This window comes from Pseudomonas sp. TMW22090, assembly GCF_022496665.1.
Classification (GTDB): Bacteria; Pseudomonadota; Gammaproteobacteria; order Pseudomonadales; family Pseudomonadaceae; genus Aquipseudomonas; species Aquipseudomonas gregormendelii.
Genome location: NZ_SCFH01000006.1, coordinates 112,544 through 225,541 on the forward strand (window position 1 = coordinate 112,544; position 112,998 = coordinate 225,541).

Sequence of the window (112,998 nt, forward strand, 5' to 3'; positions counted from 1 at the left end):
GACTGTTTCTATAAGTAACGTGGCTGCGCTAACACTGCACTAATCTGTAACGCAGCCGCCATAAAACAGTGCAACCGTTCGATAATGAACAGTGCTTATAACAGTCGAAAACAATTGAACAGCGCTATCGTATAAGCCTGCACTAACACCTTCACTAACAGCTTCAGAACCAAGCAAACCGGGCCCCTCACAGGGGCTTGTTTTTTATTGGCCAGTTGGCGTAGAGTTTGTTCACTGTGTTTGCATGGGTCGCTTGGAATCGTGACCTGGGCAGTAGCCTACAAGTTAGCTACATCCCGTTCGACGTCTTCTTACTCTCCTGCAACCAGCCCCAGTACTCTTTCATGAGAAAGAGGCTGTCATTAATTTTTGCGTCAAAGGAAATAAGAAATGTCCCAACGTCAGAGCGGTACCGTCAAGTGGTTTAACGACGAGAAAGGTTTTGGTTTTATCACGCCAGAAAGCGGTCCGGATCTGTTCGTGCACTTCCGCGCTATTCAGGGCAACGGCTTCAAGAGCCTGAAAGAAGGCCAGAAAGTGACCTTCGTTGCTGTGCAGGGCCAAAAAGGCATGCAGGCTGACGAAGTTCAGGCCGAAGCTTAATCTTCTGTAACGAAAAAGCCCCTGATGCTGACATCAGGGGCTTTTTTGTGCGCGCAAATCCGTAAAATGAGTTCTTTTCCCGCCGAGACCCCTGCCATGTCGAAACACCTGCTGAAGCCCCAGGGCGATTTTCCCGCCGCTGGCCTGGGTCGTCGTCTGGCAGCGATGTTCTATGACTTCCTGCTATGCACCGCGTTGCTGATTGTCACCAGCGGAATCTACAAGATGATCCAGATGGCAATCATCGGCGAGGAGCGGATGCGCACGCTGACTGAAGCGGGAGCACTGGACGGTGATCCGCTGCTTTCAACCCTGCTGCTGTTCGTGCTGTTCGGTTTTTTTGCCAAGTTCTGGACCTGGTCGGGTCAGACCCTGGGCATGCAGGTGTGGGGCATTCGGGTGCAGAACGCCGACGGCTCATCCATCAGCCTGTGGCAGGCGCTGCTGCGCTTTGTGGTCTCCATCGCCTCACTGCTGTGCGTGGGTCTGGGTTTCATCTGGTCGCTGTTCGACAAGCAGAAGCGCAGCTGGCATGACATGTATTCCGAGACGCAGCTGGTGCGAATCCCGAAGAAACAGAGGTAAGCGCATAAAAAAGATCGCAGCCGTCGGCAGCTCCTACAAGGTTTGTGAGCACCTGTAGGAGCTGCCGAAGGCTGCGATCTCTTGGTCTTGCTTTAAGCGTTGCCAGCCAACTTCATCCGCGCCGCCTGGGTGAAATCGAGCATGCGCTTCAACGGCCGAATCGCCTGCGGAATCAACGCCGGATCAACAAAGATCTCATTGGTCCCTTCTTTAAGGCTCTTGAGCGTGCGCTCAAGCGTATTCATCGCCATCCACGGACAATGCGCGCAACTGCGGCACGCCGCGCCGTTACCCGCCGTAGGGGCTTCGATGAACACCTTGTCCGGGCACAGCTGCTGCATCTTGTAGAAGATGCCGCGGTCGGTAGCAACGATCAGGGTCTTGTTCGGCAGGCTCTGCGCTGCAGCAATCAGCTGGCTGGTGGAGCCTACGGCGTCCGCCAGTTCGATGACCGAAGTCGGCGACTCGGGGTGAACCAGAATGGCGGCATCGGGGTACAGGGCCTTCATGTCCTCGAGCTGCTTGGACTTGAACTCTTCGTGAACGATGCAGGCACCGTCCCACAGCAGCATGTCGGCGCCGGTCTTGCGCTGGATATAGGTGCCCAGGTGCTTGTCCGGCCCCCAGATGATGGTTTCGCCGTTGTCCATCAGGCTCTCGACGATTTCCAGCGCGCAGCTTGAAGTCACCACCCAGTCAGCCCGGGCTTTGACTGCTGCCGAGGTATTGGCGTACACCACCACGGTGCGCTCAGGATGCTGGTCACAGAACGCCGAGAACTCGTCCACGGGGCAACCCAGGTCCAGCGAGCAGGTCGCCTCCAGGGTCGGCATCAATACGCGTTTTTCGGGGTTGAGGATCTTCGCGGTTTCGCCCATGAACTTCACGCCGGCGACCACCACGGTCTTGGCTGGGTGGGCGTTGCCGAAGCGCGCCATTTCAAGGGAGTCGGAGACACAGCCACCGGTTTCTTCGGCCAGGGCCTGAATCACCGGATCGCAATAGAAGTGGGCAACCAGCACCGCGTCCTGAGCCTTGAGCTCGGCAGCAATGGCAGCGCGGTAAAAAGCCTCTTCTTCGACTGTCAGCGGCTTGGGCTGCTTGGCGTCGAGGTGAGCTTGAACCAGTAGGCGTTCGGAAATTTGCGTCATGATCGCAAGACCTGCGGGCGCTTTCGCGCGAAAGTCGAGTATACACCCGGCTCCGGACCCTATTGGGTACCGCCGGGAGAGTGAGTAGTCATCAGGCACAGCGTTGAAGCTGGGCAAGGCTACAGAATATCCCGTGGATGCAAAAGATGAATCTGACCTGCGCCATGCGGTGCAGCCCCGAAGTTGAGCCCGCTCAAATCGAAGACAAAAAAATCCGGAAATCCTCACGTTCGTGGGCCTTGCGGATTTTCTCAACGGTTAAAAACAGTCCAGGATCACTTCGATCGGTGCTGATCGACTTCCAAGGCGCTCGCTCGGCGATGCTGGAAATGGCTGCACTAGCCCGCCCCGTCGCCGATCCGTCAGCGCCGGGTAGTGCCCACGCGCCTCCGTCGGTCGTGAATCGGCTACTTTCATCGCACCGCCAGGCCTAGCGGACGACCCTATCAAATATGCCTTGGAGCGATCCGCCTCCGGCGTCAAGCCGATGGCCCATACCAGGGTGGCTGCCTGCCACGACGCAATGGCATGGACCCGATCTCAAATGAGCGAAAAAGGGTAGAAACCCAGGCAGTTGCACCGGGACAATCATTCAATCGAATGGAGATACCACCATGCTAGAGCGCAGTGATGCAGCCACTGAAGCACCAAAACCTGTCAGTTTGCCCCTAACAGTCTACTGAAGCCAGCGACACACCGATAAGCAGCAACTTTCTGCAGGTGGGGAACACCCCGAACAGTCTGGATAGTTTATGCACCGAGCGCAAAGTGGACATGCCGGAGGTGCTCAAACAGGAGCTGAAGTACGAGATCAACCGTCTGGGGGAGAGGCTGCAAATAACCCTGAAACATAACCAAACAAACGAGACCGCTAAGCACCATTTTTTTACCCGGCTTTTTTTGAACCTCAATACTGAGTCCTCATCATGGCAAGCGTTCAGGCTGCCCTCCCCCGAAGCTTATCGCCCGCTGCTGAAATTGTTCGCAAAAGTCGAACAGGAATTAAGAGGCGAGACTTATGCCTGCCCTGACGGCCCGGCCCTGCAAAGCACCAAGACACTCGTTGAGGCCATATACACCCATGCGGCATCTCATGGTCGGAAAACTGCCACCACTGTAAACGCTGAAGCGATCCTTGAAGCGCTCAAGGACGATACTCTGCCTGCTGAACTACGACAGATAGCAGCCGCCTTTTTTATCGACTGCGTCGATTATCTGCCACCGAATTTTACTCAGAATCCGAAATGCAAGCTTCTTCGGTCAATTGTTAAATCCATGCCACCTAAAGTGGCTGCGACCTATCTGGTGAACATGGCTGACGGCATGCGTACGATTTTGTTGGGCAACGTTTTCGGTATGGACGCGGATGACAAGCAAATGTTCAACACGCTTCTGGACATCGCGGACCAACACCCCAATGACCGGGGACGTGCCAGTCTCTTGGTGCAGTTGGTTCGTGTGATCAAATTGCAATACGTTTGGCCGGATCCGGTGGAGCTCCAGCACAAGAAACTGGAGGTCTTCGCGCATCTACCGGACAAGGGTGAAGGCTGCCTGAGCCTGACTCAGGCTGTTGACTGCTTGAATGCCTTGTGGCGCGCCACCGATCCGCGCATGCGTGACGACGTGCAGGCTGCCGCAAAGCGCATCGTCGAATCCACCGAACCGCTACCTGCGAATGAGGCTGACGCAATTCAAGCCCATATTCGATCGACACTTTCGCATATGACAAACGTTGAGGAACTAGCCTGCCTCGTGCCGCGCCAAGAGGCGCAATGACCCAAAGGCTTTTGTTCAGGTCATGCGTTAACGGCGCGGCGCATGCTTGCGCCCGTTAGCGTCAGGCCTCACTGGGGAGTCCCTGACAGTGCGGTAGTTCAGCCGTGAGCCTTGGCCGCAACAAGTGATTCGTGGTCTGGCAGGTACAATCTCGACCGGGCACCAGGTGACTCACAGGCACCGCGTCAGGCCAGGATCGCTTCCTGCAATGTTGCCGCCTTGAGATCAATCGACAGGCTTCAACCTGACGTCGGACAACCTCGGACATCAAATCCGCCTTGCAACGCCCCCCCCCTCCAGCATCAAGCCGATGGCCCATACTAGGGTGGCTGCCCACCACGACGCGCAATGGCTTAGACCCGAGTTCAGATGAGCGAAAAAGGGTAGGAGCAATCATTCAATTCAATAGTTTGCCGAGGCGTGGCTAAGATGGAAAAAATGAAAGACCCCAGTACAAGTATTCATCCGCTCGACCAGGATCGTGACCCGATCAGCACAGCCCTTGTTTGGAGCTTGGCCGCTAAGGTGGCGGCTCAACATGGTGGCGAACTCGCGCGAATGCAGCGAGCCAATGGGTACTCGAACGCGACGTGGGTCGGTAACGGCATCGCCGTGCGTATCGCGCATACACCCGTCGACATGGCACGCGAGGTTGCGCTCATTCAGGCTCTTGCGCGAGAGGTCGGGCACCCAGAGATCCTTGGAGAGGGTACTACCGAGGGCCACGGCTGGATCGTGAGCGTAGAGATTCCCGGCCAGAACCTCCAGGAGGCGTGGCCGACGCTGACGCCTGCGGAGCGGGAAGCTGCGGTCCGCCAGCTTTGGGCTCGGGCCCAGATCGTGCACGACTCGACCCCGTCTCTGAGGACGCTTGTCGCCTCTCACGGGGGGTTCGTACCGGCTTCGCTCGAAGCTGCCACCGCGGCGGCTAACCGCGCCAAAGTCAAGCTGGGACTGTCCAGCGCACAGCAGTCGCGGCTCCATGGAATCATCGAGGGTTACTTCCGGGCTGCACCCTTGGTTGCACAGACCGTCAACCATGGCGACCTCGCGCTGATGAATGCTTTATGGGACGGAGAGGTCGTCGCCCTGCTGGACTTTGAGTTCGCCGTGCTCGGTCCGGTCGAGATCGACCTGTGCCGGTTGGTATGCGAGGCCCGCGTATCCGAAGAAGGCCATCGTATTGATTCGGAGGCCGGCAACGCTGCGGTTGAGATCGCCGCTCGACATATGGACCCGATTCATGGTCGTGCGCTTATCCAAGGCGCCGCGATTCTCGACCAGCTCCGTGACCTTGACATCTGGACGGCTGCTGAGCGTGTCGAGGACTGTCGACCGTGCCGCCTGCTCGCTGACTTGCTCGACGTCGACGGCGGCTATCTCGCCCCTCTGCTCAGGTGACCGGCGCTATCACGATACGATGAACGTCATCGATTTGATCGTGGTGCGCCAAGTCCAGTACCTCAACACCATCATCGAACAGGACCATCGCGCCATCGAGCTGGTAACAAGCCGATGTTCAACTCAAAGCGTTCCGGTCGGCCGGCTCCGTGCGGGCCGGCGTTCATGCACATGAAAAAGGCTGCGACCTTATTGGATAAGCTGCCTGACGGCATACACACCATCATCCGCGACAACAACGTGCTGGCTGCCGCCAAGCGCATCGTCGAATCCACCGAACCGCTACCTGCGAATGAGGCTGAGAGAATGCGCAGATGGATTCGATCTCACCTTCGGCAGCTGACAGGCGCTGAGGAAGTTGCCCGCCTCGTGCCGTGCCAAGCGGTGCAATGACCAAATTCCAGGCAAAAAAAAACCCGGAAATCCTCACTTTCGTGGGCCTTCCGGATTTTCTAAACTGCTACAAAAATGGTGGGTCGTGTGGGATTCGAACCTACGACCAATTGGTTAAAAGCCAACTGCTCTACCAACTGAGCTAACGACCCGCTGTGTGGTGGCGCGTATAATACTGATTTTTAAGGACTATTCAACACCTAATTTGAAATAAATCAAAAATAAGGCGTTGGGTCACTGATTCCGGCCGCCGCGAAGCCTTCTGCACGGAGTCGGCAGCTGTCGCATTTGCCGCACGCCCGGCCGTGATCGTCGGCCTGGTAGCAGGAAACCGTCAGGCCGTAATCCACACCCAGCTTGACGCCAGCCTGGACGATCTGCGCCTTGCTCAGATTCTGCAGGGGCGCCTGAATGCGGAAGCCGTTACCTTCCACGCCTGCCTTGGTGGCGAGGTTGGCCATGCGCTCGAAGGATTCGATGAACTCGGGACGGCAATCCGGGTAACCGGAGTAATCGACGGCATTGACGCCAATGAAGATGTCACGCGCTCCGAGCACTTCGGCCCAGCCCAACGCGAGGGACAGGAACACGGTATTGCGTGCAGGAACGTAGGTGACCGGAATGCCTTCACCGGCCTCCTCCGGAATATCGATACTGCTGTCGGTCAATGCCGAGCCACCCATGCCGTTGAGGTTCAACCCGATGACCTTATGCTCAACCACGCCAAGATCACGGGCGACGCGTGCGGCAGCGTGCAGCTCGGCATGGGAGCGCTGGCCGTAGTCGAAGCTCATGGTGTAGCAGCTGTAGCCATCGGCTCGTGCCATGGCCACGACAGTGGCCGAGTCCAGGCCACCAGACAGGAGGATGACCGCACGTTTTTCTGCAGCGTTCAGTTGTTCAGTCATTTCAGCGCCCCGGCTCGTCATTCCATAGATATTTATGCAGCTGCAGTTGCAGGCGCACTGGCAGGTTGTCCGCCACGACCCAATCCGCCAGGTCCCGGGCATTCAGGTCATGGTGGCTGGGAGAAAACAGGACCTCACCGGCGCGGCGATCCAGACCGTACTGAATCAACTTGGACACGGCCCAGTCGTAGTCTTCCCGGGAACAGATGACAAACTTCACCTGATCGTTGCGCGTCAGCAGCTCGATGTTTTCGTAGCGATTGCGATGCGCTTCCTTCGAACCCGGAGTTTTCAGGTCGACCACGCGACTTACCCGCGAATCGACTGCCGAGATGTCCAGGGCTCCACTGGTTTCCAGTGACACTTCGTAACCGGCATCACACAGGCGCTTGAGCAATGGAATCGCGTTGGGCTGGGCGAGGGGCTCGCCGCCGGTGACACACACATAACGCGGACGAAAGCCGGCCACTTGTTCGATGATGTCATCCAGCGGGCGAACCGTGCCGCCTGTGAAGGCGTAGGCGCTGTCGCAGTACTGGCAACGCAATGGACAACCGGTCAGGCGCACAAAAACAGTGGGCAGCCCGGCCGTCCGCGTTTCACCCTGCAACGAGTAAAATACTTCGGTAATTCTCAATGTGTCTTGCATAGTCGCCACGGGCGTAACAGCTAAACAGGCTGTCCGCCTCCGTCAGGCACTTTAAGGAACCCCGCCATCGCGCGAATCCCAAAAAGCGGTGTTTCAGAAAAAGGGCGTGAATTCTAACGAAAAAACCCGCAGCAAGTGCGGGTTTCTTCAAAACGGTTCTGGCAAGCTTACATTTTCTGCAAGTCGCGCTGGGCCAACTGCGCGGCGGACGTGCCCGGATATTGGGACACGACCTGCTGCAGAATACCTTTGACCTTGTCGGGATGACCAAGGCGGCGCTCTACATCTGCCAGCTTGTACAGCGAGTCAGGCACTTTGTTGTGCTTGGGGTACAGCTGGGACACCTTGGCAAACGCCTGACCGGCACCTTGCAGGTCGCCTTTGGCCAGGTTCACTTCGCCTAACCAATATTGGGCATTGCCCGCGTACTGGCTGTTGGGGTACTTGCGCAGGAAAGCGGCAAAAGCCTGGCTGGCCTTGTCGAAATCCTTGGCTTTGATCAGGTCGAAGGCTGCATCGTAATACAGTTTTTCCTTCGCCGGGTCAGCCGGCTCGGTACCCGCGGCCGGTGCCTGAGCGGCAGCCGCTCCAGCACCTGCTGCTGCACCGGGGGCGTTCAAATCGCCACCGGTGGAAGAATTCTCAGGAGTTGCGGCTGGTGCAACGCCGGTTCCAATGCGCCGATCAAGATCCTGGTATCGCTCCAGGCTTTCCTGCTTCATGCGCGCTACATCATTTTGCAGAACTTCGATGATGCCTTGTTGGCGCGAGATCTGCTCCTGCATGGATTGCAGTTGGTTGAACAGCTCGCCCTGTGCCGAGACAGGGGCCGAAACCCCTCCCCCGGCATAGGCGCCGTTCGTACCGTAACCCGCGGGCGGATAACTACTTCCACTATTGCCGGAGTTGTTGTTATCGACCACAGGAACCGCAGCCCACACCGCAAGCGGTGCGAGGCTGAGAGCCAGAATAGTTACAGCACGACGGCACGTTCGCATGACGAATTACTTACGCAGTTCGACGCGACGGTTTTGAGCCCAGGACTGCTCGTCGTTGCCGGTAGCAACTGGACGCTCTTCGCCGTAGGAAACCAGTTCCAGCTGAGCTGGGGAAACGCCTTGCAGTACCAGGTAGCGCTGAACGGCTTTCGCACGACGCTCGCCCAGTGCCATGTTGTACTCACGAGTACCACGTTCGTCGGTGTTACCTTCCAGAACAACGCGAGCGCCGTTAGCTTTCAGGTCCTTGGCGTGAACGTCCAGAGCGCGCATGGCTTCTGGCTTCAGGTCCGAACTGTCGTATTCGAAGTAGAAAGTGGTGATCGCGCGCAGAGCAGCTTCTTCGCTCAGGGAGCCGTCAACTGCACCAGTGTTAGCGCCGTAACCAGCGTTTGGATCAACAGCAGCGCCTTCACCGGCATTGTCGCCGCCTTTGGACGAGCAACCTACAGCTACAGCCATGGCCAGAGCCAGCGCAGCAAATTTACCAAACTTCAGCATTTCCATCGTGAAACTCCTAATGAACCCCAGTGTGTTAAGTAAAACGTAAAGCGCCGCGTCAGTTCAGGTAAGGGGACCAGGAAGGTTCTCTGACTTCGCCTTGTGCGGTAGGAAGCGGGAGCCTTACGCGTCCATTAATGGACACGAGCATCAAGACTCCCCGGCCCTGCTGGCGGGTGGCGTAGATTACCATGGTGCCGTTGGGCGCAACAGTAGGCGACTCGTCCAGAGTGCTATCAGTGAGGATCTTTACACTACCTCGTTGCAAATCCTGGGCCGCCACCTTGAAATTGGTGAAGCCTTCCTGGCGATGAATCATGACCAGGGTCTTTTCGTCAGCCGACAACTTAGGGTTGGCGTTGTAGTTACCGATGAAGGTCACACGCTCTGCACCACCGCCGCCTGCGCTGGTTTTGTAGATCTGCGGCTTGCCGCCACGGTCGGAGGTGAAGTAGATGGTCGAACCATCTTTACCCCAGAACGGTTCGGTGTTGATGCCGGGACCATTGGTGACGCGGGTGATCTGGCGCGAGCCCAGGTTCATCACATAGATGTCCGGGTTGCCGTCCTTGGACAGCACGAACGCCAGGCGATTGCCGTCCGGCGACCAGGCTGGTGCACCATTGAGGCCTTCGAAGTTGGTGATTTGCTCACGGCGACCGGTGTCGATGTTCTGCATGAAGATGCGCGGACGCTTCTGCTCGAACGAGACATAAGCGATGCGCTTGCCATCCGGTGCGAAACGCGGCGACAGGATCGGCTCGCGCGATTGCAGCAGGGTAACGGCACGCGCACCGTCGTAGTCCGAACGTTGCAGGGTGTAGCGAGTGTTTTTCTCGGAAAAGCGCTCGGCAGTCACGTACAGCAGGCGAGTCGAGAAAGCACCTTTGATACCGGTGAGTTTTTCAAACGACTGGTCAGCAATGTAGTGCGACATGTCACGCAGCTGGTCAACGCTGCCCGACACGCTGCCGGTCAGCACTTGCTGCTCGGTGGCGACGTTGAACAAGGCGTATTGCACCTGCAGGCGACCGCCCGCCGGAGCGATGCTGCCGACCATGACGTACTGGGCACCCAGCGCCTTGAAGTCACGGTAGATGATTTCGCTGGCCTGGCTTGGCTGGCTGATCATGTTCTGTTTCGGGATCGGCGAGTAGTAACCCGAGTTGCGCAGGTCATTACCGATGATCTCGGCCATATCGTCCGGCAGCACGCTGCCGCCCTGGTTGGCGAACGGAACGACGGCAATCGGGGTAGCCCGATCGCTGCCGCTGGTTACCAGAATGTTTTTCTCATCGGCTACCGCCATCCCTGCCAGGCAGCAGATGGCGACAAGCATTCCTCGAAGAAGGTTTCTCACAAGGCTAGATCCTCAGGTGTGAATGTCATCTTGAATGAACGATACGGAGCAAAATCGCTCGGCTTCATTCCCTGCATTTCTGTCAAACGTCCAATATTCTTGACCGCCGCCACTGCCGAAGCATCGAACGGACCATCTCCGCTTGATCTGCCGACGGTAACCGAGGTCACTGTTCCATCCGGCAACATGCCGATTTGCAGCACGACCGTCATGCCTTTGCGTGCCGAAGGGGGACGAGCCCAGCCTTCTGCTGCACGTGCACGAATCAGGTCATCGAAACTGCCAGCGACTTCGTCACCCTGCTCGTCCGCCAAGGCCTGCTGACGTTGCGGCGTGTCGGAAAGCAGATCTGCCAAGGCCTGGGCCTTTTTGTCTTCGGCGGATTTACGTGCCGCTTCCTGCGATTTCTTCTTCGCAGCATCGGCAGCAGCTTTCTTCTTCGCGTCTTCGGCGACTTTCTTTTTCGCCTCTTCAGCGTCAGATTTCTTCTTGGCGTCTTCTGCGGCTTTCTTCTTCGCGTCTTCGACGATCTTTTTCTTGGCTTCTTCAGCGGCGGCTTTCTTGGCCTCTTCTTCAGCTGCCTTCTTGGCTTCTTCTTCAGATTTCTTCTTGGCTATATCAGCCAATTGTTTCTCTTCAGCCTTTTTGGCTTCCGCGGTCTTTTTGGCTTCGTCGGCTTTCTTGGCTTCATCCGCCTTTTTCGCCTCTTCCGCTTTCTTGGTCTCGTCGGCCTTCTTGGATTCTTCGGCTTTTTGAGCCGTATCTTCCTTCTTTTGTTCCGCAGCCTTGATGGCTTCCTGCTCGATCTTCTTCTGCTCCATCTGCTCGACTTCGGTCTGGCGCGCGGCGGATTTCTTCGCCTCACCCGCAATCTTCTGATTGGTCTGGGTGGTCGCCTGACTTTTCGATTTCAGCTGGTACAGGGTCGCCTGGACGATCGGCCTGGCCGGCGGCAGCTCCGGGGTCATGGCAAAACTGACAAACAACATGCCGAACACCAGCACGTGCAAGCCAATTGCCCAGACGCTAGGCCAGAAGTAGCTTTCCGAGGCTGTCGGCTCTCGTTGTTGCTGCATCAGGGCGCCTCGGTAATCAAGCCAACATTACCGACCCCGGCTTTCTGGAGACCGCCCATGGCACCCATGACCGATCCATAATCGACGGTCTTGTCGCCTCGAATGAAGACCTGGGTCTGCTTGCCGCCTTCGGTGCCGGCGCGAATGATCTTGGTCACCGCGTCGGTCATCTGCGGCAAGGTCATGGCCTTGTCCTGCTGTTTCTGGGTATCGACTTCGCTGCCAAGGTTCCAGTAGTAGGTCTTGTCAGCCTTGATCGAAATGGTCAGGACCTGCGTATTGTTGTCCTGCGGCAAGGCTTCGCTGGAAACCTTGGGCAGATCAACTTTCACGCCCTGATTGAGCATCGGCGCGGTCACCATGAAGATGACCAGCAGCACCAGCATCACGTCGATGTAGGGCACTACGTTCATCTCGGCGACCGGCTTGCGCTTTTTGCGAGCTCGAGCGATTAAAGCCATTGGAAATTACCTGCTTATTCTTCGCTGGTGTGCACTTTGCGGTGCAGGATCGCCTGGAATTCATCGGCGAAGGTGTAGTAGCGGCTGATCAGCGTTTCGCTGCGGGCAGCAAACCGGTTGTAGGCGATGACAGCTGGAATCGCGGCGAACAGGCCGATCGCGGTGGCGATCAGGGCTTCGGCGATACCCGGAGCCACGGTGGCCAGGGTTGCTTGCTGCGCAGTGGCCAGGCCACGGAAGGAGTTCATGATGCCCCAGACCGTACCGAACAGGCCGATATACGGGCTCACGGAACCTACGGTCGCGAGGAACGGCAGGCTCTGCTCGAGCTTTTCTTCTTCGCGGGAAATAGCGACGCGCATGGCCCGGGCCACGCCTTCCATGACCGCTTCAGGATCAACCCCTGGCTGCTGGCGCAGACGGGAAAACTCCTTGAAGCCGGCGCGGAAGATTTGCTCGACGCCCGAATCCGGATCAGGGTTGCTGCCGGCCTGACGATAGAGTTTGGACAGGTCGATACCCGACCAGAAGCGCTCCTCGAAGCTCTCCAGGGCACGTCGACCGGCGCGCAGCAGATTGCTGCGCTGAAAGATCATGATCCATGAGGTGACCGATGCGGCTACCAGGATCAGCATTACCAGTTGCACCACAATACTGGCATTGCTGACCAGGCTCCACATGGAGGAATGGTCGACGACGTTAGCTTCCACGCTTTATCTCCTGCTTTGAGTGAGTACCCGCGCCGCTCACGTCGGCAAAGGCCGCACGTAGAGCTTCGGGAATGGCCCGGGGTTTTAAACTTTCAGTGCGCACACAGGCCACCAGAAACTGCCCTTCGCAGAGCAGCGCATTATCCGTTGCCCGCCTGACCTGCTGCTTGAAACGCAGGCTGGCACGGTTCAATTCGCTTACTTCAGCGCTTACCAGCAGTTCGTCATCCAGTCGCGCCGGCGCGTGGTAACGCGCTTCGCTGGAATGCACGACGAATAACAGGTCCTCCCCTGCCAGCTGGGATTGGGCAAAGCCCAGCTCCCGGAGCCGCTCGGTTCGAGCCCGTTCCATAAACTTGAGGTAATTAACGTAATACACGATGCCACCCGCATCGGTGTCTTCGTAATAAACGCGACAACGATGTGCGAAAGGCCCAAGCCCGTTTTGCGCGCGCATACTCTAGTGCTTACTCCTCAGGTTGCCAATCCGGCCAGGCAACTGTTTTTCATTGTTCTGCGGCTTTATCGCGAAAGCACCGTCCTCAGACAGCACAAACCCGGAATTGATCAGCCCGCAACGTGATTAATCGTCAACTGCATCGAGGGATTCGTCTACCACGGGCATCTCACCCAATCGTGACGGGATGTTTAAACCGAAGTGCAGGTAGGCATGCCGGGTCACCACCCGCCCCCGGGGTGTGCGCATGATGTAGCCCTGCTGGATCAGGTACGGCTCCAGGACATCCTCAATGGTATGCCGCTCTTCACTGATAGCTGCAGCCAGGCTGTCGACACCCACCGGGCCGCCGTCGAACTTCTCGATCATGGTCAGCAGCAGGCGCCGGTCTTGATGGTCGAAGCCACGCTCGTCGACATCCAGCAGGTTCAAGGCCAGGTCGGCGATTGGCTTGGTGATGTGCCCCTTGGCGCGAACTTCGGCAAAGTCGCGCACCCGCCGCAACAGGCGGTTGGCGATCCGCGGCGTACCCCGGGCACGGCGGGCGATTTCGAAGGCGCCTTCCGGGTCGAGCGGCAGGCCGAGGATGTTCGCCGAACGACCGACAATCGTTGCCAGGTCCGCCGTGTTGTAGAACTCCAGGCGCTGCACGATACCAAAGCGGTCACGCAACGGATTGGTCAGCATGCCGGCTCGCGTCGTGGCGCCCACCAGGGTAAATGGCGGCAGGTCGAGCTTGATCGAGCGCGCGGCCGGGCCTTCGCCAATCATGATGTCCAGCTGGAAATCTTCCATGGCGGGGTACAGCACTTCTTCGACAATCGGCGACAGGCGATGGATTTCGTCGATGAACAGCACATCGTGGGGCTCAAGATTGGTCAACAGCGCGGCCAGGTCGCCCGGACGCTCGAGCACGGGGCCCGACGTGCTCTTGATCGAAACCCCCATTTCCTGGGCGATGATGTTGGCCAGGGTGGTTTTACCCAGACCCGGAGGACCAAAAATCAACGTGTGGTCCAAGGATTCATTGCGTCCGCGAGCGGCCTGGATGAACAGCTCCATCTGCTCGCGGACGGTCGGCTGGCCAATGTAATCGGCCAGGCTGACCGGACGGATAGCCCGGTCCTGGACCTCTTCACGGTCCCGTGGGCCGGGTGCAGCTGTAATCAGACGATCCGCTTCAATCACTTAGATCATTCCCTTAAGGGCACGACGTATCAGGTCTTCACTGCTCAAACCTTTCTCCTTGATCGCAGAAATCGCCTTGCTGGCCTCCTGAGGTTTATAGCCCAGGGAAATCAGCGCGCTCACCGCGTCAGTTTCGGCACTGGCCACCGGAGCCACATCCGGGCCACCTGGCTGGTTCGGTACCAGGGCAAACATCGCCGGCACCGTTTCCCAAGCCTTGAAGCGATCCTTGAGCTCAACCAGCAGGCGCTCGGCAGTCTTCTTGCCCACGCCCGGCACCTTGGTCAACGCCGAGGTGTCCTGGGACTGCACGCAGCGCACCAGTTCGTCGACTTCCAGGCTCGACATCAAGGCCAGCGCCAGTTTTGGCCCCACACCATTGAGACGGATCAACTCACGAAAAAAGTCTCGCTCACGCTTGCTGGCGAAGCCATAGAGTAACTGCGCGTCTTCACGTACGACCAAATGGGTGTGCAGCGTCAGCGGTTCGCCGACCGACGGCAGGCGATACAACGTGGTCATGGGTACTTCCAACTCATACCCCAGTCCATTTACATCCAGAATCAGGTGCGGCGGCTGTTTCTCAGCCAGTGTGCCGCGCAAGCGTCCAATCACGTTTCAGATCCTTGAGCGTTGGCCAGTACAGGGCTGGCGACTGACAGGCCGAGGGCTTCACGCCGGCAACACAGGCGCAGGACCCCTGGTCCTGGAAAAGATGTGCTGATGCTATCAGAGACGCAGGCGCCCGCCACGACTGCGTGCCGTTCCCAGACCATGGGGCAGCAGGCTGGAGCGGGTGTGAGCATGGCAAATTGCAATGGCCAGGGCATCCGACGCATCGATTTGCGGCTTGCTGGTCAGTTTGAGCATGTGCATCACCATCATTTGCACCTGTTCCTTGTTTGCCGCGCCAGTACCGGTGACGGCCTGCTTGACCTGGGTCGCGGTGTATTCGGCAATCTCCAGGTTTTCCTCGGCACCGGCAACGATCGCTGCACCGCGGGCCTGACCCAGCTTCAAGGCTGAGTCGGCGTTACGTGCCATGAACACTTTTTCGATGCCCATGGTGATCGGGCCGTACGTCTGGATGACTTCGCGCACGCCGCGATAGACGATTTGCAGGCGCTCGTGCAATTCACCGGAGCCGGTGCGAATGCAGCCCGAGGCCACGTAGACGCAGCCGCGCCCGGTATCAGATACCACGCCGTACCCGGTAATGCGCGAACCGGGGTCGATACCAAGAATTAGAGTCATAACGCCTGCGCAAGGAGATCGCGGTACCTCAGGATATCCCCGTAGGAGCGGCCGAAGGCTGCGATCTTTTGATTTTCGATCTTAAAGTCAAAAGATCGCAGCCTTCGGCAGCTCCTACAGGTTTAGCGTAGGGCTTTGCAAAGACAGCGATCTTTTGTATGGACATCAACCCAGCTGTGCGGCAACCGATTCCGGGATATCCGCGTTGGAATAGACGTTCTGCACGTCATCCAGGTCTTCCAGCATGTCGAGCAGCTTGAGCACCTTCTCGGCACCCTCCAGGTCCAGCTCGGCACTGGTGGTTGGCAACATCACGATTTCTGCGTCATCACCTTTGAAGCCGGCCGCTTCCAGCGCGTTGCGTACGGAGTAGAACCCTGCGAACGAGGTGAACACGTCAATTGAACCGTCTTCGTTGGTGACCACGTCATCAGCGTCGGCTTCCATCGCCGCTTCGATCAACGAGTCTTCATCGACGCCCGGCGCAAAGGAGATCTGGCCCTTGCGCTCGAACAGGTAGGCCACCGAGCCATCGGTGCCCAGGTTGCCCCCGCACTTGCTGAACGCATGGCGAACAGCGGCGGCGGTGCGATTGCGGTTGTCGGTCATGCACTCGACCATCACTGCCACGCCACCTGGGCCATAACCTTCGTAAGTCAGTTCGACCATGTCGTCGGTGTCGGCAGCACCCGCGCCGCGCGCTACGGCGCGATCGATGATGTCGCGACTCATGTTCGCGCCCAGGGCCTTGTCCAGCGCCAGGCGCAAGCGCGGGTTGGAACCCGGGTCAGCGCCGCCCTGGCGGGCAGCAACCGTCAGCTCACGGATCCACTTGGTGAAGATCTTGCCTTTCTTGGCATCCTGACGTTCTTTGCGGTGCTTGATGTTCGCCCACTTGGAATGACCCGCCATAACTCGCTCCGAATTCACTTTGAAACGTTGCCCGCCACGCGAACTGCGCCAGCCAGCAACCAAAAATCTCGACCTAAAGAAAAGGCGCACCCCATAAGGATGCGCCTTGACGACCCGCTTTACTCGGCTTTTGGCGTTTCGCGCAGACGAATGTGCAATTCGCGCAAGGCCTTGGCATCGACTGCACCCGGAGCCTGAGTCATGACATCGGCCGCGCTCTGGGTTTTCGGGAATGCAATCACTTCACGGATCGACTGGGCGCCGGTCATCAGCATGACCAGGCGGTCCAGGCCGAAGGCCAGGCCACCGTGGGGCGGTGCGCCGTACTTCAGGGCGTCAAGCAGGAAGCCGAATTTCTCTTCCTGTTCCGCTTCGTCGATGCCGAGCAGGCGGAACACCGTCTGCTGCATTTCCTTGCGGTGGATACGGATCGAACCGCCACCCAGTTCGGTGCCGTTGAGGACCATGTCGTAGGCACGGGACAGCGCGGTCGCCGGGCTGGCTTCGAGCTCTTGTGGCGTGCACTTGGGCGCGGTGAACGGGTGATGCAAGGCACTGAAGCTGCCGTCGTCGTTCTCTTCGAACATCGGGAAGTCGACGACCCACATCGGCGCCCACTCGCAGGTCAGCAGGTTCAGGTCGTTGCCGACCTTGATCCGCAGCGCGCCCAGGGCTTCGCTGACGATCTTGGCTTTGTCGGCACCGAAGAACACGATGTCGCCGTCGACCGCGCCAACACGATCGAGGATCACATTGAGGTTGGCCTCAGGGATATTCTTGACGATAGGCGACTGCAGGCCTTCGACGCCTTTGGCGCGCTCGTTGACCTTGATGTACGCCAGGCCCTTGGCACCGTAGATGCCGACGAACTTGGTGTAGTCGTCGATCTTGCTGCGCGGCATGCTCGCCCCGCCCGGTACGCGCAAAGCGGCGATACGGCTTTTCGGGTCATTGGCCGGGCCGCTGAACACCTTGAAGTCGACTTCCTTGAGCTGGTCGGCAACGTCAACCAGTTCCAGCGGGTTACGCAGGTCCGGCTTGTCGGAACCGTAACGACGCATGGCCTCTTCGAAGGTCATGTGCGGGAAGTCGCCGAACTCCAGATCCAGCACTTCCTTGAACAGGTTGCGGATCATCTGCTCGGTGATGCCCATGATCTCTTTTTCATCGAGGAAGCTGGTCTCGATGTCGATCTGGGTGAATTCCGGCTGGCGGTCAGCCCGCAGGTCTTCGTCACGGAAGCATTTGGCGATCTGGTAGTAACGGTCGAAGCCGGCAACCATCAGCAATTGCTTGAACAGCTGTGGCGATTGCGGCAAGGCGAAGAACGAACCGGCGTGGGTGCGGCTCGGCACCAGGTAGTCTCGCGCACCTTCAGGCGTGGCGCGGGTCAGAATCGGCGTCTCGACGTCGAGGAAGCCGTTCTCGTCCAGGAAGCGACGGATGCTGGTGGTCATGCGCGAACGCAGACGCAGCTTCTCGAGCATTTCCGGGCGACGCAGGTCGAGGAAGCGATAACGCAGGCGGGTTTCTTCGCCAACGTCGGAGAACTCGTTCAGCGGGAACGGCGGAGTTTCCGACTCGTTCAGCACTTCAAGTTCGTAGCCCAGCACTTCGATCATGCCCGACGCCATGTTGGCGTTGGTGGCACCGGCCGGACGCAGGCGCACCTTGCCGGTGACCTTGACCACATATTCGCTGCGCACACGGTCGGCGACGGCGAAGGTTTCAGCGCGGTCCGGGTCGAACACCACTTGGGCCAGACCGTCACGATCACGGATATCGAGGAAAATCACCCCACCGTGGTCACGGCGACGGTGGACCCATCCGCAAAGGGTAATTTCCTGGCCGTCCAGGCTTTCGTTCAGTTGGCCGCAATAATGGCTGCGCATCATGGTAATGGTTTCACTTCTCGTAATTCGAAATTCGGTAGGAGGTCTTGCCCATCTCAGGAGCTGGATGATGCAGGAGCTCGCACGTGTCGTTCAACTCGGACCTGGAATCTAGTCAGCTTTGTCGCCGCCGGCCAGGTTCTTCTTGGAGCCGGTCTTGAAATCGGTTTCGTACCAGCCGGTGCCGCTGAGGCGGAAGCCCGGCATGGACAGCATCTTCTTCAGCTCTGGTGCCTGGCACGCAGGGCAGTCGACCAGCGCCGCAGCGCTGATCTTTTGAATGGCTTCCAACTGATGACCACAGGAAGCACATTGATAGTCGTACATCGGCATGGGGGTTGTCTCGGCGATCAGATTGCTACCGCAGACCCGGGGTTTTGCGGCAAAGAGCGGGATTATATCCATTAAATGCAGCCAGTGCAGCCGTAAGACTGCACAGACCGACACTCTGCAACTTTCGCCCTGCCGCCCCGGTCAACGGGGCGCTCGACGAGCAAGCCCGTGCCTGTGCAAGCGCAGGAAAAACGGGATATCCAGATGACTTTTTAACCACCCTCGCAGGATTTTGCTGCAACTGCAGGGAGATCATGGATGACGGCCCTGCTCTGGACGGTTTCCTGCAACGCCCGGTGCAAAATCGTTCGAGGTGAAGGGTGCCGGACTACGCACGGGTGACACCCAAGGATGCCAGCCGTGCGCATGCGCCTTATTGATCCAGCAAGGAACGCAGCATCCACGCGGTTTTTTCGTGAACCTGCATGCGCTGGGTCAACAGGTCGGCAGTCGGTTCGTCACTGACCTTGTCGAGCAGTGGGAAGATACCCCGAGCGGTGCGGGTGACGGCTTCCTGACCGGCAACCAGTTGCCGGATCATGTCCTCGGCATTCGGCACACCCTCTTCTTCCTTTATGGAAGACAGGCGCGCATAGATGGAATAGGCACCCGGTGCCGGAAACCCGAGGGCGCGAATGCGCTCGGCGATCGAATCCACGGCCAGGGCCAACTCGTTGTATTGCTCTTCGAACATCAGGTGCAGGGTCCGAAACATCGGCCCCGTGACGTTCCAATGGAAGTTGTGGGTTTTCAGATAAAGCACATAAGTGTCCGACAGCAGGCGCGACAGTCCGTCAACGATGGACTTGCGGTCTTCTTCACTGATACCAATATCAATTGCCATGCGGTTCCCCTAAAGGTGATTGATTCCATCCAACAGGTGCAGGGACCACTCTAGCAAGGCTGTCGCCACACCGCAGCACTGGATGGCCAGTCCCTGTGCGACAAATTGCCCGCATGACGCCGCTGGACTCCCTGATTTGAGTAGCCACAAGCTTTGCTGTTAAATAGGCAGTGTGTCGCCAGCGTCTATTTTTCCGGACGCTGCGCATAGGCTGACTTCGGGTACGTGCCCAACGCCTCTTATTGTTCTGAAGCGAACCGTGCTCCGTCAGCTCTTCCTTGTGATCCGTCTTAACGTGAGTTAATCAAAATGTTGAAAATCGTCCACCTGCTAATGGGCGCAGCAGCCTTGCTGCTGTCCTTCATCCCTAGCCTGCGATCCGAAGCTGTTCCTTACCTGCAACAACCCGATGCACTGTACCTGGCCTTTTTCGGCCTGCTCAACCTTACCCTCGCGCCTGTCATTCCCTACTGGAACAAAGGCCCGCGTCATCAACTGCAGAACCTGGTCAGCGCCTTGCTGGTCCTGGCTGTCGTATTGCAGACGCTGACGCTTCTTGCGGAGATTGCGTTTGTCTCCGGTCAACCCAACGTGCTGTTCAGCCTGGCTGCTGCCGTCATTGCCGTCCTCCTGCACCTGGCGATCAGCTTCTACAAATCTTCACCGGCCGCCGCTTCGCCCAGCTACGATATGACCAACCGCGATACCGGCACCGTCAAGTGGTTCAACACTTCCAAGGGTTTTGGCTTTATTTCCCGTGACTCCGGCGATGATATCTTTGTGCATTTCCGGGCCATTCGTGGCGAAGGTCACCGCGTCCTGGTCGAAGGCCAGCGCGTGGAGTTCTCCGTGATGAATCGCGACAAGGGCCTGCAGGCCGAAGACGTGATCGCGGCTCTGCCGCGCCGCTGATTCCCGGCTGAAAAAAAACCGCGAACAGCCCGGCTGTTCGCGGTTTTTTTATGCCCACCCTTTAGTAATGGGGCGGCGGGGCTTCTTCTTCGGAAGACTCGAACTGCCCGACCATTTCCTCCTGACGTCGAATCAGGGCCGCCATCTGCAGCTGCAGCCGCTCGACGACGGCCTGCTGCGCCACCAGCACATCGTTGAGTGTATTAATGGTGTCATCCTGAAATGCCAAGCGGCTTTCCAGGTCATTGATGCGTTCCTCAAGACTCATGATTCAACCCTCCAGAAACGTGAAGCCTTCAGTTAACACCCGCTGCAGCTGTTCGCGGATAGCTGCCACCTGCTCGGCACTGTACGGCATTGCCGGATGTTTGCCCCAGACCGGGGCCGGCCAGGCAGCGTCTTCGCGTTTGCGCACGATGACATGCATGTGCAACTGGCTGACCACATTACCCAGCGCTGCAATGTTCAGCTTGTCGGCATCGAACGAGTCCTTCAGCGTCTGCGCCAACGCTGTAGTCTCCTGCCACAGCTGCAGCTGATCAGCGACATCCAACTGAAATATCTCGCTGATATCCTCGCGGCGTGGCACTAGGATGAACCAGGGGTAATTCGAATCGTTGGACAAGAGCAGCCGACACAGCGGGAAATCCCCTATCGGCAGGGTGTCTTGTTGAAGTCGTGAATCCAAGGCAAACACAGTGCGCACTCCAGCAGATGATCATTTACAACCTGGCCACATCTTCAACGACGCTTCACCAGGCGACAGATGAGCAGCATACCTGCGAACGTCGCTCGCTTCACGACCATCGACGACGGCAGGCAGCACGCTCCGAGATGGGCCTTTTCTGTGCAAGATGCACCATTTCAGCACCAACCAGGAGGGCGAAAGCGCTGAAGTGACTGATTATCAAGGCGAGGTTCCAAACCGCATCATGGCCGCGCTGTGTGAATTGAGCACAGTGCTGCAAATTTTTTGCACCAAAACCGCACACTGCGTCTACGCTGATGGGTCGGGGATCCGCCTTTTACTCACTTGCGGGGTGAACCGGTAACATTTTGACTTGTCGCGCTGACAGCCAGAAAGGTGAAACACGATGCCGATCCTGGCGTCAAGCTCCAACCTCGGGGCACGAACCCCCCGGTTTTATGGGGCCTTTACGGCTTTTGGCGATATTGCAGAAAAAAAACAGACAGTTTTCCATTTTGAGCACACTTGTTGCATTCACACCCACATCGCCTTTTGCGCCTCCGCTGGAAGTGGAAGCCACCAGGCCAATAAAAACAGTGGCAAGGTAGCCCGATGGAGATTCACTCGTTTCACCAGGGACTCTTTTTACCGATGCTCAGGCCCTGGAAAACAACGAACAAGTTGTCAGTCCTCTTGCATTGGGGCTGTAAATTTGCGACATCTACCCAGCTGTTTGCGACAGGGTCGTAAAGATGCTGAAAGGTTAGATGCGCAAGTATCGCCAACATGGTCGGCGTGATATAAGTTTGCGCCGACACAAAAAGAAAGAGCCGCCCAGATAATAAAACAGGTGGGACGGCAGTACTCTTCTAAAACCAAAGGAGCAAATCACGATGCGCGTGATGAAGTGGAGCATGATCGCACTGGCAGTTGCAGCAGCAGCCAGCACTCAAATGGCTACGGCCGCACCTTTCGTAGGCGACCAGGCCGAAGCCAAAGGTTTTGTTGAAGACAGCACTTTCAACGTGCTGCTCCGCAACTACTACTTCAACCGTAACAAGAAAGACGGCGCAGTCGATGACAAAGACTGGACCCAGGGTTTCCACGGTGTATTCAACTCTGGCTACACCCAGGGCACCGTGGGTGTTGGTATTGACGCTTTCGGTTACCTCGCCATCAAACTGGACGGTTCCGACAAGTACTCGGGTTCGGGTAACCTGAGCACCAACGCTGCTGGCGAAAACAATGACAGCCAGGGCAAAGCAGGCGCTGCACTTAAAGTTCGCATCTCCAAGACCGAACTGAAAGCGGGCGACATGCAGCCTAGCACCGCACCAGTATTTGCTGTTGGCGGTTCCCGTATCCTTCCGCAAACTGCCAGCGGTTTCCAACTGCAAAGCAGCGAGATCAAAGACCTTGACCTCGAAGCCGGTCACTTCTACTCGGCGACCAGCCAGGACAAAAACGGCCGTGACGGCGGTCTGTGGGCCAACTACGCTGGCGTCGAAGCTGACACCATCAACTACGGTGGTGCCAAATACGGCATCAACGAAAACTTCAGCGTATCGCTGTACGGCGCTCAGCTCGAAGACATCTGGAACCAGTACTACGCCAACGCCAACTACACCATCCCTATGGGTGGCGATCAGTCGGTGAACCTGGACGGTAACATCTACCGCACAGACGATTCCGGTAGCGCTGAAGCAGGCGACATCAGCAACACCGCGTTCTCCCTGGCAGCTGCTTTCTCGTTCCTGAAAGCGCACACCCTGACCGTTGGCTTCCAGAAAATCAACGGCGACACTCCGTTCGACTACGTCGGCGTGGGTAAAAACAACCGTGGCGGCGACTCGATCTTCCTCGCCAACTCCATCCAGTACTCTGACTTCAACGGTCCTGGCGAGAAGTCGGCCCAAGTACGCTACGACCTGAAAATGGCCGAGTACGGCGTTCCTGGTCTGAGCTTCATGACCCGTTACGTGAAAGGTTGGGACATCGACGGCTCCAACGCTCCGGTGAATGGCGCTTACGCTGGCCTGTACGGCGAAGATGGCAAACACCACGAAACCAACGTTGAAGCCAAGTACGTAGTACAAAACGGCCCGGCTAAAGACCTGTCGTTCCGCATTCGTCAAGCATGGCACCGCGCCAACGCTGACCAAGGCGAAGGCAGCATCGACGAGTTCCGTCTGATCGTTGACTACCCGCTGTCGATCTTGTAATCGAAAGCTGTTAGTTAGCTCTAAATAAAAAAAGGCCCATCTTCGGATGGGCCTTTTTTATTGTTTGCAGCTTATGCCTGTTACTGCACGGCCCCTTCCTGAACCACTCGAATCACCCGTTGCGGAAACGGAATATCGATACCAGCGGTTTTAAGACGATCCCGGGATTGCTCGTTGAACATGAACATCACGTCCCAGTAATCAGCAGTCTTGACCCAAACGCGCAGGGAAACAGTAATCGAACTGTCGCCCAGGGTGGAAATGACCGCTTGTGGCGCCGGCTCCGCCAATACGCGTTCGTCCTTGGCCAGGTCGAGCAACACTTCACGGGCTTTTTGCAAGTCCGCTTCGTAATCCACGCCCACATCGAACACAACTTTGCGGGTTGGCTGACGGTTGGTGTTGGTAATGATGCCGTTGGACAAGTTGCCATTGGGTACGATGATGGTCTTGTTATCACCGGTACGCAGCACAGTATGGAAAATCTGGATACTGTCCACGGTACCCGAAACACCCTGCGCTTCAATCCAGTCACCGATCCGGAACGGACGGAACAGCAAAATCAACACCCCACCGGCAAAGTTCGCCAGGCTGCCCTGCAATGCCAGGCCGATGGCCAGGCCTGCCGCACCGATCGCCGCGACAAAGGAGGTGGTTTCCACGCCAATCATCGACGCGACGCTGACGATCAGCAACACTTTCAGGATGATGTTCGCCAGGCTGCTGATGAAGCCCTGCAACGCCAGGTCGGCGTTACGCAGTGCAAGCAGGCCGCCGAGTTTCTGCGTGACCTTGTTGATCAGCCACCAGCCGATGGCCAGGGTAATGATGGCGAGCAGCACGCGGCTGCCGTATTCCATGATCATTGGAATCCAGGCTTGGGACGCCCTGACCAGGTTGTCCACTTCAGCATTCAAATCCATTGTTGCTCTCCTTCGAAATCAATCGCGGAAGTTGTTGAACTGCAGCGGCATGTCGAAGGTTTTGGCGCGTAGTGCGGCTATGGCCTCCTGCAGATCGTCACGCTTTTTGCCGGTAATGCGCACTTGCTCACCCTGAATGGCGGCCTGCACCTTGAGCTTGGCATCCTTGACGTGGGCGACGATCTTCTTCGCCAGCTCCTTGTCGATGCCTTCCTTCAGTACGGCTTCCTGCTTCATCAGCTTGCCCGATGCATAGGCGTCCTTGACCTCGAGGCACTGCACATCGATTTTGCGCTTGACCAGTGCCAGCTTGAGGATCTCAATCATGGCTTCAAGCTGAAAATCGGCTTCTGCGGTCAGGTTGACGGTCAGGTCTTTTTCCTTGAATTCGAAGGTGCCCTTGCCTTTCAGGTCATAGCGGCGATCGAGTTCCTTGACGGCGTTTTCGACCGCGTTGGTGACTTCGTGTTTGTCCAGTTCGGATACCACGTCGAACGACGGCATGTAATCTCTCCAGTAAAAGGGGTGCCCATGGAGCACGCCTGGCTTGCGGTTAAAATCCGCGCTGATTATAACGGGTCTTTCCGATCATTCACTGCGAGCCTCCGATGCGCGTCATAAACAGAGCAAAAAGCTGATGTCGACCACCTGGCACATCCTCGGTGCGGGCAGCCTCGGCACCCTATGGGCCACTCGTCTGGCTCGGGCCGGGGTGCCGGTCACGCTGATTGTGCGAGATCAGGCGCGACTGCAGGCCTACGAGGCGCAAGGCGCGCTGACCCTGGTCGAACATGGCGAGGCGCGCAGCTACCCGATCCCGGCGCAGACACCGGACAGCGCCGAGCCAATCAGGCGCCTGCTGGTCGCCTGCAAGGCCTATGACGCCGAGAGCGCCGTGGCCCAACTGGCGCCGCGCCTGGCACCCGACGCCGAGTTGATCCTGCTGCAAAATGGGTTGGGCAGCCAGGACGCCGTTGCCGCACGGGTTCCCCACGCTCGCTGCCTATACGCTTCAAGCACCGAAGGGGCGTTTCGCGACGGCGACTGGCGAGTGGTCTTCGCCGGCCACGGCTATACCTGGCTGGGGGACGCCAGCCACCCGGTGCCGCCGATCTGGCTGGATGATCTGACGGCCGCCGGCATTCCCCATGAATGGAGCACCGACATCCTGACCCGGCTGTGGCGCAAACTGGCGCTCAACTGTGCGATCAATCCGCTCACCGTCCTGTACCAGTGCCGCAATGGCGGGCTTGAAGCGCATCATTGCGAAGTCGCCACACTCTGCGGTGAACTGAGCGAGCTGCTCCAACGCTGCGGCCAGCCGGCTGCGGCCGAGGATTTGCAGCAGGAAGTAGAGCGCGTGATCCACGCCACTGCGGCGAATTACTCGTCCATGTACCAGGATGTCGACAGCCAGCGGCGCACCGAGATCAGCTACCTGCTGGGTTACGCCTGTAAAGCCGCGCGCCGGCACTCGTTGCACCTGCCACACCTGGAGCAGCTCGAGTCGCGCCTGATCGCCCATCTGCACAGCCTTGGATTGCCCAGCGACTAAGCAGCGGCTACGCTGGCCACTTGTTCCTTTGCAGCGACGAACCTGATGCCATTGCGCCAGCGCCTTGAAAACCTACCGGTCGGTCAGAAATTGCTGGCCGCCCTGTTGGTGCTGTTGACCACTGTTCTGCTGGTCGCCAACCTGACCTTTATCAGCGCCGCTTATTATATTTCCCAGGAAAGCATGGCGCCCCAGGCCTTGCAGACCATTGGCCGCCTGGTGTCCAACCCCAGCCTCATCTCCGACGCCTTGCAGTCACCACAAAGCGCCGAACGCCTGCTCAACGAGCTCAACAGCTATTCGCCTCTGCGGGCAGCCGCCCTCTACGATGGCAAAGGCCAGCGCCTGGCACAGTTGCAACAGGGGGAAAAGCTCAAGTTGCCGGAGCACTACCGGCACATCGAGTCCTGGCAAGCCACCGAATTTCGCAGCAACCAGGTGATCACCCTGCCCCGCCCCGGCACGGCGCCCGGTCACTTGCTGCTGGTTGCCAGCAGCGAGCTGCCGATGGCGTTCTACACCGGTACGCTGACGGCAAGCCTGGGGATCCTGATCTTCAGCATCCTGTTGTGGCTGGTGATCGCCCGGCAGATCAAGCGCCTGATTACCCGGCCGATCCATCAGTTGGAAGAGTTGTCTCGGCAAGTCACAAGGGAAGAGAACTACGCCCTGCGCGCCTCTCGCGGCAACCATGACGAAATCGGCAGCCTTGCCGAGGCGTTCAATACCATGCTGTCGCGGATCGAGGCACGGGAACAGCAGCTCAAGCGCGCCCGGGACGACTCCCAGGCCGCCTACGACCAGGCTCAGGGGCTGGCGGAAGAAACCCGCCATACCAATCGCAAGCTGGAGCTGGAAGTGCAGGTGCGCAGCAAGATCGAGAAAAAGCTCACGGGTTTCCAGAATTACCTCAACAGCATCATCGACTCGATGCCCTCGGCGTTGATTGCCCTGGATGAACAGCTCTACGTCACCCAATGGAATCAGGAGGCCAGCGCGCTGTCCGGGACTCGCCTGGACGAGGCCCTGAACCAGCCGATCTTCCTCGCCTTCGAACCGCTAAAGCCGTATTTGCCGCAGCTCAAGCAAACGGTCGAACAGCACACGGTCGCCAAGATCGAGCGGGTAACCTGGGTCAAGGATGATGAAGCCAGGCATTACGCCCTGACGTTTTATCCACTGATGGGCGGCGCGGGTCGTGGCGTGGTCATCCGTATCGACGACATCACCCAGCGTCTCTCGCTGGAAGAAATGATGGTGCAGTCAGAGAAAATGCTCTCAGTCGGCGGCCTCGCGGCGGGTATGGCGCATGAGATCAACAACCCCTTGGGCGCCATCCTGCACAACGTGCAAAACATCCGCCGGCGCCTGTCCCCGGAGTTGCCGAAGAACCTTGAACAGGCCGAGCACATCGGCATCGAACTGGAAACCGTGAACCAGTACCTGGTGGCCCGTGAAGTGCCGCAACTGCTCGACGGTATCCAGCAGGCTGGCGCCCGCGCGGCGAAGATCGTGACGCACATGCTCAGTTTCAGCCGGCGCAGCACCCGGCAAATGGCGCCCTGCGACCTGCCGGCGCTGATCGATCAGGCGGTGGAAATCGCAGGCAACGACTTCGACCTGGCGATCGGTTTCGACTTCAAGGGGCAGGCGATCATTCGTCAGTTCGACCCGCAACTCGGCCCGGTCCCCGGCACCGCCAACGAGCTGGAGCAGGTGCTGCTCAACCTGCTGAAAAATGCCGCCCAGGCCATTCATCAGCGCGAGGATGACCGTGAACCGGGGCGGATCATCTTGCGCACCCGCCTGAACCCGCCCTGGGCGGAGATCCAGGTCGAGGACAACGGCATCGGCATGAGCGAGAGCGTGCGCAAGCGTACTTTCGAACCGTTCTTCACCACCAAGGAAATCGGCCAGGGGACCGGGCTCGGTTTATCGGTGTCGTACTTCATCATCACCAACAACCACAAGGGCCAGATGGAAGTGCAATCGACCCTCGGCCAGGGCACCTGCTTCACCCTGCGCCTGCCCTTGGCGAGCACTGCGCTGGTCTCTCAGGAACTCAATCAGCTATAGAGGTAACCCATGGGCTTTCGCTTGTCGAAAATCTACACCCGCACTGGCGACAAAGGCGAAACAGGCCTTGGCGATGGCCGCCGAGTGCCCAAGGACCATCCACGAATTGAAGCAATTGGTGAGGTTGACACGCTAAACAGTCAGGTTGGTGTGCTGCTGGCGGGATTGGCGCAGGAAAGTGCTGCGTATCCTGGGCTTAATGAAGTGGTCGAGGTGTTAGCGCCTTGCCAGCACCGCTTGTTCGACCTCGGCGGCGAGCTGGCAATGCCTGAGTATCAGGCTCTGAACGTGGCAGAGATCGAGCGCCTGGAGGCGGCGATCGATGTATGGAACGAAGAATTGGGGCCGTTGGAGAATTTCATTTTGCCCGGCGGTTCGGCGCTGATTGCCCAGGCGCACGTGTGCCGCAGCCTGGCGCGCAGTGCGGAGCGGCGCTGTCAGCATTTGAATGCGACTGAGCCGCTGGCCGGGGTCGGGTTGGCTTACATCAATCGGTTGTCGGATTTGCTGTTTGTGATGGCAAGGGTAATTGCCAGGCGCCAGGGGGTTGCGGAAATCTTGTGGCAGCCGGCGGTGAAGCCCACAGAAGTGTAGCGCCTGTTCGGGCGCCATCGCTGGCAAGCCAGCTCCCACAAGTTTCGTCGTGCACACAACATGTGTGAACGACACCAAACCCTGTGGGAGCTGGCTTGCCAGCGATGAGGCCAGCAGCCTCAATACACGATCAAGCCTCAGGCCAGAACGCGCGGATCCCCGCCACCCCCTGCGCCCCAGCTTCCCAAGCCTGCTGCCGCTCAGCCGGGCCCACGCCACCCAGCAGGAACACCGGTTTGCTGAAGCCTTCGATCAAGCTTGCCGCCTGCTGCCAACCCAGCGGCTGGGCATCCGGGTGGGTCTGGGTCGGCTGCACCGGAGACAGGGTGACAAAGTCCACGCCCATCTGCTCGGCCAACGCCAGCTCCTCTGCGTTATGGCAGGACGCCGCCAGCCAGCGCGACGCCGGCAGCGGTCGACCCGCTGCCGCGTATTTGCGCAGTTGGGCGGCCGTGATATGCCACCCGGCCGAGGGGAAATCACCCAGCCATTCGAACGGCCCCTTGATCATCAACTGCGCCTTGCCCGCACACAGTCCCGCCGCATCCACCGCCAGATCCCGGTATTTGGGGTCGTATCCGTTTGGCGCGCGCAGCTGGATAAGCTTGATGCCGCCGGCGATGGCTTTCTGGATACCGCGCAATAGTGCCGGGGTCTCCAGATCTCCAGGGGTGATCAGGTATTCGGCCGGCAAGCGCGCCGCCGCGACGATCGGCTGGTTGGCCGCCGGAAACTCGTAGTCCAGCAGGTCCCGCGGAGCCACCCAGGCCAGCGGCTGGCCTTCGGCCCCATGCGGCTCGCCGGTAAACGCCGAGACTTCCCAGACATCCAGCAATACTTGCTTGTCAGGATAATCGTGGCGGACCTTGATCAGCGGGCGCGCTGCGCCGACCACAATTCCCAGCTCTTCATGAAGCTCGCGAGCCAAGGCGGTTTCGACGGACTCGTCAGCCTCGACCTTGCCACCCGGGAATTCCCACAGACCGCCCTGGTGCTGGGTATCGGCGCGCCGGGCGATCAGTATCTTGCCACTGCTGTCACGAATAACCGCAGCCGCTACATGTACGCGTTTCACTGCCCAACCTCCTTCAGACCTGCTTTCTGCCAGGCCTTGAAAGCTGGCCATTGGTAGATCGTATCGATGTAGGCCTCATCCTCGGCCGGTACTTTCACCTGATAGGTGCGCAGTCGCACAGCAATCGGGGCGAAGAAAGCATCGGCCAGACTAACCTTGCCAAACAGGAACGGACCGGCGTCGGACGCAGCGGCCCGGCACTGCGCCCATAACGCCAGCACTCGTTCGATGTCCTCCTGGACTTCAGTCGGAGCCGACACCAGTGGCGCGTCGCGGCTGAGGTCAAACGGCATGTTGGCCCGCAAGGCGAAGAACCCGGCGTGCATTTGCGCGCAGGCCGAGCGGGCCTGGGCCCGGGCCGCCACATCGCTGGGCCAGAGGCCAGCATCCGGGAACTGTTCGGCCAGGTACTCGGCAATCGCCATGGAATCGGCGATGGTGCCATGCCTGGTTTTCAGCAGCGGGACTTTGCCGGTCGGCGAGTGTTTGAGCAGTCGTTCACGAGTGTCAGGCTGGTTCAGCTTGATCAGTTCTTCGCTGTAGGGGGCTTTGGCCAGGTCAAGCGCCAGCGCGCCGCGCAAGGACCAGGAGGAATACAATTTGTCGCCGATGATCAGGTGGAGGCTCATGTTCGGGACCCTTGGATAAGAGGTATGGGCCAGATTTTTCAGCGTCTGGTCGACCGTCATCGCGGGCAAGCCCACTCACACAGGGTCAGCGCAAATCCTGTGGGAGCGGGCTTGCCCGCGATGGGCCGGGGTCGCGCTCGACCGACCCGGTCTGACTTAAGTACGGTACTCAGCGTTGATCTTTACATACTCATGAGACAGATCTGTGGTCCAGATCGTCTCGCTGCACGCGCCGCGACCCAGTTCGATCCGGATAGTGATTTCTTCCTGCTGCATCACCGCCGCACCCTGGGCTTCGGTGTAGCTGGCCGCACGGGCGCCGTGGCTGGCGATGCACACCTCCCCGAGGAACACGTCGATCTTGCTCACATCCAGATCGGGCACACCCGCGCGACCAACGGCGGCCAGGATACGGCCCCAGTTCGGATCGGAAGCAAACAGTGCAGTCTTGATCAGGGGCGAGTGAGCCACGGTGTAACCGACGTCCAGGCACTCCTGGTGGTTGCCGCCGCCATTGACCTGGACGGTGACGAACTTGGTCGCGCCTTCGCCATCACGAACGATGGCCTGGGCGACATCCATGCACACTTCGAACACGGCCTGTTTCAGCTTGGCAAACAGCTCGCCTTCGGCCCGGGTGATTTCCGGCAGCGCCGCCTGGCCAGTGGCGATCAGCATGCAGCAGTCGTTGGTCGAGGTGTCGCCGTCGATGGTGATGCGGTTGAACGACTTGTTGGCGCCGTCCAGCAGCAGGTTTTGCAATACATCACGGGACACTTTGGCGTCAGTGGCGATGTAGCCCAGCATGGTCGCCATGTTCGGCCGAATCATGCCCGCACCCTTGCTGATGCCGGTGACGGTGATGGTCACGCCGTCATGGTCGAACTGGCGGCTCGCCCCCTTGGGCAAGGTGTCGGTGGTCATGATGCCGGTGGCGGCAGCTTCCCAGTTGTTGACCGACAGGTCGTCGAGCGCTGCCTGCAAGGCGCCTTCGATCTTCTCGACCGGCAGCGGTTCGCCGATCACCCCGGTGGAGTACGGCAGCACCAGGCGGGCATCGACGCCGGTCAGCTCTGCCAGCTTCGCGCAGGTGCGCTCGGCGGCGGCCAGGCCAGGCTCGCCGGTGCCGGCGTTGGCGTTGCCGGTGTTGGTCAGCAGGTAGCGCACCGGACCTTGCACTCGCTGCTTGGCGAGAATCACCGGTGCGGCGCAAAAGGCGTTCAGGGTGAACACGCCAGCGACCGTCGAGCCTTCGGCACAGCGCATGACCACGACATCCTTGCGCCCCGGGCGCTTGATGCCGGCCGAAGCAATACCGAGTTCAAAACCGGCAACCGGGTGCAACGTTGGCAAAGGACCAAGACCAACAGCCATGAATGCGCTCCTTAAAATAGTCATCGCCGACGCAGGTGATCGGCGGTATCAAATGGCAAAACGCCGCGACGGCTGATGCCGGTCGCGGCGCGGGTATTTCAGCTTGCTGAACGGGTTTTACTGGATCTGCCCGTGGCAATGCTTGAATTTCTTGCCCGAACCGCAATAGCACAGTTCGTTACGGCCCAGCTTCTGTTCGTTACGCACCGGCGCGGTGGCGAGGGCAACATCGACCTCTTCACCCAGCAGTTCCGGCTGCTCCAGACCTGGCGGCTCGTCGTGCTGGAATTGCATGCGTGCGGCCAGAGCTTCGGCTTCCTGGCGCAGGCGTTGCTCTTCTTCGATCGGATCTTCGCGACGAACCTGCACGTGAGACAGCACGCGAATCGAATCGCGCTTGATCGAATCCAGCAACTCCGAGAACAGCGTGAACGACTCGCGCTTGTACTCTTGCTTCGGGTTCTTCTGGGCGTAGCCACGCAGATGGATACCATGACGCAGGTGATCCATGGTCGACAGGTGGTCTTTCCACAGGTCATCCAGTACGCGGAGCACGATCTGCTTCTCGAAGGTTCGCAGCGCTTCGGCGCCCGCCTGGTCTTCTTTCTCGTGATACGCGGCGATCAGCTCGTTCATCAGCTTCTCGCGCAGGGTCTCTTCGTACAGGTGATCGTCTTCGTCGAGCCACTGCTGGATCGGCAAGGCAACACCGAAATCACTCTGCAATGCAGCCTCAAGACCGACCACGTCCCACTGCTCTGGCAGCGACTGTGGCGGAATGTGCGCGCTGACGGTCGCGTTGAGCACGTCCTGACGGAAGTCAGCGATGGTCTCGCCGATGTTGTCAGCGGCCAGCAACGTGTTACGCATGTGATAGATCACTTTACGCTGTTCGTTGTTGACGTCGTCAAACTCGAGCAGTTGCTTACGAATATCGAAGTTGCGGCCTTCTACCTTGCGCTGGGCCTTTTCGATGGCGTTGGTCACCATGCGGTGCTCAATCGCTTCGCCAGGCTGCATGCCCAGGGCTTTCATGAAGTTCTTCACCCGATCAGAGGCGAAGATACGCATCAGGCTGTCTTCCAGCGACAGGTAGAAGCGGCTCGAACCGGCATCACCCTGACGGCCGGCACGACCACGCAACTGGTTGTCGATACGGCGCGATTCGTGACGCTCGGAAGCGATGACCTGCAGGCCACCGGACTCCAGCACTTGCTGGTGGCGTTTTTGCCAGTCGGCCTTGATCTGGGCGATCTGCTCAGGGGTCGGATTCTCCAGCGAAGCCACTTCCACTTCCCAGTTGCCGCCCAACAGGATGTCGGTACCACGACCGGCCATGTTGGTGGCGATGGTCAGTGCGCCTGGGCGACCGGCCTGGGCGATGATCTCGGCTTCCTTCTCGTGGAACTTGGCGTTCAGGACCTTATGCTCGATGCCTTCCTTGTTGAGCAGATTGGACATGTGCTCGGAAGTTTCGATGGTTGCAGTACCCACCAGCACCGGACGGCCCTGGGTCATGCATTCCTTGATGTCGTTGATGATCGCCGCGTATTTCTCATCGGCGGTCAGGAATACCAGGTCGTTGTAGTCCTTACGTGCCAGCGGACGGTTTGGCGGAATCACCATGACCGACAGGCCGTAGATCTGGTGGAACTCGAACGCTTCGGTGTCTGCCGTACCGGTCATGCCGGACAGCTTGTTGTACAGGCGGAAGTAGTTCTGGAACGTGGTCGATGCCAGGGTCTGGCTTTCGGCCTGGATGTTCAGCTCTTCCTTGGCTTCGATGGCCTGGTGCAGGCCTTCGGACAGACGACGACCCGGCATGGTACGACCGGTGTGTTCGTCGACCAGCACAACCTGCCCGTCCTGCACGATGTATTCGATGTTGCGATGGAACAGCTTGTGCGCACGCAGACCGGCATAGACGTGGGTCAGCAGGCCCAGGTTATGTGCCGAATACAGGCTTTCGCCTTCAGCCAGCAGACCGACGCGGGTGAGCATGTCTTCAATGAACTGGTGACCGGCTTCGTTGAGCTCGACCTGACGCGTCTTCTCGTCGACGGTGTAGTGGCCAGCCTTGGTGACTTCGCCTTCTACTTCCTCGACGTGCAACTCCAGTTGCGGGATCAGTCGGTTGATCTCGACGTACATCTTGGAGCTGTCCTCGGCCTGACCGGAAATGATCAGCGGGGTACGGGCTTCGTCGATGAGGATGGAGTCGACTTCGTCGATCACGGCAAAATTGAGTTCGCGCTGGAATTTCTCTTCCATGCTGAACGCCATGTTGTCGCGCAGGTAGTCGAAACCGAATTCGTTGTTGGTGCCGTAGGTGATGTCGGCGGCGTAAGCCAGGCGCTTCTCTTCCGGCGGCTGGAACGGCGTGACAACGCCGACCGTCAGGCCGAGGAATTCGTAGAGCGGACGCATCCAGTTGGCGTCGCGACGGGCCAGGTAGTCGTTCACGGTCACAACGTGCACGCCCTTGCCGGACAGCGCGTTCAGGTAAACGCCCAGTGTTGCCACCAGGGTCTTGCCTTCACCGGTACGCATTTCCGCGATCATGCCTTCATGCAAGGTCATGCCGCCGATCAGCTGGACATCGAAGTGGCGCATACCCATGACGCGCTTGCCGGCTTCGCGGGCGACCGCAAAGGCTTCAGGCAGCAGCTTGTCGAGGGTTTCCCCTTTGGCGATGCGGGCCTTGAACTCGTCTGTCTTGGCACGCAACTGATCGTCCGAAAGGGCCACCATTTGCTCTTCGAAGGCATTGACGAGTTGCACCGTCTTGAGCATGCGTTTGACTTCACGCTCGTTCTTGCTTCCAAAAAGTTTCTTTAACAAAGGCGCAAACATATCGGCAGGATCTTCCACACTAAAGGGATGGAGGGCGGCCCCGTGAGTCGCCCGAGCAGCCCTCATGGCCGCATGCGAACGAGCATTCTACCCGGAAACGGTGGTGAGGAAAGTGGCGTTATTCCACGATGCTGGCACAGCGCTGTGACGGGGCTCACTTACAATAAGGCCTTTTCTGCCAGTTTCAACCCGGACAAGTACGAAGTTAACCATTGATTTAATGGATAAAGCGTCACCAGGACGATGGATGGGGTGCGGGCAGGCCTTTCTGCTAAGATGGCTGCTCTGTTACTTCAGGTGTCTGATCATGGCATTTCGCCCTCTCACGGCCAGAGCACCCGCCGTTCTGCTTCGCGAAGCCAAACCGCTCAAAGCCATCTTTGGCCACGCTCAACGCCTGGGTCATTTGCAGCGCCTGCTGGAAAGCCAGCTGCAGCCTGCCGCCCGGGAACACTGCCATGTGGCCTCCTGGCGCGAAGGCAGTTTGCTGCTGATCGTGACCGATGGTCATTGGGCGACCCGGCTACGCTATCAGCAGAAGCGTTTGCAACGTCAGTTACAAATGTTTGACGAGTTTGCCAGCCTGACGCGAATTCTGTTCAAGGTACAGCCGCCCACCGTTCAGCAAGGTGCTGCGGGGCATACCATCAGTTTGTCGACGGATGCCGGGGCGACGATCCAGGCTACGGCCGACGGGATCAGTGATCCGAATCTTCGGGCAGCGCTGGAACGGCTGGCGGCTCACGCCAAACCAAAGGTTTAACGGCAAGATCAAAAGATCGCAGCCTTCGGCAGCTTCTACGTAGGAGCTGCCGAAGGCTGCGATCTTTTGCTTTCAGCGGCGTTTGTTGCCTCCGAGCAACGACCCCATCAACCCCCGCACCAACTGCCGCCCCAGTTGATTGGCCGCCTGACGCATCGCCGACTTGAGCGCCTGACCCGCCGCCGTGCCAAGGAATTCCCCGGCCTTGTCGGTGAAGCTTGGCTCTTCAGCCCCTGCCTTGCCCGGTGTGGCTTCAGGCTCCGGCGCCAAGCCCTTGCGCCCCATCAGCACTTCATAGGCTGACTCGCGATCGATCGGCTTGTCGTAACGGCCTTTGAACGGCGAGCCGGCGATCAGCATCGTGCGCTCGGTCTCGGTCAGCGGTCCGATCCGCGACTGCGGCGGCGCTACCAGCACCCGTTGCACCATCGCGGGAGTGCCTTTGTCCTGCAAGGTGCCCACCAGCGCCTCGCCGATACCCAATTCGGTCAGCACCGACAAGGCATCGAACGCCGGGTTGGGACGAAAGCCCTCGGCGACCGCACGCAGGGATTTCTGCTCCTTGGCGGTGAACGCGCGAAGCCCATGTTGCACACGCAAGCCCAACTGGGCCAGCACGTCATCCGGCAGGTCACCCGGCGACTGGGTCACAAAATACACCCCCACGCCTTTGGAGCGGATCAACCGCACCACTTGCTCCAGGCGATCACGCAGGGCCTGGGGGGTACCGGCGAACAGCAGGTGCGCCTCATCAAAAAACAGCGCCAGCAGCGGTTTGTCTGCATCCCCGCGCTCGGGCAATTGCTCGAACAGTTCAGCCAGCAACCACAACAGGAACGTGGCGTAGACCTTCGGCGCTTCATGCACCAGGCGGCTGGCGTCGAGCAGGTGAATGCGCCCGCGGCCCTCGGCGGTCGGTTGCAGGATGTCTTCGAGCTGCAACGCGGGCTCACCGAACAGCGCTTCGGCCCCCTGCTGTTCAAGCGTTGCCAGGCGGCGCAACAACGCCTGGCTGGAACCGGTGGTCATCAGCGCGGCGTCGTCTCCCAGCAACTGCGGATGATCGCGCAGGTGATTGAGCAGCGCCTTCAGGTCTTTGAGGTCCAGCAGTAGCAGGCCTTCCCGATCCGCGACCTTGAACGCGGCATACAGCGCCGACTGCTGGCTGTCGGTCAGTTCCAGCAGGCTGCCCAGCAGTAACGGGCCCATTTCACTGAGGGTGGTGCGCAAAGGGTGACCGGATTTGCCGTGGATATCCCACAAGGTCACCGGATACGCCTGGGGCTGGTGATTCAGCCAGGGCATGCCGGCGATGCGCTCGGCGATCTTGCCCTGGGGATTACCGGCAGCCCCGAGCCCGCACAGGTCGCCCTTGATATCGGCGGCGAACACCGCCACCCCGGCGTCGCTGAAGGCTTCGGCCAGGCGTTGCAAGGTGACCGTCTTGCCGGTCCCGGTCGCCCCGGCGACCAGGCCATGACGATTGGCCAGGCGCATCGCCTGGGCGATAGGGCTACCAGCGAGATCAGCACCAATAACAAGTTGCGAGGAGTCAGGCATTTCGTCACCCATGGTTAATCTTTGATTCCTGATGGCCGATACAGGGGTTTGAAGAGCGTCGGTAATTTCCTACAGAAAAAACGGAGCTGTGCGCTTGTGCTCGTCACCACCCACTTTCGCGTTCTCTTATAAAAGCACGCCCTGGCCATTAAGACCTTAGCGGAACCTCAAGCCATGAACAAAAACCTGCGTTTCAGCCATAAAATCCTGCTTGCCGCCGCGCTAATCGTCATTGCCGCCTTCGCCTCGTTTACGCTGTACAACGACTACCTGCAACGTAACGCCATCCGCGAAGACCTGGACAACTACCTCAACGAGATGGGCGACGTTACCGCCAGCAATATCCAGACCTGGTTGAGCGGGCGCATCCTGCTGATCGACAACCTGGCCCAGAACATCGCCATCAACCCCGAGCCGGGCACTGTGGCCAGCCTGCTTGAGCAGAAAGCGTTGACGTCGACCTTCATGGCCTCCTACCTGGGCGACGCGACCGGCAGTTTCACCATTCGCCCGGACGCCAAAATGCCTGCCGGCTTCGATCCGCGAGTGCGCCCCTGGTACAAAGGTGCCGAAAGCAGCAGCACCGCCACCCTGACCGAACCTTACATCGATGCGGCCACCGGGCAGACCATCATTTCCATTGCCACCGCCTCGAAAAAAGCCGGCCAGAGCGTCGGCGTGGTGGGCGGCGACCTGAGCCTGCAAACCCTGATCGATACCCTCAGCGCCCGGGATTTTGACGGCATGGGTTACGCGTTCCTGGTCAGTGCCGATGGCAAGATCCTGGTTCACCCGGACAAAACGCTGGTCATGAAGACGCTGAGCGAGGCCTTTCCCCAGGGAGCGCCGCGTTTGAGCAGTGACTTCAGCGAAGTGGAAGTCGATGGCAAGACCCGCATCGTCAACTTCACCCCGGTCAAAGGCCTGCCTTCGGTCAACTGGTACATCGGCCTGTCGGTCGACAAAGACAAAGCCTTCTCAATGCTCAGCGAGTTCCGTGCATCGGCGGTTGTGGCGACGCTGATCGCCGTGGCAATCATCATCGCCCTGCTGGGCATGCTGATCCGCCTGCTTATCCAGCCATTGCACGTGATGACCCGGGCCATGGAAGACATCGCCGACGGTGAGGGAGACCTGACCAAGCGCCTGACCATCCAGAACAACGATGAATTCGGCATCCTGGGCACGGCGTTCAACCGCTTCGTCGAGCGCATCCACGGCTCGATCCGCGAAGTGTCGTCGGCCACCGGCCAGGTCAATGAAGTGGCGTTGCGCGTCGTCGCCGCGTCCAATTCGTCGATGTTCAATTCCGATCAGCAAGCCTCGCGCACCAGCAGCGTGGCTGCCGCGATCAATCAACTGGGCGCCGCAGCCCAGGAAATCGCCCGCAACGCCGCCCAGGCCTCAAGCCAGGCCAGCGACGCGCGCAATCTGGCCGAAGACGGCCAGCAAGTGGTGGATCGCAGCATTGCCGCGATGAATCAACTGTCGAGCATGCTCAGCGCCTCGAGCACCAATATCGAATCGCTCAACAGCAAGACCGTGAATATCGGGCAGATCCTCGAAGTCATCACCAGCATTTCCCAGCAAACCAACTTGCTGGCACTGAACGCGGCGATCGAGGCGGCACGCGCCGGCGAAGCGGGACGTGGCTTCGCGGTGGTCGCCGATGAAGTGCGCAACCTGGCGCATCGCACCCAGGAATCGGCACAGCAGGTGCAGACCATGATCGAGGAACTGCAGGTCGGTGCACGGGAATCGGTGAGCAACATGAGTGACAGCCAGCGTCACAGCCAGGACAGCGTGGACATCGCCAACCTTGCTGGCGAACGCCTGAACAGCGTGACCCTGCGCATCGGCGAGATCGACGGGATGAACCAATCGGTAGCCACGGCGACCGAGGAGCAGACGGCGGTGGTGGAATCGATCAACGTCGACATTACCGAGATCAACACGCTGAACCAGGAAGGGGTGGAGAACCTGCAGTCGACGTTGCGGGCGTGTTCAGACCTGGAGCAGCAGGCGGCGCGGCTGAAGCAGTTGGTGGGTAGCTTCCGTATCTGACATCAGAACCTACGCCATCGCGAGCAGGCTCGCTCCCACAGGTTAACGTCCAGACTTGTGGGAGTGATCCTGCTCGCGATGGCGCTCTCAAATCAAACACAACGCCAACTGCGCAGCCACCCGGCAAACCCCAACCGAACATCTATCCTTCAAAAAGGTCAACCAAGGGAGAACAACGGACCGGAGGGATGCTCATCGTGCATATCGCTGACATAACCATGTTCTACGCCCCTGCCAGCGGTGGCGTGCGCACGTATCTGGATGCCAAACACCGACGCCTGGGCATCAAGCCCGGCATTCGCCACAGCCTGCTGATTCCCGGCGCCCACCTGGGTGAACGGGACGGCGTATACACTGTTCCCGCCCCCGCCCTGCCCTTCGGCAAAGGCTATCGTTTTCCCGTTCGCCTCGCCCCCTGGCGAAATGTCCTGCAGGATCTGCAGCCCGACCTGATTGAAGTCGGCGACCCTTACCTCACGGCCTGGGCAGCCCTGGACGCGCGACGTCAGCTGGATGTTCCGGTGATTGGCTTTTATCACTCGGATTTGCCGCTGCTGTGCAGCAATCGCATGGGCAACTGGGTGACACCCAATGTCGAAGCCTATGTCAGGAAGCTGTATGGCAACTTCGATCGGGTACTCGCGCCCAGCCAGGTCATGGCCGACAAGCTGATTGGCCTGGGGGTGAAAAATGTCTATGTGCAGCCTTTGGGCGTCGACCTGCAAACCTTCCACCCTGGTGCTCGCGACACGGGGCTGCGGGCGGAACTGGGTATTGCCGAAGACAGCCGCCTGCTGATCTTTGCCGGTCGCGGTTCCAAGGAAAAAAACCTGCCCGTGCTGCTCGATTGCATGAAGCGACTGGGCCCGCGCTTTCACCTGCTGCTGGTGGGTTCATCGATGCCCGCGCTCGTGCCGGATAACGTCACGGTGATCGATGAGTTCTGCCCTGCGCCGCAAGTGGCTCGCCTGATGGCCAGTTCCGATGCACTGCTGCACGCCGGCGATCAGGAAACCTTCGGCCTGGTGATTCTCGAAGCCATGGCCAGCGGTATCCCGGTAATCGCGGTAGCGGCCGGGGCCTTTCAGGAAATCGTCACCGACCAGTGCGGCCTGCTCTGCGCACCCAACAGTCCGGCGGCAATGGCCAGTGCCGTCCACGCGTTATTCAGTTCGGGCAGTACGGCCCTGGGTCAACAGGCTCGCCGTCATGTGGAACAGCATTACGCCTGGGATACGGTGGTCGACAGCCTGCTGGGGCATTATCATGCTGTGCTGGGCACGCAATGGCCGCTGATCGCCAATGGTTGAATCCGCGAATCCTCCCTGCCTGCTGCTGGTGCTGCACGATGTCGCACCGCAGACCTGGCCCGACTATCAGCCTTTCGTCGAAGCTGTCGATGCCCTGGGCGCGGTGCCGATGACCTGGCTGGTGGTACCGGACTTCCACAAACACAATGACCTGCAAGCGCACCCGGACTTTCGCCGACTGCTGTCCCACCGTCTGGCTCGGGGTGACGAACTGGCGCTGCACGGCTATTTTCATTGCGACGAAGGTTCACCGCCGAGCACCCCACGAGACTGGTTCATGCGCCGTATCTACACCCACGAAGGTGAGTTCTATCACCTGACCGAGCAGCAAGCGCTGTCCCGCCTGCAGGCTGGCATCGAGATGTTCCGGCGCTACGACTGGCCCCTGGAAGGGTTCGTCGCGCCGGCCTGGTTGATGAGTGCCGGAACACGGCAAGCCCTGCGCCAGTTGCCGCTGAGCTACACCAGTGATCCACAGCACCTCTACCGCCTGCCGGACTTCAGCGTTGTGGACGCGCCGGGACTGGTGTGGAGCGCCCGCAGTGCCTGGCGTCGCGGCCTGTCGAAGTGGCTCAGCGACCGCCGGGAGCAACGCTGGCAGCAAGCGCCGGTGATTCGCCTCGGCCTGCATCCAGTGGACATGCGCCACCGGTTTTCCCGGGATTACTGGCTGCAAACCGTCAAGCGTCTGCTGGATCAGGGGCGTAGGCCGCTGACCAAGGCTGACTGGTTGCGACTGCCAGACGCAGCTGTCGGTCGCCGCGCATGAGCCGCGTCATTCTTCTGCTCGTCGCGCTGTTGGTGGCGGTGCTGATCCCGTCCCTGCTGGGCGGAAATGAAACCTGGTATCGGTTGCGGCATTTCCCCCTGCACTGGCTGCTGATCATGTTCGGCATGATTCTGTCGTGCTGGGTCCTGAACACCCTGCGCCTGCGGCTGTTATTGGGCGATCAGTGTCACAAGGTCGGCCGGCTGAAAAGTCTTGGGGTGGTGATGGCCGCCGAGTTTGCCTATTGCGCTACGCCTGGAGGCAGCGGCGGACCTCTGACGATCATGGCCTTGCTCTCGCGCCAGGGCGTTCGCCCGGCCAGGGGCAGCGCGGTGTTTGCGATGGATCAGCTCAGTGACCTGGTGTTCTTCCTGTGCGCGCTGAGCGGGATCCTGATCTACGCACTGTTCCAACACCTGAGCCAGCGAATGGAATGGCTGTTGATGGTCAGCGCCATTTCAATGTTTGGCGGCCTGGTCAGTTGCGTCGCGGTGGCGCGCTACCACCGACTGCTGATCCGCCTGAGCGGCCGCCTGCTGGCGCGTCTCAATGTCAAAGCCTCAACGCGCCTGCGTTGGGCACGCAAACTCCTGCACTTTCTCGCCGCATTCACCGACACCCTGAAACTTCCCCGTCAGACGCTGATCAAGGTATTTGCACTGACCTGCCTGCATTGGGGTTTGCGTTACAGCGTGTTGTACCTGGCCGTGCTCGGCCTGGGGGCGGACTTGCAGTGGGCCTGGACGTTCCTGATCCAGATGCTGTCACTCAGCGCCGGGCAGTTCAGCCTGTTGCCCGGCGGCGCCGGAGCGGCAGAACTGACCTCGGCCGCGTTGCTGGCGCCGATGGTGGGCAAGTCGACGGCGGCGGCGGCCATCCTGATCTGGCGGGCCGTGACTTATTACTTCTATCTGGTGGTGGGAGGACCGGTGTTCTTTTTGCTGCTGGGGCGGCCGCTGCTGAGGAAGTTGATGAGGTTCAAGCAGGCTTAGGGGTGGGTTGCCCCGAAGTTTCCACGGGGCCCAAATCTTCGTCCTCTGGATGCAACGTCTCCCACAACTCCCGCGCGCCTGGAAACTCCGTGCCATCCTCGGCACTCAAGTCATCGGGATCGTAACGACTCAAACAGCCCTCCCCCAACGTCGCGGGAGGCGTGGAAGTCGCCTTGTCGAGTGGATCAGCCATTAACAAATCCTCACTGCATAAACAACAAAGGGCCTGCCGCGATTGAACGCCCAGGCCCTTCGAAATTCAACAAGGTGGTGCGGCTATCAGAACACCACAGTCTTGTTGCCGTGGACCAACACCCGATCTTCGAGGTGATAACGCAGGCCACGGGCCAACACCATCTTCTCTACATCCCGGCCAAATCGCACCATGTCTTCAATGCTGTCGCTATGGCTGACACGCACCACGTCCTGTTCGATGATCGGACCGGCGTCCAGCTCTTCGGTCACGTAGTGGCAAGTGGCACCGATCAACTTCACGCCACGCAGCGAAGCCTGGTGATACGGCTTGGCACCCACGAACGAAGGCAGGAAGCTGTGGTGAATGTTGATCACCTTGTGCGCGTACTCGCTGCACAACTCCGGCGGCAGGATCTGCATGTATCGGGCAAGTACCACCACCTCGGCATCGTGCTGTTTGACCAGACGCGAGACTTCCTTGAATGCCGGTTCCTTATCCTGCGGGTTCACCGGAACGTGGTAGTAAGGAATACCATGCCACTCGACCATGCTGCGCAAGTCATCGTGGTTGGAAATCACGCAGGAGATTTCGCAATCGAGCTCATCGCTGTGCCAGCGGTGCAGCAGGTCAGCCAGGCAGTGGGATTCACGGCTGGCCATCAATACAACACGCTTCTTCTGTGCGGTATCGGTAATGCGCCAGTTCATCGAGAACTCTTCGGCAATAGGCGCGAAGGCCTCGCGAAAAGCTTCAATACCAAAAGGCAGCGAGTCGGCACGGATTTCGTGACGCATGAAGAACCAGCCACTGAGGTTGTCCGAGTGATGGCTCGCTTCAGTGATCCAGCCATTATGTGACGCCAGAAAGTTACTGACTTTAGCAACGATACCGACGCGGTCCGGGCAAGCAATCACCAGCCGAAAAGTGCGCATGAGGGGGAAACTCCAGAACTTCGCAAAGGCCGCCATTCTAGCGATTACGCAGCAAAACTGCAGTACTGATGATGGCGGGTGTTGCGCCTGGCCCGGGGAAACAGCTCCGGCAACGGTTCCGCTGCGCGCGATGGTGCTCTGACAGCCGATATTCAAGCGACAATTGTGAAGATGGGCGAAGACCGGTTCAGAGTATTTAATTGCCCGCACAATTTATCGCCTACTCATCGTAAGTGAATTAAATAAACTTCGGTTAAATGTTTACTTGATGAAACACCCTGACTATTATTGGCGCACTGTCACCTGCTATCCAGCGTCCATCATAAGGTAGTCCTCATGTCCTTGATCAACGAATATCGCGCCACCGAAGAAGCTATCAAAGAGCTGCAAGCCCGGTTGAAGAATCTGTCCCAAGACGACAAACTGCAAACCGAGCTGGAATTCGAAGGCAAACTGCGCACCTTGATGGGCGAGTACTCCAAGTCCCTGCGCGACATCATTGCGCTGTTGGATCCGGAATCCAAAACCAAGGCTCCACGCGGTGGCGCAGTAAAAACTACTGGCACCAAGCGTGCTCGCAAAGTTAAACAATACAAAAACCCGCACAACGGTGAAGTCATCGAAACCAAAGGTGGCAACCACAAGACTCTGAAAGAGTGGAAAGCCAAGTGGGGCGGTGACGTGGTTGAAGGCTGGGCGACTCTGCTGGGCTAAGCCACAGAGCGTGGCGCAGACTGATCCGCGCCAAAAAAAACGCCAGCTAAATGCTGGCGTTTTTTTATGCCCGGCATTCAACACCGGGCATGTTCGTTTTCAAAGGTTCAAACGAACCCGTAATACCTGGACATATTTTTGCCAGTCATCCAGCACTGCACACTGCTCCGGCGTGGCAGTAAGCATCAGTTGAGCTGCGGCCTCTGCAAAAGAGTTGAGGGTATTGGGCGCGCCCCACTCAGGTGCAGACAAACGCTGCCGACAGAATATCTGCCAGCGTTCCTGTTCTTCGAAACTCAGGGTGTCAGGGAAGTTGCGCGCGCGATATCGAAACAATAATTCTGGGAGGCGTTCATCATCGAACGGCCACTTCTGTTGTGCCAATTGCGCGGGATCTGCCGACCGGACTTGTTCACACAAACGCCGATCCCGATCGCCGATAAAACCATCGTATAACTGTTGTTCCGGGTCATCACTGGCAGGAAAACCTTCGCGGGCATAGATCGCCTGAACTTTATCTTTCCAAACTTGCTGTGCGTCACTTAGCCGCAGCGCACGCGCCTGATAAAGCGTCATGTCCAGCCCAAGGCGGTGCTGATCCTGCTCACGCAGTACCGACAAGGGCGCTACGACCGGGCACTTGTTGATGTGAACAAGTTTCAACGGCACCGGCAATTCGCCCTCGGCCAGATCATCGCTGCGGGTATACAGGCGCTCGCGAAGCGCTTCGGCATCCAGATCGAGCAAGCATTGGGGATCGAGGTGCAAGTCACAGACAATCAGGGCGTTCTTGTTTTTCGGGTGCCACGCCAGGGGCAAGACCACCCCGACATAGTTGCGCGCCGCCGAGAAGCGCCCGGAGATGTGCACCATGGGTTGCAGCAGACGGATCTGATCCAGCACCTTCTGCTTGCCGCGCAACTGAAAGAGCCAGTCGTAAAGTTTTGGCTGCTTTTGCCGGATCAGCCGCGCCAGGGCGATAGTGGCGCGCACGTCCGACAGCGCTTCGTGGGCGTTGCCGTGGTCGATGCCGTTGGCTGCCGTCAGGCGTTCGAGCTTGAGTGTCACTCTACCCTGTTCGTCCGTCGGCCACGCCAGGCCATCGGGGCGCAGGGCGTAGGCGGCGCGCACCACGTCGATCAGGTCCCAGCGGCTGTTACCGCCCTGCCACTCGCGGGCGTAAGGGTCGAAGAAATTCCGGTACAGGCTGTAACGGGTCATTTCATCGTCGAAGCGCAGCGTGTTGTAGCCGGCGCCGCAGGTGCCCGGTGCGGCGAGTTGGGCGTGCACCCGGGTCATGAAATCGGCTTCGCTCAAACCTCGCTCGGCCAGGCACCCGGGCGTGATGCCGGTGATCGCACAGGCGGCAGGATGCGGCAGGATATCTTCGCTGGGCTGGCAGTACAGGTTGACCGGCTCGTCAATTTCATTCAGCGCGAAGTCGGTGCGGATGCCGGCAACTTGCAGCGGGCGATCGCAGCGCGGATTGATGCCGGTGGTTTCATAGTCGTACCAGAAGATGGAAGTCACGGGCTGTTCCTGAACTGAAGATCGGCAAAGTCTAGGCGTTCAAGCAAGGCTGCGGCCAGTGCTGATGTGATTCCGGCCGCGCAAGTTGCATACGGGGTATTACATTGTGATGTCGTTTCCCCCCGCGAGGCTGTTAGCATCCAGTCGATCGAATCCCGAACAGGCTACATCAAGGTTGCCCATGCTCGAGACCCCGGCACTGCCATGGAAAGCGACGCTGTCACCGCCACTGGACACGCGGCATCAGGTCGAGACGCCAGAGGGCATCGACCTGCCACTGCGTCCGGCCGGGCTGGTGGTACGTGTACTGGCTTTCTCCATCGACCTGGCCTTGCGCGGCTTGATCCTCGGCTTGCTGTTCATCGTGCTGTCTTTTCTGGGCAAGCTCGGCGCTGGCCTGGGTTCGATCCTGCTGTTCGTCGTGAGCTGGTGGTACATGGTGCTGTTTGAAGTGCTCAACCAGGGCCGTTCGCCGGGCAAGCAGTGGATGGGGTTGCGCGTCGTACAGGACGATGGCACCCCGGTCGGCTGGTCCGCCTCGCTGTTGCGCAACCTGCTGCGGTTCGTTGACATGCTGCCCTTCGGCTATGCCCTGGGCGCGATCAGTTGCCTGCAACACCCTACCTTCAAACGCCTGGGCGACCTTGCCGCCGGCACGCTGGTGATCTACCGCGAACAACCGCCCAAGCGCCCGGCGCTGCCTGACGTCGAACCCCGTCGTCCCGTGGTGACCCTTACCCTGGCCGAGCAGCGCGCCATCCTCGGATTTGCCGAACGCCAGGGTGACCTTTCTGCAGCACGGGTCGGCGAGCTGGCCGCCATCGTCGCCCAACCCTTGCAACTCCACGAACCGAAGGCCGTCGCCGAACTCGGCGGGATTGCCCGCGGCTTGATGGGGCCGGCATGAAGCAGAGTCTGTTCGAGAACCGCCACAAGGTTGAATGGGAGCGATTTTCCCTGACGCTCGACGGCCTGGAACGGGGCAAAAAAAAAATCTCCGGCGCGAGCAGTTTCCCTGCGGACTACCGTCGCCTGTGCCATCAACTGGCGCTGGCCCGTGAGCGTGGCTACAGCAGCTTCCTGGTTGACTCATTGCAGCAACTGGCCCTGCGTGGTCATCAGCAACTGTACCGCCAACGCGGCCAGCTGGGAGCCAAGGCCTTGGCGTTTATCCTGGCCGACTTTCCGCGACTGGTGCGCGAGCAGTGGCACTTCGTCCTCGCGGCAGGCCTGTTGTTCTTCGCCAGCCTGATCGGTTTTGCGCTGCTGGTTTACTGGTTTCCGGAGCTGATCTACAACCTGATTCCGGCGGAGCAGGTCAGGCAAATGCAGGAAATGTATAACCCCGAATCCGGTCAGCTGGGGCGCACGCCGGAACGGGCCGCCAGCGAGGATTGGGTGATGTTCGGCTACTACATCATGCACAACATCGGCATCGCCTTTCAGACCTTCGCCAGCGGGTTGCTGTTTGGCCTTGGCAGCGCGTTTTTCCTGGTCTTCAACGGCTTGATGATCGGCGCGGTGGCCGGCCACCTGACCCATATCGGCTTCGGGCAAACCTTCTGGTCGTTCGTGATCGGGCACGGCGCCTTTGAACTCACGGCCATCGTGCTGGCGGGTGCTGCGGGCCTGCAACTGGGCTGGGCGTTGATCGCGCCGGGGCGGCTGAGGCGCGCCGAGGCCTTGCGAACGGCGGCCAGGACAAGCGTGGGGCTGATCTGTGGGGTGATGCTGTTTCTGGTAATTGCCGCCTTTATCGAAGCGTACTGGTCATCGATGACCGGGCCGGCACCCGCCATCAAGTACCTGGTCGGCGCCGTGCTCTGGTCATTGGTCAGCGCGTATCTACTGTTTGCCGGACGGACGCGCCATGCGCCTGAGTGATGCAACGGTCGTGATTCGCCCCCGCCGAACCTGGGAAGCCATGGACCTGGGTGTGCTGCTGAGCCAGCGTCATCGCCGCTTGCTGATGACCAGTTGGGCCATCGTGACCCTGCCGGTTTTTGCGCTGCTTAGTGTGCTGCTATGGGATTCACCCACCCTGGCCGTGTTCATCTTCTGGTGGTTGAAACCGGCATTCGAGCGCCTGCCATTGTTCATCCTTTCGACAGCACTGTTCGGTGAAACACCGACATTAAAACAGGCGCTGCGCCAATGGCCGCGGCTGCTAAAGCCTCAGTTAATCGCCAGCCTGACCTGGCGCCGCCTGAGCCTGAGCCGCAGTTTCCTGATGCCTGTCATGCAACTCGAAGGCCTCGATGGCCAGGCAAGGGAACAGCGCCTGCAGGTCCTGATGCAGCGCGACGCCAATGCGGCGCGCTGGCTGACGGTCATCGGCGTGCACCTGGAGAGCACATTGTGGATTGGCCTGATGGTGCTGTTCTATCTGCTGCTGCCGCAACAGATTGAAGTCGACTGGGGCTGGCAAGCCTTGATTTCCGCCAGTCAGCAGGACTGGGGGTGGCTCGAACACCTGAGCAATCTCTTTTACGTGCTGGTGTTGATCGTGTGGGAACCGATCTATGTAGCCTGCGGTTTCAGCCTGTACCTGAACCGGCGCACGGTGCTGGAAGCCTGGGACCTCGAACTGGTGTTTCGCCGACTGCGCCAGCGCCTGAGCACTGCCGCCATTGTACTGCTGGCGAGTTTTTTAATGATGCCCACGATGCAAGATTCCTGGGCCGCAGAGCCGGCCGTTTCCCCTGATAGCCCGCGCCTTCTGGAGCAACCCCTGACCAGCCAGGCCTCCCGGGACAGCATCAAGGCAATCCTTGATAACCCGCCGTTCACGAATAAAGAAACCGTGACCCGCTATCGCTTCGGCGAAGAGCAAGCGGGCCCTGGAAACGCTGGTGATGACCCCACCCCTGGCTGGCTCAAGGCATTACTCGAACTGCTCGACGCCCAGCGTTTCGGCGCAGTGGCGACGCTGCTCGAAGCGTTGCTGTGGGGCGCAGTGATCGGGGCGGCGGGCTTGTTGATCTGGCATTACCGCGACTGGCTGCAGGCCTTCGTCAGCCGTCGTCCGCCAACAGACCGAAAAACACTGCAGGCGCCGCCCCGGCAGGCATTCGGCCTCGACCTTGGCCGCGAAACCTTGCCCGCCGACATTGCCGCCAGTGCCGAACGGCTGTGGCAGACCCAACCCCGAGAAGCCTTGGGCTTGCTCTATCGTGCCCTGCTAAGCCACTTGCTGCACGACTTCAACATGCCGCTGAAACCGGCCGACACCGAAGGCGAGGTGCTGCAGCGTATCGAACAATTGAACCAGCCGGCATTGGCCGCCTTCAGTAAAAGCCTTACCGGTCACTGGCAGAACATGGCCTACGGGCATTGCGTGCCTCCCACACTGGCACAACAGCAATTGTGTGACGGCTGGCGTGCCTTGTTCGGCCCGGGAGCCTCGCGTTGAAACGCGGTTACGGCCTGGTGCTCGGCACGATCATCGCGGTGCTGCTGGCGTGCCTGGCTATCTACCTGTATCTGAAGGCAACGCCTTATCAGGAGCAGATCGATCACGGTCCCGCGCCCGAAGCCCTGGCCAACCCTTATCTGGCAGCCGAACAATTCCTGCGCAAACAGGGCCTGAGCGTCGGCCACGCCAATGGCCTCGACATCCTGCCCTCGCTCGATCCGCGCCAGCACAGCCTGTTGCTGTTCGGCGATCGGTACAACATGACGCCCAGGCAGGTCGACCAGATCATGAACTGGACCCGTGCAGGCGGGCGCCTGGTGTTCGTCGCCGAGTCCCTGTGGGATGACAGGACCGGGCAAAGCAACGACCTGCTGCTCGACCGCGTACAGTTGCATCAATCCCTGAGCAAGGACCTGAAAGATCCGCCGACAGCGCCCGGTGATGACCCCTACCCCAAACTCACCAAGCTTTACCTGGAAGATGACGCAGGGCCAGCCTACGCCGGTTTCGACACCGCCTTTCATCTCGAAGACCCGCACAACCTGGCGCAGGCCTGGGCCAACAGCGCCAAGGCCACGCACATGATGCAACTCAATCACGGATTGGGCTCGATCGTGGTGGTTACCGACGCCGACCTGTGGAAAAACCCGGCCATCGACCAGTACGACAATGCCTGGCTGCTCTGGTACCTCACCGCCGATACGCAGGTGACGTTGGTGTTCAATACCGATCACGACAACCTGGTGACCCTGCTGCTGCGCTATTTCCCCCAGGCACTGGTGGCGTTGATCGCGCTGATCGGCCTGGGCTGCTGGCACGCGGGCGTACGCCATGGCCCGTTGCAGGAAACCCCTGCGCCAGCGCGCCGCCAACTGCAGGAACACTTGCGCGCCAGCGCTGCTTTCATGCTGCGCCGCAATGGCCAGCAGAGCCTGCTGCAAGCCTTGCGACAGGACATCCTGCGGCGCGTGCGACGCCGTCACCAGGGGTTTGATCAACTCGGCGTCGCCGAACAATGGCTGGTGCTGTCACGCCTGACCGGCCACCCCACACGCGCTATCAGCCAGGCCATGAGCCCGCGACCGAAGCAGCGGCTCAACAGCGCCGACTTCAGCCGCCAGGTGGCCCACCTGCAATCCTTGAGGAACGCCTTATGATGAGTGAACAGCCAGAACCTGGAACGCCAAGCCACGCCGCCCAGCAACGCCTGCGCGCCAGCCAGCTGGCCCAGGCGGTCAGGGCTGAGTTGCAGAAGGCACTGATTGGCCAGGATTCAGTGATCGATGACGTGCTGACCGCCCTGATCGCGGGCGGACATGTCCTGCTCGAAGGGGTGCCGGGGCTGGGCAAGACCCTGCTGGTGCGCGCCCTGGCCCGATGCTTCGGCGGTGAATTTGCGCGCATCCAGTTCACCCCGGACCTGATGCCCAGCGACGTCACCGGGCACGCGGTCTACGACCTGCAGACCGAACAGTTCAAGTTGCGCAAGGGTCCGCTGTTCACCAACCTGCTGCTGGCCGATGAGATCAACCGCGCCCCGGCCAAGACGCAGGCGGCGCTGCTGGAAGCCATGCAGGAACGCCAGGTCACCCTCGAAGGCCGCGCCCTGCCCATCGCGCAACCGTTCATGGTGCTCGCCACGCAAAACCCGATCGAACAGGAAGGCACCTACCCTCTGCCCGAAGCTGAACTGGACCGCTTCATGCTCAAGGTGCGCATGGATTATCCCGACGCCAGCCAGGAATTGGACATGGTGCGTCAGGTCACCCGCTCGACCCGCGCCGACATGCTCGACGTACAGCCTTTGCGCACGGTTCTACAGGCCAAGGACGTACTGGCCCTGCAGCGCATTGCCAGCGACCTGGCACTGGATGACCAGGTGCTCGACTACGCCGTTCGCCTGGCGCGCACCACCCGCAGCTGGCCGGGCCTGACCCTTGGCGCCGGGCCACGGGCATCCATCGCGCTGGTGCGCTGTGCCCGGGCGCGGGCGTTGTTGCGCGGCGGCGAGTTCGTGATCCCCGATGACATCAAAGGCTGCGCCCTTGCGGTACTGCGCCATCGGGTACGCATTGCCCCGGAGCTGGATATCGAAGGCCTGGACGTTGACCAGGTGCTCAGGCAGTTGCTCGATCAAGTGCCGGCACCGCGGCTGTGAAACCCTCGCGCCTGCTGCTGATCTGGCTGGCATTGCTGCTGGCCATCGGTATCGCGCTCGGAGCGTTACGCGCGCTCGGCATCGCGCTGCCCGCCAGTCTGGCGTCGATCAGTTGGGGATTGCTCCTGGCGCTGCTGATGCTGGCGATCCTCGACGCCGTGCGTGCCAGCCGCCAGGCCTCGCCGCGGATCACCCGGCATATGCCCACAAGCCTGGCTCTGGGGCGCTGGAGTGACGTGCGACTGGAGGTCGAACATGACTCAGCACACTCACGAATCCTTGAACTGCATGACCACGCTCCCGATGGCCTGAGCGTCGAGAACCTGCCACTGTCGGTCGAACTTCAACCGGGACATCGCAGCCAGCTCAGTTATCGTCTGCGCCCACTCAAGCGCGGCCACTTCAGTTTCGAACATTGCGAAATCAATCTGGCGAGTCCACTGGGCCTGTGGACGCGCAAGCGCCTGTTACCCGTGATCGACAGCACCCGCGTCTATCCCGACTTTGCCCGCCTCTACGGCGGCCAGCTACTGGCAGTAGACAACTGGCTCAGCCAGCTCGGGGTGCGCCAGCGGCAACGCCGGGGCCTGGGTCTGGAGTTTCATCAGCTGCGCGAATTTCGCGAGGGTGACAGCCTGCGCCAGATCGACTGGAAAGCCACCGCACGCCAGCGCACGCCGATTGCCCGGGAATACCAGGATGAACGCGACCAGCAGATCATTTTCATGCTCGACTGCGGTCGGCGCATGCGCAGCCAGGACGGCGAGCTGGCGCACTTCGATCACGCCCTCAACGCCTGCCTGCTGTTGAGCTATATCGCCTTGCGCCAGGGCGACGCCGTGGGCCTGTGCACTTTTGCCAGCGACCAGCCGCGCTATCTGGCGCCGGTCAAAGGCAGCGGCCAGCTCAACGTGTTGCTCAATGCAGTTTATGACCTGGACACCACCCAGCGCCCTGCGGATTACCAGGCAGCCGCCAGCCAGCTACTGGCCCGGCAGAAACGCCGCGCCCTGGTGGTACTGATCACCAATCTGCGGGACGAGGACGATGAAGGCTTGCTCAGCGCCGTTCAACGCTTGGGCAAACAACACAGGGTGCTGCTGGCAAGCTTGCGCGAAGAGGTGCTCGACCGCGTGCTGCAGACTCCGGTGCAGACCCTCGAGGAATCACTCACCTACTGCGGCACGGTGGACTACATGAACTCACGGGCGCAACTCCACGAGGGACTGAGCGCCCATGGCGTACCGGTGGTGGATGTGCGCCCGGGGGAACTGGGGGCAGCGCTGGTGACGCACTATTTAAGCCTGAAGCGCAGTGGCAGCACCTGAAGCTTGCGCTTGCTGTCAGGCCGAGGCCGGCAACGGCTGGAAACTGAAGTACTGCCTCAGGGCGCTGACCAGATACCCATATTCCGCAGGCGTTCGCTGCAGGCTGAAACCGGCATCGTAATGATGCGGCGTCGCGTCTTCGTGGCACCAAAGACAACATCCCCGCACATCGATGATCTGTTGGCTGCCATCAGTGGCCGGGATTTTTAGGCGCAAATCAAAATCGGCGCCGACCATCATCGGCAACTGGCTGATCAACATCAGCCCGTCCTCGGACACATTACCCAGGAACCCGATGGGTTTGTCTGTCACGCTGTTAAACACTCTCAGAAAATACGGCAGCTGATGCCGTTCGATCCGGCGGTTGGTGAACATGCTGAGTTCGCTTTGCCAGGCCCTTAAGCAGGGCCGCACTAATGCTTCGGAACGGACCCGCCTGCGTGGGCAATGGGTACGCTCTCCCCGATCCTGGTTCGACAGTCCGTTGAACCGCTGCCGCTTACTTGGGCCGATCACAGGTGTGGCGCCGGTCTGGAGACAGGGCCCCAGACCCGAGCCCTTGGACTATAGCTCACCGCACGCGGTGAGCCAGGCTTGGTATGACAACTGTAATCAGAAACGCGTCGCCCGCACGGCGCTGGTGCTGGTGCTGCGCAGCGGGTAATGGCCCAGTGACTGCAGGGTCTCCAGGCGGGCACGGGCGCGGAACGCGTATTCGCTTTGCGGGTACGATGCGAGGATGAATTGATAGGTTTGCGCGGCATCGACAAACAGTTTCTGCCGTTCCAGGCACAATCCGCGCAACATCGACACTTCCGGCCATACATAAGGCCGCGCGCGGCTGGCGCGTTCGACTTTCGACAGTTCGAGCGTCACTTGCTCGCAATTGCCGCGGTCGTAAGCACTGTAGGCGTTATTTAAATGATGGTTCATCGACCAACGGGTGCAGCCCGTGATACTGAGGGCCAGGGCGGCTATGAGCACGAATCGCATGAGGGTTCTCCTGTCTTGAGCTCTGTATCGACCCGTCGGCGAAAATCTTCAGCAATGTTCGTTTCAACACACAAACGAATAAGTAGTGCACGGGAACAATGACTACAACCCAAGAGCATAGTAGCCTCACTCAGCGCTTGAACTCAGGAGTCTTTGCATGTCCGTCCGTCGTACCAAAATCGTCGCTACCCTTGGCCCGGCCAGTAACTCGCCGGAAGTTCTAGAACAGCTGATTCTGGCTGGCCTGGACGTCGCCCGCCTGAACTTTTCCCACGGCACCCCCGACGAGCACAAGGCTCGCGCGAAGCTGGTGCGGGACCTTGCTGCCAAGCACGGCCGCTTCGTCGCCCTGCTGGGTGACCTGCAAGGCCCGAAAATTCGTATCGCCAAATTCGCCAACAAGAAGATCGAGCTGAAGATCGGTGATCAATTCACCTTCTCCACCAGCCATCCATTGACCGAAGGCAACCAGCAGATCGTCGGCATCGACTATCCGGACCTGGTCAAGGACTGCGGCGTGGGCGACGAGTTGTTGCTCGACGACGGTCGCGTGGTGATGCGCGTCGACACCGCGACCGCCACCGAACTGAACTGCACCGTGATCATTGGCGGTCCGCTGTCGGACCACAAAGGTATCAACCGTCGCGGCGGCGGCCTGACTGCACCGGCCCTGACCGAGAAAGACAAAGCCGACATCAAGCTGGCTGCTGAAATGGAGGTTGATTACCTCGCCGTGTCCTTCCCGCGTGACGCCGCAGACATGGAATACGCGCGCCAACTGCGCGACGAAGCTGGCGGTACCGCCTGGCTGGTGGCGAAGATCGAACGCGCCGAAGCCGTGGCCGACGATGAAACCCTCGACGGCCTGATCAAGGCCTCCGACGCGGTGATGGTTGCCCGTGGCGACCTCGGCGTGGAAATCGGCGACGCCGAGCTGGTGGGTATCCAGAAGAAAATCATCCTGCACGCTCGCCGCCACAACAAAGCCGTGATCGTGGCGACCCAGATGATGGAGTCGATGATCCAGAACCCGATGCCAACCCGTGCCGAAGTGTCCGACGTAGCCAACGCCGTGCTCGACTACACCGACGCCGTGATGCTGTCTGCCGAAAGTGCTGCCGGTCTCTACCCGCTGGAAGCCGTACAGGCCATGGCGCGCATCTGCATCGGCGCTGAAAAGCACCCGACCAGCAAGACCTCCAGCCACCGCATCGGCAAGGTTTTCGAAAGCTGCGACCAGAGCATCGCGCTGGCAGCCATGTACACCGCTAACCACTTCCCGGGCGTGAAGGCGATCATCGCCCTGACCGAAAGTGGCTACACGCCGCTGATCATGTCGCGCATCCGCTCCTCGGTACCGATTTACGCGTTCTCACCGCACCGTGAAACCCAGGCCCGCGCAGCCATGTTCCGTGGCGTCTACACCGTACCGTTCGACCCGGCATCATTGCCGCCTGAGCAAGTCAGCCAGGCTGCAATCGACGAGTTGCTCAAGCGCGGTGTCGTGGAGAAAGGCGACTGGGTGATTCTGACCAAAGGCGATAGCTACCACACCATTGGCGGCACTAACGGCATGAAGATCCTGCACGTTGGCGACCCGATGGTCTGAGACTTCAGCCAGTAAAAAGGAGGCCCCCCAGTTCGCGCTGGGGGGCCTTTTTTTGGGGTATCTGATGGCCCCCCGCCAGCCAACGGCACTCAACCGCGGGGCAGGAAGGCGTCGGCCAATAGTTGATTGCGCGGCAGTCCCGCCAGGTACAGGCGCCGGGCAAAGGCATCAACGCTGTCGGGGCCGCCGCATAGCAAGGCCTGGGTCTGCCGGGAAACCAGGCGCAGTTGTGCCAGTGTCGTGGGCAGATCCGCCGGGGTCCACAGCTCGATGCTGAGGTTCGGGCGGGTGGCGGCCATGGCCTGTAGCGGCTTGGCCAGGTAGTGCTCGCTGGGGTCGTGGGCCAGGTGAATCACGCGGATGGACCCTTGGTGATCCTGCAGCAATGCCTCGCGCAGGATGCCGAACAACGGCCCCAGCCCAGTGCCCGCCGCCAACAGCCATAGCGGGCGGTCGTGCCAGTCCGCATCGTAGTGCAGTGCTCCGCCGCGCAACTCGCCAAGACGGATCGAATCGCCGATCTGCATCAGCCGGGCGGCATCGCTGAACGCGCCCGGTTGCCGGCAATCGATGTGAAACTCCAGGAACCGGTCTTCCTGAGGCAGGCTGGCAAGCGAGTAGGGTCGTGCGACTTGTCCCGCCCACAGCACCAGATGCTGCCCGGCGCTATAACGCAAAGGGCGTTGTGGCACCAGGCGCAGGCGCAACACATGGGCGCTGAGCCAATCGATCGCACTCACCTCGGCGGGGCGACCATCGTGCTGTGGATCGAAGGCATGCACCTGCAGATCCTCCACCACCTGGCACTGACAGGCCAGCCGCCAACCCTGCTGGCGCTGCTCGGGACTGAGGGCGTCGGGCCGGGTGTCGCTGGGCAGCCCTTGCAGGCACTGCACCAGGCACGCGTGACAGCTGCCGGCGCGGCAGCTATATGGCACGGCCTCGCCGTTGCTGTTCAACGCGTCGAGCAGGTTGCTGCCCGGCGCGACCGACCACCGCCGCTCGCCCACGCGCAACTCAGGCATCGGCGTTCTCCCACGCCGCCGCGCAGCGATTGCGCCCGTCGCGTTTGGCGCGATAAAGCGCCTGGTCGGCGCGGTGCAAGGCATCGTCCAGATCGTCACCCAACTCCAGCAATGTCATGCCCGCCGACAGGCTGAGGTGGCTGACGCTGATGCCGATCAGCTCGACGTCGGTAAAGGCGATGCGCAAACGCTCGCAACATGAAGTCAGGCGCTCGGCATTGCAGTCGGGCAGCAGCACCACGAACTCTTCGCCGCCATAGCGGGCGAGTACGTCACCTTCGCGCAGACAGGCGCTGGCGACCGCCGCAAACGCCTGCAGCACCTGATCGCCGGCAGCATGGCCGTGGACATCATTGATTCGCTTGAAGTGATCCAGGTCGATCAGTGCCAGGCCGTGCACGACATCAGCATCCATCGCGTTCAACTCGCGGGTCGCCAGGCGCAGGAAGTGCCGGCGGTTGAACAGGCCGGTCAGCTCATCGGTGGCCACCAGGTCTTCGAGCTGGCGCATCATTCCGCGCAGGGTGTCCTGGTGCGCCTGCAAGGCAAAACGGCGCTGGCGCATGCGCTGTCGCGAGGCCTGGACATAACGGGCGTAAAACACCAGCCAGACCAGCACGATAAACAGCAGGCAAACCTGCAGGATGGCCAGAGCCGGGTCAGCCAGCTGAAAATGGTAACCGTCCCACAGTGTGATAGCGCTGAAACTGAAGAACACCAGCAGCGCGCAACGAATGAACGCATGGCGCGACAGATGGAACAGGCCAAACAGCAGGATCAATACATAAAAGACCAGGAACGTGCCGCGGGCATCGTCCAGGTGGGCAATCAACCAGGTTTGCCAGGCCAGGCCCAGCAGCACCTGTGCTTCGGTCAGGCTGGGGTCGGCAAGGCGCAGGTTGCGGCCACTGTAGAAATACCCGAACAGTGCCACCTGAGTGATGACCACCAGCACACTGCCAATGACCACACTGGCAAGGGGCGCATCGTAATGGCCGGTAAAAAAAGCCAGCCACAGTAGCAGCAAGGCCAGGGCATAGGTACCGGCGGCGAGGGCGAAGCGTTTGAGTAAAAGTCGTTGGATGGCGTTATGGGTCAATCGTTGACTCACCGTGCGAAAAAAACGCTGTTTGAGTGTCCTACTCTACAGTCCGGATGCCACTTTAGTGGCGAGCCTGATAAATGACCAATCAATTCTAAGATCGAAAAAATGGCGTCAAAACCATGACTCGACTTGCTGGTCAATCCTGCCTTCGATGACGCCTGAACCCTATGCGACCAACGAATGACCTCTGGCGGGTGTTTACCAAACCGAGGCGCGGTATACTGCCGCGCCTTTTTAGCGTCGCGCCAGCAGCCCCGGCGTGCCTTGAAAGGTGCTTGCAACCGACCGATGCACCCAAGCTGCAAGCACCTTATTGAATGTTCCCGTCTTTAAGAGGAGCGCGACTCATGACCGTGATCAAGCAAGACGACCTGATTCAGAGCGTTGCTGACGCCCTGCAGTTCATTTCCTATTACCACCCCGTGGATTTCATCCAGGCGATGCACGAAGCCTACCTGCGCGAAGAATCGCCAGCGGCCCGTGATTCGATGGCACAGATCCTGATCAACTCGCGCATGTGCGCCACCGGCCACCGCCCGATCTGCCAGGACACCGGCATCGTCACCGTGTTCGTCCGCGTGGGCATGGACGTACGTTGGGATGGCGCCACGATGGGCCTGGACGACATGATCAACGAGGGCGTACGTCGCGCCTACAACCTGCCGGAAAACGTCCTGCGCGCTTCGATCCTCGCCGACCCGGCAGGCGCTCGCAAGAACACCAAAGACAACACCCCGGCAGTTATCCACTACTCCATCGTTCCGGGTAACACCGTTGAAGTGGACGTGGCGGCCAAGGGCGGCGGCTCCGAGAACAAGTCGAAGATGGCCATGCTCAACCCGTCCGACTCGATCGTCGACTGGGTCTTGAAAACCGTGCCAACCATGGGTGCCGGCTGGTGCCCACCGGGCATGCTCGGCATCGGCATTGGCGGCACCGCCGAGAAAGCTGCGGTGATGGCCAAGGAAGTGTTGATGGAATCCATCGACATTCACGAGCTGAAGAAGCGCGGCCCGTCCAACCGTATCGAAGAGATGCGCCTGGAGCTGTTCGAGAAGGTCAACCAGCTGGGCATCGGTGCCCAGGGCCTCGGCGGCCTGACCACCGTGCTCGACGTGAAGATCATGGACTACCCGACCCACGCCGCTTCGTTGCCGGTGTGCATGATCCCCAACTGCGCCGCTACTCGTCATGCGCACTTCGTGCTCGACGGTTCCGGCCCGGCCTCGCTGGAGGCGCCACCGCTGGACGCCTACCCGGAAATCGTCTGGGAAGCCGGCCCGTCGGCTCGTCGCGTCAACCTCGACACCCTGACCCCGGAAGAAGTGCAGAGCTGGAAGCCGGGCGAAACGGTCCTGCTCAACGGCAAGATGCTCACCGGCCGCGACGCTGCGCACAAGCGCATGGTCGAGATGCTGAACAAGGGCGAAACCCTGCCGGTGGACCTCAAGGGTCGCTTCATCTATTACGTCGGCCCGGTTGATCCGGTGCGCGAAGAAGTGGTTGGCCCTGCCGGCCCGACCACTGCAACGCGGATGGACAAGTTCACCCGCCAGATCCTCGAGCAAACCGGCCTGCTGGGCATGATCGGCAAATCCGAGCGCGGCCCGACCGCCATCGAAGCGATCAAGGACCACAAAGCCGTTTACCTGATGGCAGTGGGCGGCGCGGCTTACCTGGTGGCGCAAGCCATCAAGAAATCCCGCGTGGTGGCTTTCGCCGAATTGGGCATGGAGGCGATCTACGAGTTCGACGTGAAAGACATGCCGGTAACCGTTGCAGTGGATAGCAAGGGTGAATCGGTACACATCACCGGTCCTGCCATCTGGCAGAAAAAGATCAGTGAAAGCCTGGCGGTAGAAGTGCAGTAAGCCTTTCAGACACGTCTGGCAAAGGCGACAGGGGTCATGCTCCTGTCGCCTTTTTTATGGCTCATGCTATGGTGCGCGCCCACCGTCCCGTTGTGTAACGCCCAGCATGTTCGAGTCCTCTCGCCCCTTGCGCCTGACGCTCTACTCCCTCGTCATCGTTGCCGGCGCCGTCATCGCCGCCACCCTGGCCATGCGCCATGCCGAGCGCCAGGCATTGGTGGAGGACGCTGCCCGGGCCAACCAGCAGCTGGGTTTGTACGCGACCTCGCTGCACACCTTGATCGAACGCTACCGCGCCCTGCCCGCTGTGCTGGCCCTGGACCCTGAGTTGCGTTCGGCACTCGATGGACCATTGACCGCCCAACAGCAGGACCTGCTCAACCGCAAGCTGGAAAAGATCAACGGCGCCGCCGAGTCTTCGACCCTGGAACTGCTCGATGAAACCGGTCTCGCCGTGGCCGCGAGCAACTGGCGCCTGCCCAGCAGTTACGTCGGCCACAACTACGGCTTTCGCCCCTACTTCAGCCAGACCCGCACCCTGGGGTCCGGACGCTTCTATGCAGTGGGGGTGACCAGCGGGATTCCCGGTTATTTCCTGTCCAGTGCGGTGACTGCCGACGATGGGCGCTTTCTCGGTGCCATGGTGGTCAAGCTCGAGTTTCCCGAGCTGGAGCGTGAATGGCGCCAGGGCAGCGATACTTTGCTGGTCAGCGATGCCCGCGGCGTGATCTTCATTGCCAATCAGCCAGGCTGGCGTTATCGCTTGCTCAAACCACTGAATGACAGCGATCACGCCGAACTCAAGGCCACCCGCCAGTACGACAAGCAGCCCCTGAAACAGCTGGACTATCAGCCCCTGCAGAGTTTCGACGACAACAGTCACCTGGCGCGGGTCGATGGCCCGGATGGCAAAGTTGACTACCTGTGGGAATCCCTGCCCCTGGCCGCCGAAGGCTGGACCCTGCATCTGCTGCGTCGCCCGCAGGTGCCCTTTGAAGACAGCCGCACTGCTGCACTGGCTGCAGCCGGGTCGTGGCTGGCGCTGGTTTTCCTTCTGCTATTTCTCAATCAGCGTTGGCGTCTGGCCAGGATCCGCCAGCGCAGTCGCGAAGAGCTCGAGCGCCTGGTCGAAGAACGCACCCGCGACCTGCGCACCGCTCAGGATGGCCTGGTGCAGTCGGCCAAACTCGCCGCCTTGGGCCAGATGTCCGCCGCCCTGGCCCATGAAATCAACCAGCCGCTGACCGCCCAGCGCATGCAACTGGCCACCCTGCGCCTGTTGCTCGACCACGGCCGGGTAGATGACGCCTACAAGGCACTCAAGCCGGTGGATGACATGCTGACGCGCATGGCTGCCCTGACCGGCCACCTCAAGACGTTTGCCCGCAAGAGCCCCAGCGGCCTGCGCGAACGCCTGGACCTGGCGACTGTGGTGGACCAGGCGCTGCAACTGCTCGAAACCCGCCTGCGCGAGGAACAGGTCAGCACGGTGCTGCACCTGACGCGCCCGGCCTGGGTGCGTGGTGATTCGATTCGCCTGGAGCAGGTGCTGATCAATCTATTGCGCAACGCCCTGGACGCGATGCACGACAAGCCCTGCAAGCGCCTGGAAATCCGGTTGGAAGAAGATGAAAAGCTGTGGCGCCTGACCGTGTCCGATAATGGTGGCGGCATTGCCGAGGAACACCTGGCAAAAGTCTTCGATCCGTTTTTCACCACCAAACCCGTGGGCGATGGCCTGGGCATCGGGCTGGCCGTATCCTTTGCCATCGCTCACGAATCCGGCGGCCGCCTGAGCGCGACCAACCAGGGTAACGGCGCCGCTTTCACCCTCACCCTGCCGATCGACCAGGAGGCCCAGGGCCCATGCTCAACTCAGTGATCGTCGTCGACGACGAAAGCAGCATTCGTAGCGCCGTCGAACAATGGTTGAGCCTGTCAGGCTTCGAAGTGCAGTTGTTCAGTCGCGCCGAAGAGTGCCTGGCGCAGTTGCCCCGGCACTTTCCTGGCGTGATCCTCAGCGACGTGCGCATGCCCGGTATGACCGGCCTGGAGCTGTTGGCCGAGGTCCAGCGGCGCGATGCCGACTTGCCGGTGATCCTGCTGACCGGCCACGGCGATGTGCCGATGGCCGTGGACGCGATGCGCGACGGCGCCTACGACTTCCTCGAAAAGCCCTTCAGCCCCGAGACGTTACTCGGCAGCCTGCGACGCGCGCTCGACAAACGCCGGCTGGTGCTGGAAAACCGCGCCCTGCATGAACAGGCCGACAACCGCGCCAAGCTCGACGCCACACTGCTGGGAGTATCCCGAGGACTGCAGACGTTACGCCGGCAAGTGCTGGAACTGGCGGCATTGCCGGTCAATGTGTTGATCCGCGGTGAAACCGGCAGTGGCAAGGAGCTGGTTGCTCGCTGCCTGCACGACTTCGGGACACGGGCCGCCAAGCCCTTTGTGGCGCTCAATTGCGCAGCGATCCCCGAGCAATTGTTCGAGGCCGAACTGTTCGGCCATGAAAGTGGCGCATTCACCGGCGCCCAGGGCAAGCGCATCGGCAAGCTCGAATACGCCGACGGCGGCACGCTGTTTCTCGATGAAATCGAAAGTATGCCACTGGCCCAGCAAGTGAAATTGCTGCGAGTGCTGCAGGAGCAGAAACTCGAGCGCCTGGGTTCGAACCAGAGCATTCGCGTGGACCTGCGAATCATCGCCGCAACCAAGCCCGACCTGCTGGACGAAGCCCGGGCCGGACGCTTCCGTGAAGACCTGGCCTATCGCCTGAACGTCGCCGAACTGCGCCTGCCGCCGCTACGAGACCGGCGCGAGGACATCCCGCTGCTGTTCGAAACCTTCGCCCAGAGCGCCGCCGATCGCCTGGGCCGCACATTTCCACCACTGACCGGCGCGCAGTTGAGCCACTTGCTCAGCCATGACTGGCCCGGCAACGTCCGTGAACTGGCCAACGTAGCCGAGCGCCAGGTGCTGGGGCTCGATGAGCCGGCACCGGTGGGCAGCGAACCGGGGCAGTCACTGGCGGCTCGTCAGGAGGCTTTCGAAGAACACTGCCTGCGGGCGGCCTTGACCCGGCATAAAGGCGATGTGAAAGCGGTGCTCGAAGAGTTGCAACTGCCGCGCCGCACCTTCAATGAAAAGATGCAGCGCCATGGGCTGACTCGCGAGATGTTTTTGTAGCGCCTGGATCGGCCTCTTCGCGGGCAAGCCCGCTCCCACAGGTTTTGTGGCCGAGCACATATCCGTGTTCCACCTTGATCCCTTCGAGAGCCGGCTTGCCCGCGAAGAGGCCGTTGCTGCCAATACACATCTGCAAGCTGATAAGCGAATTTCCGCTCACCCCCATTTTCCAATAAGCGGAAATCCGCTTACGCACCCGTCCAAACCCCTCTAAACCGGCCCTCCCCCCGTTGGCACAGCTCCTGCTATAGCCCCCGCAGGCTGCGTTTCAATGCGCTCCAATACAACAATTAGATTAAGGATCCTTCAATGGATAACTCCAACACCCTGCCCGCAGGATCGGCTGCCGTGCCGGCCAAGACCAGAACCACCTCCAGTCGCATCAGATCGATCTTCAGCGGTTCGGTCGGCAACATGGTCGAGTGGTACGACTGGTACGTCTACGCCGCGTTCTCGCTGTACTTCGCCAAAGCCTTTTTCCCTAAAGGCGATACCACCGCACAGCTGCTCAATACCGCCGCGATATTCGCCGTAGGCTTCCTGATGCGTCCGATCGGGGGCTGGCTGATGGGCCTGTACGCCGACAAGGTTGGTCGTAAAAAGGCATTGATGGCCTCGGTTTACCTGATGTGCTTCGGTTCGCTGCTGATCGCCCTGAGCCCGGGCTATGAAACCATCGGCATCGGCGCGCCGATCCTGCTGATTTTCGCCCGTTTGCTGCAAGGCCTGTCGGTCGGTGGCGAGTACGGCACCTCGGCCACTTACCTCAGCGAGATGGCGACCAAGGACCGTCGCGGTTTCTTCTCGAGCTTCCAGTACGTGACCCTGATCTCCGGCCAGCTCATCGCGCTGGGTGTACTGATCGTCCTGCAGAACGTCCTCACCACCGAGGAACTGTATGCCTGGGGCTGGCGCATCCCGTTCGCCATCGGTGCGCTGTGTGCCGTGGTTGCGCTCTACCTGCGTCGCGGCATGGAAGAGACCGAGTCCTTCACCAAGAAAGAAAAGGCCAAGGAAAGCGCCATGCGCACCTTGATGCGCCACCCCAAGGAACTGCTCACCGTGGTCGGCCTGACCATGGGCGGCACCCTGGCGTTCTACACCTACACCACCTACATGCAGAAGTACCTGGTGAACACGGTCGGTATGAGCATCTCCGACTCCACCACGATTTCGGCAGCCACGCTGTTCCTGTTCATGTGCCTGCAACCGCTGGTAGGCGGGCTCTCGGATAAAGTCGGTCGCCGACCGATCCTGATCGCCTTCGGCGTCCTTGGCACGCTGTTCACCGTGCCGATCCTGACCGCCCTGCACACCGTGCAGAGCTGGTGGGGCGCGTTCTTCCTGATCATGGCGGCGCTGATCATCGTCAGCGGATACACCTCGATCAACGCGGTTGTGAAAGCCGAACTGTTCCCGACCGAAATCCGTGCACTGGGTGTTGGCTTGCCTTACGCGCTGACCGTGTCGATCTTCGGCGGTACTGCTGAATACATCGCGCTGTGGTTCAAGAGCAGCGGCATGGAAACCGGCTACTACTGGTACGTGACCGGGTGTATCGCAGTGTCTTTGCTGGTGTATATCACCATGAAAGACACTCGCAAGCACTCGCGCATCACCACGGACTAAGTCCGCTGGCGTCATCAAAGGGGCAGTCCTTCGCGGGCCTGCCCCTTTTTCATTGTGGTGTCCACTGTAGGAGCGAGCTTGCTCGCGATGGACGACAACGATAACGTGGGCCGCCTGGAGGAACGCGTTTCCCGCACGTTTTTCGCGAGCAAGCTCGCTCCTGCAGAAGCCACCCGAAACGATCCCCAGGAACCCGTTCATGCCCGACGACATCCACTTCTACGAACCTGCCAACGGCCATGGCCTGCCCCACGATCCGTTCAACGCCATCGTCGGGCCGCGGCCCATCGGCTGGATTTCGTCCCAGGATGCCAACGGCCGCCTTAACCTTGCGCCCTACAGCTTTTTCAACGCCTTCAACTACATTCCGCCGATCATCGGGTTCTCCAGCGTCGGGCGCAAAGACAGCTTGAACAATATCGAGCAGACCGGCGAATTCGCCTGGAACCTGGCCACTCGTCCATTGGCCGAGCAGATGAATCAGAGCTGCGCGATGGTCGGGCCTGAGGTCAACGAATTCGAGTTGTCCGGGCTGACACCCGTTGCCTCGAAAGTGATCCAGGTGCCACGGGTTGCTGAAAGCCCGGTGTCCTTTGAATGCAAGGTTACGCAAATCATTCAGCTGCAACGGGCTGACGGCAATGTGGTGCCCAGCTGGCTGATACTCGGCGAAGTGGTGGCCGTGCACATTGCCAAATGGCTACTCAAGGATGGGGTGTACGACACCGCCGCGGCAGAACCGATTCTGCGCGGCGGCGGGCCGGCGGATTACTTCCAGCTGGGGCCGGAGGCACTGTTCAAGATGTTCCGCCCGGGGGCGACCCGGTAGCTACTGTTCAGATGACTACCAGATCAGTTCGCCGTCTTCGCCGACGCCCTTGAGGTGCGTCAGTTGCATGGCGGCAGCCTCGTCCGCCTCCTTGGCGGTCTTGAAGGTCTGTTCTTCCAGCAGCTTGTTGAAGCGCGGTGCGCCCGAGCTACCGATGGCTTTGGTGGCAATCGCCGCGTAGTAACCGCCCTCGCGGGGGACAACGGCCGATACGGCTTCGAAGGTTTCAAAGGCTTTACGTGCCATGTCGGGCATCCTGGCTGATTGAGAATGCCGTCATTAAACCCTCAACCCGCCATTTTGTGTACCCAGGACCGGGTCTGTCCGAGCGCCTGGGCGGCTGATACTTGCTCGAAGGTATGAAAATCCAGGCTGTTGACCACCAGGTCCTCCACCAACTCGGCAAAAATCTGCATGGCCGGGGTGCTGAAGTAGGCCGTCATGGCCTGTTGATCGAGCCAGAAACCGGACACCAGCCACAACTCCGGATCGCATTGTGAATGTTGCAAGGCGAAGCTCAGGCAGCCCGGTGCAGTACGCGACGGTTCTATCAGGGCACTGAGACGCGCGCCCAGTTCCGCCGAACGCCCGGCACGAGCACGAACAAAGGCCATATGGCTGACGGGGATTTGCGTAGACATGTTAAACCCTCCCAGGTACTCAAGTGGCAGCCGTGGGACGGGCTGCGACAGGATCAAAGGTTAAGCGCGCCCGGGAGAACGCGGTTAGTCGATTCCTGCCGGCTTGTTGCACGATCCTGCCACGCTTCTCCGGGAACCTGTAACAACCTGTAAATCCTGTCACAGCGTTGAAACATGACTTTCAAGCAAGTTTGCCCGGCTAGCGCCCGCCGCCAACGTGAAACCCTTGAGCGCGTTGCAGAATCAGGCAAGCATTTCGCAGGATGTGTCTACCGTTGTTCCTTGCACAAATTTAAGCTCTGCTCATCCCACCACTTCGCCGAGGATGCCGTGCATGTCGTCGCTCGATCACTTTGAAGCCCCGCTGGACGCCGACATGGAGAAACAGCGGGCGGAGCTGGCCGCTATCATTCGCCGCAACACGCTGGATGATGGCACCTATGCCACGGCCGTCGGCTCGCTGTTCATGTCGCGCCACAGCAAGTCCCACGATTTTGCCCCGGTGCTCGCGCAACCGGCTCTGTGCATCATGGCCCAGGGGCGAAAAGAGGTGCGCCTGGCCGATGAGTTTTTCAATTACGACCCGCTGAATTACCTGGTGGTGTCGGTCTCGATGCCGCTGAGTGGGCGGGTGGTGAATGTCACTTGCGAAGAACCGATACTGGCCGTGCGCCTGGACATCGACCCGGCGGAAATTACCGCGCTGATTGCCGACGCCGGCCCCCTTGGCGTGCCGACCCGCCCCGCGGGACGCGGCCTGTACGTGGAGCAGATCGATACCGCGATGCTCGACGCCGTGCTGCGCCTGGCCCGCCTGCTCAATTCACCCAAGGACATCGGCATGCTTGCGCCGCTGATTCGCCGCGAGATTCTCTACCGCCTGCTGCGCAGCCCGCAGGGGCATCGCCTGTATGAGATTGCCATTGCCAACAGCCAGAGCCATCGCATCAGCCAGGCGATCAAATGGCTCAATGGCAATTACGAGCAACCGTTGCGCATCGATGACCTGGCCAAGGAAGTAAACCTGAGTGTGTCGACGCTGCATCACCGGTTCAAGGCAATGACCGCGATGAGTCCGCTGCAGTATCAGAAGCAGCTGCGTTTGCAGGAGGCGCGGCGGTTGATGCTGGCCGAAGGGCTGGATGCGTCGGCGGCGGGGTATCGAGTGGGGTATGAGAGCCCGTCGCAGTTCAGCCGGGAGTACAGCCGGCTGTTCGGTGCGCCGCCGTTAAGGGATTTGGCGCGGTTGCGGTTGTCGGTGTAATCCAAATAGTGTCGGGTGGCCACTGGCCTCATCGCGGGCAAGCCCGCTCCCACAGTGATCTGTAGCGTTCACAGAACCTGTGGGAGCGGGCTTTGCCCGCGATGAGGCCGCAAAGGCCGCCATCGAATCTGGATCAGGCGCCGAGCACCCGGCACGCCTCGGCCGGCAGGGTCACCGATACCGGGTTGCCGATGCTCAGGCCGAAGCCCTGGCAAGGCGTACTCAAGGCAGTAAACGACACCCCCGAACACTCCACCGTGGTTTCAATCGTCGCGCCGATGTCGCGCACGAACGTCACCCTGCCGAGCAGACGGTTTCCCGCCGTGGCCTGGGGCTGCGACAGCTGGAGGTCCTCGGGACGAATCAGCATCTTGACCTTCGCCCCCGCCACTATGCTGCTGCAGATCGGCACTTGCAGGGCGTCCCCCCCGGGCAAACCGACCTTGCCATTGCCCAGCGCCGTAGCCGGGAAAATGTTGCCCGAGCCGATGAAGTCGGCAACGAACTCGTTGGCCGGATGCCGGTAAATCTCGATGGGCGTCCCGACCTGCTGTACCCGATGTTCGCCCAACACGACGACGATATCGGCCATGGTCATGGCCTCACGCTGGTCGTGGGTGACCATGATGGTGGTGATGTTCAGGCGCTGTTGCAGTTGGCGGATTTCTACCTGCATCGATTCCCGCAGCTTGGCGTCCAGCGCCGACAGCGGTTCATCCAGCAACAGGATTTTCGGGTGTGAGGCAATTGCCCGGGCGATCGCCACGCGCTGGCGTTGCCCGCCGGACAACTTGGACACCGGGCGATCAATCATCTCCTGCAACTGAATCAGCTGCAGCAACTCCACCACCCGCGCCTGTTGATCAGCCTTGCTGACCCCACGCAGCTTCAAAGGGTAAGCGATGTTCTCCCCCACGGTCATGTGCGGAAACAGCGCCAGGGATTGGAACACCATGCCGAAATTGCGCAGATGCGCCGGGGTGTGGCCGATGTCTTCACCGTCCAGGCGGATCTCCCCGCCCGAGAGGGTTTCGAGCCCGGCGATCATGCGCAGCAGGGTGGTTTTCCCGCAGCCCGAGGGGCCGAGAAAACACACCAGCTTGCCCTCGGGCAAATGCAGGTTCACATCCTTGACCGCGCAGGCCGAGCCGTAGTGTTTTTCGACGTTTTCCAGAATCAGACCAGTCATGTTGCACCTCAAATCAAAAGGAAACGCCGCCCTCGCCCACCAGCTTCTCCAACGCCCAGATCAGGACGAAGTCGATCAGCACGATCAGCACGGCAAAGGAAAAGACAGTCGGGTCAAGCGATGACACGGTGCGGCTGTACATCCAGATAGGCACGGTCATGACATCAATGGTGTAGAGGAAGTAGGTCACGGTGAACTCGTTGAACGAGACGATGAACGCCAACAGCATCCCCGCCAGGATTCCCGACTTCATCAACGGCACCACCACGTCAACGATCGCCCGGGTGGGCGACGCGCCGAGCATCTGCGCAGCCTCTTCGACCTCAGTGCCGATGGATAGCATCGCTGCGGTGCAATTCTTCACCACGAAGGGTAATGCCAGGATCACGTGCGCAATCACCAGGCGCGAGGTGGTCATCTGGAACGGCAGGCTGTCGAAAACCAGCAGCAAGGCCAGGCCCAGTACCACCATGGGAAACACCAGCGGCAACGACATCAGTTGCAGCGCCACGCCCTTGCCGCGGAACTCGCAACGGGTCAGCGCATAGGCCGCAGGCACCGCGATGATCGTGGCGAAGACCATGGTCAGGCAAGCCACCATCAGGCTGGTGGTCATGGCTTTGCCCAGGCTCAGCACATCGCTGGAGTCGGGCGAGACAAAGCTGTTCCAGGCGGCCTTGTACCACTGCAGGCTGTAGCTGCTGGGTGGGAAGTCGAGGTTTGAGGCGCCGCTGAATGACATGACGATCATCGTCAGGATCGGCAGCACCGCCAGCAGCAGGATAAAGCCCGACAGCACGCCGGCAAACTTGCCGGTATCGCCCGGCAGTAACGTATGACGCTTGTTGATCACAGTGCTCATTGCGAAGCCTCCATCCTGCGCCGACGCCGGCCAGTGAAATATTCCGACAGGGTCATGATCAGCAGCGTGGTGACAATCAGAACCACCCCGGCTGCGGAGGCGGCGGGCCAGTTCATCAGCGGGGCGATCTGGTCATGGACCATCACCGCCAACATCGGCACGCGCCGACCACCCAGCAACAAGGGCACTACGAAGCTGCTGGCGTTGTAGGCGAACACCAGCGTCGCGCCGGTGATGATGCCCGGCAGACTCATCGGCAGCACCACCTGGCGGAATACCTGCAAGCGACTGGCGCCGAGGGTGGCCGCCGCCTCTTCGTAGGTGCGGGCGACTCCGCGCATGGCGCTGGCGATTGGCAGTACGGCCAGCGGGAAGGCGGTTTGCACCAGCCCCATCAGCACGCCGTTCTGGTTGTAGAGCAACATGATCGGACGCTTGATCAGACCCAGGCCCATCAAGGCCTGATTGAGCATTCCGCCAGGCCCGAGGATCACCAGCCAGCCATAACTTTGCAGCAGCAGGTTGACCAGCAAAGGCAGCAACACTGCTGCAAGGAAAATTCGCCGCACCAAGGGTGAGGTCAGGCGTGACATGGTGTAGGCCACCGGGATCGCCAGCACCACGGCAATCGCCGCGCTGATCAACGCCAGGCGCAGGGTCAGCAACAAGGATTTGAGGTAGTAAGGTTCCAGCAACTGCGCGTAGCTGGCCAGGCTGAAGCCGGTCCATTCCGCGCCTTTGGTGCCCACGCTCATGCGCAGTACCAGCAGGCTGGCGGCAATCAGCACGCCGAGGAACAGCATCGATGGCGTGAGAAAAAGCCAGGCGCGGGCGGTGGCTGACACGCCGCGTTTTGGCGGTGATGCCGCGATGTTGCCGGGGTGGGTCAGGGGTTGGTGTTCCATGGCTAGGGTCTCGTCAATTGCACAGGACGATCTGGTGCACCACCCCGGCAGGAGCTGCCGCTGGCTGAGATCTCTTGATCCTGAAAATCAAAGTCAAAAGATCGCAGCCTGCGGCAGCGCCTACAGGGGATCGTGCCTTGCAGGTCGTATGGCAGATCAGGAAGAAAAGATTTCCGTGTAGCGACGAATCCATTGGTCATGCACAGAGGCCAGGAAGGCGTTGTCGTGCATGATCGCCTTCTCGGCAATTTGCTCCGGCGTGAGGATGTACGGGCTCTTGCGGGCCTCGGCGGAGATGATCGCCTTGGCGTTGACCGGGCCGTTGTAGATGTCCTCGGCCATCTTGCCCTGCACCAGCGGGTCCAGGGAGTGGTTGATGAAGGCGTAGGCCAGGTCGGTATCGCCGGGGCGATTTTTCGGCATTACCGAGAGCATCAGGTCGGTGTAGAAGCCTTCTTTCATGCCAAAGGTAGCACCCAGGCCGTAGGCCGGATCGCGGATCTGCTTGGGGAAAAAAGCCGGCGCATACAGGCCACCCATGTCCAGGGAACCGGTGCGGAACAGCTCGGCGATCTGGTTCGGGTTCTCGCCCAGCGTCACCACGCGGTCCTTGAGCTCTGCGAGCTTCTTGAAGCCCGGCTCGATGTTGTGCTCGTCACCACCGGCCAGCTTGGCGGCGATGATGATCAGGTCCATGGCTTCGGTCCAGTTCGGCGGAGGCAGGAAAATGTTCGGCGACAGGTCGGCGTCCCACAGGGCGGCGTAGCTGTCCGGTGCTTGCTGGATGGTGCGGGTGCTGTAGACCAGGCTGTTGCACCAGAGCAGGTAGCCAATCCCGTGGCCATTGGCACCGGTGCGGTATTTCTCCGGCACATCGACCAGGTTGGGAATGCGGTTGAGGTCGGGTTTTTCCAGGAGGTTGGCCGCCGCCAGGCCCTCGGCACCAACGCCAGCCAGGGTGATGATGTCGTACTGCGCACGATCGCCGCCGGCCTTGAGTTTGGCGACCATTTCCGAGGTGCTGCCGGTTCGGTCAGCGATGACCTTGCAGCCGTACTTGTCTTCAAAGGTCGCGGCGATGTTGCGCAGCGCGGCCAGGCCGGTGTCGTCGGACCAGGTCAGCAGGCGCAGGGTTTTACCCTGGAAGCGGGTGTCGCTGGCGTTGGCCTTGATGAACGGCATGCTCATGGCCGCCGCAGCTACCGAGGCTACGCCCACGGTCTTGATGAATTGACGTCTGTTCAGATCATGCTCGCCCATTACGGACTCCCTTTGTTTTTGTAGGTATAAGGCAGGTCGAAACTGTTGCATCCGCGTCCGGATCAGCGTTATCCCTCGTATTTTCGGGGGTTGGCCGAACCAGCGAGTTCATCCTGAGGTCGTGCAAAACACCTGACTATCGATAAAAACTCATCGAAGCCATGACATCAGCACATGCCTCGACAAGAGGCACGCACTCACCATTTTCGAGCGATCAGATGGCTCGAATGACGTGTTTTATTTCCTGGAAAGCCTGCAAGCCCCACGGCCCCAATTCGCGGCCAATGCTGCTCTGCTTGTAACCACCCCAGGCGGTCTGCGCAAAGATCACCTGTGGCGCGTTGATCCACACGAGCCCCGCCTGCAAGGCGTTCGCGACGCGATCCGCCGCTTCGGCATTGCGCGTGACGACACTGGCCACCAGACCGAACTGGCTATCGTTGGCCAGGGCAATCGCCTCGCTTTCGGAGGCGAAACTGCGCACGCAAATGACCGGACCGAAAATCTCTTCACACCAAAGCGCACTGCCCTGGGGCACGTCGGTGAAGATCGTCGGTTGCAAAAAATAGCCTCGTGGAAGGTCCGCCGGGCGACTGCCGCCGCAGATCAGCTTCGCGCCAGCGCTCAAGCCACGGTCGATGTGGCCGAGTACCCGCTGGTATTGCGCCTGATTGACCAGCGCGCCCATTTCCACGTCTGGTTCGAACGGGTCCGCCACACGAATGGCTTCGGCGCGAGCCTTCAGGCGCAGGAGGAATTCGTCCGCCAGTTCATCGGCCACCAGCACTCGGCTGGTCGCCGAACACATTTGCCCGGCATTAAAAAATCCGCCGCCACAGGCCACTTCCACCGCCAGTTCAAGGTCGGCATCAGCCAGCACCAGCAACGAGGATTTACCCCCCAGTTCCAGGCTCACGCCCTTGACGGTTTCGGCCGCGCGCTGCATCACCTGCACCCCTACCGCGTTGCTGCCGGTGAAGGAGATCTTGGCGATGCGCGGGTCCGCCGACAGCGGTGCGCCGACGGCCAGGCCGGTGCCGCAGACCAGGTTGAACACACCCTGGGGCAGACCCGAGCGGGCAATGATCGCCGCCAGCTCCAGCTCTGGCAGTGGCGTCACTTCGGACGGCTTGAGTACTACACAGCAACCGGCAGCCAGGGCCGGGGCCAGCTTCCAGGCGGTAGTGACCATGGGAAAATTCCACGGCACGATCAGGCCGACCACACCGCAAGGTTCGCGACGCAAACGGGCGCTGAAATCGTCTGTGGGTAACTCGACCGGGCTGTCCTGCTTTGCGTCCAGGCCTTCGGCGAGGCCGGCATAATATTCAAACGTGGCGACGACGTCATCGACATCGATGGCCGCTTCGAACAGCGGCTTGCCGTTGTTGCTCGACTGCAGGTACATCAATTGTTCACGAGCACCCTGCACCCCTGCGGCGATCTTGCGCAGGATTGCGCCACGCTCGGCACCGGTGGTCTGCGACCAGTGCTTGAACGCAGCGGTCGCGGCCGTGACGGCTTGATCGACGGCACCCGCGTCGCCGCCGTTGACCGTGGTCAGCAGGGCTTCGGTCGACGGATTGATCACCCGCAGATGCTCCGGCCCAGCAGACCATTGGCCATTGATGAACAGGCCGTGCAACGTCGTCGGCAGGCTCATTTCGACACCGCCTGCAGCCACTGGCTCTGGTCGATCTCAATCAGGCTCGGGCCCTGCCGATCAGCGGCGACGCGCAGCGCCGTGCGCAATTGCTCCACGCTGTTCACCGCTTCGGCTGCACAGCCAAGGGCTTTGGCGACGCCGATAAAGTCCGGTGTATAGATGTCCACGCCCACCGGCTCGATGGCGCGGTTGACCATGTATTTCTTGATCTCTTCGTAGCCCTGGTTATTCCATAACAGGACGATCACCGGAGTCCGGGCTTCCACGGCGCTGGCCAGTTCCGGCAAGGTGAATTGCAGGCCGCCGTCACCGATCAGGCACACCACCGCAGGGCGCGCGCCGCCCTCGATGCTGCCACCGAGCCAGGCACCAATCGCCGCCGGCAAGGCGTAGCCGAGGGTGCCGTAGCCGGTGGAGGAATTGAACCAGCGGCGCGGGCGCTCGGGGTTGAACGTGAGGTTGCCGGTATACACCGGCTGGGTCGAATCGCCGACAAACACCGCATTCGGCAACTCGTGCAGCACGGTTTCCAGGAAGCGGGTTTGTGCAAGGGTCGGCGCGTCCCAGGTCGCTGCCAGGTCGTCGCGCAGACGCGCAGCACGCACCTGGCCCCAATCGGCACCGCGCTCGGCCAGGGATTTGTGCGAGAGCGCGCTCAACAGTGCCTGCGCGGCGTTGCGTGCATCGGACACCAGTGCGACCTGTGGCGGATAGTTGCGCACGGTCTGGTCGGGGTCGATGTCCACCCGCAACAGTGCACCGGGAATCTCGAAACCACCGGCGAACGTCACGTCGTAATCGGTCTCGGCCAGTTCGGTGCCGATGGCCAGTACGACGTCGGCCTCGGCGACCAAAGCACGCGTGGCCACCAGGCTCTGGGTCGAGCCAATCAGCAACGGATGCGCGGACTCCAGCATGCCCTTGGCATTGATGGTCAGGGCCACGGGCGCATCGAGTAACTCGGCCAATTCAGTCAGCTCGGCTGCGGCATCAATGGCTCCGCCACCGGCAAGAATCAATGGGCGTTTCGCGCCGGCCAGCAGCGCGGTCATGCGGCTGATCGCGCTCGGCGAAGCACCCGCACGATCAATATTGACCGGCACGCTGGCGAGCAGGTCATCCGCTTCCTCGACCAGCACATCCAGCGGAATTTCGATATGCACCGGGCGCGGACGACCCGCCTGGAACAACGCGAAGGCGCGGGCCAACACGCCCGGAAGCTCGGCCGCCGACATCAGCGTATGGGAAAACGCCGCCACCCCGGCCACCAGCGCGCTCTGGTTTGGCAGCTCGTGAAGCTTGCCCCGGCCACCGCCCAACTGGCTGCGCGATTGCACGCTGGAGATCACCAGCATCGGGATCGAATCGGCGTAGGCCTGCCCCATGGCAGTGGTGATGTTGGTCATGCCAGGGCCGGTGATGATGAAGCACACACCGGGCTTGCCGCTGGTGCGCGCATAGCCGTCAGCCATGAAACCGGCGCCCTGCTCATGACGCGGAGTGACATGGTTGATGCTCGAACGGGCCAGCCCGCGGTACAACTCCACGGTGTGAACCCCGGGAATGCCGAACACCTGCTCGACCCCGTAACCTTCGAGTAACTTGACCAATACTTCGCCACACGTCGCCATGTCATTGCCCTTCCTGTTCGTTTGAGACGCCGGACCTGCGCAGTGTTTATGATGCGTGGGCAGGTCCAGGGATGGCCTCATTGGAACGGGCGACACGTCGCCTCAACAATGGATAAAAAGTCATACTAGCCATGTCCTTACGTCATACCTTGGATCCCCATGAAACGATTGCCTCCCCTGCCGGCGCTGCACACTTTTCTGATCACCGCGCAGTGCTGCAACTTCACCCGTGCCGCCGAACAGTTGCACATCACCCAGGGCGCGGTGAGCCGGCAAGTCGCCGGGCTGGAGGATCACCTGGGTTATGAACTGTTCATTCGCCAGGCCCGGGGGCTGGAGTTGACGGCCGAGGGGCGCGAATGGCTGCCGCGGGTGCAGAAGATTTTCCGCTTGATCGACGAAGCCGTGGACCAGATCGGCGAGAAGCGCGAGACCCTGCAGTTGAAGGCGCCGACCTGCGTCATGCGCTGGTTGCTGCCACGGCTGTTGCAGTGGCAACGGGAGCGTCCGGACGTGCCGGTAGAGTTGACCACCACGGTGAAGCACGGAGTGGATTTTCATCGTGAACAGTTCGACGCCGCAGTGATGTACGGAGCGCCACCGGACAATGCGCTGGCCTCCCTGCACCTGTTCGACGAACAACTGACCCCGGTCTGTTCCAGGCCGCTGCTCGAAGGCCCGGTACCGTTGCAGTCCCCGGACGACCTGCAACAGCATCTGCTGTTGCACCCCACCCAGGACGAACGCGACTGGAAAGCCTGGCTGGCCAGCGCCGGGATACGCTTAAGCAACGTGGGCAAGGGCCAGCATTTCGAAACCCTGGACCTGGCCATGTCGATGGCGTCCCAAGGGACGGGTGTGGCGATTGGAGACTGGTCGCTGATCGGGGATGACCTGAGCGCGGGCAGACTGGTGATGCCCTTCGCGCTGAAGGTTAAAACCGGTCTGGCCTACTACCTGGTGTTCCCGCAGAAACCCGAGCCGTCGCCCAAGCTGCGCGAGCTGATGGGGTGGTTGGTGGAGCAGGCTCAGTCGCGGTAACGCAAAAGCTGGCAGGAGCTGCGTAGGAGCTGCGTAGGAGCTGTCGAGTGAAACGAGGCTGCGATCTTTTGGCGTCTAAAATCAATATCAAGATCAAGATCAAAATCAAAATCAAAAGATCGCAGCCTCGTTTCTCTCGGCAGCTCCCACAGGTGCCAGGGTTAGCGTATTACCACCGCATCTCACCCTTGGCGACCTTGGCACTGAGCTCCAGCGAACTCTCTTCGCCCAGGGTCGGGTACCGTTTTTTCATGGCCGCGATCAGCGCAACCGAGTCCTTGGCCTTGGCGGTTTCTTCGTCGAAGGCCCGGATGTAGTCGGCGGTAAACTGCACGGCCGCCAGCGACCGGGTGCTCTCGCCCAGGTAATGGCCGGGCACCAAAGTCTGCGGCTTGAGCGTCTCGATGGACTGCAGCGTCGCCAGCCAATCGGCATGGGACTGTGGGGTTTGGGTGTCGGCCATCCACACATGGATGTTCTGCGCCACCACCACGCCGCCCACCACCGCCTTGATCGACGGGATCCACACGAAGCTGCGATCCGGTTGCTTGCCCTGGAGGCCGATCACCTGCAGTTTCTGCCCCTCAAGCATCAGGCTGTCGCCCTCGAGCACCTGCGGCATGATGGTTTTGGCCGGCACATCTGCTCCCATTTTCGGCCCCCAGAAGGCCAGCTTTGCGTCGACCGTCTGCGTGATGTGATCGACAGTCGGCTGCGACGCCAGCACCCGGGCTTTTGGAAACGCGGCGGTGAGGGTGTCGAGGCCAAAATAGTAATCGGGATCACCGTGGCTGATGTAGATCGTGGTCAGTTGCTTGCCGCTGGCGCGAATTTTCTGCACCACTTGTTCGGCCTGGGATTTGCCGAATTGCGCGTCCACCAAAACCGCGTCTTTCTCGCCGCTGACGAGCACCGAACTGACCGGGAAAATAGCCTCGGTACCCGGGTTGTAGACGTCCAGCGTAAGGGGCGCCGCGAGGGCGTGGGCTGCCAGGCCGAACGTGACGCTGGCCAGCAGAATTCGTTTGAGGGAAGTGAAACCGATCATGTAGAGCTCCGATGCCGATTGCCGTATTGGGCGAGGCGACAGAGCTTAGTTGCCTGCACTGATACAAAAAATGCGATGCTGCGACATAGTTTGTTTCTAAAATCGGGCAAATCATGGATCGACTTCAAGCAATGCGGGTGTTCGTCTCGGTGGTCGACCTCGGCAGCCAGTCGGCTGCAGCCGATCACCTGGACCTTTCGCGACCGGTGGTCTCGCGTTACCTGGCGGAACTGGAGGATTGGGTCGGCGCGCGGCTGATGCACCGCACCACGCGCAAACTGAGCCTGACGGCGGCGGGCAGCGAGATACTGCCGCGCTGTCGGCAAATGCTCGAGCTGTCCAGCGACATGCAGGCGGCGGTCACCGAGCCTGACGAGGCGCCGCGCGGCTTGCTGCGCATCAGCGTCAGCACCTCGTTCGGCCAGGCGCAGCTGGCGGACGCCATGGCGGCGTTCGTCAGGCGCTACCCCGGCGTCAGCATCGACCTGCAGATGCTCGATCGCACGGTCAACCTGGTGGACGAGCGCATCGACCTGGCCATCCGCACCAGCAACGACCTGGACCCGAACCTGATCGCGCGGCGGCTGACAGTGTGCCGTTCAGTCATCTGCGCCTCCCCGGCGTATCTGCACGAGCACCCCGCGCCGCAGCGGGTGGAGGACTTGAGCCAGCACAATTGCCTGACCCACTCCTACTTCGGCAAAAGCCTCTGGCACTTCGAGCAGGACGGCGAGCCGCAGTCGGTGACGGTGCAGGGCAACATCAGCGCCAACGAGACAAGCACCCTGCTGCGCGCCACCCTGGCCGGCGCCGGGGTGGCGATGTTGCCGAGCTACCAGGCGGGCGTGCACATTGTCAGTGGCGATTTGATCCGCTTGCTATCCCAAGCCGAACCGCGGCAGATGAACATCTACGCGGTGTACGCGTCCCGCAAGCACATGCCGACGACGTTGCGCTGCATGCTGGATTTCCTGGTGCTGCGGTTTCCGCAAGAGCCGGTGTGGGATGTCGAGCTGGATCGACTGTAGGGGCTGGCGGGGGCTTGGGGGCGGTTGGGGTTTTTTGATCGGAGGATCTTTTGATTTTCAGCTGTGGGTGGCGCTCTTTGGAAGATCAATAGCAAATACAAGATCAAAAGATCGCAGCCTTCGGCAGCGCCTACTATGCTCAACGTAGTACCCCCGGGTATTCGTTCAGAGGTGAGCGCCATGAACATCAAAACAAGAAGATACCTTGCCATTTTCGTCACCTGCGCAGCAACGCTGGCGCTTTATGGCACCGCTGCCTGGCGGGTCGAACAGCTGCGGCAACTGCCCCGCGATTTTGCGAGCTGCAACTTCGAGCGCTGTATTCCCCACAACGCCACCCTCAACGCCCTTCGCTGACGGAAGGCGTCAGGTTTCGTTGTCCTGATCGGCCTTTAAACGGTCGCGAAACGCCTTGGGCGAAATACCCACCCGGCGTCGAAACAGCCGGGTGAAATTGGTTGGATCGGAAAACCCCAACACGTCGGACATCTCGTAGATCGTCATGCTGGTATAGGTCAACAGGCGCTTGGCTTCGAGCAGTTGGCGCTCGTGCATGATCTGCAGCGCCGGTTGCCCCGCCAGCTCCCGGCAGGTGCCGTTGAGGTGGGAAACAGAGATGCCCAGCCGATGCGCCAGGTCTTCAACCTTGACATGCTGGCGATAGGTTTCTTCCACCAGCTGAATGAAGCCGTTGAGGTACTCGCGCGCCCGCTGCGGACGCTGACTGGCAGACCGTCGCTGCAGAGCCTGGCGGCTGGCCCACACCATGATCACGCTGACCAGCGAATGCATAAGCATTTCCCGCGCCGGTTGATGACCGGTGTACTCGTCCTGCAGCGCGGTAAACAGGCTGTTTAGATATTCACTGTCCTTGCCCGCCGGGTAACTCTCGGCCTGGCCCAGGGCATTCATCGAACTGCCCAGCTGCGCCTGCAGGTGCGCGACCAGCGGCGCAGCCAGCGTGACGATAAACCCTTCGACGTCCTCCGAAAAACGGAAGCCGTGCACGGATAAAGGCGGCAGGATCTGGATCGCCGACTCGGTGAGCAGTGTGCGTTGCCCTTCGATCTCAAGCTCTGCCTGACCTTTGAAGACGAAGAGCAACTGGCACAGATCGGCGTGGCGATGGGGCTTGATTTCCCACTGATGCTCACGGCTGCGTTTGGATATGGTTTCACAATGCAACAGGTCCGGGGTGGGCCAGTCCAGGCTTTCTCCGTAAAGCTTGAACACCGGAATGGAAGGCAGGGCAGGCTTGTTCATAACTTCAATCAGGCCTCGGAGATAGTAGCGGGCGATAATCGCACCGATTGGCAGAATGTACAGGTATCGGCTCAGTTTTCACCTTCAATTGACAGACTCGCAAGTGAAAAATGCAAGCACTCGATCCATAACAATCGTCCACCGGCCCTGGCCGAGTGCAGCTTGCGAGCCATAAAAACAATGAAAACGCTAAAAACCCAAGTCGCCATCATTGGTGCAGGCCCATCCGGATTGCTCCTCGGCCAGCTGCTGCACAACGCTGGAATCGACACCCTCATTCTGGAACGCCAGACCCCGGACTACGTCCTCGGGCGCATCCGTGCCGGGGTGCTTGAACAGGGCATGGTAGAGCTGCTGCGCAAGGCCGGTGCGGGACAACGCATGGATGCCGAAGGACTGATCCACAACGGCTTTGAATTGTCGCTCGACGGTCGCCAGGTGCACATCGATCTGCACGCCCTTACCGGCGGAAAAACCGTGATGATCTACGGCCAGACAGAAGTCACTCGCGACCTGATGGCCGCTCGTCAGATTGCAGGCGCCACGACCCTCTACGGCGTCGAGAACGTCGTTCCCCAGGCAATGAAGACCGCTGAACCCTTCGTCACGTTTGAAAAAGACGGCGAGAGCTATCGACTCGACTGCGACTACATCGCCGGCTGCGACGGCTTCCATGGCGTGGCACGGCAATCGATCCCGGCCGACAGCTTGAAGATTTTCGAACGGGTTTATCCGTTCGGCTGGCTGGGCATCCTTGCCGACACTCCGCCGGTGCACGAAGAACTGGTCTATGCCCGCCATCCACGCGGGTTTGCCCTGTGCAGCATGCGTTCGTCAACCCGCACCCGTTATTACCTGCAGGTGCCCACCGGGGAGACGGTGGAGCAATGGTCCGATCAGCGATTCTGGGAGGAGCTCAAATCCCGTCTGCCAGCGGAATTGGCCGAAACGCTGGTCACCGGGCCGTCCATTGAGAAAAGCATCGCGCCACTGCGCAGTTTTGTGGTCGAGCCGATGCAGTACGGGCGACTGTTCCTGGTCGGTGACGCCGCGCACATCGTCCCACCCACAGGAGCCAAAGGCCTGAACCTGGCGGCCAGCGATGTCAGTACGCTGTTTGATATTCTGCTGAAGGTGTACCGCGAAGACCGCCTCGATCTGTTGGAGAGGTACTCGCAAATTTGCCTGCGACGGGTCTGGAAGGCCGAGCGTTTTTCCTGGTGGATGACGTCGATGCTGCACCGCTTCGACGACCACGACGGTTTCAGCCAGCGCATCGCCGAATCAGAGCTGGCGTACTTCGTCGACTCCGAAGCCGGTCGCAAGACCATTGCAGAAAATTACGTCGGCCTTCCCTACGAGCCTATCGAATAGCCTGCTATCGACTTACACTGGCGAGCATTGCCGCTCGCCTCTTGCCTGCGGATCATCCATTGCCGCAGGTTTTACCGTGACCCACCTCACCCAGCCCGACGCGCCGAAACCGGCGATTCGCAGCGTGCTGATTGCCCTGATGCTGGCGATCTTCCTTGGCGCGCTGGACCAGACCATCGTGGCAGTCTCGATGCCGGCCATCTCCGCACAATTCAAGGATGTCAGCCTGCTGGCCTGGGTGATTTCCGGGTACATGGTGGCCATGACGGTGGCCGTACCGATCTACGGCAAGCTCGGCGACCTGTACGGGCGCCGCAAGTTGATGCTGTTCGGCATGGGGCTGTTTACGCTGGCTTCGCTGTTCTGCGGGATGGCCCAGAGCATGGAGCAGTTGGTCCTGGCGCGAATTCTCCAGGGCATTGGTGCCGGGGGGATGATTTCGGTCAGCCAGGCGATCATCGGCGACATCGTGCCGCCGCGCGAACGCGGTCGCTACCAGGGGTATTTCAGCAGCATGTACGCGGTGGCGAGTGTCGCCGGACCGGTGCTGGGTGGCTACATGACCGAGTACCTGTCGTGGCGCTGGGTGTTCCTGATCAATCTGCCACTGGGAGTGGGCGCCTTGGTGGTCGCCCATCGCACCCTGGTCGGTCTGCCGGTGCCGCAGCGCAAACCGGTGATCGATTACGTCGGCACCGTGCTGATGATTATCGGCCTGACGGCCTTGCTGCTCGGCATTACCGAAGTCGGCCAGGGCCATGCCTGGAACAGCCTCGAAGTCATGGGGCTGCTCACGTGTGCGGTCGTGATACTGGGGCTGTTCGTCTGGCACGAACGCCGGGCGCGGGAACCGTTGCTGCCGATGCACCTGTTTGCCAACCGCAATGCCCTGCTCTGCTGGTGCACGATTTTCTTCACCAGCTTCCAGGCGATCTCGCTGATCGTCCTGATGCCCCTGCGCTTTCAGAGCGTCACCGGTGCAGGCGCCGACAGTGCCGCCCTGCACCTGTTACCGCTGGCCATGGGGCTGCCGATAGGCGCGTATTTTGCCGGTCGTCGCACCTCGGTGACCGGGCGCTACAAACCGATGATCCTGACCGGCGCGGCGCTGATGCCGATATCAATTCTCGGCATGGCGTTCAGCCCTCCCCAGGCGATGATCTGGAGCAGCCTGTTCATGTTGCTCAGTGGTATTGCGGGCGGCATGCAATTCCCGACCTCGCTGGTGGGGACGCAAAATTCGGTAGAACAGAGGGACATCGGCGTGGCCACCAGCACGACTAATTTGTTCCGCTCCCTGGGTGGCGCGGTGGGGGTAGCCTTGATGTCGGCATTGCTGCTGGCGCTGTTGCAGGATTCAAGCTTCGCCCACCTGGGCAGCTCGACGCTGATTGGTGAAGGCGGTTCGGGAAATGTCCTGCTGGACGGTTTGAACGCCGCGCCGGGGGATGCGCAAACTGCCTTGCGGGCAGAGTTGCTGCTGACGTTTCGGCACTTGCTGACGGTCAGTGCGGCGGTGTCACTGCTGGGATTGGCGGCGGCGATTGCAATGCCGAACATGATGTTGCGGGGCCGCGAGGACAAGGTTCGTTAACGCAAAGATCGCAGCTTGCGCAGGAGCTGCCGAAGGCTGCGATCTTTTGATTTTATGGGCTGTAATAACCCACAGCCACCAGGAAATGCCCGACCTTTTTCAGGTACGCATGCTTGGCCTCAACCTTGCCAGTCACCGGGTTCTTCCAGCGATATTCGTATTCGCCATAATCCTGTTTGGCAATCAACGCCAGGATCGGCTCGCCCACCGGCTTGCCTTCGGGATCCTTGATCTTGCTGAAGTCGGTGTTGATCAAGCGCAGGTTGGTGCCATGGGCAACGTAACGACCGGTGTCCAGGTCCACCACGAATACATACAGGTCATCCTGCAGGTACCCGCCCTTGAGCGAATTGATCGCGGTCAGGGTGCCTTTCTCATCCTTGGCCAGATCGCCGGCCGCCTTGTTCAGCAACGCCATGGCCTGCTCCGCTGACGCGCGAGGCAGGTAATAGCCCACTGCCAGAATGCGCTGGCCGACACGCTGGTAGAACACGTGCTTGCGCTCGACCTTGCCGTCGGACCAGTTCTGCCAGCGATATTCGGCCTGCTGAATGCCGTTGCCCTCAGGCACTTTCAACGCATCCTTGAAGGCTTTCTGCAAATCCGGCCCGAGCACATCCGACACATCCCGCCCGATCAACGCCGAAGAAGGCCCGCCGCTGGCGAGCATGACGCCCTTGGTGTCGACCACGAACACATAACGGTCCTTGTCGACAAACTCACCCTGGCGACTGAATGCGGCAAACGCCTTGTCGCCATTCTCATGGTAGTAGGCCAAGGCCTTTTCCAGCAGAGCCTTGGCGGCCTGGCTGTCGTCTTTTTCCGTGCCGGCCGCCTGTGCCTGGCCAAGGCCTAACAACAGCAGCCCCCCCAGTAACATCAATTTATGCCAAACCCCCATTGCGCGTTCCTCATTCCTGTTGGTGTTCAAGCAGCGTAGACGAGCACAGCCGCCAAGGAGCGCACGGCGTCCTCAGGGTCGGGCGTTGAGTTGCTTTTGCAGATTCTGGATCTGCGCCTGCAGAGTGTTGATGTTGCGGCTGACCTGAGTGCGGAACGCATCGAATTCGGCAGTATTGCCACTGGCGCTGGCGGGTGGACGATTATCCTGCTGGGCCTTGAGCACGATCATGTCCTGTTCCAGGCGGTCGATGGCCGCGCCTGGATTGCCCTGCTTCTTCAATGCAGCGATATCGGCACCGAGGCTCTTGAGCTGGGCGTCAACCTTGCTGGTATCGGCTGGGGCGCTTTTCAGTGCTGCCAGTTCGCTGCTCAGGGCTTTGACCTGGGCCTGCAACTGAGTGTTGGCGCTCTGCTGTTCAGTGGCTTGCGCGCTCGCCTCGGCCAGGCGTTTGTCGAGCTCGGCGGTTTGCGCCGTCATCTGCGCCAGGCGCTTGTCCAGTTCGGTGGTCTGGCCAACAACGCCCTGCTGCTGCTTGCCTTGATCCAGGAGTTTGCTTTCCAGCTGCCTGATCTGCAGCTTCAACGCTTCGCTGTCACTGGAAACGTTGGTCTGGCTGGCGACCACCTTGCCGGAAATATCCTGCAGGCGCCCTGCCGCTTCCTCGCTGATGCGAGCAAAGCTTTCCTGGGTCGCCACCAGCTGTTGCTCCATCAGCGAAATCTGCTGGAAGCTCCACCAGGCAAGGCCGCCAAAGGCGATGCACAATGCACCGACCAGTGCCCACAGAGGACCGGTGCTCGGGCCTTTGACCTTGACCACCGGGGGCGTGCGCGAGTGCCCGGAATGACGCGCGGCAGGCACAAAATCATCGTCGTCGAGGCTGTCGGCACGCAGGCTCGGTACATCGAAGTCGTCGTTGGCATCGTTACGCATGGACATTGAGTCAACCTTTGTGAACGCGGTGATGGCTTGATGCGGCGCAGTATACCCCCCCACAACCGCATCGATTGACCTTGAACCCCCAACTCGGTTCAGTGACGGGCCCGTCAGCGGATGTCCTGGGCCTTCCACCAGCTGCAGAACTCGTCCAGGGCGGTCCAGAGACTGACCTTTGGATCGTAATCCAGATAATGCCGCGCGCGGCTGATGTCCAGGGTGAAATCCCGGGTCATCACCTGCATGCCCAGGCGCGACAGGGTTGGTTCAGGGCGGCCCGGCCAGAGCTTGCATACGCCTTCATTCAAGGCGGCGGCGCTGTAGGCCAGCCCATAGGAACGGTAGCGGGTGACCTGCGGGACTTCCATCCTGCGCATCACGTAATTGACCACATCCCACAGCGGAACCGGGGTCCCATTGCTGATGTTGTAGGCCTTGCCCAACGCCGAGCCCGTGGCCAGCAAGCTGCTGAGCAAGGCTTCGTTGAGGTTTTGCACGCTGGTGAAATCCACCTTGTTCAAACCGTTGCCGATGATCGACAACCGCCCCTTGCGCTGCATTTTCAGCAGGCGCGGGAAAATACTCATGTCACCGGCGCCGGTGACGAATCGCGGACGCAGGGCGATGGTCTCCAGACCAAATTCCTGGGCGCCAAATACTTTTTGCTCGGCCAGGTACTTGGTCGCGGCGTAGGGGTGCTTGAAGCGCTTGGGCACCTGCTCTTCGGTCAGACCAAGGTGATCGCGGCCGTCAAAATAGATCGAGGGCGAAGACAGGTGCACCAGGCGCCGCACCCGCTGCTTCAGGCAGGCTTCGACCACGTTCTCGGTGACCTGGACATTGCCCTGGTGGAAATCTTGATAACGGCCCCACAACCCCACGGCACCGGCGCAATGGACCACAGCGTCGACATCCACGCACAGGTCGCGGGCCAGCAGCGGGTCGCCGAGATCACCCTGGATAAACTCGGCGCCACGGCGCACCAGGTGTTCGACGCTTTCGGCCCGGCGACCATTGACCCGTACGTCCAGGCCCTGCTCCAGGGCGAAACGCGCAAAGCGCCCGCCAATGAAGCCGCTTGCGCCGGTGACCAGAATCTTCATGTAGTGCTCCGATGTGTTTCATTTTGCGTAATGCGTAAGCCTTGACGCTGCCCGTCAGTCCAACGGCACCAGCCATTGCCTGGATGAACGCACCAATTGTTCGGTCAGTAACCCCAGCAACTGCCCGCCATTGCGCCAATGATGCCAGTACAGCGGCACATCGATGGGCTTATCTGGCAACAGCTCGAGCAACACACCGCGTTCCAGCTGCTCGCGCACCTGCAGTTCAGGCACCAGGCCCCAGCCAAGTCCGGCTTCGGTCAGGCGGATAAAACCTTCGGAGGACGGGCACAAATGGTGTTCGAAACCGCCATCGACACCCAAGGAAGCCAGGTAGCGATGCTGCAGGAAATCGTCCGGCCCAAATACCAGCGCCGGGGTCTTCGCCAACTGATCAGCGCGCACCCCGTGCGGGAAATGCCGAGCAATGAACGCGGGACTGGCCAGGGCCCGATAGCGCATCGCCCCCAACAACACGCTGCGCGCGCCCGCCACCGGGCGCTCACTGGCGCAGATACACGCGGCCACTTCGCCGGCGCGCATGCGCTTGAGGCCAACCGTCTGGTCTTCAACCACCAGGTCCAGCAGCAGGTGTTGCTCGGCGCAGAAATCGCTGACGGCGGCGGCCCACCAGGTGGCCAGGCTGTCGGCATTGAGGGCGATGCGCAGACGCTCCGGCAGGCCTTCTTCGTCCAGCGCCGGCACCAGGGTCTGCAAGTCGCGCTCCAGCAGCCGCACCTGCTGCACATGGTTCAGCAGGCGCCGTCCGATCTCGGTAGGCGACGGCGGCGTGACCCGCACCAGAACCGGCTGGCCGACCCGGGCTTCGAGCAATTTGATGCGCTGGGAAATCGCCGATTGCGACAGACCCAGCACTTGTGCGGCGCGTTCGAAGCCGGCCTGCTCAACCACGGCTGCCAAGGCGGACAGTAATTTATAGTCGAACATCAGTTTTCCTAATGAGCGATCAGCAAGATTGGTTTTTCTTATACCGCTTCCACGGGGAGAATGGCCAGCAAGAACTCTTCGACAAGGATCACCCACATGGCTGGCGAAACTTCATTGGTAACCCTGCTGCGCAGCATGAGCCCGCAACTCAACGCCGGCGAATACGTCTTCTGTACCCTTCACGACAGCCAGCTGCCGGCAGGTCTCGAGTTGATCGGCAGCTTTCGCGAGCAAGAAGGGCTGACGGTGATCCTGGAGCGTCGCCACGCCGAAAAAGCCGGCCTGCACTTTGACTACGTCGCCGCCTGGATCACCCTGAACGTGCATTCGGCGCTGCAGGCCGTCGGCCTGACAGCGGCCTTCGCAACCGCACTGGGACAGGCCGGAATCAGTTGCAATGTGATCGCAGGTTACTACCACGACCATCTATTCGTCGGCCAGGCCGATGCAGAGCGCGCCATGGCCGTGTTGCGGGACCTGGCAGCTAATGCGGAGTAACCCTCAATGTGGCAAAGCTATGTCAACGGCCTGTTAGTGGCCGCAGGGCTGATCATGGCGATCGGCACCCAGAATGCGTTTGTGCTGGCCCAGAGCCTGCGGCGTGAACACCACCTGCCGGTCGCTGCATTGTGCGTGGTGTGTGATGCATTGCTGGTCGCCGCCGGAGTGTTTGGCCTGGCGACGGTATTGGCGCACAACCCGACCTTGCTCGCGGTAGCCCGTTGGGGTGGCGCAATATTCCTGCTTTGGTATGGCAGCCTGGCGCTGCGCCGGGCCTGTTCAAAACAGAGCCTGCAACAGGGCGAGGGCCAGACCGTGCGTTCGCTGCGGGCGGTCATGCTCAGCGCGTTGGCCGTGACCTTGCTCAACCCGCATGTCTACCTGGACACCGTCCTGCTGATCGGCTCGCTCGGCGCGCAGCAGACCGAACCGGGCGCTTACGTAGTGGGCGCAGCGAGCGCGTCATTGCTGTGGTTTTTCACTCTGGCACTGGGCGCCGCATGGCTGGCGCCGTGGCTGGCCCGGCCGAGTACCTGGCGGATCCTCGACCTGCTGGTGGCGGTGATGATGTTCACGGTAGCGGTGCAACTCATCACCAGCGCCTGATTTATTCCAAAAGGCTCTGGAACCTCTATTCCACACAGTTGTTGCGTGGTTATGCCGCACCCCCGGTGCTATGATCCGGTCCGATGCGCCGCAAAGAGTACAAACTCCCCGGCGCTTGTCTGGCCGCCCGTGATCGGCCTTGCGCTCACCGCAACTGACCTGATTAGGAGAATCATCATGGCTTTCGAATTGCCGCCGCTGCCTTACGCACACGATGCCCTGCAGCCGCACATTTCCAAGGAAACACTGGAATACCACCACGACAAGCACCACAACACCTACGTCGTGAACCTGAACAACCTGGTGCCAGGCACCGAGTTCGAAGGCAAGACCCTGGAAGAAATCGTCAAGTCTTCCTCGGGCGGTATCTTCAACAACGCCGCTCAGGTCTGGAACCACACTTTCTACTGGAACTGCCTGGCGCCAAACGCCGGCGGTCAACCAACCGGCGCCCTGGCTGAAGCCATCAACGCTTCGTTCGGTTCGTTCGACAAGTTCAAGGAAGAGTTCAGCAAGACGTCCATCGGCACCTTCGGTTCCGGTTGGGGCTGGCTGGTGAAAAAGGCTGACGGTTCCCTGGCCCTGGCCAGCACCATCGGCGCCGGCAACCCGCTGACCAATGGCGATACCCCGCTGCTGACCTGCGACGTCTGGGAACATGCTTACTACATTGACTACCGCAACGTTCGTCCGAAATACGTCGAAGCGTTCTGGAACCTGGTCAACTGGAAATTCGTGGCTGAGCAGTTCGAAGGCAAAACCTTCACCGCTTAAGATCGACACCCCATAAAAAACCCGGCTTCGGCCGGGTTTTTTATGGGGGCGCAAAAGACCGGCCTAACATCAACCCGAGGAAAAAATCATCCAGCCACCCTCAAGTTCCAGGGCCCGCCTGACGACACAGTGCTGATCAGCAGAAAACCTCAGGCAACTGTATTTTCGCCAGGCAGCAGGCAAAATCTCCCGCGGATGAATGTCCCTTTGACTGCCATCACGGGATTGCCAATACTCATGGCAACTTGATGCTACCCGCACGGAACAAGGAATAGCCTTTTGAAGCTGGAACTCAAGAACAGCTTGTCGGTGAAGTTGCTCCGGGTCGTGCTCCTGTCGGCATTGATCGTCGGCGTGGTCTTGAGCTGCGCGCAGATCGTCTTCGATGCCTATAAGACACGCCAGGCCGTGGCCAACGATGCCGAGCGCATCCTCGACATGTTTCGTGACCCCTCCACCCAGGCCGTCTACAGCCTGGACCGCGAGATGGGCATGCAGGTCATCGAAGGTCTTTTTCAGGACGACGCCGTGCGCCAGGCCTCCATCGGCCATCCCAACGAGGCGATGCTCGCGCAGAAATCCCGCGACCTGCAGCATTCCGAGAGCCGTTGGCTGACTGACCTGATTCTTGGCAAGGAACGCACCTTCACCACGCAACTGGTGGGACGCGGCCCGTACAGCGAATATTACGGCGACCTGAGTATCACCCTCGACACCGCCACCTATGGCCAGGGGTTTATCGTCAGCTCGGTGATCATCTTCATCTCCGGGGTCCTGCGGGCACTGGCCATGGGCCTGGTGTTGTATCTGGTGTATCACTGGCTGCTGACCAAACCACTGTCGCGGATCATCGAGCACCTGACTGAAATCAACCCGGACCGACCCAGCGAACACAAGATTCCCCAGCTCAAGGGGCACGAGAAGAACGAACTGGGTATCTGGATCAACACCGCCAACCAGTTGCTGGAGTCCATCGAGCGCAACACGCACCTGCGCCACGAAGCGGAAAACAGCCTGCTGCGCATGTCGCAGTACGATTTCCTGACCGGCCTGCCAAACCGCCAGCAGCTGCAGCATCAATTGGACAAGATCCTGGTGGACGCCGGCAAGTTGCAGCGCCGGGTGGCGGTGCTGTGCGTGGGCCTCGATGACTTCAAGGGTATCAACGAACAGTTCAGCTACCAGACCGGCGACCAACTGTTGCTGGCCCTTGCCGATCGCCTGCGGGCCCACAGCGGACGCCTTGGCGCACTGGCCCGTCTCGGCGGCGACCAGTTCGCCCTGGTCCAGGCCGACATCGAACAGCCCTATGAAGCGGCGGAACTGGCCCAGAGCATTCTCGACGATCTCGAAGCCGCGTTTGCTCTTGATCATCAGGAAATTCGCCTGCGCGCGACCATCGGCATCACCCTGTTTCCCGAGGATGGCGACAGTACTGAAAAGCTGCTGCAGAAAGCCGAGCAGACCATGACCCTGGCCAAGACCCGCTCGCGCAACCGCTACCAGTTTTACATCGCCAGTGTCGACACCGAGATGCGCCGCCGTCGCGAGTTGGAGAAAGACCTGCGCGATGCCCTGGCCCGCGACCAGTTCTATCTGGTTTACCAACCCCAGATCAGCTACCGGGAAAACCGCGTGGTGGGTGTCGAGGCGTTGATTCGCTGGCAGCATCCCGAGCACGGGCTGGTCCCGCCAGACCTGTTCATCCCGCTGGCAGAGCAGAACGGCACCATTATCGCCATCGGCGAGTGGGTACTGGATCAAGCCTGCAAGCAACTACGCGACTGGCATGACCAAGGCTTCATCGACCTGCGCATGGCGGTCAACCTGTCCACCGTGCAACTGCACCACGCCGAACTGCCAAGGGTGGTCAACAACCTGCTGCAGATGTATCGCCTGCCACCGCGCAGCCTGGAACTGGAAGTCACGGAAACCGGCCTGATGGAAGACATCAGCACCGCCGCCCAGCACCTGCTGAGCCTGCGTCGCTCCGGCGCCTTGATTGCGATCGATGACTTCGGTACCGGGTACTCGTCGCTCAGTTACCTCAAGAGCCTGCCGCTGGACAAGATCAAGATCGACAAGAGCTTCGTCCAGGACCTGCTGGACGATGACGACGATGCCACGATCGTCCGGGCGATCATCCAGCTGGGCAAAAGCCTGGGCATGCAGGTGATTGCCGAGGGCGTGGAAACGGCAGAGCAGGAGGCCTACATCATCTCCGAGGGTTGCCACGAGGGGCAGGGCTATTTCTACAGCAAGCCATTGCCGGCGCGAGAGTTGAGCGCCTACCTCAAGCAGGCGCAGCGCAGCAATGCTGTGATCCTGTAGGTGGGTGAACAAGAAATATTTACAGCCACAACCCTTTACAGATAATGCGAAAGATTTGCATTATGTCGCAGTTTTGCGCGCTTGCTGCGCCATTCCACCCCCTTCTCGAAGCAGGATGTTCGCCATGATTCGTATGCCTCTGGCTACCGCCAGTCTGTTGGCCATCGCTATTTCCCTCGCCGGTTGTGGCGAAGGCAAAGACAAAGCTGCCGCTCCAGCGCCGACTCCAGCCGCCACTACCACAGCCCCGGCCGCTGCGCCGGCGCCTGCTGCTGCCGGCAAGGTCGACGAAGCCGCCGCCAAAGCCGTTGTCGCGCATTACGCCGACATCGTCTTCGCCGTCTACAGCGATGCCGAATCCACCGCGAAAACCCTGCAGAGTGCTGTCGACGCCTTCCTCGCCAAGCCGAACGCCGACACCCTGAAAGCGGCCAAAGCTGCCTGGGTTGCTGCTCGCGTACCTTACCTGCAGAGCGAAGTATTCCGCTTCGGCAACACCATCATCGACGACTGGGAAGGTCAGGTGAACGCCTGGCCACTCGACGAAGGCCTGATCGACTATGTCGACAAGTCCTACGAGCACGCACTGGGCAACCCGGGCGCGACGGCCAACATCATTGCCAACACTGAAGTTCAGGTCGGCGAAGACAAGATCGACGTCAAGGACATCACCCCGGAAAAACTCGCCAGCCTCAATGAGTTGGGCGGTTCCGAGGCCAACGTCGCCACTGGCTACCACGCCATCGAATTCCTGTTGTGGGGCCAGGACCTGAACGGCACCGGCCCTGGCGCTGGCAACCGTCCGGCTTCCGACTACCTCGAAGGCACTGGCGCCACCGGTGGTCACAACGATCGTCGTCGCGCCTACCTCAAGTCCGTGACCCAACTGCTGGTCAGCGACCTGGAAGAAATGGTCGGCAACTGGAAGCCGAACGTGGCCGACAACTACCGCGCGACGCTGGAAGCCGAGCCTGGTGAAACCGGCCTGCGCAAAATGCTGTTCGGCATGGGTTCCCTGTCCCTGGGCGAACTGGCGGGCGAGCGCATGAAGGTTTCCCTGGAAGCCAACTCCCCTGAAGACGAGCACGATTGCTTCAGCGATAACACCCACAACTCGCAGTTCTACGACGCCAAAGGCATCCGTAACGTATACCTGGGCGAATACACCCGCGTCGACGGTACCAAGATGACCGGCGCGAGCCTGTCGTCCCTGGTGGCCAAGGCTGATCCGGCTGCCGACAGCGCGTTGAAAGCTGACCTGGAAGCCACTGAAGCCAAGATGCAGGTCATTGTCGACCACGCCAACAAGGGTGAGCACTACGACCAGTTGATCGCGGCCGGCAACACCGCCGGCAACCAGATCGTTCGCGACGCCATTGCTTCGCTGGTCAAGCAGACCGGTTCGATCGAAGCCGCTGCTGGCAAGCTGGGCATCAGCGACCTGAACCCGGACAACGCTGATCACGAGTTCTGATCAACGCTGGCTGGATCAAAAGGCGACCTTTAGGGTCGCCTTTTTTGTTTTCGCTTCATGTTGTGCGCCAGTCCATAAAAGATCGCAGCCTTCGGCAGCTCCTGCATTGATCGGCGTACACCCGCAGGAACTGCCGAAGGCTGCGATCTTTTCCTGCGTCACATCAACCAAACGATAATTCCTCTTATTCAATCTTCACCGCCCTGTTAGACTTTGCGCCCGTGTTTTGCTCGTTCTGCAGGATGTCTGATGCTCTCGCTGCCTCTTCGCTTATCCGCACTGTTTCTGGCCCTGTGCCTGAGTGCCTGCGATGACGCCCCGCGTTTTACCAAGGCCGAACCCGGTGAAGCCCGTTCCGGTGGCAGCGCGACTGTGCGCAAGACAGATCAGAATGCCTTTTCCCTGCCCTCCGCCAACCTTGCGCCCTCACGGCGCGTGGACTTCAGCGTCGGCAACAGCTTCTTCCGCAACCCCTGGGTGATCGCCCCTTCGACCACCACCGCACGCGACGGCTTGGGGCCTGTGTTCAACACTAACGCCTGCCAGAACTGCCACATCAAGGACGGTCGCGGCCACCCGCCCACGCCGGGTGCGGCCAATGCCGTTTCAATGTTGGTGCGCCTGTCGATCCCGGATGCGCCGGCTTATGCCAAGGTCATTGAGCAGCTCGGCGTGGTGCCGGAGCCCGTCTACGGCGGTCAATTGCAGGACATGTCAGTACCGGGCGTGGTTCCTGAAGGCAAGGTGCGAGTCGATTACACCCCAGTGCCTGTGCGTTTCAAGGACGGCACTGAAATCGAGCTGCGCAAACCCAGCTTGCAGATCAGCCAGCTCGGCTACGGCCCGATGCACCCCGACACGCGTTTCTCGGCACGGGTCGCTCCGCCGATGATCGGCTTGGGTCTGCTCGAAGCCATCCCTGAAGCCGCCATCCTGGCCAACGCCCAAGCGCAGGCCAAGGAGAACCGGGGCATCAGCGGACAGCCCAATTGGGTTTGGGACGACGTGCAGCAAAAAGCCGTTCTGGGTCGATTTGGCTGGAAAGCCGGGCAACCGAATCTGAATCAGCAGAACGTCCACGCGTTTTCCGGTGACATGGGCCTCACAACCAGCCTAAGGCCCATCGATGACTGCACCGACGCGCAAACCGCGTGCAGGCAGGCGCCCAACGGTAATGGCCCCGATGGCGAGCCGGAAGTCAGCGACAACATCCTGCGCCTGGTGCTGTTCTACAGCCGCAACCTGGCTGTCCCAGCCCGTCGCGATGTCAGCGCGCCCGAGGTGCTGGCGGGCAAGAGCCTGTTTTTCCAGGCCGGGTGCCAGTCCTGCCACACCCCCAAATACACCACCGCAGCGACGGCCGCAGAACCTGAACTGGCCAATCAGATGATCCGCCCCTACAGCGACCTGCTGCTACATGACATGGGCGAAGGCCTTGCCGACAACCGTACCGAATTCCAGGCCAGTGGCCGCCAATGGCGCACCCCGCCGTTGTGGGGCATCGGCCTCACGCAGGCGGTCAGTGGCCATACCCAGTTTTTGCATGACGGCCGCGCCCGCAGTCTGCTCGAAGCCGTGCTCTGGCATGGCGGCGAAGCCAAGGCGGCGCAGCAACAGGTGTTGTCTTTCAACGCCGAGCAGCGCGCTGCGTTGCTGGCGTTCCTGAATTCCCTTTAATAAGCGTTCACTCAGCGGGAGCCTTACATGTTCCGTCCCAAATTATTGTTCACCAGCCTTGCCGCCCTCGCCCTCGGCGCCTGCTCCCCGCAGGACCCACAGGCCGTCACGTCGGCGGCAATCGCCAAATCGGTGATCCTGCCTACGTATACCCGCTGGGTGGAAGCCGATCGCCAATTGGCTGTCAGTGCCCTCGCCTACTGCGAAGGCAAGGAAAATCTCGACACGGCACGCAAGGACTTCCTGCATGCGCAAAAGGCCTGGGCCGAGTTGCAACCGCTGCTGATCGGCCCCCTGGCCGAGGGCAATCGTGCCTGGTCCGTGCAGTTCTGGCCGGACAAGAAAAACCTGGTCGGTCGTCAGGTCGAGCAACTGGTCACCGCGCAGCCGCAGATCGACGCTGCTACCCTCGCCAAGTCGAGTGTTGTGGTGCAAGGACTGTCGGCCTACGAATACATCCTGTTCGACAGCAAGCCTGACGTTGCCAACGATGCGCAGAAAGCCAAATACTGCCCATTGCTCAAGGCGATCGGCGAACATCAGAAACTGCTGGCCGAAGACATTCTCAAAAGCTGGAACAACACCGACGGCATGCTCGCGCAGATGAGCAAGTTCCCCAACCAGCGCTACGCCGACTCCCATGAGGCCATCGCCGATCTGCTGCGAGTACAGGTGACCGCCCTCGACAGCCTGAAGAAAAAACTCGGCACGCCGATGGGCCGCCAGAGCAAGGGCGTGCCACAACCGTTCCAGGCCGATGCATGGCGCAGCCATTCCTCCCTGAGCGGCCTGGAAGCCAGCCTTGCCGCCGCCAAGACCGTTTGGGAAGGTGTCGACAACAAAGGCCTGCGCGGCCTGTTGCCGAGCGAGCAGAAACCCCTGGCCGACAAGATCGACGCCGCTTACGCTGCATCCCTGAAACTGTTCGCCAGCAATCAGCGCACGTTGGCCGAAATGCTCGGTGACGACGCCGGTCGCCAGCAACTCAACGATATCTATGACAGTCTCAACGTTGTCCATCGCCTGCACGAAGGCGAGCTGGCCAAGGCGCTGGGCATCCAACTGGGCTTCAACGCCAACGACGGTGACTGATGAGGGCGACTGCGATGCTGCGACGTCAGGCTCTGACTTTAGGTAGCTTGCTGCTGGGAGCAGTGACACTGGGCGGCTGGACGCTGTTCAAGCAAAAGGACAAGAGCCCTCTGCTGCTCTCGGCGCGGGACGACACCGATGGCAAGCACTATGCGGTCGGGTATCGTCTGGACGGCACTCAGGTGTTCGCCACGCAGGTTGGCCAGCGTTGCCATGACATCATCAATCATCCAACAGAGCCGATGGCCTTGTTCGTGGCCCGTCGCCCAGGTACCGAGAGTTACCTGATCGACCTGCGCGACGGCACTGTGCTGCAAACCGTGACCTCGCTGCCCAACCGGCACTTCTACGGCCACGCCGTGATCCACAGCAGCGGCGAATGGCTGTACGCCACCGAAAACGATACCTCCGATCCCGGTCGAGGCCTGCTCGGGGTGTACCGTTTCGAGGGCCGGCGTCTGGTCCACAGCGGCGAGATCTCCACCCACGGTATCGGTCCGCACCAAGTGTCATGGATACCCGATGGCGAGACCCTGGTGGTGGCCAACGGCGGCATTCGTACCGAGGCCGAGAGCCGGGTCGAAATGAATCTGAACGCCATGGAGCCGAGCCTGGTGCTGATGAAACGCGACGGGACCCTGCTGAGCAAGGAAACCCTCGCCCAGCAGATGAACAGTGTGCGACACCTGGGCATCGCCAACGACGGCACCATCGTCGCCGGCCAGCAATTCATGGGGCCGTCCCACGAATCCTCGGAGTTGTTGGCGATCAAGCGGCCCGGCCAGCCATTCGTGGCGTTCCCTGTGCCTGAACACCAGTTGCAGGCGATGGGTCATTACACCGCAAGCGTGGCGGTTCACAGTGACTTGCGCCTGGTGGCGCTGACTGCGCCACGGGGCAACCGCTTTTTCATCTGGGACCTGGACAGCGGCGAAGTGCGCCTGGATGCGCCGCTTCCCGATTGCGCCGGGGTCGGTGCGGTGGCTGATGGTTTTGTCGTGACCTCGGGCCAGGGCCGCTGCCGGTACTACGATTGCCGCCAGGCGGACCTGCTGGCAAAACCCCTGGAACTGCCTGCAGGGCTCTGGGATAACCATCTGCACCTGATGACGTAATAGCGCCAAAAGATCGCAGCCTTCGGCACCCCTGCACTGGAATGCGCTCAACCTGCAGGGGCTGCCGAAGGCTGCGATCTTTTCAGGCCAACGCCCGTCGAAAGCCGTCCCCCTGTAAGTTCTATCAGTTGGAATCCCCCCGCCACTCGGAGTAATGTGCCGGTCTGTATGCCCTGATTTTCTCCAAGGAAGTGGAAATATGCTGCGCCGTCGCATGCTGATCATGTTGGGTGTTGTGCTGTTGATCGTGTTGGTCCTGGCCGCCTACAAGGCCTTCTCCATCTACACGATGATCCAAGGCTTCTCTGCGCCAAAGCCGCCGACCAGCGTCGCCGTGGCCACCGCCACCGAGCAGCCCTGGCAAGCCCGCCTGCCTACCGTTGGCACCCTCAAGGCGCTGCAGGGCGTAGACCTGAGCCTGGAAATCGCCGGCACCGTCACCGAGGTGCAGTTTGAGTCTGGACAGAAGGTCAAGGCCGGCCAGCCGATTGTGCAACTCGACAGCGCCGTCGAAAGCGCACTGCTGGAAACCGCCCAGGCTGACCTCGGGCTGGCCCAGGTCGACTACAACCGCGGCAGCCAGCTGGTGGGCAGCCAGGCCATCTCCAAAGGCGAGTTCGACAGGCTCTCAGCCGTGTTCAAGAAGAACAAGGCCACGGTCAATCAGCTCAAGGCTTCACTGGCAAAGAAGCGCATTCTTGCGCCCTTCAGCGGCACCATCGGCATCCGCCAGGTGGACGTTGGCGACTATGTGGCCAGCGGCACGGTGATCGCCACGTTGCAGGATCTCACCAGCCTGTACGTCGATTTTTTCCTGCCTGAGCAATCGGTACCGAAAATCGCGGTGGGCCAGGCGGTGCAGATCGTGGTTTCCGCCTACCCGGCCCAGACGTTCCCCGGCACCATCAGCGCGATCAACCCGAAAGTCGAGAACACCACCCGTAACGTGCAAGTGCGCGCCACCCTGGCCAACCCCGAGGGCAAGCTGCTGCCAGGCATGTTCGCCAGCCTGCAGGTCCTGCTGCCGGATCCGCAGCTGCGCATCGTCGTGCCGGAGAGTGCTATCACCTATACCCTCTACGGCAACTCGCTGTACGTGGTGGCGCAGAAAAAAGCCGAAGACGGCACAGTCGAGAAAGACGACAAGGATCAGCCGATCCTCATCGCCGAACGGCGTTTCATCGAAACCGGCGAGCGCCGCGACGGGCTGGTGATGATTAACAAAGGTGTGCAAAAGGGTGAAAAAGTGGTCACCGCCGGCCAGATCAAACTGGACAACGGCGCACCCATCGCAATCAGCGACGACAAGACTTTAGCCGAGCAGAACAGCCCGCCGCGCGCGGACTGATCAAGGAATCCCCATGGCTTTTACCGACCCGTTCATCCGCCGCCCGGTGCTCGCCACCGTGGTCAGCCTGTTGATTGTGCTGCTGGGCTTCCAGGCCTGGAGCAAACTGCCCCTGCGCCAGTACCCGCAGATGGAAAACGCACTGATCACGGTGACCACCGCCTACCCCGGGGCGAACGCCGAAACTATCCAGGGCTACATCACCCAGCCGATGCAACAAAGCCTGGCCAGCGCCGAAGGCATTGACTACATGACCTCGGTCAGTCGCCAGAACTTCTCGGTCATCTCGATTTATGCGCGCATCGGCGCCAACAGCGACCGCCTGTTCACCGAACTGCTGGCCAAGGCCAACGAGGTCAAGAACCAGCTGCCCCAGGACGCTGAAGACCCGGTGCTGAGCAAGGAGGCCGCCGACGCTTCGGCCTTGATGTACATCAGCTTCTTCAGCACGGAACTGAACAACCCGCAGATCACCGACTACCTGTCGCGGGTGATCCAGCCGAAGCTGGCCACCCTGCCCGGCATGGCCGAAGCCGAGATTCTCGGCAACCAGGTGTTCGCCATGCGCCTGTGGCTGGACCCGGTGAAGCTGGCCGGCTTTGGCCTGACCGCCAGCGACGTGACCAACGCGGTTCGGCAATACAACTTTCTCTCCGCCGCCGGTGAAGTGAAAGGCGAGTATGTAGTCACCAGCATCAACGCCAACACCGAGCTCAAGTCTGCTGAAGCCTTCGCCGCGATTCCGTTGAAGATCGACGGCGACAGCCGCGTGCTGCTCAGCGATGTCGCCCGGGTGGAGATGGGCGCGGAGAACTACGACACCATCAGTTCCTTCGGGGGCACCCCGTCGGTGTACATCGGCATCAAGGCCACGCCGGGCGCCAACCCGCTGGACGTGATCAAGGAAGTACGCAAGATCATGCCGGACCTGGAGGCTCAACTGCCGCCGAACCTCAAGGGTGAGATCGCCTATGATGCGACCTTGTTCATCCAGGCCTCGATTGACGAGGTGGTCAAGACGCTTTTCGAAGCCGTACTCATCGTCATCGTCGTCGTATTCCTGTTCCTGGGTGCGCTGCGCTCGGTGGTGATCCCGGTGGTGACCATCCCGCTGTCGATGATTGGCGTAATGTTCTTCATGCAGATGATGGGTTACTCGATCAACCTGCTGACCCTGCTGGCCATGGTCCTGGCGATCGGCCTGGTGGTGGACGATGCCATCGTGGTGGTGGAAAACATCCACCGTCATATCGAGGAAGGCAAGACGCCCATGGATGCCGCCCTTGAGGGCGCCAGGGAAATCGCCATGCCGGTGGTTTCCATGACCATCACCCTGGCGGCGGTCTATGCGCCCATCGGCTTCCTCACCGGACTGACCGGGGCGTTGTTCAAGGAGTTTGCCCTCACACTGGCCGGCGCGGTGGTTATCTCGGGTATCGTCGCGCTGACCCTATCGCCGATGATGTGCGCTTTTTTGCTGCGTCACGATGAAAATCCCAGTGGATTTGCCCGTCGCCTGGACCGGGCTTTCGAAACCATCAAGCGCCGTTATCAGAAAATGTTGCACGGCACCCTGAACACCCGGCCTGTGGTGCTGGTGTTCGCGGTCATCGTGTTGTGCCTGATTCCGGTATTGCTCAAGTTCACCAAGTCCGAGCTGGCCCCCGACGAAGACCAGGGCATTATCTTCATGCTGGCCAACGCGCCGCAGCCGACCAACCTCAATTACCTCAACGCCTACACCGACGAGTTCATCCAGATCTTCAAGGAGTTCCCGGAATACTACTCCTCGTTCCAGATCAATGGTTTCAGCGGCGTGCAATCGGGGATTGGCGGTTTCCTGCTAAAGCCATGGAATGAGCGCAGCCGCACCCAGATGGAAATCCTGCCGGAGGTCCAGGCCAGGCTGGGGAATATTTCCGGCTTGCAGGTGTTCGGCTTCAACCTGCCCTCCCTGCCGGGTACGGGCGAGGGCCTGCCCTTCCAGTTCGTGATCAACTCTGCCGACGACTATGAGTCACTGCTGCAAGTCATGGACAGGGTGAAGAAGCGAGCCATGGAGTCAGGCAAGTTTGCTTTCGTCGACGTCGACCTGGCGTTCGACAAACCTGAAGTGGTGGTGGATATCGATCGGGCAAAAGCGGCGCAGATGGGCGTGTCGATGCAGGACCTGGGTGGCACGCTGGCGACCATGCTCGGCGAAGCGGAGATCAACCGCTTCACCATCGAAGGCCGCAGCTACAAGGTGATCGCCCAGGTCGAGCGTCCCTTCCGCGACAACCCCGACTGGCTGAACAACTACTACGTCAGGAACACCAAGGGTGAGCTCCTGGCCCTGTCGACCCTGATCACCATCACTGACCGCGCGCGTCCGCGGCAACTCAACCAGTTCCAGCAACTCAACTCGGCGATCCTGTCCGGGGTGCCATTGGTGAGCATGGGTGAAGCCCTCGACACCGTGCGCCAGATCGCCCTGGAAGAAGCGCCGGCAGGGTTCTCCGTGGATTACGCCGGCGCCTCAAGGCAATTCATCCAGGAAGGCAGCGCGCTGTGGGTAACCTTTGCCCTGGCCCTGGCGATTATCTTCCTGGTGCTGGCCGCCCAGTTCGAGAGTTTCCGCGATCCGCTGGTGATTCTGGTGACGGTGCCGCTGTCGATTTGCGGGGCGTTGATCCCGCTGTTCCTGGGCTGGTCGAGCATGAACATCTATACCCAGGTGGGGTTGGTGACGCTCATCGGGCTGATCAGCAAGCACGGGATCCTGATCGTCGAATTTGCCAACCAGCTGCGCAAGGAAAAGGGCCTGTCGCCTCGCGAAGCGGTGGAAGAAGCGGCGGCGATTCGCTTGCGACCGGTGCTGATGACCACGGCGGCGATGGTGTTCGGCATGGTGCCGCTGATCATTGCCACGGGCGCGGGCGCGGTGAGCCGGTTCGATATCGGTACGGTGATTGCCACAGGGATGTCGATCGGGACGTTGTTTACGCTGTTTGTGTTGCCATGCGTGTACACATTGCTGGCCAAACCCGACAAACCCTAAAGTCAAAAGATCGTCCGATCGCGGCCAAAGCCTCCGGCAGGTTTACGCGGTCCCCATGTAGGAGCTGCCAAAGGCTGCGATCTTTTGAACGTGCTTACAAAACAAAAGGCCCCGCATACGCGAGGCCTTTTATTTTGGCTTCAATCCAGTCAACTTTGCGGCCTCATTCCCTGTGATAGTCCGAACATGAACAGCAACAAGTCATGGTCAGGCTGGGAGGCCACGCTTGCCTTGGCAACCCGTGGCATTGGACAGTGAGCGTCGCCGCCCACTGAACTGAGGACCTGCGAGCGGGGCTGCTCCCAAGCCGCCACCGCGATTGAAGCAACTGCCAAGGCTCCTATGAGAAACAAACCTCGTGCAATTTCGAGTTTCATCGCTATAAACCCTTGATAGCGCTGCCAAACGCCGTCTCATAAAAATAGACGAGTTTCTGCCAGTCCGCCGAGCTGAACGACGAATGGCGACGCAGTTGCTTCATGTCATGGGCGCCAGCCTGACGAGCGGTCAGGCGCTGCCGGCATTTCTCCAGATCGATCAATGCAATCTCGACCGTAGCCGCCTCGCCTTCTCCGCTGACACGCACGAAAACATGCTTGATGTAGATGCAGCTGTGCTGCCAGCGTCCTTTGTGCATGCGCGCCAGGTTGTCCGCCAGATCCTTCAGAACCCGGTCGTGAACGGCCTCGCCATGGCGCTCACGGCCACCGCCGGCATACCAGTGTTCGATTTCCTCAAAGCCATCCAGGGATTTGGTGACCAGCAATGCACGCCACTTGTGAACGGGGTCGCGTTGAGCGCCGCAGAACACCACCTGCGGTACCCGCACGCCGATCTTGTGCAGACCGGTCAGCGCATCCAGCTCGCGCAATACAGTCGGCCGACCGAAGGGGTGCAGCCAGCTGCGGTAGATGTGCCCGGTCTGCCGCTTGGCATACAACAGTTGCCCGTCGCTGCCCCTGACCCGCTGCACGCCGCTTTCACCACCGCGCCGCACATTGGGTTCTTCTACCCATTCACCGCGCTGATTCCAGAAATAGTCGAACCGCTCATCGGCATCGACATCCGCTTCTGGTGCACATTGCACTGCCATCCTGTTACCTCTTGCGTAATACGTAAACTCGCCACATGGCATAGAGCGGTAAAAAATCCAGCCGTTCCTGAATGCGGAAACCGGCTTGCTCAAATTCTTTTTCGACCGTAACAACCGGTAACACAAAACGGTTCTGGTAACCTTCCTGTCCGCGAGTGCTCTCCGAGCGCTTGCGTTTCCAGGCTTTGAAATTGCCGTCCACCCACAGAGAAATGATCACGCTGTCACGGGTGACTCGCTCGAATTCACGCAAAATGGCCAATCGATGCTCGGCCTCACCGATGTGGTGCAGCAGACGCATGCAAAAAATACTGTCGACGGCGTTATCGGGTAAGGCAATGTCGAAAGCAGACGTCTGCAAGGGTTGTACCCTTTTCACCACGTCGGCAGGTTGCGCCTGCATAGCGACGTTGAGCATCGATTCGGAGTTGTCGGCTCCGATAATGGCTCGATTGCTCTTCTCAGCCAGCAAGGGCCAGAAACGTCCGGCACCACAGGGTAAATCAAGGACCAGTCCGGGCTCGCCCGCCAGCGTCAGCGCTTTACGCGCCAGCTGAATATCCCGCCAATGAGACAGGCGGCGGCCCAAACCGTTCTTATGTTTCTGAAGGTATCTTAAAGCATGTTGATCGTCATACTTTTTGGAAAAATCGAGTTTGATCGGATTGTCCATAGCCAAGTTTCCTAATTGCTGATGAAGACCACCATAGGTAGGGCCGTGTCAGCGTCAGGTCATGACTTTGTGAAAGATTTGTTATGTAAAACCCTGAAGTATTTCAGGGTTTTACATGGCGCGCATAATCTCTATGGGCCAGTGTTGCAGGAAGGGATCAGTCAGCTCACATCCACTGGACGCAGCTCTACCTTAAATCGGCAGCCGTTGGGCTCCATCGTGGTCAGGCTGACGCTCCAGCCCTGGTTCTCGCAGATCCTTTGCACCAGCGAAAGCCCCAGGCCCAGGCCTTCGCCGCGTTTCTCGGCACCCCGCACGAACGGCTCGAACATCGCCTCGCGTTTTTCTTCGGGAATACCGACCCCACTGTCTTCTACGAGGAACCCCGTCGGCGTCAGGGTCAGGCGAATGAACCCCTGTTCGGTGTAATGCAGTGCATTGCGCAACAGGTTGCCCATCACCGCATGCAGGAGGGTGGCGTTGTAGCGGGTGCCGGCCGGATCGCCCGGCACAAACTGCAACTCCAGCCCTTTGTTCTCGATCGGCTCGCGCCAGAGGTTGAGCAAACCGTCGGCCACTTCGCTGAGATTTTGTTGAGGTGCCATGCTGACATCCTCGCGTTGCGCGCGGGCCAATACGAGGAAAGTTTGCACCAGCTCGCGCATTTCTGCGCAGGCGCGGGCGATGCGCTCGACCTGCGCGCGCCCACGCTGGTCGATAGCTGGATTCTCCAGCAACAGTTCGCAGGAACTGGCCAGCACCATCAATGGCGTGCGCAGCTCGTGACTGACGTCACTGGTGAACAACCGCTCCCGAGTCAACGCCTGGCGCAGGCGCCCGAGCGTGGCGTCGAAGGCCACGGCCAGTTCGCCCACTTCATCAGCGGCGTAGTCCGGTGCAAGCGGTGGCGCCATACCCAGCAGCTGGTCGCGATGACGCACTTGCCGGGCCAGGCGCACTACCGGCGCCATGACCTTGCGCGCCAGCACCCAGCCGAGAAATACCGCCAGCGCCAGGCTCAGGACAAAGCCCACCAGCACCACGGCAAACAGCACCCGCTCGCGTTCTTCGAAATCGCTCTGGTCCTGCAGCAACACGTAGCGCCGGCCGTCGACGACCTCGACCATCGCGTGATACGACAGCTGCTCACGAAACACTTCGTGGAATCCCGGGTCCAGGTGGCGCAGGTCCTTGGGTACATCGAAATCACCCGGGCCGCCGCTGAAATAGAACAGCTGGTCCGGCTCCGGTCGATGACTCCAGTCCGACACACTGTCCATCAACAGCAGACGCTGCAGGTCACCACCCAGTCCCGCGGAAATCAGTTTTTCCTCGACCAGGTGCACAGTCGCGACGATGCCCATGGCAAAGGCGCCCGCCACCAGCGCGCTCATCAACGCAAAGGCGATGATGATCCGTTGAGCGAGGCTCTGTCTAAACTCCATCTCGACCCTCGGCCAGGCGATAACCGACACCGTGCACTGTTTGCAACAAGGGTTTGGCGAACGGTTTGTCGATCACCTGGCGCAACTGGTGGACATGACTGCGCAGGCTGTCGCTGTCCGGGCAATCATCACCCCACAGCGCTTCTTCGAGAATTTCGCGGCGCAGCACGTGCGGACTTTTTTGCATCAGCACCGCGAGCAATTTCAGGCCCACCGGGTTGAGTTTGAGCAGGCGTCCTTCACGAGTGACCTCCAGGGTATCGAGGTCATACTGCAAGTCACCGACCTGCAGGGTTCGGCGGCCGCCACCCTGGGCACGGCGCATGACGGCTTCGATGCGTGCTGCCAGCTCGGACAGCGCAAAGGGTTTGACCAGGTAGTCATCAGCGCCGGACTTGAACCCCTGCAGTCGGTCGTCCAGCTGATCGCGCGCGGTCAGCATGATCACCGGGGTGTCGCGGCGCGCGTCTTCGCGTAGCCGTTTACACAATGTGTAGCCATCGATGCCGGGCAGCATGATGTCGAGCACGATCAAGTCGTAATGCTCGGTGGCGGCCAGGTGCAGACCCGACAAGCCGTCCTGCGCGCAATCCACGGTGTAACCCTTGAGCCCCAGGTAATCGGCCAGATTGGCGAGGATATCGCGGTTGTCTTCAACCAATAGAATTCGCATGGGCACTGCTCCGTACACAGCCGTGTTGGCCCGCGCAGCTTACGGCCAAGCGCGGCCCACGGCTAGGGTTGCTTGCATGGGGTTGGCGTTGACGAGTTTTTCACTGGCGATTCACACCCGTATCACGTCAACGGGCTCAAGCTCTGCGCGCCAGCGCTTTCCAGCACATCTATCGACCAAGGAAACACCATGGTGACCACCTCTGTTCGCCCCGCCTCACGCCCGCTCAACTTCTGGGCGTGCCTGGGGATACCCGCCGTTGCGGCAATCATCCTGGTGTTGCTCGAACTGACTTCACTGGATATGGATTTGGCCAGGCTGTTTTATGATCCGGTGGCCGGGCAGTTTATCGGGCGCCACAGCTACTTGCTGGAGGACATCCTGCATGACCGCGCCAAGCAAGTGGTCATAGGCTTTTCGGTGTTCGCCATACTGGGCTTCACCGGGGCGTTTTTCATCGACAGGCTCAAACCATTCAAGCGCGAGCTGGGTTGCCTGGTCCTGTCACTGGCGCTGGCCACTTCCTTTGTCACGCCCATGAAAGCGGTCACGGCCGTGCAGTGCCCCTGGAGCCTCGAACAATTCGGCGGGCATGAGACCTACAGTGAATTGCTCAGCCCGCGGCCCGCCACCGACAAACCTGGCCGGTGCTGGCCGGGAGGGCATGCGGCCACCGGCTTTACCTTGTTCGCCTTGTTCTTCGCCCTGCGTGATCGTCGCCCGCGCCTGGCGCGGCAGGCGTTCGTATTCGCCTTTGCCCTGGGCACGGTGTTTTCGGTGAGCCGGATGATGCAAGGCGCACACTTCTTTTCCCATAACGTGTGGACCGCAATTTTCTGCTGGATGATATGTCTTGGGGCTTATTACTACATTCTGTATCGGCCGGGTTCAGAGGTTGAAGCTGCTGGCAAAGCCGAAGCGGTCGGCGCCTGACGGAAGATCAAAAGATCGCAGCCTTCAGCAGCTCCTACAGGGTGATCGCGTATTCTGTAGGAATTGCCGAAGGCTCGGGCCGCGATCGGACGATCTTTTGACTCTGATGTTTGTAACAGCCAAAAAAACCCCGCCTGCTTCACGCAGGCGGGGTTTTTATGCAAGGGGTAAGGCTGGCTTACATCATGCCGCCCATACCGCCCATGCCGCCCATGTCTGGCATACCGCCGCCAGCTGGAGCGTCGTCCTTGATCTCGGCGATCATGGCTTCGGTGGTGATCATCAGGCTGGCGATGGAAGCCGCTGCCTGAAGAGCCGAACGAGTCACTTTAGCCGGGTCAAGGATACCCATTTCGATCATGTCGCCGTATTCGCCGGTAGCAGCGTTGTAACCGTAGTTACCCGAACCCTGCTTGACCTTGTCGACTACTACGCTTGGCTCGTCGCCGGAGTTGGCAACGATCTGGCGCAGTGGCGCTTCAACAGCGCGACGCAGCAACTGGATACCAACGTCTTGATCGGCGTTGTCGCCTTTCAATTCGGAGATAGCCTGCAGAGCGCGAACCAGTGCCACGCCGCCGCCAGGTACCACGCCTTCTTCAACGGCTGCACGGGTAGCGTGCAGGGCGTCTTCAACGCGGGCTTTCTTCTCTTTCATTTCAACTTCGGAACCAGCGCCAACCTTGATCACTGCAACGCCGCCGGACAGCTTGGCCAGACGCTCTTGCAGTTTTTCACGGTCGTAGTCGGACGAAGTGTCAGCCACTTGCTGACGGATCTGCAGGACGCGAGCCTGGATATCAGCCTCAACGCCGGCACCGTCGATCACGGTGGTGTTTTCTTTCGACAGGATCACGCGCTTGGCATTACCCAGGTGTTCCAGGGTAGTGCTTTCCAGGCTCAGACCGATCTCTTCGGAGATTACCGTACCGCCAGTCAGAACAGCGATGTCCTGCAGCATGGCCTTGCGACGGTCGCCGAAGCCTGGAGCCTTGACGGCTGCGACTTTAACGATGCCACGCATGTTGTTCACAACCAGAGTCGCCAGGGCTTCGCCTTCAACGTCTTCAGCAACGATCAGCAGTGGACGGCCGGCTTTTGCAACGGCTTCCAGTACTGGCAACATTTCGCGGATGTTGGAGATTTTTTTGTCGACCAGCAGGATCAGCGGACCGTCGAGCTCGGCAGTCATGGTTTCTGGCTTGTTGACGAAGTACGGGGACAGGTAACCACGGTCGAACTGCATGCCTTCAACAACCGACAGTTCGTTTTCCAGGCCCGAGCCTTCTTCAACGGTGATCACGCCTTCTTTACCGACTTTTTCCATGGCTTCGGCAATGATGTCGCCGATGGAGCTGTCGGAGTTGGCCGAGATGGTGCCGACCTGAGCGATGGCCTTGGTGTCAGCGCAAGGCTTGGACAGGGCTTTGAGCTCTTTGACGATAGCGATGGTCGCTTTGTCGATGCCGCGCTTGAGGTCCATCGGGTTCATGCCGGCAGCGACGGCTTTCAGGCCTTCGTTGACGATCGATTGAGCCAGAACGGTAGCGGTGGTGGTGCCGTCGCCTGCGTCATCGTTGGCACGGGAGGCAACGTCTTTGACCAGCTGCGCGCCCATGTTTTCGAAGCGATCTTTCAGCTCGATTTCTTTGGCTACGGAAACGCCGTCCTTGGTGATGGTCGGAGCGCCGAAGCTCTTCTCGATGATCACGTTACGGCCTTTAGGGCCCAGGGTCGCTTTTACTGCGTCAGCCAGGACGTTGACACCGGCGAGCATTTTCTTGCGGGCGGAATCGCCGAATTTAACTTCTTTAGCAGCCATGATCGATATTCCTTAAATACTTTGTAGTAGCGGGAAAATGAGCGGGGTATCAGCCTTCGATAACAGCGAGAATCTCGTTCTCAGCCATTACCAGCAGGTCTTCGCCGTCAACTTTCACAGTGTTGCTGCCGGAGTAAGGGCCGAACACAACCTTGTCACCCACTTTCACGGCCAGCGCACGCACTTCACCGTTGTCCAGCACGCGGCCGGTACCGACAGCGAGGATCTCGCCGCTGTTGGCTTTTTCAGCAGCCGAACCTGGCAGGACGATACCGCCAGCGGTTTTCTTTTCTTCTTCGCTGCGACGGATGACGACGCGGTCATGCAGAGGACGAAGCTTCATTGTCGATCTCTCCTAATTGTGGTTTTCATCGGCCGGTGTAGTCCCGGCGGGTTTAACAAATCCGGCGGTGCCGGGTGCGTCTCGACGAGCGTGACGCGGAAGTCTGTCTGGCGTGATCGCCAGAAACCTTGCGGTGACCGTTACATAAGGGCGCATCAGCTTATTACAAGGGCGGGCATTGAAAATTTTTTAGCTGGAGCCTGCAAATGCACACGGCACCCGAGGGTGCCGTGTCGATGGAAGGTGTTACTTGGAATCGCGGTGTTCGAACTCGCCTTCGATCACATCGGGCTCACGACCCAGCGGTTGTCGTGGAGCGGGGCCGCCCCGGGGCTGCAGGTCGTCGGCAAATGCGCGCTGACGGATCGCCGCTTCTTCGGCGCGCTGGCGCATCTTGTTGGCCAGCAGTCGACGGGAGATCGGCAGCAGCATGATCAGGCCCAGGACGTCGGTGACGAAACCCGGCAGGATCAACAGACCACCGGCCAGAGCCAACATCAGGCCCTCAAGCATGGTCTGGGCAGGCAGTTCGCCGCGGTTCAGACTCTCACGAGCACGCAACGCAGTGGCCAGCCCGGCGATACGCAGCACGAACACGCCGAGCATCGAGCCGAGAATCACCAGGAGCAGGGCAGGGAAAAACCCGATCGCCCCACTCACCTTGACGAATACGAACAGCTCCAACACCGGAAACAGTACAAAGAGCAATAAAAAAGGGCGCATCAAATGGTTCCTCAACGCAAGAATGCCTTGCCAGTAATCCCTAGATGACGTCGCCATTTCGTGAATTCAAGCGCCGGCCACCGGATTTTTTGGCCAATGCTCGGCGTGAGCCAGGAAAACCAAGGCTTCGCGTACTTGTGTCGGCGTATTACACGGCGTTTGGAAAGGTAGCCAGTACAGGCTCTGACCGATCCGCAGGTGCATGCCTTCGGTGTCGATACCCGCCAGCAGGGCCGGCTCGGTTTTCGGCAGGCCGGCCAGTTCGACATAGTGCGCGATGGCTTTGCCGTGATCGGCGTTCATGTGCTCGACCATGCTCGCTTCCGCCTTACCGGCGAAGGGGTTGGCCAGGGTCAGTTGGTCCACCCAGTGGATCGCGCCGAAACCGCCGATGTAGCGATGGCGCACGGGCTTGAGCATCCAGAAGTCGAAATCATGGGCCTGGTGATAATTTTGCGAATCGGGGAAATAGCGGTAATAACGCTCGGCAGCAGCCTCGATGGCTGCAGGGTCCTCGATTTTATCGGCTTCGGCGAGGTAGGTCAGGCGGCCGACGGCCTGCACGTCTTCAGCGCCACGCTCGCCCACGAACAACGAACATTTTGGATCTTTGTGCAAGTTATGGGTGTGCTGGGCGATGCGGCTGATCAGGATCAGCGGCCGCCCCTGCTCGTCCAGGCAATACGGGACGACAGAACCGAACGGAAAACCAGGCATGGCCTTGGAATGGGTCGACAGCACTCCACGGTATTCCTTGAGAAGCAATTCTCGGGCATTCTTGGCCGCTTCAACGCTCAATTTATGACTCCTTATATAGAATCCGTCGAAAAAACGGACGGGCGACTGGGGAAAGGTTTCCAGTCGCCATCGGGCAATTCTCATGTGCAACCCGTCCACGACCGGTGCAGATAAGGGCGGCTCTCTAGAAGGAAGACCTCTCAAACTGCGACCAGGGCATGCGAATGCAACTCACTGACAAAGTAATCATTATCACTGGCGGTTGCCAGGGTTTAGGCCGTTCGATGGCCGAGTATTTCGCAACAAAAGGCGCCAGATTGGCGCTGGTGGACTTGAATCAGGAAAAACTCGACGCTGCGGTTGCCGCGTGCAAGACCCAAGGGGTCGAGGCCCGTGCCTATCTGTGCAACGTCGCCAATGAAGAACAGGTGACGCACATGGTCGCCCAGGTAGCCGAGGATTTCGGCGCAATCCATGGCCTGATCAACAACGCCGGCATCCTGCGTGATGGCTTGCTGCTAAAGGTCAAGGACGGCGAAATGAGCAAGATGAGCCTGGCCCAGTGGCAGGCGGTTATCGACGTGAACCTGACCGGCGTGTTCCTGTGTACCCGTGAGGTCGCGGCGAAAATGGTCGAGCTGAACAACAGCGGCGCGATCATTAACATCTCGTCGATTTCCCGCGCCGGCAACGTCGGCCAGACCAACTATTCTGCAGCCAAGGCCGGTGTCGCCGCAGCCACCGTGACCTGGGCCAAGGAACTGGCTCGCTACAGCATCCGCGTGGCGGGCATTGCGCCAGGCTTTATCGAAACCGAGATGACCCTGGGCATGAAGCCTGAAGCGCTGGAGAAAATGACTGCCGGTATTCCGCTCAAGCGCATGGGCAAACCGGACGAGATCGCGCATTCGGCAGCTTATATCTTCGAGAACGACTACTACACCGGGCGGATTCTGGAGATGGATGGCGGGTTGCGCATCTAAAGCAAGATCAAGAGATCGCAGCCTCGCTTCGCTCGACAGCTCCTACAGGGAATGCCCCCTCTCCCGTAGGAGCTATGTAGGAGCTATGTAGGAGCTGTGTAGGAGCTGTGTAGGAGCTGTCGAGTGAAACGAGGCTGCGATCTTTTAACATGCGACGCCGATCAGCCGATCAGCCGATCAGCAGATCAATCGTCGCTGATGGTAATGTTCGGCATCGCCGGCGAAGCCGCTTCCTGCAGCACAATGCGCGCGCCTACATGGCGAGCCAGTTCCTGATACACCAGCGCAATCGGGCTGTCCGGCTCGGCGATTACCGTCGGCTTGCCACCATCGGCCTGCTCACGGATGGCCATCGCCAGCGGCAACGAGGCCAGCAGTTCAACGCCGTACTGGTTGGCCAGCTTCACCCCCCCGCCTTCACCGAACAGATGCTCTGCATGCCCGCAATTGGAGCAGATGTGCACGGCCATGTTTTCCACTACACCCAGTACCGGAATGTTGACCTTGCGGAACATTTCGACGCCTTTGCGGGCGTCCAGCAGGGCCAGGTCCTGCGGGGTGGTGACGATCACGGCACCCGCCACCGGGACTTTCTGCGCCAGGGTCAACTGGATGTCGCCGGTGCCTGGCGGCATGTCGATGACCAGGTAATCCAGGTCGCCCCAAGCGGTTTGTGTCACCAGCTGCAACAACGCACCGGACACCATCGGGCCGCGCCACACCATGGGTGTGTTGTCGTCGGTGAGGAACGCCATCGACATCACTTCAACGCCATGGGACTCGATCGGCACAAACCATTTCTGATCCTTGACCTTGGGCCGCGTGCCCTCGGCAATACCGAACATGATGCCTTGGCTCGGGCCGTAGATGTCCGCGTCGAGAATACCGACCTTGGCGCCTTCGCGCGCCAGCGCCAGCGCCAGGTTGGCAGCGGTGGTGGACTTGCCGACGCCGCCTTTGCCAGAGGCTACGGCGACAACGTTCTTCACGTTGGCCAGGCCCGGAATCTGCGCCTGGGCCTTGTGGGCGGCGATGACGCTGGTGATATCAACACGGGCGCTGCTCACGCCGTCCAGGTTCTGGATAGCCATTTCCAGCATCTGCGCCCAGCCCGTCTTGAACAGACCGGCGGCGTAACCGAGCTCCAGCTGGACGCTGACCCGATCACCCTGGATGTCGATGTTGCGCACGCACCCGGCGCTGACCGGGTCCTGGTTCAGGTATGGGTCGGTGTATTGGCGAAGGACGGCTTCCACCGCTGCGCGATTGACGGCGCTCATGGGCAACTCCGATAGCAAGACTGGAAAAACAGGCGGGTATCGTACCTGTTCTGATCGTTGCGCGGGATGCCGAGAAAAGATCGTCCGAACGCGCCCGAGCCTTCGGCAGCACCTGCGCGCCTGTGGGCGCCGCCGAGGGCGGCGATCTTTTGGCCGCACCACCGATTCAATCATCGGAGGAAACGACCTCACGGGGTGAAAAATCTGCGCCAGCGCTTTATAGTGGCCGACCTCCGTTTCATCAAGTAGCCGAGCCCCATGTCCGAGCCACGCAAGATCCTCGTCACCAGCGCCCTGCCCTATGCCAATGGTTCGATCCATCTTGGCCACATGCTGGAATACATCCAGACTGATATGTGGGTGCGCTTCCAGAAGCACCGCGGCAACCAATGCATCTATGTCTGCGCCGACGACGCCCACGGTTCGGCCATCATGCTGCGCGCGGAAAAGGAAGGCATCACCCCGGAGCAACTGATCGCCAACGTCCAGGCTGAACACAGCGCCGACTTTGCCGAATTCCTGGTGGACTTCGACAACTTCCACTCCACTCACGCCGAAGAAAACCGTGAGCTGTCGAGCCAGATCTACCTGAAGCTGCGCGATGCCGGGCACATTGCCCAGCGCTCGATCACCCAGTATTTCGACCCGGAAAAGAAAATGTTCCTGGCCGATCGCTTCATCAAGGGCACCTGCCCTAAATGCGGCACTGAAGACCAGTACGGCGACAACTGTGAAAAATGCGGCGCGACGTACGCACCGACCGACCTGAAGGATCCGAAGTCGGCGATCTCTGGCGCCACCCCGGTGCTCAAGGATTCCCAGCACTTCTTCTTCAAGCTGCCGGACTTCCAGGACATGCTCCAGGCATGGACCCGCAGCGGTACGCTGCAGGACGCTGTGGCGAACAAGATCGCCGAATGGCTGGATGCAGGCCTGCAACAGTGGGACATTTCACGCGACGCGCCGTACTTCGGGTTCGAAATCCCGGGTGAGCCAGGCAAGTATTTCTACGTCTGGCTGGACGCGCCAATCGGCTATATGGCCAGCTTCAAGAACCTCTGCGCCCGTCGTCCAGACCTGGACTTCGACGCGTTCTGGGCCAAGGACTCCACCGCCGAGCTGTACCACTTCATCGGCAAGGACATCGTCAACTTCCACGCCCTGTTCTGGCCAGCGATGCTTGAAGGCGCCGGTTTCCGTAAACCGACCGGCATCAACGTGCACGGCTACCTGACCGTCAACGGCCAGAAAATGTCCAAGTCCCGCGGGACCTTCGTCAAGGCCCGGACCTACCTGGACCACTTGTCACCGGAATACCTGCGGTACTACTACGCGGCCAAGCTGGGCCGTGGCGTCGATGACCTGGACCTGAACCTTGAAGACTTCGTGCAGAAGGTCAACTCCGACCTGGTGGGCAAGGTCGTCAACATCGCCAGTCGCTGTGCCGGCTTCATCCATAAAGGCAACGCCGGCGTGCTGGTGGCCGGCAACGCCGCGCCGGAACTGACCGACGCTTTCCTGGCTGCCGCACCGAGCATCGCCGAGGCCTACGAGGCTCGCGACTTTGCCCGCGCCATGCGCGAGATCATGGGCCTGGCGGACCGCGCCAACGCGTGGATCGCCGACAAGGCACCCTGGTCGCTGAACAAACAGGAAGGCAAGCAGGACGAAGTCCAGGCCATCTGCGCCCTGGGCATCAACCTGTTCCGCCAGCTGGTGATCTTCCTCAAGCCGGTACTGCCGTTGCTGGCCGCCGACGCCGAGGCGTTCCTGAACGTCGCGCCGCTGACCTGGAATGACCACACTACCCTGCTCAGCAACCACCCGTTGAACGAGTTCAAGCCGTTGATGACTCGTATCGACCCGGTAAAAGTGCAAGCCATGACCGACGCCTCGAAAGAAGACCTGACCGCCAGCGCCACCGACACCGGCGAAGTTGCCCAGGTCGGTAACGGCGAGCTGACCAAGGATCCGTTGTCGCCGGAAATCGAGTTCGACGCCTTTGCCGCCGTCGACCTGCGCGTTGCGCTGATTCTCAAGGCCGAAGCCGTGGAAGGTGCCGACAAACTGCTGCGCCTGACCCTGGACATCGGCGATGAGCAGCGCAATGTGTTCTCCGGGATCAAGAGCGCTTATCCTGATCCGTCCAGGCTCAATGGTCGCCTGACCATGATGATCGCCAACCTCAAGCCACGAAAAATGAAGTTCGGTATCTCCGAAGGCATGGTGATGGCAGCGGGCCCAGGCGGTGAAGAGATTTACCTGCTCAGCCCGGACAGCGGCGCCAAGCCAGGTCAGCGCATCAAGTAAGGTTCGATCTGCTCGACCGATCCCACAGTCGTGCCCGGCATGACTGTGGGATTTTCATGTCTGGCCCATAATTACCCCATAGGAGCCTGCAACCCCGGACGATCATGAGCGAAATTATTCTTACGCTTGTCAGCGCAGCCCTGATCAACAATTTCGTGTTGCACTGGCCGCTGGGCGTCGATCCGCTGCTGGGGGCCGAGCGCCGCCAGGTGCATGCACTGGGCATCGCCACGACGAGCCTGATGCTGATCGCCGGCCTGCTCGCTCATGCGCTCCATCGGTGGCTGCTGGTGCCCCTGCAACTGACATCGCTGCAATTGCTGGTCTTCCTCCCGCTGAGCGTGCTGCTGATCAGTCCGGTGTTGAAGTTACTGTCTGCTGCATTGCCCCAGCTCTGCTTTGAACGACTATGGCCGCTGGTACTGGGCAACGCCTCCGTCCTGGGCCTGATGCTGCTCAACGCGCGGGACGACCTGGGTATGCTGCGCGCCATGGCCCTCAGCCTCGGCGCGGGCCTGGGCTTCTGGCTGGTGCTGAGCCTGTTCAGCGACTTGCGCCAACGTACACGTGATAATGATGTCCCGCTGCCCTGGCGCGGCCTGCCTATCGATCTGATAGGCGCCGGGCTGATCGCAGTGGCTTTTCTCGGATTCAGCGGACTGATCAAAACATGAGTCTGATTCAACGCATCGACGCCCTTCTGCCGCAGACCCAATGCGGCAAGTGCGGCCATCCAGGATGCAAACCCTACGCCGAAGGCATCGCCGCCGGCGAGCCGATCAACAAATGCCCGCCCGGGGGCGACGAGACCATCAGTGCGCTCGCCGAGCTGTTGAGGGTTCCGGTGCTGGAGCTGGATATCAGCCGTGGCTCGGCGCCGGCGCAAATCGCCTACATACGCGAAGCCGAGTGCATCGGTTGCACCAAGTGCATCCAGGCCTGCCCTGTCGATGCGATTGTCGGCGCGGCAAAATTGATGCACACCGTGATCATCGATGAGTGCACAGGGTGTGATCTGTGCGTCGCG

106 protein-coding genes, 1 tRNA gene and 1 pseudogene (1 of these 108 running past the window's edge) are annotated in these 112,998 nt (G+C 60.3%); 49 read left to right on the top strand and 59 right to left on the bottom strand.

Annotated elements, in window-relative coordinates:
- Positions 1-390 precede the first annotated feature (390 nt).
- Both EQV97_RS17845 and EQV97_RS17850 read left to right on the top strand, forming a co-directional pair.
- Complete coding sequence (locus EQV97_RS17845; RefSeq protein ID WP_003175786.1) at positions 391-603, top strand: cold shock domain-containing protein; 213 nt, start codon at positions 391-393, stop codon at positions 601-603.
- A 96-nt stretch (positions 604-699) separates the two neighbouring features.
- Positions 700-1,188: an RDD family protein gene (locus tag EQV97_RS17850; RefSeq protein WP_045058218.1), complete on the top strand. Its 489-nt coding sequence runs from the start codon at positions 700-702 to the stop codon at positions 1,186-1,188.
- A gap of 92 nt (positions 1,189-1,280) precedes the next feature.
- Here the strand turns inward: EQV97_RS17850 and nadA are convergent, their stop codons facing one another.
- Entirely contained in the window at positions 1,281-2,339 is a 1,059-nt protein-coding gene (gene nadA / locus EQV97_RS17855; protein ID WP_122840156.1) for a quinolinate synthase NadA, read from the bottom strand.
- 768 nt (positions 2,340-3,107) lie between these two features.
- On the opposite strand from nadA, the gene EQV97_RS17860 reads away from it, so the two are divergent.
- From EQV97_RS17860 to EQV97_RS17870, 3 genes are all read left to right on the top strand, one after another.
- On the top strand, positions 3,108-4,118 hold the full coding sequence (locus EQV97_RS17860; protein ID WP_240889378.1) for a hypothetical protein: 1,011 nt from the start codon (positions 3,108-3,110) through the stop codon (positions 4,116-4,118).
- 429 nt (positions 4,119-4,547) lie between these two features.
- Positions 4,548-5,519, top strand: coding sequence for an aminoglycoside phosphotransferase family protein (locus EQV97_RS17865; protein WP_240889379.1), 972 nt, complete (start codon positions 4,548-4,550; stop codon positions 5,517-5,519).
- 171 nt (positions 5,520-5,690) lie between these two features.
- Positions 5,691-5,912: a hypothetical protein gene (locus EQV97_RS17870; RefSeq protein WP_240889380.1), complete on the top strand. Its 222-nt coding sequence runs from the start codon at positions 5,691-5,693 to the stop codon at positions 5,910-5,912.
- A 76-nt stretch (positions 5,913-5,988) separates the two neighbouring features.
- On the opposite strand, the gene EQV97_RS17875 is transcribed toward EQV97_RS17870, so the two are convergent.
- The 17 genes from EQV97_RS17875 to EQV97_RS17955 form a co-directional block, all read right to left on the bottom strand.
- Positions 5,989-6,064 (bottom strand) — tRNA-Lys (locus EQV97_RS17875).
- 63 nt (positions 6,065-6,127) lie between these two features.
- A complete protein-coding gene (gene queC, locus EQV97_RS17880; protein WP_122840154.1) occupies positions 6,128-6,820 on the bottom strand; it encodes a 7-cyano-7-deazaguanine synthase QueC in 693 nt (230 codons plus the stop codon).
- 1 nt (position 6,821) lies between these two features.
- The gene (gene queE, locus EQV97_RS17885; RefSeq protein ID WP_122840153.1) at positions 6,822-7,469 is read right to left on the bottom strand and encodes a 7-carboxy-7-deazaguanine synthase QueE; all 648 of its coding nucleotides are present in this window, start codon (positions 7,467-7,469) and stop codon (positions 6,822-6,824) included.
- Between the two features lie 167 nt (positions 7,470-7,636).
- Positions 7,637-8,467, bottom strand: coding sequence for a tol-pal system protein YbgF (gene ybgF / locus EQV97_RS17890; RefSeq protein WP_225569452.1), 831 nt, complete (start codon positions 8,465-8,467; stop codon positions 7,637-7,639).
- Between the two features lie 6 nt (positions 8,468-8,473).
- Positions 8,474-8,974 (bottom strand): peptidoglycan-associated lipoprotein Pal, encoded by a 501-nt coding sequence (gene pal / locus EQV97_RS17895; protein ID WP_045058224.1) that lies wholly within the window; start codon positions 8,972-8,974, stop codon positions 8,474-8,476.
- A 52-nt stretch (positions 8,975-9,026) separates the two neighbouring features.
- Positions 9,027-10,328 (bottom strand): Tol-Pal system beta propeller repeat protein TolB, encoded by a 1,302-nt coding sequence (gene tolB / locus EQV97_RS17900; RefSeq protein ID WP_045058225.1) that lies wholly within the window; start codon positions 10,326-10,328, stop codon positions 9,027-9,029.
- Positions 10,325-11,404: a cell envelope integrity protein TolA gene (gene tolA, locus EQV97_RS17905; protein WP_122840150.1), complete on the bottom strand. Its 1,080-nt coding sequence runs from the start codon at positions 11,402-11,404 to the stop codon at positions 10,325-10,327. Before tolA ends, tolB begins: the two co-directional genes overlap by 4 nt.
- On the bottom strand, positions 11,404-11,856 hold the full coding sequence (tolR, locus tag EQV97_RS17910; RefSeq protein ID WP_163019479.1) for a protein TolR: 453 nt from the start codon (positions 11,854-11,856) through the stop codon (positions 11,404-11,406). Before tolR ends, tolA begins: the two co-directional genes overlap by 1 nt.
- Positions 11,857-11,879: 23 nt before the next feature.
- On the bottom strand, positions 11,880-12,575 hold the full coding sequence (gene tolQ / locus EQV97_RS17915; RefSeq protein WP_017340467.1) for a protein TolQ: 696 nt from the start codon (positions 12,573-12,575) through the stop codon (positions 11,880-11,882).
- Positions 12,565-13,032: a tol-pal system-associated acyl-CoA thioesterase gene (gene ybgC / locus EQV97_RS17920; RefSeq protein WP_122840149.1), complete on the bottom strand. Its 468-nt coding sequence runs from the start codon at positions 13,030-13,032 to the stop codon at positions 12,565-12,567. The genes tolQ and ybgC overlap by 11 nt, the downstream gene beginning before the upstream one ends.
- 126 nt (positions 13,033-13,158) lie before the next feature.
- Complete coding sequence (ruvB, locus tag EQV97_RS17925; RefSeq protein ID WP_122840148.1) at positions 13,159-14,220, bottom strand: Holliday junction branch migration DNA helicase RuvB; 1,062 nt, start codon at positions 14,218-14,220, stop codon at positions 13,159-13,161.
- Entirely contained in the window at positions 14,221-14,835 is a 615-nt protein-coding gene (gene ruvA, locus EQV97_RS17930; protein ID WP_122840147.1) for a Holliday junction branch migration protein RuvA, read from the bottom strand. It lies immediately after the preceding gene.
- Between the two features lie 114 nt (positions 14,836-14,949).
- A complete protein-coding gene (ruvC, locus tag EQV97_RS17935) occupies positions 14,950-15,474 on the bottom strand; it encodes a crossover junction endodeoxyribonuclease RuvC (RefSeq protein WP_045058231.1) in 525 nt (174 codons plus the stop codon).
- A 165-nt stretch (positions 15,475-15,639) separates the two neighbouring features.
- Positions 15,640-16,386 carry a YebC/PmpR family DNA-binding transcriptional regulator gene (locus EQV97_RS17940; protein WP_225569454.1) on the bottom strand — a complete coding sequence of 249 codons (747 nt, stop codon included), beginning with the start codon at positions 16,384-16,386 and terminating at the stop codon, positions 15,640-15,642.
- A 119-nt stretch (positions 16,387-16,505) separates the two neighbouring features.
- A complete protein-coding gene (gene aspS, locus EQV97_RS17945; protein ID WP_122840145.1) occupies positions 16,506-18,281 on the bottom strand; it encodes an aspartate--tRNA ligase in 1,776 nt (591 codons plus the stop codon).
- 108 nt (positions 18,282-18,389) lie between these two features.
- Entirely contained in the window at positions 18,390-18,611 is a 222-nt protein-coding gene (locus EQV97_RS17950; RefSeq protein WP_122840144.1) for a zinc ribbon domain-containing protein, read from the bottom strand.
- Between the two features lie 373 nt (positions 18,612-18,984).
- On the bottom strand, positions 18,985-19,455 hold the full coding sequence (locus tag EQV97_RS17955) for a Dps family protein (RefSeq protein ID WP_045058235.1): 471 nt from the start codon (positions 19,453-19,455) through the stop codon (positions 18,985-18,987).
- A 309-nt stretch (positions 19,456-19,764) separates the two neighbouring features.
- Here EQV97_RS17955 and EQV97_RS28890 point away from each other — a divergent pair, with 309 nt between their 5' ends.
- Positions 19,765-20,367 (top strand): cold-shock protein, encoded by a 603-nt coding sequence (locus EQV97_RS28890; RefSeq protein WP_122840143.1) that lies wholly within the window; start codon positions 19,765-19,767, stop codon positions 20,365-20,367.
- Positions 20,368-20,428: 61 nt separating this feature from the next.
- Here EQV97_RS28890 and EQV97_RS17965 read toward each other — a convergent pair whose 3' ends face one another.
- Together EQV97_RS17965 and EQV97_RS17970 are read right to left on the bottom strand one after the other, a co-directional pair.
- On the bottom strand, positions 20,429-20,635 hold the full coding sequence (locus EQV97_RS17965) for a SlyX family protein (RefSeq protein WP_122840142.1): 207 nt from the start codon (positions 20,633-20,635) through the stop codon (positions 20,429-20,431).
- 3 nt (positions 20,636-20,638) lie between these two features.
- Positions 20,639-21,064 (bottom strand): HIT domain-containing protein, encoded by a 426-nt coding sequence (locus tag EQV97_RS17970; RefSeq protein WP_240889381.1) that lies wholly within the window; start codon positions 21,062-21,064, stop codon positions 20,639-20,641.
- An 884-nt stretch (positions 21,065-21,948) separates the two neighbouring features.
- On the opposite strand from EQV97_RS17970, the gene EQV97_RS17975 reads away from it, so the two are divergent.
- A complete protein-coding gene (locus EQV97_RS17975; protein ID WP_045058239.1) occupies positions 21,949-23,277 on the top strand; it encodes an OprD family porin in 1,329 nt (442 codons plus the stop codon).
- 80 nt (positions 23,278-23,357) lie between these two features.
- On the opposite strand, the gene EQV97_RS17980 is transcribed toward EQV97_RS17975, so the two are convergent.
- Together EQV97_RS17980 and EQV97_RS17985 are read right to left on the bottom strand one after the other, a co-directional pair.
- The gene (locus tag EQV97_RS17980; RefSeq protein WP_122840139.1) at positions 23,358-24,200 is read right to left on the bottom strand and encodes a mechanosensitive ion channel family protein; all 843 of its coding nucleotides are present in this window, start codon (positions 24,198-24,200) and stop codon (positions 23,358-23,360) included.
- A gap of 18 nt (positions 24,201-24,218) precedes the next feature.
- Positions 24,219-24,704 (bottom strand): YajQ family cyclic di-GMP-binding protein, encoded by a 486-nt coding sequence (locus tag EQV97_RS17985; RefSeq protein ID WP_007906601.1) that lies wholly within the window; start codon positions 24,702-24,704, stop codon positions 24,219-24,221.
- Between the two features lie 133 nt (positions 24,705-24,837).
- Between EQV97_RS17985 and EQV97_RS17990 the strand changes: the two genes are divergently transcribed.
- Genes EQV97_RS17990 through EQV97_RS18000 form a run of 3 tightly spaced genes read left to right on the top strand, consistent with a single transcriptional unit; the run spans position 24,838 to position 28,425 of the window.
- Positions 24,838-25,755 (top strand): putative 2-dehydropantoate 2-reductase, encoded by a 918-nt coding sequence (locus EQV97_RS17990; RefSeq protein ID WP_225569456.1) that lies wholly within the window; start codon positions 24,838-24,840, stop codon positions 25,753-25,755.
- A 45-nt stretch (positions 25,756-25,800) separates the two neighbouring features.
- The gene (locus tag EQV97_RS17995) at positions 25,801-27,831 is read left to right on the top strand and encodes a HAMP domain-containing sensor histidine kinase (RefSeq protein WP_045058242.1); all 2,031 of its coding nucleotides are present in this window, start codon (positions 25,801-25,803) and stop codon (positions 27,829-27,831) included.
- 9 nt (positions 27,832-27,840) lie between these two features.
- Positions 27,841-28,425 carry a cob(I)yrinic acid a,c-diamide adenosyltransferase gene (locus EQV97_RS18000; RefSeq protein ID WP_122840137.1) on the top strand — a complete coding sequence of 195 codons (585 nt, stop codon included), beginning with the start codon at positions 27,841-27,843 and terminating at the stop codon, positions 28,423-28,425.
- A 130-nt stretch (positions 28,426-28,555) separates the two neighbouring features.
- On the opposite strand, the gene EQV97_RS18005 is transcribed toward EQV97_RS18000, so the two are convergent.
- The 4 genes from EQV97_RS18005 to secA all read right to left on the bottom strand — a co-directional run bounded on the left by EQV97_RS18005 (position 28,556) and on the right by secA (position 34,356).
- A complete protein-coding gene (locus tag EQV97_RS18005; protein WP_122840136.1) occupies positions 28,556-29,500 on the bottom strand; it encodes a Nudix family hydrolase in 945 nt (314 codons plus the stop codon).
- Entirely contained in the window at positions 29,497-30,129 is a 633-nt protein-coding gene (locus EQV97_RS18010; RefSeq protein ID WP_045058283.1) for a glutathione S-transferase family protein, read from the bottom strand. Before EQV97_RS18010 ends, EQV97_RS18005 begins: the two co-directional genes overlap by 4 nt.
- Before the next feature lie 156 nt (positions 30,130-30,285).
- The gene (gene argJ, locus EQV97_RS18015) at positions 30,286-31,503 is read right to left on the bottom strand and encodes a bifunctional glutamate N-acetyltransferase/amino-acid acetyltransferase ArgJ (RefSeq protein WP_122840135.1); all 1,218 of its coding nucleotides are present in this window, start codon (positions 31,501-31,503) and stop codon (positions 30,286-30,288) included.
- Between the two features lie 117 nt (positions 31,504-31,620).
- A complete protein-coding gene (gene secA / locus EQV97_RS18020; RefSeq protein ID WP_240889382.1) occupies positions 31,621-34,356 on the bottom strand; it encodes a preprotein translocase subunit SecA in 2,736 nt (911 codons plus the stop codon).
- Between the two features lie 307 nt (positions 34,357-34,663).
- Between secA and EQV97_RS18025 the strand changes: the two genes are divergently transcribed.
- Positions 34,664-35,119: a DciA family protein gene (locus tag EQV97_RS18025; RefSeq protein ID WP_007945864.1), complete on the top strand. Its 456-nt coding sequence runs from the start codon at positions 34,664-34,666 to the stop codon at positions 35,117-35,119.
- Positions 35,120-35,191: 72 nt separating this feature from the next.
- On the opposite strand, the gene EQV97_RS18030 is transcribed toward EQV97_RS18025, so the two are convergent.
- Entirely contained in the window at positions 35,192-36,679 is a 1,488-nt protein-coding gene (locus EQV97_RS18030) for a helicase HerA-like domain-containing protein (protein ID WP_045058284.1), read from the bottom strand.
- Positions 36,680-36,853: 174 nt separating this feature from the next.
- On the opposite strand from EQV97_RS18030, the gene EQV97_RS18035 reads away from it, so the two are divergent.
- The 4 genes from EQV97_RS18035 (at position 36,854) to EQV97_RS18050 (ending at position 41,814) form a co-directional block, all read left to right on the top strand.
- Positions 36,854-38,743: a methyl-accepting chemotaxis protein gene (locus tag EQV97_RS18035; RefSeq protein WP_240889383.1), complete on the top strand. Its 1,890-nt coding sequence runs from the start codon at positions 36,854-36,856 to the stop codon at positions 38,741-38,743.
- A gap of 188 nt (positions 38,744-38,931) precedes the next feature.
- On the top strand, positions 38,932-40,053 hold the full coding sequence (locus EQV97_RS18040) for a glycosyltransferase family 1 protein (protein WP_205895996.1): 1,122 nt from the start codon (positions 38,932-38,934) through the stop codon (positions 40,051-40,053).
- A complete protein-coding gene (locus EQV97_RS18045) occupies positions 40,046-40,822 on the top strand; it encodes a DUF2334 domain-containing protein (protein WP_122840132.1) in 777 nt (258 codons plus the stop codon). The genes EQV97_RS18040 and EQV97_RS18045 overlap by 8 nt, the downstream gene beginning before the upstream one ends.
- A complete protein-coding gene (locus tag EQV97_RS18050; protein WP_240889384.1) occupies positions 40,819-41,814 on the top strand; it encodes a lysylphosphatidylglycerol synthase transmembrane domain-containing protein in 996 nt (331 codons plus the stop codon). The genes EQV97_RS18045 and EQV97_RS18050 overlap by 4 nt, the downstream gene beginning before the upstream one ends.
- Here EQV97_RS18050 and EQV97_RS18055 read toward each other — a convergent pair.
- Together EQV97_RS18055 and purU are read right to left on the bottom strand one after the other, a co-directional pair.
- A complete protein-coding gene (locus tag EQV97_RS18055; RefSeq protein ID WP_240889385.1) occupies positions 41,801-42,007 on the bottom strand; it encodes a hypothetical protein in 207 nt (68 codons plus the stop codon). The two genes, EQV97_RS18050 and EQV97_RS18055, sit on opposite strands and share 14 nt — an antisense overlap.
- An 86-nt stretch (positions 42,008-42,093) precedes the next feature.
- Complete coding sequence (gene purU, locus EQV97_RS18060) at positions 42,094-42,942, bottom strand: formyltetrahydrofolate deformylase (protein ID WP_045058252.1); 849 nt, start codon at positions 42,940-42,942, stop codon at positions 42,094-42,096.
- A 336-nt stretch (positions 42,943-43,278) separates the two neighbouring features.
- Between purU and mvaT the strand changes: the two genes are divergently transcribed.
- Positions 43,279-43,656, top strand: coding sequence for a histone-like nucleoid-structuring protein MvaT (gene mvaT / locus EQV97_RS18065; protein WP_007933316.1), 378 nt, complete (start codon positions 43,279-43,281; stop codon positions 43,654-43,656).
- Between the two features lie 99 nt (positions 43,657-43,755).
- Here the strand turns inward: mvaT and sbcB are convergent, their stop codons facing one another.
- Positions 43,756-45,186, bottom strand: coding sequence for an exodeoxyribonuclease I (gene sbcB / locus EQV97_RS18070; protein WP_240889395.1), 1,431 nt, complete (start codon positions 45,184-45,186; stop codon positions 43,756-43,758).
- A gap of 181 nt (positions 45,187-45,367) precedes the next feature.
- Between sbcB and EQV97_RS18075 the strand changes: the two genes are divergently transcribed.
- The 6 genes from EQV97_RS18075 to EQV97_RS18100 are packed head-to-tail and all read left to right on the top strand — an operon-like array spanning position 45,368 to position 52,087.
- Positions 45,368-46,093 carry an RDD family protein gene (locus EQV97_RS18075; RefSeq protein WP_240889397.1) on the top strand — a complete coding sequence of 242 codons (726 nt, stop codon included), beginning with the start codon at positions 45,368-45,370 and terminating at the stop codon, positions 46,091-46,093.
- Positions 46,090-47,070, top strand: a complete 981-nt coding sequence (locus EQV97_RS18080) for a stage II sporulation protein M (protein WP_240889400.1) — start codon at positions 46,090-46,092, stop codon at positions 47,068-47,070. The genes EQV97_RS18075 and EQV97_RS18080 overlap by 4 nt, the downstream gene beginning before the upstream one ends.
- Positions 47,057-48,598 (top strand): DUF4129 domain-containing protein, encoded by a 1,542-nt coding sequence (locus tag EQV97_RS18085; protein WP_240889402.1) that lies wholly within the window; start codon positions 47,057-47,059, stop codon positions 48,596-48,598. Before EQV97_RS18080 ends, EQV97_RS18085 begins: the two co-directional genes overlap by 14 nt.
- Positions 48,595-49,758 (top strand): DUF4350 domain-containing protein, encoded by a 1,164-nt coding sequence (locus EQV97_RS18090; RefSeq protein ID WP_240889403.1) that lies wholly within the window; start codon positions 48,595-48,597, stop codon positions 49,756-49,758. Before EQV97_RS18085 ends, EQV97_RS18090 begins: the two co-directional genes overlap by 4 nt.
- On the top strand, positions 49,758-50,759 hold the full coding sequence (locus EQV97_RS18095; protein ID WP_122840238.1) for a MoxR family ATPase: 1,002 nt from the start codon (positions 49,758-49,760) through the stop codon (positions 50,757-50,759). The genes EQV97_RS18090 and EQV97_RS18095 overlap by 1 nt, the downstream gene beginning before the upstream one ends.
- Positions 50,756-52,087: a DUF58 domain-containing protein gene (locus tag EQV97_RS18100; RefSeq protein WP_240889405.1), complete on the top strand. Its 1,332-nt coding sequence runs from the start codon at positions 50,756-50,758 to the stop codon at positions 52,085-52,087. Before EQV97_RS18095 ends, EQV97_RS18100 begins: the two co-directional genes overlap by 4 nt.
- Positions 52,088-52,102: 15 nt before the next feature.
- Here the strand turns inward: EQV97_RS18100 and EQV97_RS18105 are convergent, their stop codons facing one another.
- A complete protein-coding gene (locus EQV97_RS18105; protein ID WP_122840123.1) occupies positions 52,103-52,462 on the bottom strand; it encodes a PilZ domain-containing protein in 360 nt (119 codons plus the stop codon).
- Between the two features lie 237 nt (positions 52,463-52,699).
- Positions 52,700-53,080 carry a tetratricopeptide repeat protein gene (locus EQV97_RS18110; RefSeq protein ID WP_122840122.1) on the bottom strand — a complete coding sequence of 127 codons (381 nt, stop codon included), beginning with the start codon at positions 53,078-53,080 and terminating at the stop codon, positions 52,700-52,702.
- Positions 53,081-53,237: 157 nt separating this feature from the next.
- Here EQV97_RS18110 and pyk point away from each other — a divergent pair, with 157 nt between their 5' ends.
- Positions 53,238-54,689, top strand: coding sequence for a pyruvate kinase (gene pyk, locus EQV97_RS18115; RefSeq protein ID WP_122840121.1), 1,452 nt, complete (start codon positions 53,238-53,240; stop codon positions 54,687-54,689).
- Between the two features lie 89 nt (positions 54,690-54,778).
- Here pyk and EQV97_RS18120 read toward each other — a convergent pair whose 3' ends face one another.
- Both EQV97_RS18120 and EQV97_RS18125 read right to left on the bottom strand, forming a co-directional pair.
- On the bottom strand, positions 54,779-55,714 hold the full coding sequence (locus EQV97_RS18120) for an iron-sulfur-binding ferredoxin reductase (RefSeq protein WP_122840120.1): 936 nt from the start codon (positions 55,712-55,714) through the stop codon (positions 54,779-54,781).
- Positions 55,707-56,813, bottom strand: a complete 1,107-nt coding sequence (locus EQV97_RS18125) for a GGDEF domain-containing protein (RefSeq protein ID WP_122840119.1) — start codon at positions 56,811-56,813, stop codon at positions 55,707-55,709. The genes EQV97_RS18120 and EQV97_RS18125 overlap by 8 nt, the downstream gene beginning before the upstream one ends.
- A 353-nt stretch (positions 56,814-57,166) precedes the next feature.
- On the opposite strand from EQV97_RS18125, the gene EQV97_RS18130 reads away from it, so the two are divergent.
- The 5 genes from EQV97_RS18130 (at position 57,167) to EQV97_RS18150 (ending at position 64,340) form a co-directional block, all read left to right on the top strand.
- Positions 57,167-58,690, top strand: a complete 1,524-nt coding sequence (locus tag EQV97_RS18130) for a fumarate hydratase (protein ID WP_045058265.1) — start codon at positions 57,167-57,169, stop codon at positions 58,688-58,690.
- 106 nt (positions 58,691-58,796) lie between these two features.
- A complete protein-coding gene (locus EQV97_RS18135) occupies positions 58,797-60,572 on the top strand; it encodes an ATP-binding protein (RefSeq protein WP_122840118.1) in 1,776 nt (591 codons plus the stop codon).
- Positions 60,557-61,882 carry a sigma-54 dependent transcriptional regulator gene (locus EQV97_RS18140; protein ID WP_122840117.1) on the top strand — a complete coding sequence of 442 codons (1,326 nt, stop codon included), beginning with the start codon at positions 60,557-60,559 and terminating at the stop codon, positions 61,880-61,882. The genes EQV97_RS18135 and EQV97_RS18140 overlap by 16 nt, the downstream gene beginning before the upstream one ends.
- Before the next feature lie 309 nt (positions 61,883-62,191).
- The gene (locus tag EQV97_RS18145; RefSeq protein ID WP_122840116.1) at positions 62,192-63,511 is read left to right on the top strand and encodes an MFS transporter; all 1,320 of its coding nucleotides are present in this window, start codon (positions 62,192-62,194) and stop codon (positions 63,509-63,511) included.
- A gap of 199 nt (positions 63,512-63,710) precedes the next feature.
- Positions 63,711-64,340 (top strand): flavin reductase family protein, encoded by a 630-nt coding sequence (locus tag EQV97_RS18150; protein ID WP_045058270.1) that lies wholly within the window; start codon positions 63,711-63,713, stop codon positions 64,338-64,340.
- A 15-nt stretch (positions 64,341-64,355) separates the two neighbouring features.
- Here EQV97_RS18150 and EQV97_RS18155 read toward each other — a convergent pair whose 3' ends face one another.
- A complete protein-coding gene (locus EQV97_RS18155) occupies positions 64,356-64,586 on the bottom strand; it encodes a hypothetical protein (protein ID WP_045058271.1) in 231 nt (76 codons plus the stop codon).
- A gap of 41 nt (positions 64,587-64,627) precedes the next feature.
- Positions 64,628-64,981 (bottom strand): putative quinol monooxygenase, encoded by a 354-nt coding sequence (locus tag EQV97_RS18160; protein WP_122840115.1) that lies wholly within the window; start codon positions 64,979-64,981, stop codon positions 64,628-64,630.
- A gap of 334 nt (positions 64,982-65,315) precedes the next feature.
- On the opposite strand from EQV97_RS18160, the gene EQV97_RS18165 reads away from it, so the two are divergent.
- Entirely contained in the window at positions 65,316-66,245 is a 930-nt protein-coding gene (locus tag EQV97_RS18165) for an AraC family transcriptional regulator (protein ID WP_122840114.1), read from the top strand.
- Between the two features lie 133 nt (positions 66,246-66,378).
- Here EQV97_RS18165 and EQV97_RS18170 read toward each other — a convergent pair whose 3' ends face one another.
- The 6 genes from EQV97_RS18170 to EQV97_RS18195 all read right to left on the bottom strand — a co-directional run bounded on the left by EQV97_RS18170 (position 66,379) and on the right by EQV97_RS18195 (position 73,758).
- Positions 66,379-67,434, bottom strand: a complete 1,056-nt coding sequence (locus EQV97_RS18170) for an ABC transporter ATP-binding protein (RefSeq protein WP_045058274.1) — start codon at positions 67,432-67,434, stop codon at positions 66,379-66,381.
- A 13-nt stretch (positions 67,435-67,447) separates the two neighbouring features.
- Entirely contained in the window at positions 67,448-68,296 is an 849-nt protein-coding gene (locus EQV97_RS18175) for an ABC transporter permease (RefSeq protein WP_240889407.1), read from the bottom strand.
- Positions 68,293-69,201 (bottom strand): ABC transporter permease, encoded by a 909-nt coding sequence (locus EQV97_RS18180; protein ID WP_122840111.1) that lies wholly within the window; start codon positions 69,199-69,201, stop codon positions 68,293-68,295. Before EQV97_RS18180 ends, EQV97_RS18175 begins: the two co-directional genes overlap by 4 nt.
- 156 nt (positions 69,202-69,357) lie before the next feature.
- Positions 69,358-70,461 (bottom strand): extracellular solute-binding protein, encoded by a 1,104-nt coding sequence (locus EQV97_RS18185; protein WP_122840110.1) that lies wholly within the window; start codon positions 70,459-70,461, stop codon positions 69,358-69,360.
- 214 nt (positions 70,462-70,675) lie between these two features.
- Positions 70,676-72,124 carry an aldehyde dehydrogenase family protein gene (locus tag EQV97_RS18190; RefSeq protein WP_122840109.1) on the bottom strand — a complete coding sequence of 483 codons (1,449 nt, stop codon included), beginning with the start codon at positions 72,122-72,124 and terminating at the stop codon, positions 70,676-70,678.
- On the bottom strand, positions 72,121-73,758 hold the full coding sequence (locus EQV97_RS18195) for a 5-guanidino-2-oxopentanoate decarboxylase (protein WP_240889409.1): 1,638 nt from the start codon (positions 73,756-73,758) through the stop codon (positions 72,121-72,123). Before EQV97_RS18195 ends, EQV97_RS18190 begins: the two co-directional genes overlap by 4 nt.
- Before the next feature lie 159 nt (positions 73,759-73,917).
- Between EQV97_RS18195 and EQV97_RS18200 the strand changes: the two genes are divergently transcribed.
- Positions 73,918-74,799 carry a LysR substrate-binding domain-containing protein gene (locus EQV97_RS18200; RefSeq protein WP_240889411.1) on the top strand — a complete coding sequence of 294 codons (882 nt, stop codon included), beginning with the start codon at positions 73,918-73,920 and terminating at the stop codon, positions 74,797-74,799.
- Positions 74,800-74,968: 169 nt separating this feature from the next.
- Here the strand turns inward: EQV97_RS18200 and EQV97_RS18205 are convergent, their stop codons facing one another.
- Complete coding sequence (locus EQV97_RS18205; protein WP_240889412.1) at positions 74,969-75,847, bottom strand: MBL fold metallo-hydrolase; 879 nt, start codon at positions 75,845-75,847, stop codon at positions 74,969-74,971.
- A 113-nt stretch (positions 75,848-75,960) separates the two neighbouring features.
- Between EQV97_RS18205 and EQV97_RS18210 the strand changes: the two genes are divergently transcribed.
- Both EQV97_RS18210 and EQV97_RS18215 read left to right on the top strand, forming a co-directional pair.
- Positions 75,961-76,875 carry a LysR family transcriptional regulator gene (locus EQV97_RS18210; RefSeq protein WP_240889414.1) on the top strand — a complete coding sequence of 305 codons (915 nt, stop codon included), beginning with the start codon at positions 75,961-75,963 and terminating at the stop codon, positions 76,873-76,875.
- Positions 76,876-77,055: 180 nt separating this feature from the next.
- Entirely contained in the window at positions 77,056-77,232 is a 177-nt protein-coding gene (locus EQV97_RS18215) for a hypothetical protein (protein ID WP_163019474.1), read from the top strand.
- A 9-nt stretch (positions 77,233-77,241) separates the two neighbouring features.
- Here the strand turns inward: EQV97_RS18215 and EQV97_RS18220 are convergent, their stop codons facing one another.
- The gene (locus EQV97_RS18220) at positions 77,242-78,138 is read right to left on the bottom strand and encodes a helix-turn-helix domain-containing protein (protein WP_225569475.1); all 897 of its coding nucleotides are present in this window, start codon (positions 78,136-78,138) and stop codon (positions 77,242-77,244) included.
- 180 nt (positions 78,139-78,318) lie between these two features.
- Between EQV97_RS18220 and pobA the strand changes: the two genes are divergently transcribed.
- A complete protein-coding gene (gene pobA / locus EQV97_RS18225) occupies positions 78,319-79,512 on the top strand; it encodes a 4-hydroxybenzoate 3-monooxygenase (RefSeq protein ID WP_240889416.1) in 1,194 nt (397 codons plus the stop codon).
- Between the two features lie 76 nt (positions 79,513-79,588).
- On the top strand, positions 79,589-81,106 hold the full coding sequence (locus EQV97_RS18230) for an MDR family MFS transporter (protein ID WP_122840102.1): 1,518 nt from the start codon (positions 79,589-79,591) through the stop codon (positions 81,104-81,106).
- A gap of 52 nt (positions 81,107-81,158) precedes the next feature.
- Here EQV97_RS18230 and EQV97_RS18235 read toward each other — a convergent pair whose 3' ends face one another.
- The 4 genes from EQV97_RS18235 to EQV97_RS18250 all read right to left on the bottom strand — a co-directional run bounded on the left by EQV97_RS18235 (position 81,159) and on the right by EQV97_RS18250 (position 84,997).
- On the bottom strand, positions 81,159-82,007 hold the full coding sequence (locus tag EQV97_RS18235) for a cache domain-containing protein (protein ID WP_122840101.1): 849 nt from the start codon (positions 82,005-82,007) through the stop codon (positions 81,159-81,161).
- Positions 82,008-82,079: 72 nt separating this feature from the next.
- Entirely contained in the window at positions 82,080-82,949 is an 870-nt protein-coding gene (locus EQV97_RS18240; protein WP_240889418.1) for an ATPase, read from the bottom strand.
- Positions 82,950-83,056: 107 nt separating this feature from the next.
- Positions 83,057-84,049 carry an NAD-dependent epimerase/dehydratase family protein gene (locus tag EQV97_RS18245; protein ID WP_240889420.1) on the bottom strand — a complete coding sequence of 331 codons (993 nt, stop codon included), beginning with the start codon at positions 84,047-84,049 and terminating at the stop codon, positions 83,057-83,059.
- Between the two features lie 54 nt (positions 84,050-84,103).
- Positions 84,104-84,997, bottom strand: coding sequence for a LysR family transcriptional regulator ArgP (locus EQV97_RS18250; RefSeq protein WP_240889422.1), 894 nt, complete (start codon positions 84,995-84,997; stop codon positions 84,104-84,106).
- A gap of 96 nt (positions 84,998-85,093) precedes the next feature.
- On the opposite strand from EQV97_RS18250, the gene EQV97_RS18255 reads away from it, so the two are divergent.
- The 5 genes from EQV97_RS18255 (at position 85,094) to EQV97_RS18275 (ending at position 90,683) form a co-directional block, all read left to right on the top strand.
- Positions 85,094-85,495: an ACT domain-containing protein gene (locus tag EQV97_RS18255; protein WP_122840097.1), complete on the top strand. Its 402-nt coding sequence runs from the start codon at positions 85,094-85,096 to the stop codon at positions 85,493-85,495.
- Between the two features lie 6 nt (positions 85,496-85,501).
- On the top strand, positions 85,502-86,104 hold the full coding sequence (locus EQV97_RS18260; RefSeq protein ID WP_122840096.1) for a LysE/ArgO family amino acid transporter: 603 nt from the start codon (positions 85,502-85,504) through the stop codon (positions 86,102-86,104).
- 177 nt (positions 86,105-86,281) lie between these two features.
- A complete protein-coding gene (locus EQV97_RS18265) occupies positions 86,282-86,878 on the top strand; it encodes a Fe-Mn family superoxide dismutase (RefSeq protein WP_008034365.1) in 597 nt (198 codons plus the stop codon).
- 279 nt (positions 86,879-87,157) lie between these two features.
- Positions 87,158-89,209, top strand: coding sequence for a bifunctional diguanylate cyclase/phosphodiesterase (locus tag EQV97_RS18270; RefSeq protein ID WP_122840095.1), 2,052 nt, complete (start codon positions 87,158-87,160; stop codon positions 89,207-89,209).
- A 124-nt stretch (positions 89,210-89,333) separates the two neighbouring features.
- Entirely contained in the window at positions 89,334-90,683 is a 1,350-nt protein-coding gene (locus EQV97_RS18275) for an imelysin family protein (protein ID WP_122840094.1), read from the top strand.
- Positions 90,684-90,698: 15 nt separating this feature from the next.
- On the opposite strand, the gene EQV97_RS18280 is transcribed toward EQV97_RS18275, so the two are convergent.
- Positions 90,699-90,854, bottom strand: a complete 156-nt coding sequence (locus EQV97_RS18280; protein WP_240889424.1) for a hypothetical protein — start codon at positions 90,852-90,854, stop codon at positions 90,699-90,701.
- A 78-nt stretch (positions 90,855-90,932) separates the two neighbouring features.
- Here EQV97_RS18280 and EQV97_RS18285 point away from each other — a divergent pair, with 78 nt between their 5' ends.
- The 5 genes from EQV97_RS18285 (at position 90,933) to EQV97_RS18305 (ending at position 98,955) form a co-directional block, all read left to right on the top strand.
- The gene (locus tag EQV97_RS18285) at positions 90,933-92,360 is read left to right on the top strand and encodes a di-heme oxidoredictase family protein (RefSeq protein ID WP_240889425.1); all 1,428 of its coding nucleotides are present in this window, start codon (positions 90,933-90,935) and stop codon (positions 92,358-92,360) included.
- A 27-nt stretch (positions 92,361-92,387) separates the two neighbouring features.
- Positions 92,388-93,452 carry an imelysin family protein gene (locus EQV97_RS18290; RefSeq protein WP_045057977.1) on the top strand — a complete coding sequence of 355 codons (1,065 nt, stop codon included), beginning with the start codon at positions 92,388-92,390 and terminating at the stop codon, positions 93,450-93,452.
- Between the two features lie 14 nt (positions 93,453-93,466).
- The gene (locus EQV97_RS18295; RefSeq protein ID WP_240889427.1) at positions 93,467-94,567 is read left to right on the top strand and encodes a DUF1513 domain-containing protein; all 1,101 of its coding nucleotides are present in this window, start codon (positions 93,467-93,469) and stop codon (positions 94,565-94,567) included.
- 199 nt (positions 94,568-94,766) lie between these two features.
- On the top strand, positions 94,767-95,915 hold the full coding sequence (locus EQV97_RS18300) for an efflux RND transporter periplasmic adaptor subunit (RefSeq protein ID WP_122840090.1): 1,149 nt from the start codon (positions 94,767-94,769) through the stop codon (positions 95,913-95,915).
- Between the two features lie 13 nt (positions 95,916-95,928).
- Positions 95,929-98,955 carry a multidrug efflux RND transporter permease subunit gene (locus EQV97_RS18305; RefSeq protein WP_240889430.1) on the top strand — a complete coding sequence of 1,009 codons (3,027 nt, stop codon included), beginning with the start codon at positions 95,929-95,931 and terminating at the stop codon, positions 98,953-98,955.
- Positions 98,956-99,104: 149 nt separating this feature from the next.
- Here the strand turns inward: EQV97_RS18305 and EQV97_RS18310 are convergent, their stop codons facing one another.
- The 5 genes from EQV97_RS18310 to colR all read right to left on the bottom strand — a co-directional run bounded on the left by EQV97_RS18310 (position 99,105) and on the right by colR (position 102,839).
- Positions 99,105-99,332, bottom strand: coding sequence for a hypothetical protein (locus EQV97_RS18310; RefSeq protein ID WP_122840088.1), 228 nt, complete (start codon positions 99,330-99,332; stop codon positions 99,105-99,107).
- A 2-nt stretch (positions 99,333-99,334) separates the two neighbouring features.
- A complete protein-coding gene (locus EQV97_RS18315) occupies positions 99,335-100,048 on the bottom strand; it encodes a lipopolysaccharide kinase InaA family protein (RefSeq protein WP_122840087.1) in 714 nt (237 codons plus the stop codon).
- A 4-nt stretch (positions 100,049-100,052) separates the two neighbouring features.
- A complete protein-coding gene (locus EQV97_RS18320) occupies positions 100,053-100,721 on the bottom strand; it encodes a class I SAM-dependent methyltransferase (protein WP_122840086.1) in 669 nt (222 codons plus the stop codon).
- 161 nt (positions 100,722-100,882) lie between these two features.
- Positions 100,883-102,166: a HAMP domain-containing sensor histidine kinase gene (locus EQV97_RS18325; RefSeq protein WP_122840085.1), complete on the bottom strand. Its 1,284-nt coding sequence runs from the start codon at positions 102,164-102,166 to the stop codon at positions 100,883-100,885.
- Entirely contained in the window at positions 102,156-102,839 is a 684-nt protein-coding gene (colR, locus tag EQV97_RS18330; protein ID WP_122840084.1) for a two-component system response regulator ColR, read from the bottom strand. Before colR ends, EQV97_RS18325 begins: the two co-directional genes overlap by 11 nt.
- Before the next feature lie 189 nt (positions 102,840-103,028).
- Between colR and EQV97_RS18335 the strand changes: the two genes are divergently transcribed.
- Positions 103,029-103,772, top strand: coding sequence for a phosphatase PAP2 family protein (locus tag EQV97_RS18335; RefSeq protein ID WP_240889432.1), 744 nt, complete (start codon positions 103,029-103,031; stop codon positions 103,770-103,772).
- A gap of 178 nt (positions 103,773-103,950) precedes the next feature.
- Here the strand turns inward: EQV97_RS18335 and groL are convergent, their stop codons facing one another.
- The 4 genes from groL to EQV97_RS18355 all read right to left on the bottom strand — a co-directional run bounded on the left by groL (position 103,951) and on the right by EQV97_RS18355 (position 107,458).
- Positions 103,951-105,594: a chaperonin GroEL gene (groL, locus tag EQV97_RS18340; protein ID WP_045057988.1), complete on the bottom strand. Its 1,644-nt coding sequence runs from the start codon at positions 105,592-105,594 to the stop codon at positions 103,951-103,953.
- Positions 105,595-105,643: 49 nt separating this feature from the next.
- On the bottom strand, positions 105,644-105,937 hold the full coding sequence (locus tag EQV97_RS18345) for a co-chaperone GroES (RefSeq protein ID WP_019827816.1): 294 nt from the start codon (positions 105,935-105,937) through the stop codon (positions 105,644-105,646).
- Between the two features lie 246 nt (positions 105,938-106,183).
- Positions 106,184-106,660, bottom strand: coding sequence for an FxsA family protein (locus EQV97_RS18350; protein WP_045057989.1), 477 nt, complete (start codon positions 106,658-106,660; stop codon positions 106,184-106,186).
- A 66-nt stretch (positions 106,661-106,726) separates the two neighbouring features.
- On the bottom strand, positions 106,727-107,458 hold the full coding sequence (locus EQV97_RS18355; protein ID WP_122840082.1) for a HugZ family protein: 732 nt from the start codon (positions 107,456-107,458) through the stop codon (positions 106,727-106,729).
- A 164-nt stretch (positions 107,459-107,622) separates the two neighbouring features.
- Here EQV97_RS18355 and EQV97_RS18360 point away from each other — a divergent pair, with 164 nt between their 5' ends.
- Positions 107,623-108,381, top strand: coding sequence for an SDR family oxidoreductase (locus tag EQV97_RS18360; RefSeq protein WP_122840081.1), 759 nt, complete (start codon positions 107,623-107,625; stop codon positions 108,379-108,381).
- A gap of 185 nt (positions 108,382-108,566) precedes the next feature.
- On the opposite strand, the gene apbC is transcribed toward EQV97_RS18360, so the two are convergent.
- Entirely contained in the window at positions 108,567-109,661 is a 1,095-nt protein-coding gene (gene apbC / locus EQV97_RS18365) for an iron-sulfur cluster carrier protein ApbC (RefSeq protein WP_122840080.1), read from the bottom strand.
- A 258-nt stretch (positions 109,662-109,919) separates the two neighbouring features.
- On the opposite strand from apbC, the gene metG reads away from it, so the two are divergent.
- From metG to rsxB, 3 genes and pseudogenes are all read left to right on the top strand, one after another.
- The gene (gene metG, locus EQV97_RS18370) at positions 109,920-111,971 is read left to right on the top strand and encodes a methionine--tRNA ligase (protein ID WP_122840078.1); all 2,052 of its coding nucleotides are present in this window, start codon (positions 109,920-109,922) and stop codon (positions 111,969-111,971) included.
- A 104-nt stretch (positions 111,972-112,075) separates the two neighbouring features.
- The gene (locus EQV97_RS18375; protein WP_122840077.1) at positions 112,076-112,645 is read left to right on the top strand and encodes an Rnf-Nqr domain containing protein; all 570 of its coding nucleotides are present in this window, start codon (positions 112,076-112,078) and stop codon (positions 112,643-112,645) included.
- A pseudogene (gene rsxB, locus EQV97_RS18380) lies at positions 112,642-112,998 on the top strand (electron transport complex subunit RsxB); its annotated part runs 453 nt beyond the window's last position; the annotation flags it as partial. The gene EQV97_RS18375 and the pseudogene rsxB, both read left to right, overlap by 4 nt.

What these genes read in the sequence shown, in the direction of transcription:
- EQV97_RS17845 (WP_003175786.1), top strand. Translation starts at nt 391, where the DNA reads ATGTCCCAACGTCAGAGCGGTACCGTCAAGTGGTTTAACGACGAGAAA.
- EQV97_RS17850 (WP_045058218.1), top strand. Translation starts at nt 700, where the DNA reads ATGTCGAAACACCTGCTGAAGCCCCAGGGCGATTTTCCCGCCGCTGGC.
- nadA (WP_122840156.1), bottom strand. Translation starts at nt 2,339, where the DNA reads ATGACGCAAATTTCCGAACGCCTACTGGTTCAAGCTCACCTCGACGCC.
- EQV97_RS17865 (WP_240889379.1), top strand. Translation starts at nt 4,548, where the DNA reads ATGGAAAAAATGAAAGACCCCAGTACAAGTATTCATCCGCTCGACCAG.
- EQV97_RS17870 (WP_240889380.1), top strand. Translation starts at nt 5,691, where the DNA reads ATGAAAAAGGCTGCGACCTTATTGGATAAGCTGCCTGACGGCATACAC.
- queC (WP_122840154.1), bottom strand. Translation starts at nt 6,820, where the DNA reads ATGACTGAACAACTGAACGCTGCAGAAAAACGTGCGGTCATCCTCCTG.
- queE (WP_122840153.1), bottom strand. Translation starts at nt 7,469, where the DNA reads ATGCAAGACACATTGAGAATTACCGAAGTATTTTACTCGTTGCAGGGT.
- ybgF (WP_225569452.1), bottom strand. Translation starts at nt 8,467, where the DNA reads ATGCGAACGTGCCGTCGTGCTGTAACTATTCTGGCTCTCAGCCTCGCA.
- pal (WP_045058224.1), bottom strand. Translation starts at nt 8,974, where the DNA reads ATGGAAATGCTGAAGTTTGGTAAATTTGCTGCGCTGGCTCTGGCCATG.
- tolA (WP_122840150.1), bottom strand. Translation starts at nt 11,404, where the DNA reads ATGCAGCAACAACGAGAGCCGACAGCCTCGGAAAGCTACTTCTGGCCT.
- ybgC (WP_122840149.1), bottom strand. Translation starts at nt 13,032, where the DNA reads ATGCGCGCGCAAAACGGGCTTGGGCCTTTCGCACATCGTTGTCGCGTT.
- ruvC (WP_045058231.1), bottom strand. Translation starts at nt 15,474, where the DNA reads ATGACTCTAATTCTTGGTATCGACCCCGGTTCGCGCATTACCGGGTAC.
- EQV97_RS17940 (WP_225569454.1), bottom strand. Translation starts at nt 16,386, where the DNA reads ATGGCGGGTCATTCCAAGTGGGCGAACATCAAGCACCGCAAAGAACGT.
- aspS (WP_122840145.1), bottom strand. Translation starts at nt 18,281, where the DNA reads ATGATGCGCAGCCATTATTGCGGCCAACTGAACGAAAGCCTGGACGGC.
- EQV97_RS17950 (WP_122840144.1), bottom strand. Translation starts at nt 18,611, where the DNA reads ATGCCGATGTACGACTATCAATGTGCTTCCTGTGGTCATCAGTTGGAA.
- EQV97_RS17955 (WP_045058235.1), bottom strand. Translation starts at nt 19,455, where the DNA reads ATGGCAATTGATATTGGTATCAGTGAAGAAGACCGCAAGTCCATCGTT.
- EQV97_RS28890 (WP_122840143.1), top strand. Translation starts at nt 19,765, where the DNA reads ATGTTGAAAATCGTCCACCTGCTAATGGGCGCAGCAGCCTTGCTGCTG.
- EQV97_RS17965 (WP_122840142.1), bottom strand. Translation starts at nt 20,635, where the DNA reads ATGAGTCTTGAGGAACGCATCAATGACCTGGAAAGCCGCTTGGCATTT.
- EQV97_RS17975 (WP_045058239.1), top strand. Translation starts at nt 21,949, where the DNA reads ATGCGCGTGATGAAGTGGAGCATGATCGCACTGGCAGTTGCAGCAGCA.
- EQV97_RS17980 (WP_122840139.1), bottom strand. Translation starts at nt 24,200, where the DNA reads ATGGATTTGAATGCTGAAGTGGACAACCTGGTCAGGGCGTCCCAAGCC.
- EQV97_RS17985 (WP_007906601.1), bottom strand. Translation starts at nt 24,704, where the DNA reads ATGCCGTCGTTCGACGTGGTATCCGAACTGGACAAACACGAAGTCACC.
- EQV97_RS17990 (WP_225569456.1), top strand. Translation starts at nt 24,838, where the DNA reads ATGTCGACCACCTGGCACATCCTCGGTGCGGGCAGCCTCGGCACCCTA.
- EQV97_RS17995 (WP_045058242.1), top strand. Translation starts at nt 25,801, where the DNA reads ATGCCATTGCGCCAGCGCCTTGAAAACCTACCGGTCGGTCAGAAATTG.
- EQV97_RS18000 (WP_122840137.1), top strand. Translation starts at nt 27,841, where the DNA reads ATGGGCTTTCGCTTGTCGAAAATCTACACCCGCACTGGCGACAAAGGC.
- EQV97_RS18010 (WP_045058283.1), bottom strand. Translation starts at nt 30,129, where the DNA reads ATGAGCCTCCACCTGATCATCGGCGACAAATTGTATTCCTCCTGGTCC.
- argJ (WP_122840135.1), bottom strand. Translation starts at nt 31,503, where the DNA reads ATGGCTGTTGGTCTTGGTCCTTTGCCAACGTTGCACCCGGTTGCCGGT.
- secA (WP_240889382.1), bottom strand. Translation starts at nt 34,356, where the DNA reads ATGTTTGCGCCTTTGTTAAAGAAACTTTTTGGAAGCAAGAACGAGCGT.
- EQV97_RS18025 (WP_007945864.1), top strand. Translation starts at nt 34,664, where the DNA reads ATGGCATTTCGCCCTCTCACGGCCAGAGCACCCGCCGTTCTGCTTCGC.
- EQV97_RS18030 (WP_045058284.1), bottom strand. Translation starts at nt 36,679, where the DNA reads ATGCCTGACTCCTCGCAACTTGTTATTGGTGCTGATCTCGCTGGTAGC.
- EQV97_RS18035 (WP_240889383.1), top strand. Translation starts at nt 36,854, where the DNA reads ATGAACAAAAACCTGCGTTTCAGCCATAAAATCCTGCTTGCCGCCGCG.
- EQV97_RS18040 (WP_205895996.1), top strand. Translation starts at nt 38,932, where the DNA reads ATGCTCATCGTGCATATCGCTGACATAACCATGTTCTACGCCCCTGCC.
- EQV97_RS18045 (WP_122840132.1), top strand. Translation starts at nt 40,046, where the DNA reads ATGGTTGAATCCGCGAATCCTCCCTGCCTGCTGCTGGTGCTGCACGAT.
- EQV97_RS18050 (WP_240889384.1), top strand. Translation starts at nt 40,819, where the DNA reads ATGAGCCGCGTCATTCTTCTGCTCGTCGCGCTGTTGGTGGCGGTGCTG.
- EQV97_RS18055 (WP_240889385.1), bottom strand. Translation starts at nt 42,007, where the DNA reads ATGGCTGATCCACTCGACAAGGCGACTTCCACGCCTCCCGCGACGTTG.
- purU (WP_045058252.1), bottom strand. Translation starts at nt 42,942, where the DNA reads ATGCGCACTTTTCGGCTGGTGATTGCTTGCCCGGACCGCGTCGGTATC.
- mvaT (WP_007933316.1), top strand. Translation starts at nt 43,279, where the DNA reads ATGTCCTTGATCAACGAATATCGCGCCACCGAAGAAGCTATCAAAGAG.
- EQV97_RS18075 (WP_240889397.1), top strand. Translation starts at nt 45,368, where the DNA reads ATGCTCGAGACCCCGGCACTGCCATGGAAAGCGACGCTGTCACCGCCA.
- EQV97_RS18080 (WP_240889400.1), top strand. Translation starts at nt 46,090, where the DNA reads ATGAAGCAGAGTCTGTTCGAGAACCGCCACAAGGTTGAATGGGAGCGA.
- EQV97_RS18085 (WP_240889402.1), top strand. Translation starts at nt 47,057, where the DNA reads ATGCGCCTGAGTGATGCAACGGTCGTGATTCGCCCCCGCCGAACCTGG.
- EQV97_RS18095 (WP_122840238.1), top strand. Translation starts at nt 49,758, where the DNA reads ATGAGTGAACAGCCAGAACCTGGAACGCCAAGCCACGCCGCCCAGCAA.
- EQV97_RS18105 (WP_122840123.1), bottom strand. Translation starts at nt 52,462, where the DNA reads ATGTTCACCAACCGCCGGATCGAACGGCATCAGCTGCCGTATTTTCTG.
- EQV97_RS18110 (WP_122840122.1), bottom strand. Translation starts at nt 53,080, where the DNA reads ATGCGATTCGTGCTCATAGCCGCCCTGGCCCTCAGTATCACGGGCTGC.
- pyk (WP_122840121.1), top strand. Translation starts at nt 53,238, where the DNA reads ATGTCCGTCCGTCGTACCAAAATCGTCGCTACCCTTGGCCCGGCCAGT.
- EQV97_RS18120 (WP_122840120.1), bottom strand. Translation starts at nt 55,714, where the DNA reads ATGCCTGAGTTGCGCGTGGGCGAGCGGCGGTGGTCGGTCGCGCCGGGC.
- EQV97_RS18130 (WP_045058265.1), top strand. Translation starts at nt 57,167, where the DNA reads ATGACCGTGATCAAGCAAGACGACCTGATTCAGAGCGTTGCTGACGCC.
- EQV97_RS18135 (WP_122840118.1), top strand. Translation starts at nt 58,797, where the DNA reads ATGTTCGAGTCCTCTCGCCCCTTGCGCCTGACGCTCTACTCCCTCGTC.
- EQV97_RS18140 (WP_122840117.1), top strand. Translation starts at nt 60,557, where the DNA reads ATGCTCAACTCAGTGATCGTCGTCGACGACGAAAGCAGCATTCGTAGC.
- EQV97_RS18145 (WP_122840116.1), top strand. Translation starts at nt 62,192, where the DNA reads ATGGATAACTCCAACACCCTGCCCGCAGGATCGGCTGCCGTGCCGGCC.
- EQV97_RS18150 (WP_045058270.1), top strand. Translation starts at nt 63,711, where the DNA reads ATGCCCGACGACATCCACTTCTACGAACCTGCCAACGGCCATGGCCTG.
- EQV97_RS18155 (WP_045058271.1), bottom strand. Translation starts at nt 64,586, where the DNA reads ATGGCACGTAAAGCCTTTGAAACCTTCGAAGCCGTATCGGCCGTTGTC.
- EQV97_RS18160 (WP_122840115.1), bottom strand. Translation starts at nt 64,981, where the DNA reads ATGTCTACGCAAATCCCCGTCAGCCATATGGCCTTTGTTCGTGCTCGT.
- EQV97_RS18165 (WP_122840114.1), top strand. Translation starts at nt 65,316, where the DNA reads ATGTCGTCGCTCGATCACTTTGAAGCCCCGCTGGACGCCGACATGGAG.
- EQV97_RS18170 (WP_045058274.1), bottom strand. Translation starts at nt 67,434, where the DNA reads ATGACTGGTCTGATTCTGGAAAACGTCGAAAAACACTACGGCTCGGCC.
- EQV97_RS18175 (WP_240889407.1), bottom strand. Translation starts at nt 68,296, where the DNA reads ATGAGCACTGTGATCAACAAGCGTCATACGTTACTGCCGGGCGATACC.
- EQV97_RS18180 (WP_122840111.1), bottom strand. Translation starts at nt 69,201, where the DNA reads ATGGAACACCAACCCCTGACCCACCCCGGCAACATCGCGGCATCACCG.
- EQV97_RS18185 (WP_122840110.1), bottom strand. Translation starts at nt 70,461, where the DNA reads ATGGGCGAGCATGATCTGAACAGACGTCAATTCATCAAGACCGTGGGC.
- EQV97_RS18190 (WP_122840109.1), bottom strand. Translation starts at nt 72,124, where the DNA reads ATGAGCCTGCCGACGACGTTGCACGGCCTGTTCATCAATGGCCAATGG.
- EQV97_RS18195 (WP_240889409.1), bottom strand. Translation starts at nt 73,758, where the DNA reads ATGGCGACGTGTGGCGAAGTATTGGTCAAGTTACTCGAAGGTTACGGG.
- EQV97_RS18200 (WP_240889411.1), top strand. Translation starts at nt 73,918, where the DNA reads ATGAAACGATTGCCTCCCCTGCCGGCGCTGCACACTTTTCTGATCACC.
- EQV97_RS18205 (WP_240889412.1), bottom strand. Translation starts at nt 75,847, where the DNA reads ATGATCGGTTTCACTTCCCTCAAACGAATTCTGCTGGCCAGCGTCACG.
- EQV97_RS18210 (WP_240889414.1), top strand. Translation starts at nt 75,961, where the DNA reads ATGGATCGACTTCAAGCAATGCGGGTGTTCGTCTCGGTGGTCGACCTC.
- EQV97_RS18215 (WP_163019474.1), top strand. Translation starts at nt 77,056, where the DNA reads ATGAACATCAAAACAAGAAGATACCTTGCCATTTTCGTCACCTGCGCA.
- EQV97_RS18220 (WP_225569475.1), bottom strand. Translation starts at nt 78,138, where the DNA reads ATGAACAAGCCTGCCCTGCCTTCCATTCCGGTGTTCAAGCTTTACGGA.
- pobA (WP_240889416.1), top strand. Translation starts at nt 78,319, where the DNA reads ATGAAAACGCTAAAAACCCAAGTCGCCATCATTGGTGCAGGCCCATCC.
- EQV97_RS18235 (WP_122840101.1), bottom strand. Translation starts at nt 82,007, where the DNA reads ATGGGGGTTTGGCATAAATTGATGTTACTGGGGGGGCTGCTGTTGTTA.
- EQV97_RS18240 (WP_240889418.1), bottom strand. Translation starts at nt 82,949, where the DNA reads ATGTCCATGCGTAACGATGCCAACGACGACTTCGATGTACCGAGCCTG.
- EQV97_RS18245 (WP_240889420.1), bottom strand. Translation starts at nt 84,049, where the DNA reads ATGAAGATTCTGGTCACCGGCGCAAGCGGCTTCATTGGCGGGCGCTTT.
- EQV97_RS18250 (WP_240889422.1), bottom strand. Translation starts at nt 84,997, where the DNA reads ATGTTCGACTATAAATTACTGTCCGCCTTGGCAGCCGTGGTTGAGCAG.
- EQV97_RS18255 (WP_122840097.1), top strand. Translation starts at nt 85,094, where the DNA reads ATGGCTGGCGAAACTTCATTGGTAACCCTGCTGCGCAGCATGAGCCCG.
- EQV97_RS18260 (WP_122840096.1), top strand. Translation starts at nt 85,502, where the DNA reads ATGTGGCAAAGCTATGTCAACGGCCTGTTAGTGGCCGCAGGGCTGATC.
- EQV97_RS18265 (WP_008034365.1), top strand. Translation starts at nt 86,282, where the DNA reads ATGGCTTTCGAATTGCCGCCGCTGCCTTACGCACACGATGCCCTGCAG.
- EQV97_RS18275 (WP_122840094.1), top strand. Translation starts at nt 89,334, where the DNA reads ATGATTCGTATGCCTCTGGCTACCGCCAGTCTGTTGGCCATCGCTATT.
- EQV97_RS18285 (WP_240889425.1), top strand. Translation starts at nt 90,933, where the DNA reads ATGCTCTCGCTGCCTCTTCGCTTATCCGCACTGTTTCTGGCCCTGTGC.
- EQV97_RS18290 (WP_045057977.1), top strand. Translation starts at nt 92,388, where the DNA reads ATGTTCCGTCCCAAATTATTGTTCACCAGCCTTGCCGCCCTCGCCCTC.
- EQV97_RS18295 (WP_240889427.1), top strand. Translation starts at nt 93,467, where the DNA reads ATGCTGCGACGTCAGGCTCTGACTTTAGGTAGCTTGCTGCTGGGAGCA.
- EQV97_RS18300 (WP_122840090.1), top strand. Translation starts at nt 94,767, where the DNA reads ATGCTGCGCCGTCGCATGCTGATCATGTTGGGTGTTGTGCTGTTGATC.
- EQV97_RS18305 (WP_240889430.1), top strand. Translation starts at nt 95,929, where the DNA reads ATGGCTTTTACCGACCCGTTCATCCGCCGCCCGGTGCTCGCCACCGTG.
- EQV97_RS18310 (WP_122840088.1), bottom strand. Translation starts at nt 99,332, where the DNA reads ATGAAACTCGAAATTGCACGAGGTTTGTTTCTCATAGGAGCCTTGGCA.
- EQV97_RS18315 (WP_122840087.1), bottom strand. Translation starts at nt 100,048, where the DNA reads ATGGCAGTGCAATGTGCACCAGAAGCGGATGTCGATGCCGATGAGCGG.
- EQV97_RS18320 (WP_122840086.1), bottom strand. Translation starts at nt 100,721, where the DNA reads ATGGACAATCCGATCAAACTCGATTTTTCCAAAAAGTATGACGATCAA.
- EQV97_RS18325 (WP_122840085.1), bottom strand. Translation starts at nt 102,166, where the DNA reads ATGGAGTTTAGACAGAGCCTCGCTCAACGGATCATCATCGCCTTTGCG.
- colR (WP_122840084.1), bottom strand. Translation starts at nt 102,839, where the DNA reads ATGCGAATTCTATTGGTTGAAGACAACCGCGATATCCTCGCCAATCTG.
- EQV97_RS18335 (WP_240889432.1), top strand. Translation starts at nt 103,029, where the DNA reads ATGGTGACCACCTCTGTTCGCCCCGCCTCACGCCCGCTCAACTTCTGG.
- groL (WP_045057988.1), bottom strand. Translation starts at nt 105,594, where the DNA reads ATGGCTGCTAAAGAAGTTAAATTCGGCGATTCCGCCCGCAAGAAAATG.
- EQV97_RS18345 (WP_019827816.1), bottom strand. Translation starts at nt 105,937, where the DNA reads ATGAAGCTTCGTCCTCTGCATGACCGCGTCGTCATCCGTCGCAGCGAA.
- EQV97_RS18350 (WP_045057989.1), bottom strand. Translation starts at nt 106,660, where the DNA reads ATGCGCCCTTTTTTATTGCTCTTTGTACTGTTTCCGGTGTTGGAGCTG.
- EQV97_RS18360 (WP_122840081.1), top strand. Translation starts at nt 107,623, where the DNA reads ATGCAACTCACTGACAAAGTAATCATTATCACTGGCGGTTGCCAGGGT.
- apbC (WP_122840080.1), bottom strand. Translation starts at nt 109,661, where the DNA reads ATGAGCGCCGTCAATCGCGCAGCGGTGGAAGCCGTCCTTCGCCAATAC.
- metG (WP_122840078.1), top strand. Translation starts at nt 109,920, where the DNA reads ATGTCCGAGCCACGCAAGATCCTCGTCACCAGCGCCCTGCCCTATGCC.
- EQV97_RS18375 (WP_122840077.1), top strand. Translation starts at nt 112,076, where the DNA reads ATGAGCGAAATTATTCTTACGCTTGTCAGCGCAGCCCTGATCAACAAT.